At 38.2% G+C, this 115343-nt stretch carries 99 protein-coding genes and 1 tRNA gene (2 of these 100 only partly in view); 55 read left to right on the top strand and 45 right to left on the bottom strand.

The genetic code is table 11. From position 1 onward, the window contains the following. Positions 1–585, top strand: the end of a protein-coding gene (locus tag ORI89_RS05375; protein ID WP_268229414.1) for a RagB/SusD family nutrient uptake outer membrane protein. It extends 771 nt beyond the left edge of the window; only the last 585 of its 1356 coding nucleotides appear in the window; its start codon lies off the left edge, out of view; the stop codon is at positions 583–585. 7 nt (positions 586–592) lie between these two features. Beyond that, complete coding sequence (locus ORI89_RS05370; RefSeq protein WP_268229413.1) at positions 593–1837, top strand: TlpA family protein disulfide reductase; 1245 nt, start codon at positions 593–595, stop codon at positions 1835–1837. Between the two features lie 65 nt (positions 1838–1902). On the opposite strand, the gene ORI89_RS05365 is transcribed toward ORI89_RS05370, so the two are convergent. The 4 genes from ORI89_RS05365 to ORI89_RS05350 all read right to left on the bottom strand — a co-directional run bounded on the left by ORI89_RS05365 (position 1903) and on the right by ORI89_RS05350 (position 3387). Continuing rightward, on the bottom strand, positions 1903–2118 hold the full coding sequence (locus ORI89_RS05365) for a hypothetical protein (RefSeq protein WP_268229412.1): 216 nt from the start codon (positions 2116–2118) through the stop codon (positions 1903–1905). 145 nt (positions 2119–2263) lie between these two features. Continuing rightward, a complete protein-coding gene (locus tag ORI89_RS05360; protein WP_268229411.1) occupies positions 2264–2485 on the bottom strand; it encodes a hypothetical protein in 222 nt (73 codons plus the stop codon). Between the two features lie 14 nt (positions 2486–2499). After that, entirely contained in the window at positions 2500–2976 is a 477-nt protein-coding gene (locus ORI89_RS05355) for a hypothetical protein (protein WP_268229410.1), read from the bottom strand. A gap of 39 nt (positions 2977–3015) precedes the next feature. Continuing rightward, positions 3016–3387, bottom strand: coding sequence for a hypothetical protein (locus tag ORI89_RS05350; protein WP_268229409.1), 372 nt, complete (start codon positions 3385–3387; stop codon positions 3016–3018). A gap of 101 nt (positions 3388–3488) precedes the next feature. On the opposite strand from ORI89_RS05350, the gene ORI89_RS05345 reads away from it, so the two are divergent. Beyond that, the gene (locus ORI89_RS05345; protein ID WP_268229408.1) at positions 3489–4421 is read left to right on the top strand and encodes a LytTR family transcriptional regulator DNA-binding domain-containing protein; all 933 of its coding nucleotides are present in this window, start codon (positions 3489–3491) and stop codon (positions 4419–4421) included. Here the strand turns inward: ORI89_RS05345 and ORI89_RS05340 are convergent. Next, the gene (locus tag ORI89_RS05340; protein ID WP_268229407.1) at positions 4415–4612 is read right to left on the bottom strand and encodes a hypothetical protein; all 198 of its coding nucleotides are present in this window, start codon (positions 4610–4612) and stop codon (positions 4415–4417) included. The genes ORI89_RS05345 and ORI89_RS05340 overlap by 7 nt on opposite strands. A gap of 320 nt (positions 4613–4932) precedes the next feature. Between ORI89_RS05340 and ORI89_RS05335 the strand changes: the two genes are divergently transcribed. The 4 genes from ORI89_RS05335 (at position 4933) to ORI89_RS05320 (ending at position 7510) form a co-directional block, all read left to right on the top strand. Next, complete coding sequence (locus ORI89_RS05335; RefSeq protein ID WP_268229406.1) at positions 4933–5247, top strand: helix-turn-helix transcriptional regulator; 315 nt, start codon at positions 4933–4935, stop codon at positions 5245–5247. A gap of 449 nt (positions 5248–5696) precedes the next feature. Then, the gene (locus tag ORI89_RS05330) at positions 5697–6341 is read left to right on the top strand and encodes a DUF6266 family protein (protein WP_268229405.1); all 645 of its coding nucleotides are present in this window, start codon (positions 5697–5699) and stop codon (positions 6339–6341) included. 529 nt (positions 6342–6870) lie between these two features. Continuing rightward, positions 6871–7053, top strand: a complete 183-nt coding sequence (locus ORI89_RS05325; RefSeq protein ID WP_268229404.1) for a hypothetical protein — start codon at positions 6871–6873, stop codon at positions 7051–7053. Beyond that, complete coding sequence (locus ORI89_RS05320; RefSeq protein ID WP_268229403.1) at positions 7037–7510, top strand: DUF5675 family protein; 474 nt, start codon at positions 7037–7039, stop codon at positions 7508–7510. Before ORI89_RS05325 ends, ORI89_RS05320 begins: the two co-directional genes overlap by 17 nt. Before the next feature lie 252 nt (positions 7511–7762). Here the strand turns inward: ORI89_RS05320 and ORI89_RS05315 are convergent, their stop codons facing one another. Further along, positions 7763–8038, bottom strand: coding sequence for a Txe/YoeB family addiction module toxin (locus tag ORI89_RS05315; protein WP_268229402.1), 276 nt, complete (start codon positions 8036–8038; stop codon positions 7763–7765). Next, positions 8029–8235 (bottom strand): DUF2683 family protein, encoded by a 207-nt coding sequence (locus ORI89_RS05310; protein WP_268229401.1) that lies wholly within the window; start codon positions 8233–8235, stop codon positions 8029–8031. The genes ORI89_RS05315 and ORI89_RS05310 overlap by 10 nt, the downstream gene beginning before the upstream one ends. A gap of 326 nt (positions 8236–8561) precedes the next feature. Here ORI89_RS05310 and ORI89_RS05305 point away from each other — a divergent pair, with 326 nt between their 5' ends. Continuing rightward, the gene (locus ORI89_RS05305) at positions 8562–10430 is read left to right on the top strand and encodes a TonB-dependent receptor plug domain-containing protein (protein ID WP_268229400.1); all 1869 of its coding nucleotides are present in this window, start codon (positions 8562–8564) and stop codon (positions 10428–10430) included. A 90-nt stretch (positions 10431–10520) separates the two neighbouring features. Here the strand turns inward: ORI89_RS05305 and ORI89_RS05300 are convergent, their stop codons facing one another. Together ORI89_RS05300 and ORI89_RS05295 are read right to left on the bottom strand one after the other, a co-directional pair. Further along, positions 10521–12686, bottom strand: a complete 2166-nt coding sequence (locus ORI89_RS05300) for a S9 family peptidase (protein WP_268229399.1) — start codon at positions 12684–12686, stop codon at positions 10521–10523. Positions 12687–12699: 13 nt separating this feature from the next. Then, positions 12700–14091: an aminopeptidase P family protein gene (locus tag ORI89_RS05295; RefSeq protein WP_268229398.1), complete on the bottom strand. Its 1392-nt coding sequence runs from the start codon at positions 14089–14091 to the stop codon at positions 12700–12702. Positions 14092–14552: 461 nt separating this feature from the next. Here ORI89_RS05295 and dnaE point away from each other — a divergent pair, with 461 nt between their 5' ends. Further along, positions 14553–18974, top strand: coding sequence for a DNA polymerase III subunit alpha (dnaE, locus tag ORI89_RS05290; protein ID WP_268229397.1), 4422 nt, complete (start codon positions 14553–14555; stop codon positions 18972–18974). A 99-nt stretch (positions 18975–19073) separates the two neighbouring features. Next, positions 19074–19394, top strand: a complete 321-nt coding sequence (gene trxA, locus ORI89_RS05285) for a thioredoxin (RefSeq protein WP_268229396.1) — start codon at positions 19074–19076, stop codon at positions 19392–19394. A 69-nt stretch (positions 19395–19463) separates the two neighbouring features. Here the strand turns inward: trxA and ORI89_RS05280 are convergent, their stop codons facing one another. The 4 genes from ORI89_RS05280 to ORI89_RS05265 form a co-directional block, all read right to left on the bottom strand. Continuing rightward, on the bottom strand, positions 19464–20480 hold the full coding sequence (locus tag ORI89_RS05280; RefSeq protein ID WP_268229395.1) for a WD40/YVTN/BNR-like repeat-containing protein: 1017 nt from the start codon (positions 20478–20480) through the stop codon (positions 19464–19466). A 43-nt stretch (positions 20481–20523) separates the two neighbouring features. Next, the gene (locus tag ORI89_RS05275; protein ID WP_268229394.1) at positions 20524–21165 is read right to left on the bottom strand and encodes a hypothetical protein; all 642 of its coding nucleotides are present in this window, start codon (positions 21163–21165) and stop codon (positions 20524–20526) included. A 57-nt stretch (positions 21166–21222) separates the two neighbouring features. Further along, a complete protein-coding gene (gene lpxB, locus ORI89_RS05270; protein WP_268229393.1) occupies positions 21223–22344 on the bottom strand; it encodes a lipid-A-disaccharide synthase in 1122 nt (373 codons plus the stop codon). A 253-nt stretch (positions 22345–22597) separates the two neighbouring features. Beyond that, positions 22598–23962, bottom strand: a complete 1365-nt coding sequence (locus tag ORI89_RS05265) for a porin (RefSeq protein WP_268229392.1) — start codon at positions 23960–23962, stop codon at positions 22598–22600. A 141-nt stretch (positions 23963–24103) separates the two neighbouring features. Here ORI89_RS05265 and dinB point away from each other — a divergent pair, with 141 nt between their 5' ends. Further along, positions 24104–25198, top strand: coding sequence for a DNA polymerase IV (gene dinB / locus ORI89_RS05260; protein ID WP_268229391.1), 1095 nt, complete (start codon positions 24104–24106; stop codon positions 25196–25198). A gap of 63 nt (positions 25199–25261) precedes the next feature. Here the strand turns inward: dinB and ORI89_RS05255 are convergent, their stop codons facing one another. Then, the gene (locus ORI89_RS05255; protein ID WP_268229390.1) at positions 25262–25900 is read right to left on the bottom strand and encodes an HdeD family acid-resistance protein; all 639 of its coding nucleotides are present in this window, start codon (positions 25898–25900) and stop codon (positions 25262–25264) included. Positions 25901–26033: 133 nt separating this feature from the next. After that, positions 26034–27497 (bottom strand): RNA polymerase factor sigma-54, encoded by a 1464-nt coding sequence (gene rpoN, locus ORI89_RS05250; RefSeq protein ID WP_268229389.1) that lies wholly within the window; start codon positions 27495–27497, stop codon positions 26034–26036. A gap of 221 nt (positions 27498–27718) precedes the next feature. Here rpoN and ORI89_RS05245 point away from each other — a divergent pair, with 221 nt between their 5' ends. Beyond that, the gene (locus ORI89_RS05245; RefSeq protein ID WP_268229388.1) at positions 27719–30043 is read left to right on the top strand and encodes a penicillin-binding protein 1A; all 2325 of its coding nucleotides are present in this window, start codon (positions 27719–27721) and stop codon (positions 30041–30043) included. A 46-nt stretch (positions 30044–30089) separates the two neighbouring features. Beyond that, a complete protein-coding gene (locus ORI89_RS05240; protein ID WP_268229387.1) occupies positions 30090–33233 on the top strand; it encodes a peptidase MA family metallohydrolase in 3144 nt (1047 codons plus the stop codon). 26 nt (positions 33234–33259) lie between these two features. Here the strand turns inward: ORI89_RS05240 and ORI89_RS05235 are convergent, their stop codons facing one another. Next, positions 33260–33580 carry a GIY-YIG nuclease family protein gene (locus ORI89_RS05235; RefSeq protein WP_268229386.1) on the bottom strand — a complete coding sequence of 107 codons (321 nt, stop codon included), beginning with the start codon at positions 33578–33580 and terminating at the stop codon, positions 33260–33262. A gap of 112 nt (positions 33581–33692) precedes the next feature. Between ORI89_RS05235 and ORI89_RS05230 the strand changes: the two genes are divergently transcribed. The 17 genes from ORI89_RS05230 (at position 33693) to ORI89_RS05150 (ending at position 58309) form a co-directional block, all read left to right on the top strand. Then, positions 33693–34466: an XRE family transcriptional regulator gene (locus ORI89_RS05230; RefSeq protein ID WP_268229385.1), complete on the top strand. Its 774-nt coding sequence runs from the start codon at positions 33693–33695 to the stop codon at positions 34464–34466. A 102-nt stretch (positions 34467–34568) separates the two neighbouring features. Continuing rightward, on the top strand, positions 34569–35033 hold the full coding sequence (rimP, locus tag ORI89_RS05225) for a ribosome assembly cofactor RimP (protein WP_268229384.1): 465 nt from the start codon (positions 34569–34571) through the stop codon (positions 35031–35033). Positions 35034–35035: 2 nt separating this feature from the next. Continuing rightward, positions 35036–36274, top strand: coding sequence for a transcription termination factor NusA (gene nusA, locus ORI89_RS05220; RefSeq protein WP_268229383.1), 1239 nt, complete (start codon positions 35036–35038; stop codon positions 36272–36274). Positions 36275–36380: 106 nt separating this feature from the next. Further along, the gene (gene infB / locus ORI89_RS05215; protein WP_268229382.1) at positions 36381–39461 is read left to right on the top strand and encodes a translation initiation factor IF-2; all 3081 of its coding nucleotides are present in this window, start codon (positions 36381–36383) and stop codon (positions 39459–39461) included. 212 nt (positions 39462–39673) lie between these two features. Beyond that, a complete protein-coding gene (locus ORI89_RS05210; RefSeq protein WP_268229381.1) occupies positions 39674–40717 on the top strand; it encodes a ferredoxin--NADP reductase in 1044 nt (347 codons plus the stop codon). A gap of 7 nt (positions 40718–40724) precedes the next feature. Next, positions 40725–41369, top strand: coding sequence for an NAD(P)H-binding protein (locus ORI89_RS05205; protein WP_268229380.1), 645 nt, complete (start codon positions 40725–40727; stop codon positions 41367–41369). A gap of 193 nt (positions 41370–41562) precedes the next feature. Then, positions 41563–43776, top strand: coding sequence for an NADP-dependent isocitrate dehydrogenase (locus ORI89_RS05200; protein WP_268229379.1), 2214 nt, complete (start codon positions 41563–41565; stop codon positions 43774–43776). Positions 43777–43944: 168 nt separating this feature from the next. Next, entirely contained in the window at positions 43945–45138 is a 1194-nt protein-coding gene (gene nagA / locus ORI89_RS05195) for an N-acetylglucosamine-6-phosphate deacetylase (RefSeq protein WP_268229378.1), read from the top strand. Positions 45139–45142: 4 nt separating this feature from the next. After that, a complete protein-coding gene (locus ORI89_RS05190; protein WP_268229377.1) occupies positions 45143–45904 on the top strand; it encodes a glucosamine-6-phosphate deaminase in 762 nt (253 codons plus the stop codon). A 24-nt stretch (positions 45905–45928) separates the two neighbouring features. After that, entirely contained in the window at positions 45929–46984 is a 1056-nt protein-coding gene (locus ORI89_RS05185) for a substrate-binding domain-containing protein (protein WP_268229376.1), read from the top strand. 251 nt (positions 46985–47235) lie between these two features. Next, complete coding sequence (locus ORI89_RS05180; protein WP_268229375.1) at positions 47236–48231, top strand: Gfo/Idh/MocA family protein; 996 nt, start codon at positions 47236–47238, stop codon at positions 48229–48231. A gap of 10 nt (positions 48232–48241) precedes the next feature. After that, on the top strand, positions 48242–49600 hold the full coding sequence (locus ORI89_RS05175) for a Gfo/Idh/MocA family protein (protein WP_268229374.1): 1359 nt from the start codon (positions 48242–48244) through the stop codon (positions 49598–49600). Next, entirely contained in the window at positions 49572–50924 is a 1353-nt protein-coding gene (locus ORI89_RS05170; protein ID WP_268229830.1) for a sugar MFS transporter, read from the top strand. The genes ORI89_RS05175 and ORI89_RS05170 overlap by 29 nt, the downstream gene beginning before the upstream one ends. Continuing rightward, on the top strand, positions 50893–52302 hold the full coding sequence (locus ORI89_RS05165; protein ID WP_268229373.1) for a putative oxidoreductase C-terminal domain-containing protein: 1410 nt from the start codon (positions 50893–50895) through the stop codon (positions 52300–52302). The genes ORI89_RS05170 and ORI89_RS05165 overlap by 32 nt, the downstream gene beginning before the upstream one ends. Continuing rightward, positions 52289–53425: an alpha/beta hydrolase family protein gene (locus ORI89_RS05160; RefSeq protein ID WP_268229372.1), complete on the top strand. Its 1137-nt coding sequence runs from the start codon at positions 52289–52291 to the stop codon at positions 53423–53425. The genes ORI89_RS05165 and ORI89_RS05160 overlap by 14 nt, the downstream gene beginning before the upstream one ends. 240 nt (positions 53426–53665) lie before the next feature. After that, positions 53666–56776, top strand: coding sequence for a SusC/RagA family TonB-linked outer membrane protein (locus ORI89_RS05155; protein WP_268229371.1), 3111 nt, complete (start codon positions 53666–53668; stop codon positions 56774–56776). Between the two features lie 18 nt (positions 56777–56794). Beyond that, complete coding sequence (locus tag ORI89_RS05150) at positions 56795–58309, top strand: RagB/SusD family nutrient uptake outer membrane protein (RefSeq protein ID WP_268229370.1); 1515 nt, start codon at positions 56795–56797, stop codon at positions 58307–58309. 143 nt (positions 58310–58452) lie between these two features. On the opposite strand, the gene ORI89_RS05145 is transcribed toward ORI89_RS05150, so the two are convergent. Then, the gene (locus ORI89_RS05145) at positions 58453–60150 is read right to left on the bottom strand and encodes a GMC oxidoreductase (RefSeq protein WP_268229369.1); all 1698 of its coding nucleotides are present in this window, start codon (positions 60148–60150) and stop codon (positions 58453–58455) included. 377 nt (positions 60151–60527) lie between these two features. Here ORI89_RS05145 and ORI89_RS05140 point away from each other — a divergent pair, with 377 nt between their 5' ends. Next, positions 60528–61748: a tetratricopeptide repeat protein gene (locus ORI89_RS05140; RefSeq protein ID WP_268229368.1), complete on the top strand. Its 1221-nt coding sequence runs from the start codon at positions 60528–60530 to the stop codon at positions 61746–61748. A gap of 68 nt (positions 61749–61816) precedes the next feature. Here the strand turns inward: ORI89_RS05140 and ORI89_RS05135 are convergent, their stop codons facing one another. From ORI89_RS05135 to ORI89_RS05100, 8 genes are all read right to left on the bottom strand, one after another. Next, complete coding sequence (locus tag ORI89_RS05135; protein WP_268229367.1) at positions 61817–63061, bottom strand: PQQ-dependent sugar dehydrogenase; 1245 nt, start codon at positions 63059–63061, stop codon at positions 61817–61819. Positions 63062–63322: 261 nt separating this feature from the next. Next, the gene (locus ORI89_RS05130; protein WP_268229366.1) at positions 63323–63499 is read right to left on the bottom strand and encodes a histone H1; all 177 of its coding nucleotides are present in this window, start codon (positions 63497–63499) and stop codon (positions 63323–63325) included. A gap of 563 nt (positions 63500–64062) precedes the next feature. Further along, complete coding sequence (locus ORI89_RS05125) at positions 64063–64785, bottom strand: HAD family hydrolase (protein ID WP_268229365.1); 723 nt, start codon at positions 64783–64785, stop codon at positions 64063–64065. 15 nt (positions 64786–64800) lie between these two features. Continuing rightward, positions 64801–65838, bottom strand: a complete 1038-nt coding sequence (locus ORI89_RS05120; RefSeq protein WP_268229364.1) for a lysylphosphatidylglycerol synthase transmembrane domain-containing protein — start codon at positions 65836–65838, stop codon at positions 64801–64803. Next, positions 65828–66790 (bottom strand): CDP-alcohol phosphatidyltransferase family protein, encoded by a 963-nt coding sequence (locus tag ORI89_RS05115; RefSeq protein WP_268229363.1) that lies wholly within the window; start codon positions 66788–66790, stop codon positions 65828–65830. Before ORI89_RS05115 ends, ORI89_RS05120 begins: the two co-directional genes overlap by 11 nt. After that, positions 66765–67655: a hypothetical protein gene (locus ORI89_RS05110; RefSeq protein WP_268229362.1), complete on the bottom strand. Its 891-nt coding sequence runs from the start codon at positions 67653–67655 to the stop codon at positions 66765–66767. The genes ORI89_RS05115 and ORI89_RS05110 overlap by 26 nt, the downstream gene beginning before the upstream one ends. A gap of 7 nt (positions 67656–67662) precedes the next feature. Then, on the bottom strand, positions 67663–68379 hold the full coding sequence (locus ORI89_RS05105) for a nucleotidyltransferase family protein (RefSeq protein WP_268229361.1): 717 nt from the start codon (positions 68377–68379) through the stop codon (positions 67663–67665). 81 nt (positions 68380–68460) lie between these two features. Next, positions 68461–69789 carry an inositol-3-phosphate synthase gene (locus ORI89_RS05100; protein WP_268229360.1) on the bottom strand — a complete coding sequence of 443 codons (1329 nt, stop codon included), beginning with the start codon at positions 69787–69789 and terminating at the stop codon, positions 68461–68463. Positions 69790–70538: 749 nt separating this feature from the next. Here ORI89_RS05100 and ORI89_RS05095 point away from each other — a divergent pair. After that, complete coding sequence (locus ORI89_RS05095; protein ID WP_268229359.1) at positions 70539–70835, top strand: hypothetical protein; 297 nt, start codon at positions 70539–70541, stop codon at positions 70833–70835. Positions 70836–71036: 201 nt separating this feature from the next. Here ORI89_RS05095 and ORI89_RS05090 read toward each other — a convergent pair whose 3' ends face one another. The 3 genes from ORI89_RS05090 to clpB all read right to left on the bottom strand — a co-directional run bounded on the left by ORI89_RS05090 (position 71037) and on the right by clpB (position 75672). Next, the gene (locus ORI89_RS05090; RefSeq protein ID WP_268229358.1) at positions 71037–71801 is read right to left on the bottom strand and encodes a murein L,D-transpeptidase catalytic domain family protein; all 765 of its coding nucleotides are present in this window, start codon (positions 71799–71801) and stop codon (positions 71037–71039) included. Positions 71802–71873: 72 nt separating this feature from the next. Beyond that, positions 71874–72836, bottom strand: a complete 963-nt coding sequence (locus ORI89_RS05085) for a L,D-transpeptidase (RefSeq protein WP_268229357.1) — start codon at positions 72834–72836, stop codon at positions 71874–71876. 232 nt (positions 72837–73068) lie between these two features. After that, positions 73069–75672 carry an ATP-dependent chaperone ClpB gene (gene clpB, locus ORI89_RS05080; protein ID WP_268229356.1) on the bottom strand — a complete coding sequence of 868 codons (2604 nt, stop codon included), beginning with the start codon at positions 75670–75672 and terminating at the stop codon, positions 73069–73071. 254 nt (positions 75673–75926) lie between these two features. Here clpB and ORI89_RS05075 point away from each other — a divergent pair. Further along, a tRNA-Thr gene (locus ORI89_RS05075) sits at positions 75927–75999 on the top strand. A gap of 60 nt (positions 76000–76059) precedes the next feature. Here the strand turns inward: ORI89_RS05075 and ORI89_RS05070 are convergent. Both ORI89_RS05070 and ORI89_RS05065 read right to left on the bottom strand, forming a co-directional pair. Then, on the bottom strand, positions 76060–76293 hold the full coding sequence (locus ORI89_RS05070) for a hypothetical protein (RefSeq protein WP_268229355.1): 234 nt from the start codon (positions 76291–76293) through the stop codon (positions 76060–76062). A gap of 6 nt (positions 76294–76299) precedes the next feature. Next, positions 76300–77160, bottom strand: coding sequence for a universal stress protein (locus ORI89_RS05065; RefSeq protein ID WP_268229354.1), 861 nt, complete (start codon positions 77158–77160; stop codon positions 76300–76302). 299 nt (positions 77161–77459) lie between these two features. On the opposite strand from ORI89_RS05065, the gene ORI89_RS05060 reads away from it, so the two are divergent. Next, complete coding sequence (locus tag ORI89_RS05060) at positions 77460–78083, top strand: RNA polymerase sigma factor (RefSeq protein WP_268229353.1); 624 nt, start codon at positions 77460–77462, stop codon at positions 78081–78083. A 2-nt stretch (positions 78084–78085) separates the two neighbouring features. Further along, positions 78086–79456, top strand: coding sequence for an outer membrane beta-barrel protein (locus ORI89_RS05055; protein ID WP_268229352.1), 1371 nt, complete (start codon positions 78086–78088; stop codon positions 79454–79456). Here the strand turns inward: ORI89_RS05055 and ORI89_RS05050 are convergent. Both ORI89_RS05050 and ORI89_RS05045 read right to left on the bottom strand, forming a co-directional pair. Continuing rightward, positions 79453–80064, bottom strand: a complete 612-nt coding sequence (locus tag ORI89_RS05050) for an HAD family hydrolase (RefSeq protein ID WP_268229351.1) — start codon at positions 80062–80064, stop codon at positions 79453–79455. The two genes, ORI89_RS05055 and ORI89_RS05050, sit on opposite strands and share 4 nt — an antisense overlap. Before the next feature lie 53 nt (positions 80065–80117). Further along, a complete protein-coding gene (locus ORI89_RS05045; RefSeq protein WP_268229350.1) occupies positions 80118–81311 on the bottom strand; it encodes a proline dehydrogenase family protein in 1194 nt (397 codons plus the stop codon). Positions 81312–81400: 89 nt separating this feature from the next. Here ORI89_RS05045 and ORI89_RS05040 point away from each other — a divergent pair, with 89 nt between their 5' ends. From ORI89_RS05040 to ORI89_RS04985, 12 genes are all read left to right on the top strand, one after another. Continuing rightward, positions 81401–81607, top strand: coding sequence for an RNA-binding S4 domain-containing protein (locus ORI89_RS05040; protein WP_268229349.1), 207 nt, complete (start codon positions 81401–81403; stop codon positions 81605–81607). 14 nt (positions 81608–81621) lie between these two features. Next, a complete protein-coding gene (gene aroB / locus ORI89_RS05035) occupies positions 81622–82686 on the top strand; it encodes a 3-dehydroquinate synthase (RefSeq protein WP_326494303.1) in 1065 nt (354 codons plus the stop codon). A gap of 57 nt (positions 82687–82743) precedes the next feature. Next, entirely contained in the window at positions 82744–84045 is a 1302-nt protein-coding gene (locus ORI89_RS05030) for an MFS transporter (protein ID WP_268229348.1), read from the top strand. A gap of 20 nt (positions 84046–84065) precedes the next feature. Next, positions 84066–84794 carry a (Fe-S)-binding protein gene (locus tag ORI89_RS05025; RefSeq protein WP_268229347.1) on the top strand — a complete coding sequence of 243 codons (729 nt, stop codon included), beginning with the start codon at positions 84066–84068 and terminating at the stop codon, positions 84792–84794. Positions 84795–84810: 16 nt separating this feature from the next. Beyond that, entirely contained in the window at positions 84811–85698 is an 888-nt protein-coding gene (locus ORI89_RS05020; protein WP_268229346.1) for a sugar phosphate isomerase/epimerase family protein, read from the top strand. Between the two features lie 6 nt (positions 85699–85704). Next, entirely contained in the window at positions 85705–86625 is a 921-nt protein-coding gene (locus ORI89_RS05015) for a hypothetical protein (RefSeq protein ID WP_268229345.1), read from the top strand. 228 nt (positions 86626–86853) lie between these two features. Beyond that, positions 86854–88425, top strand: a complete 1572-nt coding sequence (locus tag ORI89_RS05010; RefSeq protein WP_326494302.1) for a peptide MFS transporter — start codon at positions 86854–86856, stop codon at positions 88423–88425. A 112-nt stretch (positions 88426–88537) separates the two neighbouring features. Beyond that, positions 88538–90307, top strand: a complete 1770-nt coding sequence (locus ORI89_RS05005; protein WP_268229343.1) for a peptide MFS transporter — start codon at positions 88538–88540, stop codon at positions 90305–90307. An 84-nt stretch (positions 90308–90391) separates the two neighbouring features. Next, positions 90392–91876 carry a peptide MFS transporter gene (locus ORI89_RS05000; protein ID WP_268229342.1) on the top strand — a complete coding sequence of 495 codons (1485 nt, stop codon included), beginning with the start codon at positions 90392–90394 and terminating at the stop codon, positions 91874–91876. Positions 91877–91944: 68 nt separating this feature from the next. Continuing rightward, positions 91945–92676 (top strand): polyprenol monophosphomannose synthase, encoded by a 732-nt coding sequence (locus ORI89_RS04995; RefSeq protein ID WP_268229341.1) that lies wholly within the window; start codon positions 91945–91947, stop codon positions 92674–92676. 83 nt (positions 92677–92759) lie between these two features. After that, entirely contained in the window at positions 92760–93782 is a 1023-nt protein-coding gene (gene ruvB, locus ORI89_RS04990) for a Holliday junction branch migration DNA helicase RuvB (RefSeq protein WP_268229340.1), read from the top strand. Between the two features lie 13 nt (positions 93783–93795). Next, positions 93796–94647, top strand: a complete 852-nt coding sequence (locus ORI89_RS04985) for a hypothetical protein (RefSeq protein WP_268229339.1) — start codon at positions 93796–93798, stop codon at positions 94645–94647. 61 nt (positions 94648–94708) lie between these two features. Here the strand turns inward: ORI89_RS04985 and ORI89_RS04980 are convergent, their stop codons facing one another. Further along, positions 94709–95119: a hypothetical protein gene (locus ORI89_RS04980; protein ID WP_268229338.1), complete on the bottom strand. Its 411-nt coding sequence runs from the start codon at positions 95117–95119 to the stop codon at positions 94709–94711. Positions 95120–95188: 69 nt separating this feature from the next. Beyond that, positions 95189–96613 carry an ATP-dependent DNA helicase gene (locus ORI89_RS04975; RefSeq protein WP_268229337.1) on the bottom strand — a complete coding sequence of 475 codons (1425 nt, stop codon included), beginning with the start codon at positions 96611–96613 and terminating at the stop codon, positions 95189–95191. 89 nt (positions 96614–96702) lie between these two features. Between ORI89_RS04975 and ORI89_RS04970 the strand changes: the two genes are divergently transcribed. Genes ORI89_RS04970 through coaD form a run of 3 tightly spaced genes read left to right on the top strand, consistent with a single transcriptional unit; the run spans position 96703 to position 98509 of the window. Next, complete coding sequence (locus ORI89_RS04970) at positions 96703–97497, top strand: DUF3822 family protein (RefSeq protein ID WP_268229336.1); 795 nt, start codon at positions 96703–96705, stop codon at positions 97495–97497. After that, positions 97488–98030, top strand: a complete 543-nt coding sequence (gene rsmD / locus ORI89_RS04965; RefSeq protein ID WP_268229335.1) for a 16S rRNA (guanine(966)-N(2))-methyltransferase RsmD — start codon at positions 97488–97490, stop codon at positions 98028–98030. The genes ORI89_RS04970 and rsmD overlap by 10 nt, the downstream gene beginning before the upstream one ends. Before the next feature lie 11 nt (positions 98031–98041). Continuing rightward, positions 98042–98509 (top strand): pantetheine-phosphate adenylyltransferase, encoded by a 468-nt coding sequence (coaD, locus tag ORI89_RS04960; RefSeq protein ID WP_268229334.1) that lies wholly within the window; start codon positions 98042–98044, stop codon positions 98507–98509. A 4-nt stretch (positions 98510–98513) separates the two neighbouring features. Here coaD and ORI89_RS04955 read toward each other — a convergent pair whose 3' ends face one another. From ORI89_RS04955 to ORI89_RS04945, 3 genes are all read right to left on the bottom strand, one after another. Continuing rightward, a complete protein-coding gene (locus tag ORI89_RS04955; RefSeq protein ID WP_268229333.1) occupies positions 98514–99818 on the bottom strand; it encodes a DEAD/DEAH box helicase in 1305 nt (434 codons plus the stop codon). A 90-nt stretch (positions 99819–99908) separates the two neighbouring features. After that, on the bottom strand, positions 99909–100631 hold the full coding sequence (gene tmk / locus ORI89_RS04950; protein WP_268229332.1) for a dTMP kinase: 723 nt from the start codon (positions 100629–100631) through the stop codon (positions 99909–99911). Between the two features lie 244 nt (positions 100632–100875). Next, a complete protein-coding gene (locus ORI89_RS04945; RefSeq protein ID WP_268229331.1) occupies positions 100876–101502 on the bottom strand; it encodes a response regulator in 627 nt (208 codons plus the stop codon). Between the two features lie 206 nt (positions 101503–101708). Here ORI89_RS04945 and ORI89_RS04940 point away from each other — a divergent pair, with 206 nt between their 5' ends. After that, the gene (locus tag ORI89_RS04940) at positions 101709–102746 is read left to right on the top strand and encodes a hypothetical protein (RefSeq protein WP_268229330.1); all 1038 of its coding nucleotides are present in this window, start codon (positions 101709–101711) and stop codon (positions 102744–102746) included. Positions 102747–104036: 1290 nt separating this feature from the next. Here ORI89_RS04940 and ORI89_RS04935 read toward each other — a convergent pair. The 7 genes from ORI89_RS04935 to ORI89_RS04905 form a co-directional block, all read right to left on the bottom strand. Then, positions 104037–104624: an outer membrane beta-barrel protein gene (locus ORI89_RS04935; RefSeq protein WP_268229329.1), complete on the bottom strand. Its 588-nt coding sequence runs from the start codon at positions 104622–104624 to the stop codon at positions 104037–104039. A gap of 347 nt (positions 104625–104971) precedes the next feature. Then, entirely contained in the window at positions 104972–105559 is a 588-nt protein-coding gene (locus tag ORI89_RS04930; RefSeq protein WP_268229328.1) for an outer membrane beta-barrel protein, read from the bottom strand. A 381-nt stretch (positions 105560–105940) separates the two neighbouring features. Next, the gene (gene dnaJ, locus ORI89_RS04925; protein WP_268229327.1) at positions 105941–107092 is read right to left on the bottom strand and encodes a molecular chaperone DnaJ; all 1152 of its coding nucleotides are present in this window, start codon (positions 107090–107092) and stop codon (positions 105941–105943) included. A 4-nt stretch (positions 107093–107096) separates the two neighbouring features. After that, entirely contained in the window at positions 107097–107642 is a 546-nt protein-coding gene (locus ORI89_RS04920) for a nucleotide exchange factor GrpE (RefSeq protein ID WP_442800869.1), read from the bottom strand. A 157-nt stretch (positions 107643–107799) separates the two neighbouring features. Beyond that, positions 107800–108480, bottom strand: coding sequence for a cell division ATP-binding protein FtsE (locus ORI89_RS04915; RefSeq protein WP_268229326.1), 681 nt, complete (start codon positions 108478–108480; stop codon positions 107800–107802). Positions 108481–108486: 6 nt separating this feature from the next. Then, positions 108487–108690, bottom strand: a complete 204-nt coding sequence (locus ORI89_RS04910; RefSeq protein WP_268229827.1) for a fructose-6-phosphate aldolase — start codon at positions 108688–108690, stop codon at positions 108487–108489. Between the two features lie 40 nt (positions 108691–108730). Continuing rightward, positions 108731–109744, bottom strand: coding sequence for an acyl-CoA reductase (locus ORI89_RS04905; protein WP_268229325.1), 1014 nt, complete (start codon positions 109742–109744; stop codon positions 108731–108733). 139 nt (positions 109745–109883) lie between these two features. Between ORI89_RS04905 and ORI89_RS04900 the strand changes: the two genes are divergently transcribed. Further along, positions 109884–110234: a 4Fe-4S dicluster domain-containing protein gene (locus ORI89_RS04900; protein ID WP_268229324.1), complete on the top strand. Its 351-nt coding sequence runs from the start codon at positions 109884–109886 to the stop codon at positions 110232–110234. A gap of 139 nt (positions 110235–110373) precedes the next feature. Next, positions 110374–111810: a dicarboxylate/amino acid:cation symporter gene (locus ORI89_RS04895; RefSeq protein ID WP_268229323.1), complete on the top strand. Its 1437-nt coding sequence runs from the start codon at positions 110374–110376 to the stop codon at positions 111808–111810. A 72-nt stretch (positions 111811–111882) separates the two neighbouring features. On the opposite strand, the gene ORI89_RS04890 is transcribed toward ORI89_RS04895, so the two are convergent. After that, the gene (locus ORI89_RS04890; RefSeq protein WP_268229322.1) at positions 111883–113274 is read right to left on the bottom strand and encodes an arginine decarboxylase; all 1392 of its coding nucleotides are present in this window, start codon (positions 113272–113274) and stop codon (positions 111883–111885) included. A gap of 109 nt (positions 113275–113383) precedes the next feature. On the opposite strand from ORI89_RS04890, the gene argS reads away from it, so the two are divergent. After that, on the top strand, positions 113384–115168 hold the full coding sequence (gene argS / locus ORI89_RS04885) for an arginine--tRNA ligase (RefSeq protein WP_268229321.1): 1785 nt from the start codon (positions 113384–113386) through the stop codon (positions 115166–115168). A 69-nt stretch (positions 115169–115237) separates the two neighbouring features. Beyond that, positions 115238–115343 carry the start of a Gfo/Idh/MocA family oxidoreductase gene (locus ORI89_RS04880; protein WP_268229320.1) on the top strand. 971 nt of this gene lie beyond the right edge of the window, so only the first 106 of its 1077 coding nucleotides appear in the window; its start codon is at positions 115238–115240; its stop codon lies off the right edge, out of view.

The raw sequence follows: 115343 nt of genomic DNA, 5'->3' as shown, positions 1-115343 counted from the left end.
GTCCGATTTAACAAGGAAGTTTTATTTCCAGCGGTCAGCATATTTAGTAGCCCATTAAATCAGTCGCTTGCACGGATTGATTCAGACCTCTACCAGAGCTATGATAACAGTGATTATAGAAAGGCCGCATACTTTAAACATAATGCTTCAGATGCAGGCACATATGGATTTAAAGGTTCTTACGATAACTCGGCTACAACTCCGTTTATAGGTCTTACGACCAGCGAGTTGTATCTGATCCGTGCGGAATGTGCGGTACGTAAAAATAAGGTCAATCAGGCGTTGAATGATCTTAATACGCTTCTTGAACACAGAATAGACCCTAGTTTTTTTGTGGCCATATCGGAGACTAATCCTGAGAAGCTTTTGGCAACGGTGTTGCGAGAGCGAAGAAAAGAATTGGTTTTCAGAGGGAGAAGATGGTCTGACCTTCGTAGGTTAAATCAGGATGAACGATTTAAGACCACCTTGACGCGAACAATAGATGGCGAGGTTTACACATTAGAGCCAAATGGTCTTAAGTATGCACACTTGATTCCTGAATTGGTGATAGCAGAGTCGGGAATCAATCAAAATAAACGTTAGTATGGTGATGAAGAAAATACTATTGATTCTTATCTCTCTCTATTTGAGTCCTATTTCGTGGGCTCAAAATAGAGAGGAGATAGATCGCTCTTTAGGGTTACATGTCGGACAGGAGTTCCCTGATATCCTTGAGTTAAGTGCTTTAAACGTTTTGGGAAATAAGATTGCCTTGGATAGATCGTCTGATAAGATTATAATTCTGGATTTTTTCGATACCTATTGTTCCAACTGTATTGCAGCGATGCCTAAGTTGCAGAGGCTACAGAAGCAATATAGCGATAAGATTCAGGTTGTTTTGGTTACATGGCAAGACAGGAAGACCGTCGAGAAGTTTTTTAGTACAAATAAATTCCTGAAAGAGAATCAGGTAAATCTTGTTACAATTTATGCAGATACCGTATTAAGGAAATATTTCCCACATAAAGGAGTACCTCATACGGCATGGCTGTACAAAGGACGAGTCCAGGCGGTCACATTTTCAGATTTTGTAAAGGCTGAAAATATAGATTTATTGTTGGCAAATGGCGCTATCAAACTGCCGATTAAGTCTGATTTTAGTGATGGCCTTAACACTAGCCTTTTGTCTGTGGATGAAAATGTAATCGGTTCAGTATCGCTATCCGGTTATCGGAATGCTATCGAATCCAATGGTGTTGTCATCCAGTATGATTCCATATTAAATAGACAAAAAAGCTCATTTTATAATATTGATGTTTTAGGAGCCTATACCAGCGCTTTTAGTAAAATAAAGAAGCCTGAATTTTTATTAAAGGATGAGCGTATCGTTTGGAATGTATGGGACTCGTCATTGTACAAATATCCCAAAGGGACTGAAACATTTGATGAATGGCTGTTGGAGAATGGGATTTGTTATGAGCGTTATGATCAAGTAGTAAGGCCTGATTCTGCGCAAGCTCAGGTAATCCTGAATGATTTGAATACTTTTCTGGGTTTGCATGTTTATTGGGCTAAACGAGAGATACCCTGTTTGGTTTTACAAAGGACTAACTCTGCACCTGACGATCTGAAAGTAACGAAAAGTGGTTTGGGAGGGACGTCGGTGTTGGCGTTTATGATAGACTATCAGGATAGATTTCCTCCTGTTTATGACGAAGTTAATGGTAAGCAAAAGCTTGATATCAAAGACTACAGTACAATTGAACAGATCAATCTGCAGTTAAACGGTTATGGTTTGGAGTTGAAGGCTGGGCGAAGGTTGATGGATGTTCTTGTATTTGAACAGCGGAAATAAAACAATAAGGGGTTAGCTCTTCGCTAACCCCTTTCTAAATAACCAATTTGTCTACCTAATCCCGATTAACTCTTTAACTGTACATTAGCTGACGCCGATCTGTTGTGTAGGGCTAAAATCATTTCATCTTTAAGTGCGTCTGTTATTTCCGGCTTATTATCGGAATCAGAATTTGCTTGCACTGCACAGATTTTATTTGTCCCTGTACAACCCGAAGGAGCTGCTTCAGTATAGTCAGAAGGAATCGTGGGATTAGGACCTGTTAATCTAAACCAAGTCATTTTACCTTCGATCTTATCACTATAATCAATTTAGTTTATCATTGGCAGCAAGTGCGTACATCTCTCTAGAATAGCTGTACGTCTTGGCCTGCTGTGCTCCACATATTCGAGGTATGGCTTTCTTTACAGCACACACAGCAGGTCTTTAAATCTTGTCCCCGTGTCCACGGGGGAATACCGCAAACTTATACCAGCGCCATAGTGCTGGATTCGTGCATAGAGTTTTCAAAACATACCCTGCAAGCATAGCCCTGCCAATGCCCCGTGTAGGGAAGCCGGCATGTAGCCTAAAGCAGGCGAGCCGATGTTTTCTTTCAGCGGGCAATATGTTGTTTTGCGGCGGATATGTTTTGTGACTATGCTTCATGTTATACCTTAGTTTTACGCACTCTTTTTTCGTACTTTGGTAATGTCTTTGAAATACTGGTAAAAAGCCTCTTTCCTGTCTATGGCAGGAAGCTCCAGCAGTTTGGCTCGGTAGATGCGCTGGTACGACCAAAAGCGCAGCATCGTGTAATAGAGTGGCTGCCAGTGTGGATATTTATCAATCAGCTTCAGTATACCCTCGTGGTGGATGTACTGAAGCCGGCTTGTTTCGATGCTCTGCAGGTAGTAAGGGCTATCCAGCGGTGGGTAGATAGCGATATCATTTTCTGCAATAAAATGTTGCGCCTTGCCTGTTTGCTCGTCTATTTTGACGAGTAGGCCTTGCGTGACGATAATAAGATCGTCTTCGCGCAGGCGCAACAGACCATCTTTGTGAATATTGCGCTTATGCAATACAGCACAAATGTCTATCTCTTGCTCAGGCGAAATAGGAACATAGTGTTTGTGCAGGCTTAAGTCGTAGGTTTCCATAGCGTAGCATCTTGTGTTTTCTGCAATGCAGGCTTGAAATTAGCTGATGAAAAAGTTGAGCTCGTTTTCCACACTGGGCGCTGTATCGGGCGCACTGGTTGTTTCTTCTTTCTTATCCTTACGGATAAATTTAATAGAGCGTAGCTTCGGGTCGCCTTTCTCCATCGTCACTTTGTGCCGCTGCCGAAAGGCATGGGCTAAGCTGTTGCCGGTATCCAGGCTAAAGGCTGGCCCTAAGCTGATGAGATAGGCTACCTGCTGGGCGTCGAGCGCAAAGTTGTCCAGCAGCCATTTGTTGAAGTCGGTTTCTACGGCTGTGGCTTCAGCCTCTACCACCTCAGTGGTCGCTACACGTATTTCGGCTAGGCGCATGTTGACTTCCAAGGGCGTAAAAGGAGTTTTAGTGTTCATAATAGTTTTGTTGTTAAGTACATAATTTAATTCTAACAAACGTCTACGACGAACCTAAAGGTAGGGGGTAAAAACTAAACTATTTGTTTATCAGTGCCTAAATGGCTAAATTCGTTCAAAAGGTACATAAATCGTTCATGCGGTTTGGCCAATTACAACTTACTGACCCTTATTATAATCTGGAATTTATGAATGCGCGTCGCCGAGATTGGAGAAAATTTCAAATTGTTTTTAGATGTATTCAGGCACTGATTATATTTTTTGCCGCTCATTTTGTGCTATCTGCGAAAGAGGAGGAAGGCTTCTTTGAGATATTTACAGTAGAGGGCTTTACCAGTCAATTTATGTTGCACATCGTTTTTTTGACTGTCTTGGCTTTTGCTTTAGCCTGGATAAACAAAAAAGAGATGGACCGTTTCTATACAACCGGTAAAAAACGTTTATTGCTTTACCTCTTAAAAGCTTTGCTGGCGCCTATCGTCGTTACGTTCTTGTTCGCGTTTTGTTACCTGCGTTATCACGATGTAAGCTTTGATATAAAGACCTATATCAACCAATTATGGCCGTTTTTTGTGGGCTTCTTTGCTTTTATCAATGTGTTGTTGCTGTTGAAGTTTTTACTGAAAAAATTGATGTTTAGCGATGTCTGGCTTTCGTCTACAGCTTTGCAGGAAGCTATAAAGGCCGATACGGTTTTGGAGGTTTCCATCGACCGCAAGAAAGAGCTGCTGCCCGTGGCCGATATAGGTTTATATGTGCGGGAAGGGCGGTCGGTAGCGGTGTATTTGACAAACGGGAAACGGGGGCTGGCATCGGCAAGTGTGGCAGAACTGAAGGAAAAGCTTGCGCATATACCTTGGTTTTTTGCGACAGGATCATGGATCGTGAATTTCTCGGTCATTGAGCAGGTGGTCGATGGGCAGAGTATACGGTCGAAAGAGTTGCTGCTCAAATTTCCGAATAAAAATAAATTGATTGTACCGAAAGAAAGAGTGCGCGAATTTACAGATTGGTACAATAAGCTTGCTTACTGACAAACCTTTTTTACTGCCGCAATGTCAATACCGGTGTACTCGGAAAACTCCTCTAGCGTAAGGTATTGATGGCTTTTCTTGCCATAGGCATCCCGAATGGTACCAGAAATACGGACAGCTTGTTTGTAGCTCTTGCCCAAAAGGATACTGATATCCTTGGGGTAAATGCATGTTCTTTGGTTTTTTGCCATAGCATATAGAATTAGTGTGTGATTTATCTTTTATACCTGTCAATTTCCCTTGTTTTTCTAACGATAATCTAACGCTTATTTTACTGCTTTTTTTTGAAGACGCTAATGACGTAAAAAGCGATGGCTTAAAGGTAGCCTATTTTGTAGGCTTATGCGATGGACATCTATACCCATCTATGGCCGTTTATGCCCATAATAGGACTTTTGTGCCCATATAAGGCCGTAACGGGACATTTGGGAGCTTTTGTACCTAAAACCAGACGCTTTAGCATGCTTGGGAATAATCATGTTTCATATTCGTCTATCTAAAACTTACTAGGATGATGAATAGACACGATGCTTTAAACGAAATCCTGGCCTATATGCGCCAGGTCAAAGATTGTATGGTGCAGATACGCGATTGTGTGCGCCATAAAAATACGCCTGTGATGGGTGTGGAAAAGCCCGCTATGTGTGATCAGCAATTGCTGGATATGGAAGAGGTGCTTAGTATTTTGAGGATCAGCCGATCGACCTACTACCGCTTTGTGAATACGGGGAAGCTGGTGCCCCGTAAGATCGGAGAACGGCACTGCTACTACCTCGAAGACTTGGAGGATATGATTGAGGAAAGTAAACGACGAGGCCGAATCTAATGAATTTTATAGAGTTTTTGTTCGACAGTTCTTCGACAGTTCTTCGACACGTGTTCGAGAGCTGTTCGACTGTTGTTCGAGACTTCTTCGAGACATGTTCGGGAGAGCTTCGAGTGCTGTTCGAGTGTTGTTCGACTCGCACTCGAAGGCCACTCGAACAGCACCCGAAGGATAGTCGAAGGCCACTCGAACAAAAGGATACGCTGGGCCGACCTTATCCCGAATGGATGTGCATGAACAGTGCAACCCTGCTCGAAGCGGGCTGCATAAATTTACTTACTGAGCAGCTTTTTCTTTTGTTTTTGGGACAGTCTGTCTCATATAGTCTCATTTTGTCCCATTTTGTTCCATTGCTTTAATTTTTAGGTGATAAGAGCCTAGGTTCGCTGTTGATATCACGAAATAGTTTACATGTAGACAATGGTTTAACAGTTTAAAAGAATCAAAAAATGGCAAGATTTTTAAAAGGAATTACAGGCGCTTATTCAGGGAAAGTAGGAAGCGTAATCGGCTCGAGCTGGCGTAATGTGGATTATGTACGTTCGCTCCCTAAACGCAGCAATAAGCCCGCTACAGAGGATCAACTGGCCCAACGGGCACGTTTCTCGCTGGGAGTGAGTTTCCTATCACCGATCAAGGACCTGCTCAAGCTGGGATTCTCGGACGCCATGCAGCCACGCGCTACAGGATACAACAAGGCGTTGCAGCATCTGTTGGCTTATGGTATCACGGGGGCTTACCCAAGTTTTGAGTTGGATTACGCCTCCATAGTGATTGCTAAAGGCGGACTGGCCAATCTGATGGGGGTGTTTTGGACGGAGTCTGCTCCGCAGGAGATCAGCGTGACCTGGACTACGGAGGTCAATAGTTTCAACGCCTTTGTCGATGACTCGGTAATCCTGTTGATGTACAACAAGGAGAAGCAGTTTTTTAGCATCCTGGAGTCGGGAACACGCAATGACGGGACACTGAGCTTTACCTTTCCTGCTGTGTATGCCGGAGACCATGTGGTCGGCTGGATATTCACGGGGCACCGGGATGGGGTGAAGACTTCGAACAGCTATTATCTGGGAGAGATTGAAGTGAGCTCATAGGCACAAGGGTTTCGTTCTTTTCTCTTGACAGAAAAGAACCCAAAGGTCAAGGCTTGGACAGTTAGGCTAAAAACATTTGCTAAGTCCTAAACAGCCCGGAGCCGTTTCACTTTTTCGGGCTATTTCTTACGGACTGATCAACCTGTTTTCTTAACGCCTAACCGTCCTAGGCCGATCAGTATGATTATTTAGGGACGTGAGGACGACAAAGTTATGTGGTTAATAAAGAAGGTTATTCATGATTTTGAAAGGGGCCGATCAGTATGACTATTTAGGGACGTGAGGACGACAAAGTTATGTGGTTAATAAAGAGGGTTATTTATGATTCCGAAAGGGGTTATGGCCAGAGGGCTACTTGTTTCCTGCGGAGATTGCGTTGCAATTTTCTCTTGACAGAAAAGAAGCAAACCGACCAAAGGGAGCTCATGGATACCAAAAACGACAAAAAATCCATAAAGGTCAAGGCCTATTTACGATCACTTAATGAAAGGAAAAAATGAAAAATATTCTAAAAAAAATAAGTGCAGCGGTGCAGCTCGTGTTGTTGGCGCCGGTGAAGTTGCCAGGAAAGGCGCTGAATGTGATTAAATATATTGCGCTCGGATTGGGGATATTGGAGAAAATGGCAGATGATGGTACAGCTGAAGAGCCAGGATCGGGTGTGGTGGAGGGTGACGAGCTTGAGGAGAGGGGCAATGAAGCTAAGCGTTAAACGTATCAGGCAGGGGAAGAATAGTACCCTGTCTGAAATTTATATTGACGAGGAGTTTTTTTGTTATGGCTTGGAAGATCTGGTGCGCGACAGGAAGATTAAAGGGTCTACGGCCATTCCAGCAGGGACCTACCACTTGAAGTTGAATACTTATGGGGGGATGAACGCCCGCTATAAGAGACGCTTCCCCGATATACACCGAGGTATGATCGAGCTGATGGACGTGCCCAACTATACGTATATATACATTCATATAGGCAATAACTTTGGGGACACAGCAGGCTGTTTATTGGTGGGCGATAACTACGTCAAGGATGATGATGGTGACTACCTGCTGCTTAAATCGGCCAAAGCGTATAAAAGGCTTTACAAGAAGATGGTAGCAGTGGTAGCCGAAGGAAAAGCTGTTTTAGTGCTGTCAAATATTATAGCGGAGAAAGTGAAAGAAGATGGATAAAGCAAGCTAAGGTATTCAGTATATATGAAACTAAATGAGAGCCGTGCAGGCACGCTAGGCGGCACACTGTGCAGCATCTGGGCTTCGATCACGCTGGGCGACTTATTGCAAACCGTGATTATGGCAGCGCTGGGAACTTTAGTGAGCTATGCGGTGTCGAGCTTGTTAAGGCGGAAAAGGTAGTATGTTTTGGAACAGCCCTCGAGATGATCGGGGGCTGTGTGTTATTTATTTTTGGTAATGTCCTTTTATTTATCTTTGGTAATGTCCTTTGAGTGATTGAATTTCGATAATTATATCATCTTCATTTTCGTAAACTTGGTAAACGAGACGATGTTCTTTATCAATTCTTCGGGACCAAGAGCCTGTAAGTTCATGCTTGAGTGCTTCTGGTTTTCCTATGCCTTCAAATGGCGTATCCATAATGGAAAGCAATAGCTTTTCTATTTTTTTCTGGATGATATGGTTTCCTGATTTTCTCCAGAATTTTAAGTCGTCAACTGCCTGAGGAGTATAGATTAGCTCCATAAATCTTCAATGGCAATTTTTGTCCCTTTACCGTTTTTAACAGCTTCACGGCCTGATTGTATTTTTTTAACAAACTCAGGGTCGTAAGGGCTTGTTTCTGTGCTAGCGGTCTCAAACTTCATTTTAAGAGCTTTAGCAAACGCCTTCAACGCTTCCAATTGCTCTTTGTTATTGGGATGAATTAATAATGATTCCATAATCTCAAATTTACGAATTATTCTATTAATAACTAGGATATTGACTGTTTGATTGTTTTAAAGGTTTAAAAACAATTAGATGTATGGTGTCGTAAATGGGAATTAGGTAGGGGATGAGTACTCCTCAGGCGTTTTGTATAGTGTAGAATGATGTATTTGAAAACCGGACTACCAACAAGATGAAAAGCGGACTACTGTAGTGTTCCGGAAATAGTTCATTTTTGCTGCTGATAAAAAAATACCCGTCGGGTCGCTCGCCCTTAGGAAGAGGGCTATGGGCAGTATAGGTGTTTTTTAGAGGTGATATGAAAAATAAAATTTTAAACATGAATAAGCTATTTTTAATTGGTTGTTTAATGGGCGTTTCGTTCGTAGGCCGAGCACAGACCGGCATTTCGGACACGACTGTCATAGGGGAGATAATGATTGCCGAAAACCGCATGCAGATTCCGTTTAGTAAGCGAAATAGAAATATCCAGATTATTGGGCGGGAAGAGATTGCGAAGATGCCTGTGCAATCTATTAATGAGGTGTTGAGTTATATACCGGGGGTTGATGTTCGGCAAAGGGGAGCTTTTGGTGCGCAGGCAGATATCAGTATTGACGGAGGGTCGTTCGAGCAGGCCTTAATCTTGATTAATGGCGTAAAGGTGTCCGATGTGCAGACGGCGCACCACTCGATGAATATACCCGTAAGCCTGGATGCTATAGAGCGGATAGAGATTTTGAAAGGACCTGCCGCTCGGGTGTATGGCATTAATGCACTGACAGGAGCTATTAATATTATAACGCAGGCAAAGAAAGGTAAGGATGTGTCGGTACGGGTGCAAGCGGGCTCGTCCCTACAGGGGAAGGATGCAGGCGATGGCAGCGGTGTGTATGGAGGTGGAAGCATACAGGCCGTAGCTAATATGGGGACGGAGCGCCTGCAAAATCTAGTAGCTATAGGGGCAAGCAAGTCCAACGGGCAACGCTACAATAGCGGAACGGAAGATATAAAAGGGTTTTATCAAGGTAAATATACGCTGAACGAAGAGAATAGTATCGACCTGATGGGCGGCTATATACATAATGCATTTGGAGCAAATGGTTTTTATGCTGCCCCGGGCGATAAAGAGTCGCATGAGGTTGTGCAGACAGGTATGTTGTCGTTGGGCATGACGAGCCGTTTGGCAAACAGGCTGATATTGAAGCCAAGATTAAGCTATAGGCATAATGAGGATGATTACCGGTATTTCCGCCACGACCTGTCGAAGGCACGCTCTGAGCATAAAACCAATGTGTATGCGGCGGAACTGAACGGCGTGTTGAATACCAAATTAGGGGATGTGGGCCTGGGCCTGGAGTCAAGGTATGAAGAGATAAAAAGCACGAATCTGGGCAATCACGACCGCTATAACCACGGCATGTATGCCGAGTTTAAAACAGAAGCTTTAAACCGCCTGCTCGTGAATGTCGGGACATACCTGAATTACAATACGCAGTATGGCTGGCAGGTGTTTCCGGGTATCGATCTGGGCTATGAACTGACCGAGCATGTGAAAGCCTCGTTGAGTGCGGGCTCGAGTCAACGTATACCGTCGTATACCGATTTATATTTACAGCAGGCCGGTAATATTGGAAACCCCAATCTAAAGTCGGAAAATGCTTGGCAATATGAAGTGGGCCTGCGCTATGAAAAGAAGAAGGTTTATGTGCAGGGGAATGTTTTTTATAGAAATATAACCGATTTTGTAGACTGGATACGCAATGATGAAAATGAGCCTTACCAACCCTTTAATTTTGGGGCAAACAAAATGTTGGGCGCAGGTATTCATCTTGGGCAGCAGTTTGGCATGTCGGATGGCAGCTCGTTTAAGTATGATGTGAGCTATAATTATTTAAAACCAAAGGAAATGAGCTATGCCGAGGATATAAGCTCAAAGTATATTGTGGAGAGCTTAAAGCATCAGTTTTTGTTGAAAGGGATTTATCAGTTGAAAGGCTTCGATTTTACCGCAGGCGGACGCTGGATAAAACGCGAGCTTAATGATCCTTATTTTGTTGCGGATGTGCGGGTGGGCTATCGTGTGTATGGCTGGGATTTTTATGTGGAGGGGACCAACCTGTTGAACGAAACATATAAAGAGGTGGCGGCTGTGTATTTACCAAAAAGGTGGTATATGGTAGGTATGCGCTATCAGTGGGGCAGGTAGAAAGAGACGGGAGCGCTAAGTAATTTCCTGCAGCGGAATACAAAGGGTTTGTTCTGCTGCAGGAAATATGTGTATAATAGCTTTCTGCGTTTACCTTGCGCCCGGAGGGCAATAGGTTTTTAGAAAGTTGGTAAATGTTTTTGCAAGATGGGCAGATGTGCCTTCCCCTTCATTTATGGAGTGGCTACGGTTGGGGTAGGCCATCATTTGGAACGGGATTTCGTGTTTAATGAGTTCGTTGATGTAAACTTCCGCATTTTGGTAGTGTACGTTGTCATCGCCGGTGCCATGAACAATTAAGAGGTTGCCCTTTACATTTCCTGCATAGGTAATGGCCGAACCCTTCAAGAAGTCTTCTTCGTTTTCTTGCGGTAGCCCCATGTAGCGTTCTTGATAAATGTTGTCGTAAAGCAACTGGTTGGTAACAGGAGCGATAGAGATACCGGTTTGGTAGATTTCAGGGTATTGGCCCAATAGGTTTAAGGTGGATGCACCACCGCCCGACCAGCCCCATACAGCGACTCTGCTGGTATCAATAAAACCCCATTTGAAAACTTCTATAGCACCCATAGCTTGGTCGCGAATATTGACCCTACCTATGTTGCGGTAGATGGAGTGGCGCCAGCCAGCTCCTTTAGGGGCCGGTGCTCCTCTGTTTTCTAAAGATACATAGACGTAGCCATCGGCAGGCATGTCGCCTGTATAAAGGAAGTTTTTCCCGGTATTGAAATTGTCGGTTACGGTTTGTGAAGCAGGTTCGCCGTATACGTAGAATACAACAGGGTATTTTTTGCTCGGGTCAAAGTCGATGGGTTTGACCACCCAGCCGTCTAACGTGATCCCGTCCACAGTCGTGACTTGAAAGAACTCGGCATGTGGTTTTGCAGGATCTGCTTCAAAGCTTGATTTGGCAGCCATAAGCTCTTGGTGCTTAGGGAGCGATACGATGGCTCCGCCCTTGTAGCTCTGGACACTGCTGTGGTTGAATATGGCGAGCTTTCCATTCGGTGATATGCGGTAGCTGTTGGTGCCGCTGTAGGCCTCAGGGGTGACACGTGCGGCTTTACCGCCCTTAAAGCTCACTTTATAGAGGTAGCGTTGCGTGGCGTTGTAGGGCGAAGCTGTAAAATAAATAGTTTCCGATGCATTGTCGATATGCGCAATGTTGATGACATCGAAATCATCTTGGCTGATCAGTTTTTCCTTGCCCTGAAGGTCAATGCTGTATATCTGGCGCCAGCCGCTTTTTTCGGATAGCCATATAAATTCTTTACCGTTGTTCATCCAGTCCCAACCGCTGGGGTCGCCGTCGTTCCAACGGGCTTTAATATCGATCCAGGCGTCGCTGTTTTCCTGGTGTATAGTTTTCGATAGGCCTGTGGCTACGTCGGACAGGATAATCTTGCTGCTGTTTTGCTTTCGGTTAAGTTGCTGCAATATGATGGATTTGCTGTCTTTAACCCATTCCATACGGGGTATGTAATGTTGGTCGGCTTCGCCGTCTATTTGTGCGGCTTGCTGTTTTTTAGACGCTAAATCGTAAGTCCAGAGGTAGGTGGCAGAGGGTTTAAGGCCTACTTTTGGGTATTCGACAGGGATCAGGAAGGAATACAGGCTGTCTGTATTGTTGATCATATAAAAATAGCGGGTGTCACGCGCGTCTTGTTTCCAGTAGGCTATTTTTTTACTGTCGGGCGACCAGCGGAAGCCGTCCTGTGTGCCAAATTCTTCTTCATAAACCCAATCGAATGTTCCGTTGATAATTTTGTCGGTTCCGTCGGTCGTGATCTGCGTGATGCTGTTGTCGCTGAGCTGCTCGATGTAGATGTTGTTTTTAGATACATAAGCGAGCCGTTTCCCGTCGGGCGAAAATTTAGCAAACATCAGGCTCGATTCGGGTAGCCCTTGGCCCACTTGTGTTAGTTTTTTAGTGGCCTGCTCATACAGCCAATAGTCGCCTTTTGTGTTTTCCCGCCATACACGTTTGGTGTTGGCAAAAAGGAGTAGGCGCTGCCCGTCGGGCGCTACTTGAAAGCTTTGCACTTCGAGGGCTTTGCTTTTCCCCTCGGGGACAAGGTCTGCTGCGGTAAGAAAGAATTCTTTTTTATCGGGCGACAGGAGGTCGATGACTTCAATTCCTTCTTTCGAAAAATGGTAGTAGGCGTTGCCATCTGCCGTCCATTGTGTTTGCGATTGGGCATGATAACTCGTTAGTATGTAAAATAAAACGAGTGCTAATTTAAATTTAATGTTCATGTTTCGTGTCGTTTTATTTGGAAGAACAATAAGTTTCGATTTCCGCTACTGTTTTGATAAGTTCTGGGCCTAAGAGGCGGTAGCCATTGGCCGTAATTAAGAAGTTGTCTTCGATGCGTATACCGCCAAAATCACGGTATTCTTCCAGCAATTTGTAATTGATGAATTGGGCTAGTTTGTTTTCTTTCTTCCAGATATCGATCAGTTCGGGGATGATATAGATACCCGGTTCGACCGTGACAACAAAGCCTTCTTGTAGTTCTTTGCCCAGACGTAGAGATTTTAATCCAAAGGTTTTGGTGTCTTTAGGTTCCAGTTCGGTGTAGCCTACATATTGCTCGCCGAGGTCTTCCATGTCGTGGACATCGAGCCCCATCATGTGGCCTAAACCACATTGGAAGAAAAGGGTGTGCGCATGCTGCTTAACAGCTTCATCAGCATCGCCTTTCATAAGGCCTACCTGCTGTAATCCTTCAACTAGGGTTTTGCAGGCTAAAAGGTGGATGTCTTTAAATTTTACGCCAGGGGCTAAAGCCTCACGAGCGGTAATAAATGCATTTAAAACGATGTTGTATAACGCTTTTTGCTTGTCGGTGAAACGGCCGGAAACAGGAAATGTACGTGTCAGATCGCCTGCGTAGCCCATAGGGGTTTCTGCGCCCGAATCATTCAACAGAAGGTCGCCGTTGGCAAGCTCGTGCCCTTGATAGGAGTTGTGTAGTATTTCGCCATGTATCGTGACAATGGGCGGATAGGCAAAGCCGCAAGCGTTGCTGCCCGCATGTTGCTGTATAGCGGAAGCTATTTGGTATTCCTTAACGCCGGCTTTTCCTGTGCGCATAGCGAGGAGATGCATTTCGGTAGATACACGCAGGGCTTCTTCAATTTGCTCGATTTCTTGTTCTTCCTTGATTTCGCGCTGAGCGACTACAGCTTTGATAAACTCGACAGAGGGTTGAAGCTGCGAGATGGGGCAAGCCAGAAGCTCGCTTAATAATATTTTATTGACCGACTGGTAGGGCGGAAGGAAATGTACTTTTTGATTTTTAGCCAGTGCCTTCGTGATGTAAGCGCTGAGTTCTTTTTTAGGTAGCACGTCGATGACATCTGCCTTGGAAGCCTTTTCTTTTAAACTTTCCTGTTGACCCATCCAGACGATATCATCGATGCTGAGTTCGTCGCCAAAAAGGATGGTTTTGTTTTCGTCTATATCAATTATGGCGGCCAGCTGTGCATGTTGTATACCAAAATAGTATAGAAAACTGCTGTCTTGACGAAAGGGGTAAACATTGTGTTCAAAATTAATTGGATTTTCAATATTACCTAAAAAAAGTAAAACACCGCTTGACATGCGGTCTTGCAATAAACTTCTTCGCGACTGGTAAGTATGGGCTGAAAACATCATAGTTTGTTATTTGTTTTAGTAATTGTAGGTCTATTATCCGTAAGGTATAGTATCCTAGGTAAAGATTGGTAAAATAAAGGAAAAAAGTTTCACCTATTTTGATTTCTTGCAGACGTATTTTGCTCTGCTGAAAAAAGTAGGGTGCGTAGAAATAGGTGTTTGTGCGCTGTTTTTCTTGAAGAATATTTGTATTTTCATGATCTGATTTAACCAGTTGGTAATTAGTGTGTTTTGTGGTTTTAGCTGTTGTGGAGGGTGATGTGCTTGGCGGGCTGTGTTGGTAGAAAATAAAAGCTAATCGATTTGTAGGTAAAGCTTTAATTTGAATATATGGAAAAGCGCCCGAAAAGCTAAGCATTGCAGGCTTATTTTTATAACTTTGTTTTGGCTATTAGGCGCCGAAATATCGGGCGTAAAATAGTTGGAAAATATTCATTAGGTAGAGAGAAAAGGAGATTAAGATGTATATAGTATTTGATACGGAAACGACAGGTTTACCAAAAAGATGGGATGCGCCGATTACAGATACAGATAATTGGCCGAGATGTATACAGATAGCATGGCAGCTGCATGATGAAATGGGACGGCTTATCGAGCATGAAGATTATTTGATAAAGCCCGATGGGTTTAATATACCTTACGATTCGGAAAAAATTCACGGTATCTCGACCGAACTTGCCGAGCAGGACGGGGTGCCCTTGGTCGATGTAATTCATAAATTTAATGAGGCTTTAGGGAAAGCAAAGTTTGTAGTTGGGCAAAATGTAGGCTTTGATGTCAATATAATGGGCTGTGAGTTTCACCGTTACGGGGTTGATTCGCCAATGGCCGACATGCCTGTATTGGACACCTGTACAGAGGTTACAGCCAATTTATTGCAGCTACCCGGAGGGCGGGGCGGGCGGTTTAAATTGCCAAATTTGACCGAGCTGCACGCTTATTTATTTGGGGTGCCTTTTGCAGAGGCGCATAACGCAACAGCCGACGTGGAGGCAACGACTCGTTGTTTCTTTGAGCTGGTGCGTAGGGAAGTGTTTACACCAGAGGAATTGCAGGTGGACACGGGGTATTTTGTTGACTTTAAGACCGCAAACCCGGGCTTAATAGAGTCTGTAGGTTTAAAGCATATTAACCTAAAGGCGGCATCTGACGCCATTCGGAAGAAAACAAAACCCGAGACCCCGAAAGTGGTTATAGATGCGGACGTGAAACAGGCTTTTGCGGAAGCTGACTTTGCACACTTGCATAACCACTCGCAGTTTTCGGTATTGCAATCGACCATTTCTATTAATGCTTTGGTGGATGCAGCGGCCAAGCAGAATATGGGTGCTGTAGCGCTGACCGACCATGGTAATATGATGGGAGCTTTTCACTTTGTGAGCAAAGCATTAAGCCATAATAAAGGGATAGAAGCGCAAAATGCGGCAGCTGTGGCAAACGGCGAAGAGCCGAAAGGTAGAATTATTAAACCGATTGTGGGGGGCGAGTTTTTCGTATGTGAAGACCGCAAGGACAAGACGAGGAAAGACAACGGTTACCAGGTTGTTTTTTTAGCGAAGAATAAACAGGGCTACCATAACTTGGCTAAAATGTCGTCTATAGCTTATACGGAGGGCTTTTATTATGTGCCACGGATTGATAAGGAAGTCGTAGAGAAGTATAAAGAGAACTTGATTGTGCTGTCGGGGAACTTGCAGGGTGAAGTGCCGAGTAAAGTATTGAATATCGGAGAAGCACAGGCTGAAGAAGCGCTTTTGTGGTGGAAAGAGCAGTTTGCAGATGATTTTTATATAGAGCTGATGCGCCATGGGCAGGAAGATGAAGATCGGGTAAACGTGACCTTGATTGAGCTGGCCCAGAAGCATGATGTGAAGCTGATTGCGACAAACAATACCTACTATGTAAACAAAGGTGATGCCCACGCACACGATATTTTGCTATGTGTGAAAGATGGCGAAAAACTTTCGACACCCAAAGGACGAGGCCGTGGGTTTAGGTTTGGGTTGCCCAATCAGGAGTATTATTTTAAATCTGCCGAGGAGATGAAGAAGCTCTTTGCAGATGTGCCGCAGGCGATTATTAATGTACAGGAGGTTTTAGATAAGATTGATATTTACTCGTTACACCGCGATGTATTGCTTCCAAAATTTGATATTCCGGAAGAGTTTGTTTCTCCGGAGGATGAGGTAGATGGGGGCAAACGTGGGGAGAATGCATTTTTAAGACATTTGACCTATCAAGGGGCGGAGAAAAGATATGAGGAGATAACAGACTCCATTCGTGAACGGCTGGACTTTGAGCTCGATACGATAGAAAGAACTGGCTACCCGGGTTATTTCTTGATTGTGCAGGATTTTATTGCCGCCGCCCGCGATATGAACGTTTCGGTGGGCCCGGGAAGGGGGTCAGCAGCGGGTTCTGCTGTTGCCTATTGTTTGGGGATTACGAATATAGACCCGATACAGTATGATTTGCTTTTTGAGCGTTTCTTGAACCCGGACCGGGTTTCGATGCCCGATATTGATGTGGATTTTGATGATGAAGGACGGGGCAGGGTGATGCAGTATGTGATTGATAAGTATGGTGCCTCGCAGGTGGCGCAGATTATTACATACGGCACGATGGCGGCTAAATCGTCGATAAAAGATACAGCAAGGGTGTTGGACCTACCTTTACAGGATGCGAATGAGATTGCGAAGCTGATACCGAATTTAAAGCTGAATAAGATCTTTGCATTGGATGATAAAGGCTTGAAAGATGTTTTACGATCGGAAGAGCTGGAAGCTGTAAATAGGCTTAAGTCGTTGGCAGATGGCGCAGGGCTAGAAGCCGAGACAATTAAGCAGGCACGTGTATTGGAGGGGTCGATGAGAAATACAGGCGTGCATGCCTGTGGGGTGATTATTACGCCGGATGATATTACCAATTTCGTGCCCGTGTCGTTGGCGAAAGATTCGGAGCTTTTCGTAACCCAGTTTGATAACTCGGTGGTGGAGAGCGCAGGCTTGCTTAAGATGGACTTTCTGGGGCTGAAGACCTTAACGTTAATTAAAGATACGGTTGTGAACGTCAAATTAAGGCATGGCATTGAGCTGGACCCTGACCTTTTTCCTATTGACGATAAATTGACGTACGAGCTGTTCCAGCGCGGAGAGACTATTGGGGTGTTCCAGTACGAGTCGCCGGGCATGCAGAAGCACATGAAGGACTTGAAGCCTACGGTTTTTGCCGATTTGATTGCCATGAACGCATTGTATAGGCCGGGGCCGATGGAGTATATCCCATCGTTTATTAAGCGTAAACACGGAACGGAACCTATTATATACGACTTGGAGGCCTGTGAGGAGTATTTGCAGGAGACGTATGGTATTACGGTCTATCAGGAGCAGGTGATGTTGCTGTCGCAGAAGCTAGCAGGCTTTTCGAAAGGTGATGCGGACGTGTTGCGTAAAGCAATGGGTAAAAAGCAGAAAGCCGTACTGGATGAGATGAAGCCGAAGTTTGTGCAGCAGGCAGCAGAAAAAGGGCATAACCCGAAGGTGCTGGAGAAAATATGGACAGACTGGGAGGCTTTTGCTTCCTATGCTTTTAACAAATCGCACTCGACTTGTTATGCATGGATTGCTTATCAGACAGCATATTTGAAAGCGCATTACCCCGCAGAATATATGGCGGCCGTACTTTCTAATAATATGAATGACATTAAGCAGGTGACGTTCTTTATGGAGGAGTGTAGGCGAATGGGGCTGGAGGTTTTAGGACCGGATGTGAATGAGTCGCATTATAAGTTTACCGTGAATGATACGGGGGCTGTGCGTTTTGGTATGGGTGCCGTGAAAGGCGTTGGCGCAGGGGCAGTGGATACGATCGTGCAGACACGGAAAGAGGGCGGGCCTTACCGTTCGGTCTTTGACATGGCCAAGCGTATTGACTTACGGTCGGCCAATAAAAAGGCGTTTGAGAGTTTGGCTTATGCCGGTGGCTTTGACAGCTTTAAAGATATGCACCGTGCGCAGTACTTTAATGTGGACGAGAATTCTACAGGCCTGGAAAAGGCTATACGTTTTGGCCAGCGATTTAAAGAGAACGAGAATTCGGCGCAGGCAAGTTTGTTTGGCGGGTCGGCAGCGACAGAATTGCCAGAGCCAGTATTGGCGCCTTGTGCACCTTGGGGGCTGATAGAGAAATTGAAGTATGAGCGAGATGTTATCGGTATTTACTTAACGAGCCATCCGCTGGATAATTATAAGTTTGAAATAAAGCATTTTTGCTTTAATAATGTCCGCGACCTGCAGCTGATTAATAAGGTGAAGGCGAACGAAGTGGAGGATGAAGTGCTGATTGATTTTAACCGCATAAAGAATAAGGAGGTGGTAATAGGCGGGATTATAGCAGCCGCAAACCACCGGATCGCTAAATCTGGCAAGCCTTTTGGCTCGTTTATTATTGAAGATTATAGCGACTCGTTTGAGATTATGGTGTTTGGGGAAGACTACGTGAAGTTTAAGGGGTATTTGCAGGAAGGTTTCTTTGTGCAAATTAGAGGATTGGTGCAGGAGCGCTTTAAGCAGGTTGGCAATTGGGGCTTTGAGATGAAGAACATACAGTTGCTTTCGGACTTGCGTGAAAAGATGGCCAAATCATTTACGATAAACTTGCCTTTGCATTTGTTAAATGATCAATTGGTGATGAAAGTACACGAGTTGGTAGAAGCAACGAAGATAGAGGGCGAACAATCAAACTGCCAGTTGAAGTTTAAAATTTTGGATGTGCAAGATGAGCTGGCGATAGAGATGCCTGCTAAGTCGTTGAGGATAAACTTGACAAATGACTTTTTGGATGGGCTGGAAAAACTGGAAGGCATAAATTATAGATTAAATTGATAGCATATAGAAATTTATGAATGGGATATGACTATTATCTATAATCAAATTTTTATCTTTGTATAATTTAGTAGTAGAAAAAATATAAATTTAGATATTATGGCATTAGAAATTACAGATAGCAATTTTGAAGAGCTTGTATTAAAATCGGATAAGCCAGTTTTAATTGATTTTTGGGCAGAGTGGTGTGGACCATGCCGTATGGTAGGGCCAGTGGTTGATGAAATTGCTAAGGAATATGAAAGTAAAGCAGTTGTAGGAAAAGTTAATGTGGATAATAATCCAGAGATTTCTGTAAAATACGGTATACGTAATATACCTGCTTTGTTGTTCTTTAAGAATGGCGAGATCGTAGATAAACAAATTGGTGCAGTGCCAAAGTCAGTATTGGTTGAGAAATTAGATAAACAACTTGCATAATTTTGTGTTTTTAAAAAGTAAAGGGCTTCATCTGATGAAGCCCTTTACTTTTTTACGACCAATTGTAAATTATTTTTTGAATATAATTTTTGCAATATCGCCGTTGCTGCCCGTAAGGAATGCGTGGCGCCCCGATTTGGATAGAGCAATGCTGTTATAGCTTGCGGTAGAAATAGTGTTCCAGTTTTTACCCCCATCGCTGGAGATATCGGTGCCGGATGTGCCTGTAGCGATAAGCAGATCGGCTGTGATATATTTGACAGCAGAGCGGAAGCCTCCCGTGGAAGTGGTAGGGGCAATCCAGTTTTCGCCGCCATCGTACGTTAGTAAAACTACGTTTGACTTGTTTTGATCGTCCATATAGTCGCCGCCTACAGCGATTCCGGTTTTATCATTGATAAAATCGATGGAGAAAATACCCTGGCTTGGTTGGCCTTGAAGGATGGGGCAATGAAATTTCTCCATATAGAGCGTTTTTTCATTCCTTCTGAAGATGCTGGCGGTGCTGCCACCTGTACCTAGCCAAACATTGTTGTTTAGGTATAACACAGAGCTTCCGCTGGCAGCAAAAGCAGCTTCACCTTCGTCGGCAAAGAAGAACATGAAATTGCTGACATCTTTCCAGGTTTTTCCTTTATCTCGGGTTTGTAGTTGCTGAAATAGGCCGTCGATAGGATCGCCTAGCACAAAGCCTTCTTTACCTTTGAAGTCCATGCCGTCAAAAAAAATAGCAGGGCTTTCGTCTCGGTATACCTCTGTCCAGCTTTGGCCGCCATTGGCTGTGCGCAGAATAATGGCTGGCGAGCCTGCACTGAGTAGCAGCGCTTCTTTGTCGTTAAAAACTTCAATGTCCCGGAAGTCAAACTCTTCATAGCCTACAGGAGAAACCCAAGACCATGTGGTGCCCCCATCTAACGATTTTCCGACGGTGCCTTTATTTCCGCTGACCCATACCGCATGATTTTTATAGGTAGCAATTCCTCTAAAACTTATACCTTCTTTCTCGGTCAGTTTAATGATTTCTTGGCTTTTACCTCCTAGGGGAATAAGTGTGATGAGAAATAACAAGAAATAAAGCTGCTTCATAGGGCTGTGTTAAAAATGTTAAGGGGTATATAAAATATGAATATTATTTACTTTTTATGGTTGATTTGCCTTCTTTGCCGTAAGAACCCGAGTAGATCTGTCCTTGTGGTAGGCCACGTAGACCGCCTGGTGATATCGCAATACGCGAGTAGATTTGGCTCAGATCGGAAGTAGGGTTTGTGGTGCGTCCGCCGGCAGAAACATCAATGTATAAGTAGTTTTTTCCTTTTCGGTTTTCAGACTGTGGCTGTATGCCTTGGCTGTCGTACGTGAGGTTGACGATGCCGCCATCACCGTTAGGGAAAGTTTTGGTTCCATTCATGGCATCGATGCCACGTGCTATGATGTAGAGCGAGCCCAGTTTGTTGAAATTGATGTCAATATCAAAGTTGGTGGCATTGTTTTGAGCAGCCACACCATTGATAAACGCTCTGTTGCCAATTTCTGCATAACCTACCGTTAGTTTTATATCTTTCTTGCCAAAGAACTGTAGCGAAGAACGATCGCGCATAATTAAGGTGTCTATATGAATAGTCATGGTCGAATCACCTTTATTGAAGGTCTTTTTTTCCTTTTTGTTGAGTACAAGTTTTTCAATTTTTAAATCTTGTGCTTTAATCATTGAAAAAGGCAATAGTGCGAAGACTAGTAGTACTAAATAGTTGTTGATGCGTGGATATTTCATAATGCTCAAATTTTAACTGTTTATAATTTAGAATACAATGTCTTGCAAAAGGTTTAATTAAAACGTATTATTTTTACTATAGCCAACAATGAGTTTGGCTGCTCTTTCAGATGCGCCGGGCTCGCCTAATTTTTCGGCAAGCAGTTCGTAGTTTTCTAAGACACTCGCACGGTGGTCTTTGTCGTTGAGGAGTAGCGCTAGCTCGTCGGCGATGCTGCGGGTGGTGCAGTCGTCTTGTATTAACTCGCGGACAGAGAGAAAATTATTGATAAGATTGACCAACGAGATGAACTGGACTTTAATGACAGCACGGGCAATGAGTATACTTATTTTATTGGCCCGATAAACGACTACCTGTGGTATTTTAAGGATACCGGCTTCTAAGGTGGCTGTACCACTGGTGACAACGGCAGCTTCGGATTGCTTTAGGAGGTCGTAGGTTTGATTAAAAACAACGGGAATAGGCAGGTCGCCCGTGTATTTTTTGTAATGATCTGCCGAGAAGTTGGGCGCACCGGCAATAACGAGCTGATGGGCCGGGAAAAGATAAAACAGATTGACCATCTCGGGCAGGATCTTTTCGATTTCCATTTGTCGGCTCCCCGGAAGGAGTGCAATGATGGGCCGGTCGGGAAGTTTATTGTCCTGCTTGAAATTGTCGTTAAACGAGTAGGCCGATATCGCATCGAGCAGCGGGTTGCCGATGTAGTCGACCTCGTAGTTGAAGCTTTTGTAAAAGTCGACTTCAAAGGGGAGTATGCAGAACATGTGGTCGACCAGTCTTTTTATTTTATGAACCCGCCCTTGATTCCATGCCCATATTTTTGGAGAGATGTAGTAATAGACTTTTAAACCTAGTTTTTTGGCGTAGGCAGCAACTTTTAAATTGAAGCCCGGGAAGTCTATTAATATAAGGGTGTCGGGGCTTTTTTGTGCTAAATCGGCCTTGACTGTTGCGAGGTTTTTTCGGATCGTGTTTAAGTTTTTTAATACTTCTATAAAGCCCATAAAAGCCATTTGAGAGGTGTGGATTAACGGCTTTGCTTCTGCCGCAGCAGACATGAGATCGCCGCCCACGATATCAAAAGTTGCTTCGGGGTCGTGTTTTTTAATCGATTTGATAAGGTTTGCGCCATGTAGGTCGCCTGAAGTTTCGCCAGCTATAAGGTAATATTTCATGCTAATTGTCTATCGATAAAAAATAAAACGAATAGGCAGGCTCTTGGGAAGCTTGCTTATTGTGGCTTTATTTACGTTTGTAAAGTTACTTATAAGTTATCATCTATTCAATGATGCAGAGAAGAGAGCGTTTGCATAAAGGGCGGGGCGCAAAAAAGAATGTCCACCGGGTTTTGACGCACGGTGGACATTGTATAATGACGAGGTCTGATCGTAGACGCTCGGCAACCTTGTGTAAAAGCTTGACTTAAACTTATATACCCAGCTCTATTTGAAAAGTGCCGCCCCAAGCGTTTCTGCTGTGGTTGTTGCTGAAATCGCCTTCTTTGACGGTGTAGTTGGCGTTTAACTGAAACTTTAAGCGATGGGCTTTCATGTATTTGGTTAAGCCGAGTTCTATAATATCAAGTTGCGCTTCGACAGCTTTTAGCTGCTCGTGGGGTTTTATGTAGGTGTATCGACCTGCAATTTCATAGCCTTTATTGAGTAGGTAGGATGATTGTTGGTTTAATCCCCAGCCTTTCATTGCGTGAATATCTTCGGGCTTATCTCCAATTGTTTTATTAAATGGGTCGTCTACATCACGACGCATGTATTCGGCCTGGTAGGCAAAACCACGGTATTTGAAAATAGCATCTAAAAAGGTGGTTTTTAAGGTAAAGGGATTGGCGACAAATTTTCCTGTCTGCCCGCCCTGACGGGTGGTACGGTCGTTGTAGCTGTAGCCACCACCGATAGATAGTTTTGGAGTTTCTTCAAATTCAAGGTCGCCCTCGGAGTAGTCTCCGTCGTTTTTGAAATCGCCTAAAGGTAAAAACTCTAAACGGCCCGTGTAGGCGAAGCCGTCGTCCGTGGTGACTGCCACGCGCCCTTCACCGGTAGAGATAGCAGCTTTAGCGTTAATTGGCATATTGCCCAGACGCTTGGTGTAGTGCAAAGTCAAACCAAAATCACGGTCTATATTGAAATTGGAGTTGACGATAGAGCGTTCTGCAAATTGTTGCGAACCGGATGAGGTAACACGCTGTCTGTTGCCCGGTAGTTTATTCTGGCCGAATGACACGTAGAAGTCATCGGTGAAGTTGTAGAAGATAACAGCATCACGCACGATGTTGGCAACACCGGTGTCGTCAAAATCTTGATCGCCACGGGTGAATGCAAGCTGTACGGAGTATGATATTTTTGGACTATAAATGTAGCCGTCCATCCGCAGGCGAAGTCGGCGTATTCTTGCTTCAACAGAGTTGTTGCTGGTGCCGTCTAAAACATTATTAAATTTAAGACGGTTTTGCATACGGAACCGAAAGTTGGTGTAGAATAGGGAGTCGGGGCTTGTGTATTGTATACCTTTAAAATTTAAGATAGTTGCCCTATCATCCCGTTCTTGCGCTTTCGTTTCTTGAAGAAAGCCGAATGTGATGCATAGTCCTAAAAATAAAAACGACGCTTTTAGTTTCATATAATATATTATTTGTTTCAAGAGCTCGCAAGCTCGGTTTGTTTTTTTACGATTTCGAAAGTTTACTAGTGTGTTTGTTTGCCCCCTTATGTAATGTGTTTTATAAAAGAGGCTGTCTATGTAATATGTTGATATATACTGCTTTTTGCATTTTACCATTTGCATAAGGCAGACCATACAATTGCGAGCTGTAGGTAGCCGCAAATATAATACTATTGCACTTACTTTAGTATAAGTAAACAGATATTTTGTTATAGCTTAAAAAACAATTAATTTTAATTTTTCATTGTTTTCATTTAGATGAGGAGTGTGGTGCAAGAAGCTACGAGAAAAATTATACATATTGATATGGATGCTTTTTATGCTTCTGTAGAACAGCGTGATTTTTTGATGTTTAGGGGGAAGCCATTGGCAGTGGGGGGAGCACCGGATGGCAGAGGCGTGGTGGCGACGGCAAGTTATGAAGCTAGGAAGTTTGGGGTAAAGTCGGCCATGTCTTCAAGAGAGGCCTTACAGCGTTGCCCGGATTTGATTTTTACAAAACCCAGATTTGAAGTCTATAAAGAAGTGTCGAGCCAAATACGGGCCATATTTGCTAGGTATACAGATTTGATAGAACCGCTGTCGCTGGATGAAGCATACCTCGATGTGACAAATGATAAAAAGGGAATAGGCTCGGCCTTAGATATAGCGCGCGAAATTAAGAAAGCTATACAGGATGAGCTGCAACTGACAGCTTCTGCAGGCGTGTCGGTGAATAAGTTTATTGCTAAGATCGCTTCAGATTATAATAAACCGGATGGATTGACTTTTATAGGACCTTCGAAAATTGTTTCTTTTTTGGAAAAACTACCGATCGAAAAATTTCACGGCGTAGGAAAGGTGACCGCTGAAAAGATGAAGGGCATGGGGATTCATTACGGCATTGATCTGAAAAAAGTGGAAGAGGCCGTTCTGATTCGTAAATTTGGTAAAACGGGTAAGTTTTTCTACCACATGGTGAGAGGAGAAGATAATAGGCCGGTAAAACCGAACAGGGTGAGTAAGAGCATAGGTATTGAAGATACGTTTTCGACCGATATTAAAGATATTAAAGAGATAAAGAGTGAGTTGTTGGCACTTTGTGTGGCATTGGAAAAAAGAGTGCTGAGCAAAGCAAAACAGGGAAGGACAGTAACGATAAAGATTAAGTTTTCAGACTTTACGCAAATAACACGTAGTAAAACGCTGGAACATTATATTAGTAAAGCGGAAGATATAGGCGCGGTGGTGGAAGAACTGCTAGAGAAGGTGAGTATAGAAGATACGAAAGTTAGGTTGCTGGGCGTTACACTGTCGAACTTTTATGAGGCAGATGTAGAGCGGTTTATAGGCATGCAGTTGAAGCTATTTTAAAACATAATGTCGACCAGTTGACCGACATTATGTTTAGCTATTATCGATTAAGATCGGGGGATCTTAATTGTCGATACTTTTGTAATATTCTTGTTTAAGGTCTTCAAATTTTTGTTTCCACTCTTTAGATAATTTTGAAGAGAAAGTTTTTATCTTTTTCAACTGGAAGGCAAAAACACACGAAGCAACGCCGATACTTATAATTGCCATACCCGTCCATATAACTAATGATAAACCTGCAAAAATAGGGTTCCAGATTAAGATAAAGCTAAAAATGATACCCAATATAGCAAAGGCTAAGACCCAGCCCCAGTTTTTTACTTTGTAGTCTTTTAGCTCGATAGAGAAAGCCGTAAGCTGGAAAGATTTGAATAAACTGTAAAAACCAACGACAAAGGGTAAAGTGGTAATAGAAATCGCTGGATTAGCAAACAGTATAAAACCTAACAAGGTGTATAAAATACCACCCGTTAAATGCCAGCCCCAACCATCCAGGTCTTTTTTATTGCTTAAAGCAAATACAATCTCCATAATACCTGAAATAAGAAAATACCAGGTAAACATGAAAGATAGCGCTAAATAGGAAGCAGCAGGAGAGCGCAGGGTATATATTCCCAATATAATAAGCAGGATGCCTATAATTAAAGGCATATACCAGTTTTTTACAGTAGACTTTATTGTCTTTAAATAATTTGTAGCCATATGTTATTATATTTATTATACGTTATTTTGATTAATTTATATACAAATATAATGGATATATGTTTTGTAGAAAATGAGTTAAGTCACTTAACGGACTGCGGTTTTCTGCAAACCGTTAAGGCTTTTATCTTTATTAAAGCTCTTTTCTAAGGCGGGCTACCGGAATATTCATGGCTTCTCTGTATTTTGAAACGGTGCGCCTTGCAATACTGTATCCTTTTTCTTTTAATATTTCTGCTAGCTTTTCGTCGGGTAGCGGTTTTTTCTTGTCCTCATTTGCTATGCACTCTTCCAAAATACTTTTGACTTCGATGTTGGAGACTTCTTCGCCAGAATCGGTGATGATGGCTTCTGAGAAAAAAGATTTTAATAAAAAAGTGCCAAACTCTGTTTGTACATATTTTGAGTTTGCTACCCGGGATACAGTAGAGATATCCATATCAATTTGGTCGGCTATGTCTTTTAAGATCATGGGCTTAAGAAGTCGCTCATCGCCTGTTAAAAAAAAGTCGTATTGATATTCCATGATGGCGTTCATGGTTTTGAGTAGCGTTTGTTGTCGCTGTTTAATAGCATCGATGAACCATTTAGCAGCATCGAGCTTCTGTTTGACAAACTGCACGGCTTCTTTCATTTTCTTATCGTTTTTTTCAGCCTTTTCATAATGCTGAAACATTTCTTGATAAGAACGGGAGACGCGCAATTCGGGAGCATTTCTTCCGTTTAAGGTAAGGTGTAGTGTGCCGTCGTTATTTGAGATGTGAAAATCTGGAATAACATGCAGTTGCTTGCCGGCTACCGCACCGGAGTTGCCCGGTTTGGGGTTTAATTTTAAAATTTCGTTATGAATGAGTTTCAACTCTTCCGAGTCGATATTCAATTGTTTCTCGATTTTACTGTAATGTTTTTTGGTGTATTCTTCCAGATAATCTTTGACAATTGTTTTGGCCGCTTTGATGGTAGGATTATTAGAATCCTTTCTATTTAGTTGGATTAAAAGGCATTCTTGAAGACTTCTAGCACCAATGCCGGCAGGCTCAAAATCTTGAATGACCGATAAGATAGCTTCAACTCGTTCTTCTTCGACTATAATGTTCTGAGAAAACGCAAGATCGTCTATCAGCGATATAATGGGGCGACGGAGGTAGCCATCGTCGTCTAGACTGCCAATGATTTGCATGCCTATGAGGTAGTCGATATCGCCCAAGGCTAATAGATCAAGCTGGTTTTGTAGCGACTCGAAAAAAGAATCTTCGATAGCAATGGGCATTTCTTTGCGATCTTCTTCGTCGTCACTAGAGTATTGCTGAGAATAGTCTTTGAAATCGTCCTCTTGAATGTATTCGTCGATGTTAAACTCGTCCTCATAATCGCTTTGCTCATCTTCGTAGGTCTCGTCGGGGTCGCGATCAGGATATTCTTCAACAGGATCAGCCATTGTAGTTAAACTTTCATCTTCCAGAGCCGGGTTTTCTTCGAGTTCTTCTTTAATACGGGCATCTAAAGATACCGTCGGAACCTGAAGCAGTTTAATAAACTGAATCTGTTGAGGGGATAACTTTTGTAATAACTTTTGTTGTAGCGTTTGTTTTAACATCTCTAATATTAGATAGTATGAGCGTAAAATTAATGAAATATCTTTGGAATATGAATATTGTTTTGAGAAATAATAATGTTTAGGTATAATTTTTGCTGTTGGGAGTTTTTTGTGAAATTAAAAATTGACAGGCAATGTTAATTTAAGTTAAAAAATCGGTTAAGATTGTTTTTTTGCCTCCAGATGCATTTTTTTTAGAAAACAATATTCATCTTTACATTATGTTTAAACGTATTAAAAGTAAGCTTCTAAGAAGGTTTTTACAATTTCTTATTGTAACTATATACTTGATACTTGTGTTGATTTGTGCTGTGCAAATAAACTTTCTAGGTTTGTTTGGCTATTCGCCTACAAAGAAAGATATCGTGATGCCAACTCTTCATATTTCGTCGGAATTGTACACAGCAGATTCGGTGCTTATTGGGCGTTATTTTCAAGAAGATAGAGATCCTGTGGTGTATGATAGCATTTCGAGCAATGTGATTCATGCGTTGATAGCAACAGAGGATGTACGTTTTTATAAGCATAAGGGGGTGGATATTATTGGTGTGTTTTCGGGCGCTTTGTCTACCTTGAAGGGTGATAAGAGAGGTGGGAGCACAATAACACAACAGCTCGCTAAAAATTTATACAGAACACGCTATGCAAAATCGCAGGGGTTGTTGGGGCGTGTGCCGGGTGTGAATATGCTGGTGACAAAGTTTAAGGAGTGGATGACGGCTTATAAACTGGAGAGTAGGTATAGTAAGAAAGATATTATTACGATGTATTTAAACACGGTTTCTTTTAGTAATAATGCTTATGGAATAAAATCAGCCGCTGTTAGGTATTTTAATAAAACGCCAGATGCGCTGACAGCCACGGAAGCGGCTGTTCTGGTAGGTATGCTGAAAGGAACGACACTGTATAACCCGATTCGTAACCCGGAGAATGCGCTTATTAGACGGAACGTTGTTTTGGCGCAAATGTTAAAAGAGAAGTATTTGACAGAAGGTGAATATACGGATATGGCTAAGGAGCCTCTTGTTTTGAATTTGAATAATACGGATAATGTTAGTAGTAATGACTCATATCTTCGCTCGGCCGTGGAAAAGTGGCTGGCAAGCTGGAGCGAAGAGCATGATATAGATATATATACAGCCGGACTAAAGATATATACGACGATAAATTCTAAAATGCAGCATTTGGCAGAAGAAGCTGTGGCTGGCCAAATGAAGGAGTTGCAAAGACGCTTGGAGAATACATGGGAAGGTAAAGAGCCGTGGCGAGATAAAAGCGGAAATGTGATCCCCGAGTTTTTAGAAGATAAGGCACGGAAATTACCGATTTATAAATCGTTGCTCGAAGAGCTGAAAGAGGAGGCTCTTGTTTTTGAGAGAATGCGGATGCCTAAAAAAATGAAAGTCTTTACCTGGAGCGGAGATAAGGAAGTGGAGATGTCAACGATGGATTCGTTGAAGCATTACCTGATGATGTTGAACACGGGGATGATGGCTATGGACCCGTATTCGGGAGAAATTAAAGTGTGGATCGGGGGTATTAACCACCAACATTATAAGTTTGATCATGTAAATCAAGCAAAGCGTCAAGCAGGATCTACATTTAAGCCTTTTGCATATTTGGCGGCATTGGAAAAAGGTATGAGCCCCTGTGATATTTATACAGATAAACCCGTGCGGATAGATTTTGTGAATAAGAAAGGTGAAAAGGAAGTCTGGGAACCGAAAAATGCAGATTGGACATTTTCTTATCGGGATATGTCTCTGCGTTGGGCGATGGCGCGTTCGTTGAATACGATTACCGCACAGATTACGCGTGATGTGGGTTGGGATAAGGTGGCGGAGACAGCAGGTCGTTGTGGTATTGAGAGTGCGCTGGAGGCAGTGCCGTCTGTCGGGTTGGGCTCTAATGATGTTTCTGTTTTTGAGATGGTGAAAGCTTACGCCACGTTTATGAATAGTGGAAAGCGTACCGAGCCAATTTTAGTGGCTAAGATATACGATAACCATGGCAACCTGTTGAAGAGTTTTGAAGCTAAACAGGAGCAGGTAGTAGACCCCGAAAATGCTTGGTTGATGACGCATATGCTTCGGGGGACAATAGAAGAGCCGGGAGGAACATCGCAAGCGTTGTGGGAGTGGGATGTTTTTAAGAATGGTAATCAAATTGGAGGGAAAACAGGGACGTCTTCTGATTATGTGGATGGTTGGTTTATGGGGGTGACAAAAGATTTAGTTACAGGTGTTTGGGTGGGTGTAGATGAACAAAGTATACACTTTAAAAACTCCCAGACGGGTGAAGGGTCGAAGACTGCGCTCCCAATCTATGGGCGCTTTATGGAGGAGGTTTATAAAGCGAAAGAGTTGGGTGTTTCGGAAGGGAAATTCCCAGAACCAACCGTGCCGATAATGAAGAAGTATAACTGCCCGAGTCCGCGAATTGTGGAGCTTGCACCCGCTGATAGCGTGGGGGTGTCGGACAGTACTATAAATATTCAAAAGATTAAATTGCCGCAAGCACCAGAAATTCTTGATGTAGAAATTTAATAATCAGTTTATAAATTGTTATTTTTAGCAACGCTAATCTTTAATTATGGATAAAGGGTTTATGTTATTTCCTGCAATCAGAAGTGTTATTGTAGTGTTTGTTTTGTTTTTTGTGGTTCCGAATATGGCGCTGGGCCAGTATTTTGGGCAAAACAAAATGAGGTATAAGAAGCTTAAATTTGAAGTTAATGCTACGCCGCACTTTGAACTGTACAGTTACTTGAAAAATGATAGTTTGGTTAATTGGCTGGCTAAAGAAGCTGAGGTGTGGTATGGCATGCACCAGCAGGTTTTTCAAGATACTTTTCTCAGAAAAAATCCTATAATTATTTATAATAACCACCCGGAGTTTCAGCAGACTTCTACAATTACAGGTGAAATATCGGTAGGTACGGGTGGGGTTACTGAAGCTTTTAAACAGCGGGTGGTGATGCCGGTGATGCAGATTAATCAGCAAACTCGGCATGTTCTGGGGCATGAGTTGGTGCACGCGTTTCAGTACCGCATGCTGATGGAGGGGAAGGATACGACGCGTTTGGAAAGTGTGGCTAATATTCCGCTATGGATGGTGGAGGGGATGGCAGAATATCTTTCTATAGGAAAAAAAGATGCATTTACAGCGATGTGGATGCGCGATGCTTATGCGCGGCAAGATTTGCCTTCCTTGAAGCAGCTTACAGAACAGTCTTATAATTATTTTCCTTATCGCTATGGTCAGGCTTTTTGGGCTTATGTGGGTGCTACGTATGGCGATACTGTTATTATGCCTTTATTTATGGAGACGGCAAAGTATGGCTACGAGATGGGGATGCGAAGGGTGTTTGGGTATGATGCGCAAACGATGTCTACGCTGTGGAGAAATAGCATGGAGAATAGTTTTAAGAACTTAAACAAGGATACGGTATCTCGACCTATAGGGGAAGCGCTGATAACGAGTAGAAATGGCGGACGTATGAATGTGGCGCCTGCTATTTCGCCGGACGGAAAGCTGCTTGCTTTTATGTCGGAGAAAGACTTGTTTGGGATTGATCTTTTTCTTGCCGATGCTAGGACGGGAGAAATAGTGAGGAAATTGGGCAGCCGTACAACAAATGCAGATATTGATGAGTTTAGTTACCTGGAGTCGGCCGGGGATTTTTCGGCTGATAGTAAATATTTTGCCTTTAGCGTTTTTAGTGAAGGTAAAAATAAGCTCATGATTATTGATGTAGCTACAGGACGGACCGTTGCCATTGAGGCTATGGGGGATATTGTGGAGTTTACGAATATAAACTTTGCCCCTGACGGCGAACATGTCGCTTTTTCGGGCTTGCGCGAAGGGCAGAGTGATATTTATCTGTTTAATTTTAAGAGTAAGAAACTGACACAGCTGACAAACGACAGGTATTCTGATTTTCAGCCTAGTTTTTCGCCGGATGGGAAGCATATTGTTTTTAGTACAGATAGGGTCGCTTATAAGGGAGAGAGTTTAGCTGTGGATATTCCGATGGGCCTAGCTACAATAGATGTGGAGACAAGGGAGGTGACTACCATTCCTGTTTTTCCGGGAGCGAATAATTTGAATCCGCATTATTCAGGAGATGGTAGTTATATTTATTTTCTGTCTAATGGAGATGGGTATAGAAATATGTTCCGCTATTCTGTAAAGACATCCGTCGTGGAGCGAATGACCGATTATTTTACAGGTATAAGTGGTATTACGGAGTATTCGCCAGCGATGAGCATATCGCAGAATGACGAGATTGTTTACTCTTATTTTAAAGGCAATCATTACAGTATTTATAAAGCGAAGGCGTCGGAGTTTGAGGCAGAGGTTTATGATGCAGGAACGGTAGATTTTACGGCTGCTATGTTGCCTCCGAATGAAAATAGAGGGGTGAATGTGGTGAACACCAACTTGCAGAACTTTAATGCCTATAGGCGGATAACCAATGAGCAGATCAATCCGATTCCGTACCGATCTAAGTTTAAGTTGGATTATATTGCTAATTCGGGCGTGGGGATGACGGTAGGATCACGGTACGGGGCTGGAATGTCAGGAGGAGTGTTTGGAATATTCTCAGACATTTTAGGCTACAATCAGATTTATACTACGCTGAATGTGAATGGTGAGATTTATGATTTTGGTGGACAGGTGGCCTATATTAATCAGAAAGGGCGCTGGAACTGGGGAGGGGCGCTGTCGCATATTCCTTATTTGTCGGCTTTTAGTATTTATGACTATAGGGATATAACGGGGCAAGGAAAGGAGTATGTGATGGATACTTATTTGATAAGGTCTTTCCAGCAGCAGGCTGAAGGTTTTTTGGCCTACCCTTTTAACAAACATCATCGTTATGAGGTAGGGGCGGCATTGGCTCGGTATAGTTATAGGGTAGACAGGTGGTCGCAGGGCTATTCGTCTTATTATTCAACAAAAGAGAAGATATCGAATACGGAAGCATCGCAGATGTTAGGGACGAATTTGAATTCGTTTTTTATTCAGCAGGTGAATACGGGCTTTGTGGGCGACAAATCTATTACAGGTATGACCGCACCATTAGAAGGATACCGCTACCGCTTAGGAGTGGAGCAGTATTTTGGCGATTATAGTTTGACGGCTTTTAATGTGGACTTACGAAAGTATTTTAGGTTTAAACCAGTAACGCTGGCTTTTAGGGCGTACTCTTATATGCGTACAGGTAAGGATGATGATAAACTTTATAGTTTGTATATCGGCTATCCTTATTTGATAAGAGGCTATGAAAGTTCTTCTAGTGAGAATATCGGCGGAGTGACGATTAGTGATTTGATGGGCTCTCGAATGGCGGTGGGAAATGTGGAATTGCGCTTGCCGTTTACAGGGCCAGAAAAGCTGGCGGCTTTAAAGTCTAATTTTTTGTTTACAGACTTGAATTTATTTTTTGATGCGGGCTTAGCATGGAGTAAAGGGAGCAAAATTGTGAGTAATGCTGATAAAAAACCGTTGGTTCAGCAGCTGGATCAGCAAGGTAACCCTATGATGGGACCGGATGGGCAACCTTTAATGGTGCCCGATCGTAATTATAAAGTGCCGGTTTTTAGTGCAGGCGTGTCATTACGGATCAATTTATTTGGCGCTATGATATTGGAGCCTTACTATGCAGTACCGTTTGTGAAGTCGCGCGATAAATTTGGGACATTTGGATTGAACTTTACACCAGGCTGGTAATAAGAAAACTGGTGAAATAATGTTGTTTAAGCATAGATAGCATGATTATGTGCGTTTGATTTTCTTGTTTCTGTGGGTTGAAGACTCAGCCAGTTGGGGTTTTTTAGGCGGATTAGCCGTTCTTTTTGCATACGGGTGAATTGTTCCAGTTGTTGTTTGCGTTTTAAAGCAAGCTCGTAGGAGTCGAATTCTTCTAAGTAAACAATGTTGGTAAGCCTAGCGTTGGAGAATAATAAACTGCTGCTATCTTTTAATTCTTGCATGCGGAGGCTGATGTCCTGGCATTGTTCGATCTCGAGATAAGCTCTGTTGCTGTTTGTGATGATGTAAATATAGTGTTTTTGCATAATGTTTTACTTAAGTTGTACTAACAAATTTGGAATTGCCAATTGTAAATACTAATTTTATTGGCACAATGATACTAACAATATTAGTAATAAAAAATTTTATTTTATTTTTATGTCAAATATCGCATCAAACCTCAAGTTCTTAAGGAAGAAAAAGAGAATAACGCAACAGCAGTTTGCAGATCTTATGGAGATCAAGAGAGCGTCTGTAGGGGCGTATGAAGAGAATAGGGCAGAGCCTAAATATGAGCTACTAAAAAAAATAGCTGAATTTTACGGCCTAAGTATGGACGAGCTAGCGCATGACGTTATTGATGAGAATTGGAGGCCTGTACAAAAAGGTGATGCGTCGAACTTGCGGGTGTTAAGCGTTACGGTTGATAAAGATGATAGAGAAAATATTGAGCTTGTGCCGGTTAAAGCTAGTGCTGGCTATTTGAATGGATATAGTGACCCTGAATATGTGGCTGAGCTACCTAAGTTTTCATTGCCTATGTTTACACAGGGGACATACCGAGCTTTTGAAATAAAAGGAGATTCTATGTTGCCCTTGCCTTCAGGTACGGTGATCATCGGAGAGTATGTCGAGGATTGGCAAGATATTAAAGCAGGACAGACTTATGTTGTTATATCGAAAAATGATGGCGTTGTCTATAAAAGAATAGGGCAGAAGTTTAAAGAAGATAAAGGCCTGAAACTAATCTCGGATAATAAAGTGTATGAACCCTATTGGTTAGAAACGGCTGATATAATTGAAGTGTGGCGAGCAAAAGCTTTCATTAGTACGGAGTTTCCAGAGCCCGTTGCAGAACCTACGATGGAAAGTTTAACCGCAATGATGGCGCAGATGCAGAAAACGATTAACTCGGTTGTTGATAATAAATAATTTAGTGTTTGGATGTCTTAGAAAAAACAACTACCTTTGCATTATCTGATAAGGAGGGGGCAGCGTATGCCCCCTTTTTTAATTCTTTATCGAAAAGTAAGTATGCAGTTAGAAGAGAGAGTTCAACAGTTGGTGCTGGAGAAGATCGAAGGAAAAGACGATTTGTTTATTGTGCAGATAAAAATGCATAAGAACGGAGTATTATCAATTTTAGTAGATGGTGATGAAGGAATAGCTATTGAAGAGTGTGTGCAGATAAGTCGGCACGTAGGTTTTCATTTAGAAGAAGAAAATGCTATCGAGACTGCCTATCGCTTGGAAGTATCGTCGCCGGGAATTGATACGCCATTGTTATTGCACAGACAGTATGTTAAGAACATTGGGAGAGAGGTTAGAGTGCTTACGGTTGAAGGCGAGAAAAAAGAGGGGAAGCTGTTAGAGGTGGATGAACAGTCGATAAAAATAGAAGAAAAAGTAAAAGAAAAAGGAAAGAAGATCGTTTTGCAAGAAACAAGCCTTCTTTTTGATAACATAAAAGAAACAAAGGTGTTAATTTCATTTAAATAAAAATGAGCAGCAATATCAATTTGATCGACTCTTTTCAAGAGTTTAAAGATTTTAAAAATATCGATCGTCCAACTGTTATTACAGTATTGGAAGAAGTGTTTCGTAGCATGATCCGAAAGCGTTTTGGTACGGATGAGAATGTAGATGTTATTGTCAACCCAGATAATGGTGACTTAGAGATTTGGAGAACCCGTGTCGTAATGGAAGATGGGTTTTCGGAAGATGATGACTTGGAAATCGAACTATCAGAAGTACAGCAATATGATGCTGACTTAGAAGTAGGAGATGAATACATCGAGCAAATTACACTGGAAAGCTTTGGAAGACGCGCGATTTTAGCTGCACGTCAAACCTTAGTTTCTAAAATTTTGGAATTGGAGAAGGATGAAGTCTTTAAAAAATATAAAGACAGAGAAGGGGAGTTGGTAATTGGTGAGGTATACCAAATATGGAAGAAAGAGATTCTGGTTTTAGATGAAGATGGTAATGAATTGATTTTACCGAAAACAGAACAGATCCCTGCCGATTACTTTAAAAAAGGTGATAGCATAAGAGCGGTTGTGTATAAGGTAGATATGATGAATAATAATCCTAAGATTATTATATCACGTACGGCTCCGGAATTTTTGCAGCGTCTTTTTGAATTGGAAGTGCCAGAGATATTTGATGGCTTAATTACCATAAAGAAAATTGTAAGAGAACCAGGAGAGCGTGCTAAAGTAGCAGTTGAATCTTACGATGATCGTATCGACCCAGTAGGTGCTTGTGTGGGTATGAAAGGGTCGAGGATACACGGTATTGTGCGTGAGCTACGTAATGAGAATATTGATGTTATTAACTTTACATTAAATAACTCGCTGTATATTACACGTGCCCTAAGCCCGGCTCGTATTTCATCCATTAAGATTAATGAGGAAAATAGCACTGCAGCAGTTTATTTGAAACCCGATCAGGTGTCATTGGCAATTGGACGTGGTGGACATAATATCAAACTTGCAGGAAAATTGACAGGCTATGAAATTGATGTCTATAGAGAAAATGATGAGGTGGAAGAGGATGTGGATATCGAGGAATTTGCAGATGAGATTGAAAGCTGGATCATAGATGAGCTTAAACGTGTAGGCTTAGACTCGGCAAAATCTGTTCTGGCACTGACTGAAGAAGAGTTGGTAAGAAGAACTGATTTAGAAGAAGATACTATACAAGAGCTGGTGCGTATATTACAAGCTGAGTTTGAATAGCGTTTTGGGCGGGATCAAGGGAGAAAAAACAATTGATGTTAAATTGTTTTTTCAATGTAAAAAAACATATTTTTGTAGGACTTAATATTAGAAGGTAAATAAATAGATGACAGAAGGAAAAAGCGTAAACTTGCTAAAGGCAGCAAAAGAACTTAATATTGGGATAGGTACAGCTGTTGATTTCTTGGAGAAAAAGGGGTTTGATGTAGATTCAAAGCCTAGCACCAAGTTATCGCCAGATATGTATGCCGTTCTTTTAAAAGAATTTCAAGGGGACAAGATCGTTAAAGATGAAGCGAAACAAATTGTAATCGGAAAAATTCGTCGAGAAGAGTCAGCTGCTGGAACAGGTGGAGCATATCCTACTGAATCTAAAGAAGACGCTCAACAAGATATTAAGGAGATAAGCGAAGAAGCTAAAGCGCCAGTAGAAGAGAAACCTGTTAAGGTGAAGGAAGAAGAGAGTGAAAAGGTGAAGGAGGAAACTAAGAAGGAAGATTTTGGTGCCCTAAAAGTTGTCGGAAAGATCGATTTAGACAATCTAGGAAAAAATAGAACTAAAAAAGAGGAGCCAAAGCCTGAAGAGAAAAAGGTAGAAGAGAAAAAGATTAAAGAGGAAAAAGCTCCAGAAAAACAAGCGGTTGTAGAAACCCCGAAGCCTACGGAAGAAAAAAAGATTGAGGAAGTTAAACCTCAAGAAGAAGTAAAACCTGTGGTGGTGGAACCTAAAAAAGAAGCTCCTAAGGTGGCCGTAGAGGTAAGAGAAGAAAAAGTAGATGTACAGCCAACGAAGCAAGAGAAGAAAGAAGAAGTTAAAATAGAGCCTAAGGCTGACATGAAAAAAGAATCAACAGAAGTTAAACAAGCTGTTAAAGAACAAAAGGAAACTCCAGTAGCTGAATCTCAACAAGATGAAGTGATAAGAGCGAGATCCGAAACTTTAGCAGGACCGAAAGTTGTAGGTAGAATCCAACTACCAGTAGAACGAACCAATAAACCAGTTGCTTCCTCTTCAAATGCTTCACAGCATGATAATAAGAGAAAGAGAAAACGGACAAACAAGCCAGCACCACATACTGGAACAGGAGCAACTCCTGCAGCAGGTGGGCAGCAGCGTGGTCCTGGAGGTGTTAATCGTGGACCTGCAGGCGATAATAGAGGTGGTGCTAACCGTGGACCAAATAGACCAGGAGGACCACAGGATCGTTTTGGAAAAGGAAGACCGGATAATAGAGGAAGAGGCCGCCAAGCGGATGCTCCGAAAGAAGAACCTACAGAAAAGGAAATCCAAGATCAAATCAAAGCAACACTTGCACGTTTAAGTGGAGCGGGTAGGTCTGGTAAGTTTGCGCAGCGTGCCAGGTTGCGTCGTCAGAAAAGAGATGACGTTGCTTTATCGGCAGAGGAAGCTGCAATGGAAGAAGCTGCACAATCTCGTATTTTGCGCGTTACAGAGTTTGTAACAGCAAACGAGTTGGCAAACTTGATGGATGTGCAAGTAACACAGGTTATTTCAACTTGTATGAGCCTTGGCATGTTTGTTTCCATTAACCAACGCTTAGATGCAGAAACACTTACGATTGTTGCTGACGAGTTTGGTTACCAGGTTGAGTTTATTAAGCCTGAAGACGAAGAAATAACAGAACTGGAAGAACCAGATAACGTTGATAATTTGATTAACCGTGCGCCTATAGTAACTGTAATGGGACACGTTGACCACGGTAAAACATCTTTACTAGATTACATCCGTAAAGCTAAGGTAACAAAAGGTGAAGCCGGAGGTATTACACAGCATATCGGGGCTTACGCCGTAGAATTGGAAGATAACAAGCGTATAACGTTTTTAGATACTCCAGGACACGAAGCCTTTACAGCGATGCGTGCACGTGGTGCAAAAGTGACCGATATTGTTATTATCGTAATTGCTGCAGATGATGCAGTGATGCCGCAAACAAAAGAGGCTATTAACCATGCGCAAGCTGCAGGTGTACCTATTATTTTTGCATTCACGAAAATGGATAAACCTAGTGCAAATGCAGACAGAGTTAGGGAGCAGTTATCGGCAATGAATATCTTAGTTGAAGATTGGGGCGGTAAATACCAAGCGCAAGAAATATCATCTAAAACAGGTGAGAACATTAACTTGCTTTTAGAAAAAGTACTTTTAGAAGCAGAATTATTAGAACTGAAGACAGATCCTAAGAAACGTGCAGTAGGTTCGGTAATTGAGGCTGCTTTAGATAAAGGACGTGGTATTGTAACAACGGTGCTTGTTCAAGGTGGTACATTACGTATTGGTGATGCAATATTAGCTGGATCACACTCGGGTAAAGTAAAAGCATTGACAAATGAACGAGGAGAACGAGTGAAAGAGGTTGGCCCTTCGACACCTGTTCAGATTTTAGGTATGTCAGGTGCGCCAACAGCTGGTGATAAGCTTTATGTAATGGAAAGCGAATCGGAAGCACGTAGCGTAGCTAATAAACGTTTACAATTGCAACGTGAGCAAGGTATGCGTGCAACTAAGCATATTACACTAGATGAAATCGGACGTCGTTTAGCAATAGGTAACTTTAAAGAACTTAATGTTATTGTTAAAGGGGATGTGGATGGTTCTATTGAAGCGTTGTCAGATTCATTGCTTAAGTTATCTACAGATGAGATACAGGTTAACGTTATTCATAAGTCAGTAGGTGCGATTTCTGAATCGGATGTTTTATTAGCGTCAGCATCAGATGCGATTATTATCGGTTTCCAGGTAAGACCTACATTAAATGCGCGTAAGCTTGCTGAGCAGGAAATGATTGATATACGTTTGTACTCGATTATTTATGACGCAATTGAAGAGTTGAAATCTGCAATGGAAGGTATGTTGGCTCCGAAATACGAAGAGAAGATCGTGGCGGAAGTTGAAATACGCGAGACCTTTAAAATCTCTAAAGTTGGTACAATTGCAGGATGTATGGTGTTGAGTGGTAAGATTAATCGTAATAATGATATCCGGATCATTCGTGAAGGAGTCGTTATTCACACAGGTAAGTTAGCTTCTCTAAAACGATTTAAAGATGATGTTAAGGAAGTAAGCAACGGCTATGAGTGTGGATTGAATATTGATCGCTTTAATGATATACAAGTGGGCGATATAGTGGAGGCATACGAGCAAGTTGAAATTAAGCGTAAACTCTAATAGAAAAAGTGGAGTTTGCACAAGATATAAATTGAATATGTAATCCTGGTAGCTTATAGTTACCGGGATTTTTTCTGACAACAGGTTTAGGTTTATTAGTAGAAAGATGTATTTTAGACTGTTTTTGGAGGTAGGTGTAAAGAGTAACCATAGTAAGAAGTGTTGTATTGATCTACTGAAAGGATCCTGTAACAGTAAATATTATTTAAAGAATGTATAAGTTCGAAATAGCAAATATCATTTATCAAGCGAATGAAAATATTACAATTGAGTTTAAAGATTTAAGTGGAAATTATCCGAAACCGAAACCAGGACAATTTTTGACATTGTGCTTTGATTTTAATGGTAGGGAGGTGAGAAGATCTTACTCATTTAGTAGTTCGCCAGATGCCGAAGAACCATTGGCAGTAACAGTAAAAAGAGTCGATAATGGAGAGATTTCCCGTTTATTACATCACCGGATAGCGGTGGGAGATGTAATAGATGTATTAGAACCACAAGGCTTGTTTTTTTACGAACCCGAAGAAGATATAGAAAGAACTGTGTTTTTATTTGGCGCAGGGGTTGGTATAACACCGTTGTTCGCTATTTTGAAGTCCGCGCTATTAGTAGAAAAGAAAACTAAGGTGGTTTTGTTGTATAGTAATGGCGGTGTAAAACGGACTGTTTTTTATGAAGAACTTAAAGAATGGGAGGAGAAATACCCAGATCGCTTGAAGATCGTGTGGATATTTTCTGACGCTAAAAATTTATTAAGAGCACGTCTTAATAGAGACTTTTTAATAGATGTTGTGAATGAAAACTTACCGAAAGAAGGTAAGGCTGAATTTTATATGTGTGGGCCTGTCTTCTACATGGATTTGGTGCGTTTCACCTTGTTAGGAATGGGATTCCCAGAGAAAGACGTTCATAAAGAAACATTTCATTTCCCTGAAGAAGAAGAGGATGATGACGAAAGGGAAGAGGAACCGGTGGATATGACTTCTTATGATATTAAACTGGTATTTCAAGGTGAGACGTATGAATTGACAATACCGTATAATAAAACAGTGCTAGATGTGGGCCTGGAACACAAAATAAAATTACCGTACTCCTGTAAGTCGGGAATGTGTAGTACATGTATGTCGCAATGTGTTTCAGGCGAGGTGAAAATGGATTATAACGAAGTGCTTACAGATAGGGAAGTGGATAATGGCCGATGTTTGATTTGCGTATCGCACCCTATAGTAGACAACACAATTATTGAAGTACTATAATTGATATATGAAAGCGATTGTATTAGGCGCAACTGGAGCTACAGGGAGAGAATTGGTTGACTTATTGTTGAGGGATGAGCGGTTTGAGAAAATCATTGTGCTAACCCGGCGAGAATATTTTGAACCCCATGAGAGGCTTCAGGAGGTAATCATTGACTTCGACAAGATGGAAGATTATGCGCCGTATATGCAAGGAGATATAGCTTTCTCTTGTTTGGGAACTACGCGGAAAATAGCGGGTAGTAAAGACGCGCAATGGAAGGTGGATCATGATTATCAATTATTATTTGCAAAACTATGCTATGCTAATCATGTGGAAAGATTTGTGCTACTATCGGCTGTAGGGGTTCAAGAAAAATCAGTTTTCTTTTACAACAAAATGAAGGGAACGCTGGAAAGCAATATTAAAAAGATAGATTTTCCTTATTTAACGATAGTACAGCCCAGTGTAATAAGAAGACCGGAAAGTGAACGATTTTTGGAACTTATGATGGAGCAAACGCTGTTGTTATTTAATAAATTTGGAGTTTTAAAAGGTTATAGACCCATTACTACGAGGGATTTAGCCAGTAGTATGATTTTTTTTGGCTTGACAGCTACCGAACACTTAAATATTGTTACTGTGAAGATGATTGTTGATCGCTTTGAGTAGAGTAATAAAAAATGCATTGTGCAAGATAAGTGTAAAGACACAAGCTATTATGGCATTTTACATTGAATTTTGCTATCTTTAGGCTAATTTTTGAAGAGTTTGTGTGTGGGATGATCAAGAGAAAAAATCTCATTAACCTAAGCACATCTAGTTAAATACACAAGTTCATAATTTTGACTTTTTAATTTATAACATGTCATCTAAAATCATTTACACTAAAACAGACGAAGCACCTCTGTTGGCAACGTATTCGTTCTTACCAATAGTACGTGCATTTGCAAAGACTGCAAACATTGAAGTTGAATTGAAAGATATTTCGTTAGCTGGCCGTATTCTAGCTAATTTTTCTAACTACTTAACAGCAGAACAGAAAACTGCTGATGCATTAACTGAGTTAGGTGAATTGGCAAAGAAACCAGAAGCTAATATTATTAAGTTACCAAATATTTCTGCATCTATTCCTCAATTGAAAGGTGCAATTGCAGAATTGCAAAAGGCAGGATATGCAATACCTAATTATCCTGATAATCCAGCAACAAAAGAAGAGGAAGATATACGTGCAAATTATGCGAAGGTATTAGGATCAGCAGTGAACCCTGTACTAAGAGAGGGAAATTCAGATCGTAGAGCGCCTAAAGCTGTTAAAAATTATGCTAAAACAAACCCACATAGCATGGGAGCGTGGGCATCTGATAGCCAAACGAAGGTTGTGTCTATGCAGGAAGGTGATTTTTATGCAACAGAGAAGTCGGTTACGGTAGAAGAGGAAGGACAGTTTAAGATAGAGTTTGTAGATGCTAGTGGCAATGTAAAAGAATTGAAAAGCTTTGCTCCTCTAAAAGCTGGGGAAGTAATCGATTCGTCGGTGATGAATATAGCTAAGTTAAAGGACTTTGTTCAGACGGCTATTTCTGAGGCGAAACAAGCTAATGTTTTATTATCGGCGCATTTAAAGGCAACGATGATGAAAGTTTCAGATCCGATTATTTTTGGAGCTATTGTTGAAGTTTATTTTAAAGACGTTTTTGCTAAATACGGATCCTTGTTTTTATCCCTTGGGATTAATAAGAACAACGGATTAGGAGAGATTGACTCAAAAATAAAAGGACATAGTCAAGAAGCTGAAATAAGAGCAGCTATTGATGAGGCGATAGCTAATGGCCCGGATTTGGCGATGGTGAACTCTGATAAAGGTATTACGAACTTGCACGTGCCTTCGGATGTAATCGTTGATGCTTCGATGCCTGCTATGATTCGTACGTCAGGACAGATGTGGAATAAAGAAGGTAAGCAGCAAGATACATTTGCTATAATTCCAGACCGCTCATATGCTGGTGTGTATGCAGCAGTTATTGACGATTGTAAGGCAAATGGTGCTTATGATCCTAAAACAATGGGCTCGGTGCCAAACGTTGGCTTAATGGCACAGAAAGCCGAAGAATATGGTTCGCACGATAAGACTTTCCAGGCAACAGCTAAAGGAGTGATAAGAGTGGTTGATGGTAAAGGTAATACCCTAATGGATCAGGAAGTGGAAGAAGGAGATATTTTCCGTATGTGCCAAACGAAGGATGCCCCTATACAAGATTGGGTTAAATTAGCCGTGAATAGAGCGCGTTTGTCGAATACACCTGCTGTTTTTTGGTTGGATGAGAATAGAGCGCATGATATAGAGGTGATTAAGAAAGTAAATAAATACTTGCCAAATTACGATACTGCAGGTTTAGATATTCGTATTCTATCACCTGTAGAAGCAACAAAGTTTTCGGTAGAACGTATACGTAAAGGTGAAGACACGATTTCTGTAACAGGTAATGTTTTAAGAGATTATTTGACAGATTTATTCCCAATCTTAGAGTTAGGTACTTCTGCAAAGATGTTATCGATTGTGCCGTTGATGAATGGTGGAGGATTGTTTGAAACAGGAGCAGGCGGATCAGCGCCAAAGCATGTTCAGCAGTTTGAAGAGGAAGGATATTTACGTTGGGACTCTCTAGGTGAGTTTTTAGCTTTAGGAGCTTCTTTCGAACATTTATCACAAACACAAGGGAATGCTAAGGCGCAAGTTCTTGCTAATGCTTTGGATATTGCAACTGAAAAATTCTTAGCAAATGATAAGTCTCCAGCAAGACGTGTAGGACAGATTGATAATAGAGGCTCACATTTTTATTTAGCTCAATATTGGGCAGAGGCTTTGGCCAATCAAGATGCTGACGCTGAATTAGCCAACCGCTTTAAAAGTGTAGCAACTTCTTTAGTTGAAAATGAAGCAACAATAAACAAAGAGTTAATTGATGCTCAAGGTAAAGCACAAGAGTTGGGAGGATATTATTTCCCTAATGATGCCTTGGCTGAAAAAGCAATGAGACCTTCGGGTACTTTGAATACAGTGATTGATTCTATTTAAGTTGTAGTTACTTAATAATCAGTCTTTAGAATGTGAAAAGCTGCGGAGGATTTGCCTTCGCAGCTTTTTTATTTTTCAATCCGTTTTTTATTTTATTGTTATTAATTAATAAAATCTTTTATATAATCTAAATTTTTGATAACTTCGTGTACGTACACAATTAGAACCATGAGCAAATATTTTATTAGTAACGTAAATATAATTTTAGCAGATAGTATACAGTTTGGCGCTGTTTCTGTGGATTCAGGTAAGATCGTCGGTGTTTATTTAACAAATGATGAACTGCCTGTTATAGAAGATGATACAAGGCATATAGACGGGATGGGAAAATATCTTTCTCCAGGCTTTATCGATATACATATACATGGTGGAGGAGGATCGGATTTTATGGATGGGACTGTAGAAGCTTTTTTAAATATCGCGGAGACTCACGCTAAATTTGGAACGACTGCTTTGCTGCCGACAACCTTAACCACTACCCAGGAGCAGTTGGAGTTGACATTAAGTTGTTATGAAAAGGCAAGTGCTAAAAACTTGAAGGGTGCTACATTTTTAGGTATGCACTTAGAAGGACCTTATTTTAGTGTTGCTCAGAAAGGAGCACAAGATGAACGTTATATACGTGATCCGAAACGAGAGGAGTATACTGACATTGTAAGACGTTTTCCTTTTGTAAAGAGATGGAGTATTGCCCCTGAGTTACCAGGAGCTTTAGAAATGGGGGAATTTCTGATTGAAAATAAGGTGTTACCTGCTATTGCTCATACAGACGCTGTATTTGAAGAGGTAGAACGCGCACATCAGGTCGGGTTTTCACTGATGACACACTTTTATTCGGCAATGTCATCAGTCAAACGTATTAACGGACATCGTGTAGCCGGAACTGTAGAGGCAGGTTATCTCATTGATGATTTTGATGTGGAAATAATAGCAGATGGCGTGCACCTGCCAAAGCCATTTCTAGAGTTTGTCTGTAAATTTAAAAAGCATGATAAAATTATCTTGATTACCGATGCGATGCGGGCAGCAGGTACATCAGTTAAAGAAAGTGTTTTAGGTCCAATTGATGAAGGAACGCGCGTATTAATTGAAGATGGGGTCGCAAAACTAGAGGACAGAAGCGCATTTGCTGGGAGTGTAGCAACAGCCGATCGATTGGTAAGGGTAATGATGAATAATGTGGATATTCCTCTGTATGATATTATTAATATGATAAGTTTTAACCCGGCACGTGTTTTAGGTAAAGAAAAAGTGAAAGGACGAATTGAAGTGGGGTATGATGCAGATTTAGTGATATTTGATGAAAATATTGAGGTGGCTTGTACGATAATAGAAGGAAGAATTGTATATGATAAATTATAAGGTAATGAATCTAAAAATTGATGAATTGGATGTTAAAGTTCTGGATAACAGAAAGCTGATGGGCGAGAAGGCTGGCAAAGATGTTATTGACAGAATACATGATTTATTAAATAAGCAAAATGAAGTATCTATTATTTTTGCAGCAGCTCCTTCACAGAAGGAACTGTATGAGGCTTTGATAAATTCGGATGTCGATTGGTCCAGAGTAAATGCTTTTCATATGGATGAGTATGTAGGGCTTAGTGTGGATAGCCCACAAAGTTTTAGACGTTATTTAAAAGATAATTTTTTTGATAAACTGTCTTTTAATTCTATTCATTTAATTGAGGGAGATAGTATAGAAGTAGAAAAAGAGTGTAGACGTTATGAAAACTTATTGAATAAGTTTAACCCTGATATCGTTTGTCTTGGGATTGGCGAAAACTGTCATATAGCTTTTAATGATCCTCCGGTGGCAGACTTTAATGATACTGTTTTAGTGAAACAGGTTCTTTTAGATGAAGCATGTAGAAATCAGCAGGTGAACGATGGCTGTTTCCCAACTTTTAATGAGGTGCCTAAAGAAGCTTTAACACTTACTATACCTGCAATTTTTAGAGCAAAGTACTTATATTGTGTCGTTCCTGGACCAACTAAATCGCAGGCTATATTCAATACTTTGAAAGCTGATATTTCAGAGAAGTTTCCGTCTACAATTTTGAGAAAGCATACGAATGCAGTACTGTATCTGGACCGGGATAGTGCGAGTTTAATTTCAAAGTCTTAAATTGGCTTTTTAATCTAAAGATGTATGATAAAAGAGGATTCTAATTTAATAGGTGTAAAAGAGATTGCAAGAAGAGCAAATGTTTCTATTGCTACCGTAGATAGAGTTTTGCATAAAAGAGGGGGGGTGGCAGCTAAAACGAAGCAAAGAATCGAAGAGATTATTAAAGAAATGGATTATAAGCCTAATATGTTGGCTAAAAGACTTGCTTCAAAAAAGATATATAGATTTGCTGTTTTAATACCTGAAGAATCAAAAGAAACAGAATACTGGAAACTACCTTTAGATGGTATAAAATTAGCATTAGAAGAAGAGGGGATATTTGGTGTTGAAGTGACTTATTATTTGTTTGATTTAGATGATAGAAATTCCTTTACTGAACAAGGAAAAAAAATTCTTGCTACGCCGATTGATGCTGTCATTATAGCACCCTCATTTATAACGGAGGCAATGGAGTTTTCAAAAACCTGTATGGAGAAAAAAATAAAATTTGTTTTTATTAACTCCGATATACCTTTAATTACTCCCTTAAGTTATATAGGACCTGACTTATACCAATCGGGTAGAATGGCGGGAAATATTGCACATTATCTGATTAAGGATAAAGGTGTTTTAGTTCTGAATATTTCCAAAGAACTGGATGCAACGTATCACTTAGTAAAGAAAACAGAAGGATTTGAAAGTTATTTGAGGGAAAAAGATTCCATTACTCAGATCCATAAACTGACACTGAACCAGACAGATTATGAATCAGTAAGTTTAGAATTGGAGAAGTTTTTACAGTATAATGAGGTGGACTTAATTTTTGTGACTAACTCTAGAGTATTTGTCGTTGCAGAATATATTAAAGAGAAAGGATTGCCAATAAAATTGATAGGTTATGACTATTTAGAAAGTAACTTGAAATTTTTAGAAGATGGAGAAATTGATTTTTTAATAAGTCAGCAGCCTGTGAAACAGGGATATATAGCAATGCAAACTTTGTATAATTATTTTATCACGTCGGAAGATGTAATGAAGATACAGCATATGCCTATTGATGTATTGACGAAAGAAAATTATAAATATTATAAATTATAAAAAGAAATTATTATATTCGTGTACGTACACAGTGTTGGTGTTTGAGAAGTCAATCTGGTGTATTCTTTTAAATAGTTAGGCATAATAGCTATATAGAGAGTTATGATTATAAACCAAAAGTAATAACGTTCTGTTTTTTATAGTGCTTATTGATAGTAGTGTATGTTTCGTATGAGTTTTAAATTGCATAGGAGTGTACGTACACTATTTATTAATAAGAATGAATAGTAAAAAGTTTAAATCATATAATTATGAAAAATATAAATCGAAAAGAGTTTTTAGGCTTAGGAGCCGTGAGTTTATTGTCGTTATGGCAATCGACTGATTTATTAGCAAAATCTATGAGAACGGGAGAGGGGAAGCGAATTGGTATAATTGGTTTAGACACATCACACTCTATAGCTTTTGCCAAATCTATTAATGGTGATAGTAGCTTATATAGAAATTATAAGATTGTTGCTGCCTATCCATATGGAACGAAAACTATTCCTTCAGCTACCGAACGTATTCCAAAATATATTGAAGAAATTAAACAATATGGTGTGAAAATAGTGGGTTCTATTGACGAGCTGTTAAGGGAAGTTGATGTCGTGTTGTTGGAAACAAATGATGGAAGGTTACATTTAGAACAAGCTGAGAAAGTTTTCAAAGCTGGAAAACCGTTGTTTATTGACAAGCCTTTAGCAGCTTCTTATAATGATGCTAAAAAGATATTTGATTTGTCTAAAAAACATAAAGTGCCTTTTTTCTCTTCCTCTTCTTTGAGGTATATTACGGGTTTGGAGGATATATTAGCAGGTAAATATGGAAAGGTTTTGGGCGCTGACGTTTATACGCCTGCAACAATTGATCCTTCGCATCCGGATTTCTTCTGGTATGGAATACATGGTGTAGAGATGCTTTTTGCAGCAATGGGGGGCGGCTGTAAATCGGTAGCGCGTACGTTCACAGTAGATGGTGATAGTATTGTGGGCTTGTGGGAAAATGGTCGCATAGGTACTGTTCGGGGAATAAGAAAAGGAAAAACCGAGTTTGGCGGTACAGTTTTTTGTGAAAAAGCAGTGGTGAAATTGGGAGAGTTTAAAGGCTATGACCCACTTCTACATAAAATTGTAGAGTTCTTTGATACTAAAGTTTTGCCATTTGACCCCATAGAGAGTTTGGAGATTTGTGCATTTATAGATGCTGCAGATATAAGTAAAGTCCAGAATGGGGAAATTGTTAAATTAGAATCAGTTATAAAATAAACTTATAAAGATGATGAATCAGGAAAATAATTCGAGAAGAAGTTTTTTAAAAAAGAGCGTTATTGCAACAGGAGCTTTTACTTTAGGAGGTATATTGCCTGGGTTTAGTGCAAAAAGCTATAATAATATTATTGGAGCAAATGAACGTCTGCAGGTTTCAGTAATGGGAGTTAATTCTAGGGGAGGTGCTTTGGCGCAGAATTTTGCAGGACAAAGTAATAGTGTAATTGCCCATATATGTGATGTTGATTCTAGAGCTATTGCTAAGTGTAAGGAAGGTATCTCAAAATTTCAAACACATATTCCGAAAGAGTTTAATGATTTTAGACGCTCTTTGGAAAGTAAAGATATAGACGTCTTGGTCGTTGCTGCGCCAGACCATTGGCATGCGCCGGCAGCTATATTAGCGTCTCAGGCTGGTAAACATGTGTATCTTGAAAAGCCATGTAGCCATAACCCCAGGGAAGGGGAGTTATTAATTGACGCAGTTAAAAAGTATGGAAATGTTATTCAAATGGGGAACCAAAGAAGATCATGGCCAAATGTTGTAAAAGGGATTTCAGAAGTACATAACGGAACTATTGGTGATGTTTATTACGCAAAGACTTGGTATACCAATAATAGACCTTCTATAGGTGTCGGTAAAAAGGTGGCCGTGCCGAATTGGCTTGACTTTGAATTATGGCAGGGACCGGCTCCGAGAATGGATTTTAAGGATAATTTAATCCATTATAACTGGCATTGGTTTTGGAATTGGGGAACGGGGGAAGCCTTGAATAATGGGACACATATGGTAGACTTGGCACGCTGGGGCTTACAAGTAGATTATCCAACACTTGTGAGTTCACAAGGAGGACGCTATGCATATAAAGATGATTGGGAAACCCCGGATACACAGGTTATTAATATGGAGTTTGGCCGGGACAAGTTAATTACGTGGGAGGGAAGAAGCTGTAATGCAATGACGACCGAAGGCTCAAATGTGGGGGTAATGTTCTATGGTAGTAATGGGGCTTTACAAATTGATGGTGCGAATTCTTATAAAGTATTTGATGTAAAAGGAAAGCTAGTAAGAGAAGAAAAAGATAGTGGAATTATAAACACGACCAGCCTTTCAAGTCCTTCACAACAACTGGATGCTATTCATATACAAAACATGTTTTCTGCGATTAAAAATGGGGCTAATTTAAACTCAGATATCCTAAGTGGACATCAGAGCACTTTACTCGTTCAATTAGGTAATATAGCTCTGCGTGCAGGTAAACAATTAGAAATTAACCCAGCTAACGGACATATTTTAAATGATAAGAAAACAATGGGAAATTTCTGGTCAAGAGAGTATGCAAAGGGTTGGGAACCTAAAGTTTAATGATGTGAGCGAAAAAAATCTTAGAACAGTAGATAGCCTGACGAAAAGAGAAACATATATTTCAATAGGTATTATTGGTGTATTGTTTTTTACGTTTGGTTTTGTTAGTTGGGTCAATGCTATATTGATTCCCTATTTTAAAATAGCATGTGAACTTACAAACTTCCAATCTTATTTAGTAGCCTTTGCTTTCTATATTTCATATTTGGTCATTTCGATGCCTTCTTCTTATTTACTTAAGAAGAGAGGTTTTAAAAATGGCATTATGATTGGTTTTTTTATTATGTCTTTTGGTGCATTTATGTTTGTACCAGCTGCATATACTAGAACCTATGAGCTATTTTTGTTCGGACTGTTTTCTTTAGGGGCGGGGCTGGCTATTTTGCAAACTGCAGCTAATCCGTATGTCACTATATTAGGACCTAAAGAAAGAGCCGCGCAGCGAATATCTATAATGGGTATTTGTAATAAGGCCGCAGGTATAATAGCGCCTCTTATTTTTGCGACAGTTGTATTAAGAGCCACAGACTCTGAACTGTTTAAAAGCTTAGAGACTATGAATCCGATTGAAAGAGCAACAGAGCTTGACTTATTTATTCGAAGAGTAATTGTTCCTTACTCTGTTGTAGGCATTGTTTTACTTGGATTGGGTTTGTTGGTAAGGTGGTCGCCTCTACCAGAAATTGACACAGAGCATGAAGATGATGAACTGGCAGCAGCTAATTCTGGTAAGGTTAGTTTATTTCAGTTTCCGCATTTGATATTAGGAGCTTTAGCTATCTTTTTGCATGTAGGAACACAAATTATATCAATAGATACGATAATTGGCTATGCTGGATCGATGGATATCGATTTGCTCGAAGCTAAAGTCTTTCCTTCGTATACATTGTTTTTGACAATAGTAGGATACCTTTGTGGTATAGTGCTAATTCCTAAAGTAATGAGTCAAGTAACTGCTTTGCGCATTTGCACGATTCTAGGGTTGTTACTTTCCTTAGGAATAGTTTATTTGAGCGGTAATGTTACTTTTTTGGGGCATACGGCAGATATTTCCATTTGGTTTATTGTTTTACTGGGTTTTGCAAATTCTCTTGTTTGGGCAGGTATCTGGCCTTTAGCTTTGAGCGATTTAGGACGGTTTACAAAGCAAGGAGGGGCGCTGTTAATCATGGGGTTGTGTGGTAATGCAATTATGCCTATGATATATGGTTATTATGCCGATTTATTTGATTTACGAGTAGCTTATTGGGTATTGGTTCCATGTTATGTGTATTTGATGTATTATGCTATGCATGGGCATAAAATTAGAAAATGGAGGTTTTAGAATGAAGAACTATCAATTCATTATTTTCACTATATTAATTCTTAATATGGCTTGCTCTTCTAAAAAACAAAAACAGATTAGTAATGATAAGGTAAGATTTATTGTAGTCGAACCACAGCATTTTCATGCTGCATTAGTTCAAAAGTATAAAAACAGTGAAGTGGACTCTCAAGTCTACGTATATGCAGATACTATTACTAAAGCAGCTTCATATGTAGACTTCATCGAGCAATACAATAATAGAGTAGAGAATCCTACAAATTGGGAGATATCAAGCTATTATGGTGCTGATTTTAAGGAAAAGGCATTTAAAGAAAATGATGGAAACGTTGTTGTTCTAGCAGGAGATAATAAAAATAAGATCGAATTTATAGTTGAAGCAATCGAACATAATAAAGATGTGTTTGCAGATAAACCTCTTGTTATCAGTACTGATGGATATGATAAATTAAGTCACTTGTTAGATAGGGTAGATCCTGATGATTCTTTTGTTTATGACATTATGACGGAAAGGTATGATGTTAAAAATCAAATATTGAAAGCACTGATAAATAATATTGCTTTCTCGGGAGGAATGAAGGTTACTAGTGATAAACCCGCTATAAGTATCAATAGTTTGCATCACTTTTTAAAAGAAGTTTCCGGTAGTCCGCTGATTCGTCCGGCTATGTTTTATAATACTTTACAACAAGGTGAAGGGTTGGTCGATGTTACAACACATTACATAGATTTAGTACAGTGGATCTTGTCATCAGAGCAAGTTATAGACATTGAAAAGGACGTGCGTTTGATTGAAGCTCAGCGTTGGAAAACAGATGTATCATTGACTGACTTTAAAAGGTCGACTAAATTAGATAATTATCCTGCATATCTTGAGAGTAGCGTTAATTTAAATCATACATTAAATGTATTTAGCAACGGTAGACTATTGTACAATTTTAAAGGGATACCCGTTTCTATTGCAGTTAATTGGGAGGTAGAATCAAAAGATGGGAAGGGTGATCAGTTCAATGCTTTGTTTGAAACTAATAATTTTAAAATAAGTATTAAAGCTGATCGAGAAGGAAAGTCTGCATTGTTTTTACAACCAAATCTGGAAGTTGTTGATTTTGATGATAACCTGGCGAAGGCATTAGCTGAAATTGGTGACTTACCAAATTTAAGGTTTACAAAGCAGGGAGAGGAATACAGAATTATTATTCCTGAGGAGTTATATCTAAGTCATGAAGAGCATTTCGGTAAAGTGTTGCAGCAGTTTTTGGAGTATAGAAAAAATCGTGCTCTCCCAGATTGGGAAAAGTCATTTATGTTGGCAAAATATTATCTTTCAACACGAGCTTTAAAAGAAGCTAAAACAATAGTATATGAAGGCAAATAGACTTATATTATGTATTCTGATACTTCTGGGCTCTAAGAGTTTTTCTCAAGACAAAGAAATACCAGCTGGTATAGCAAAATATTTTGTAGCACCTGATTCTTTAAAAGAGAATTATGGAGACTACCGATCGCCACTAATATTTAATAATGGTGAACACGTGCAAACCATTAAGCAATGGGAGTTACGAAAAGCTGAAATTAGAAGAAATTGGGAGCATTATTTAGGTAAGTGGCCGGCATTAGATGAAGAACAGAAATTTGAGTATTTAGATTCGATAGACAAAGGAAATTACATGCAATATACTGTTCGTTTTAAGTGGACACCACAAGAATGGACAAAAGGCTATTTGCTCATTCCAAAGGAACTTGAAGGTGAAAAGCCTGCCGTTGTATCGGTGTTTTACGATGCTGAAACATCGATTGGTATAGGCAGTGAAAGTAGGCCATTTAGACCTTGGAGAGATTTTGCAACTCAATTAGTAAATAGAGGCTTCGTGACACTTTCGATTGGTACGAAAGAGGCATCTGAAAGAAATGAGTTTTCGTTATATTATCCTTCTATAGATAATGTGTCGGTTCAACCTTTATCTATGTTGGGATATGCGGCGAATAGTGCATATCATGTCTTAGCAAATCATAAAGAAGTTAATAAAGATAAAATAGGAATCGTTGGTCATTCTTTTGGTGGAAAGTGGGCTATGTTTGCCTCTTGTCTGACGGATAATTTTGCAGCAGCGGCATGGTCTGACCCAGGCGTGGCATTTCAAGAAGATAGGGAATCTATAAACTATTGGGAGCCTTGGTATTTAGGTTATCATCCAAAACCTTGGCGGAAGAGGGGGCTGATAACAGAAGATAATCCGGCTTTTGGAGTCTATGAAGCGTTGAGAAATAGTGGCCATAATCTGCAAGAGCTGCATGCCCTTATGGCACCTCGTCCATTTTTAGTGTCGGGTGGAGCCGAAGATCCTGTTTCGCGTTGGCGTGTGCTGAACCATGCTGTACAGGTGAATAAGTTATTAGGGTTTGAAAATAGGGTAGCGATGACAAACAGACCTATGCACGCACTAACACAAGAAGCAAGTGAGGCCATATATTCTTTCTTTACACATTTTTTAAAATAGAGACAGAGTAAGTAGATAAACAATAAAACAGCCAAGATATACGCCCTATAGCTCCGAATAAAATTAGGATGTATTAAAATAAACTATAACAGTTACAAGTAATATTCGGTCGTGAAACACACTGAAATGAGTGTTTACTAGCGCTAGCTATGCAATAATTTGCTGGGAATTACTACGACGACAAATCCGGGTATTGAAAGACATTACTACTGGGAATTATAAACACATAAATTTTAAGCTATGAACAAAAGATTTATTAAGTCTAGTTTTTTTTTACTCTCACTTTTGGCTACACCTGCCTTTGCATCTCCAGAACTTGCTCTACTTACAACATCGAAAGAAGATTTCCAACAGACACTGAAAGGGAAGGTTTTGGATCAAAATGGCTTTCCTATCTCTGGAGTATCCATAAAAGTAAAGAATCAGGAGAAAGGTACTTCAACTGATGTGAACGGAGATTTTGAATTGCCAAATGTAAGTATGGGTATAAGTTTGGTGATTTCTTACGTTGGTTATGAAACACAGGAGATTATTGTTGAGAATTATCAAGCTAAATCAATTGTATTACAAATGAGCTCTGATGCGTTAGAGGAGGTCGTTGTTGTTGGATATGGTACACAAAAGCGAAAAGAGCTTACTGGATCCATCTCTTCTATTAAAGCATCAGACTTAGAGAAGGTTTCTGCAACATCTTTCACAAGTGCAATTCAAGGTAAAGTGCCTGGTGTGACGATAACACAGACAACTGGTGCACCAGGAGGTGCTGCTTCTGTTCGTATCAGGGGGGTGGGAACGACTGGCGGTAATCAACCTCTATATGTTATTGATGGCTTTCCTGTTGGGGGAGGTGGAATGTCTATAAACGGTAGCTCGGATAATGTGGATGGTATGGCTATAGTTAATCCGAATGACATCGAATCAGTAGAAATCCTTAAAGATGCGGCGGCGGCTTCGATATACGGTGCTAGGGCAGCCAATGGCGTAATATTGATTACAACAAAAAGAGGTAAGGAAGGCGTTTCAACTGCGGAGATCAATGCTTATACGGGTATCGCTTCTCTTTGGAAGAAACCAAAGTTTTTAAATGCTGAGCAATTCGCTACCCTAGCTAATGAGCTATATACAAACTCTGGAATGGCGACAAATCCTGAATGGGCGAATCCAAGGGAGCTTGGTGTCGGGACGAATTGGATAGATGAAATTTTCCGTTCAGCACCTCTTTTTAATGTTGATCTATCCGTAACAGGAGGCAATCAAAAGGTAAGAAATGCACTTTCTCTTGGTTATAGCGACCAGCAGGGAACCATTATTGAAACGCGTAACAGACGCTATACGGGCAGAGCAAATGTCGATGTAGCTGTTACAGAAAAGTTAAAGATTGGCGGAAGTTTGGCTTTTTCATATGTACATGGAAAAGGACAACGAAATGAAGATTTTAGGTTAGGGATATTTAATCTTGCACAACAGTTCTATCCTACATTGGGTAGGGAGGAGGTTATTACTGGTTCTTCAGAGTTTTATTCTACGCAAGGAGATAATCCCTATTTAAGAGCGAAGTCAATGGATAACTTTGTTAAAAATATGCGATTATATGGAAATGCTTTTGGCGAATATGAAATTACGACAGGATTGAAATTCAAATCGAGCTTAGGGTTAGATTTCGCTTCTGTCCGCAATCATTCTTGGGAACCAAAAGTACAGCGTGGATTTTATAACAACCCACAAGCTACATTAACTGAAAACCAATCTCAAGGTCTAAATTGGCTATTAGAGAACGTATTGAATTTTGATAAGAGTTTTGGCAATCATCGTATATCTGCAGTTATAGGACAGTCAGCACAGAAAAACACAAATGACTGGCTCACAATTGTAGCAAGAGATTATCAAAACGAAGCATTGCAAGTGATTAATGGTAGTTCTGATGCAAACAGAAAAGGAACAGGAACAGGTTCTCACTATACATTAGCGTCATACTTAGGTCGAATAAATTATAATTATCAAGATCGCTACTTGTTATCAGCAAGTATACGAAGAGATGGATCCTCTAATTTTGGACCTGCCCATAAGTGGGGGAATTTCCCGTCTGTATCAGCAGGCTGGAATGTGTCTGAAGAATCATTTTTTCATAATGAGGGTTTTATTAATAGTTTGAAATTACGTACGAGTTGGGGACAACTTGGAAATGATGCAATAGGTGCTTATGGCTACTCGAGTACATTAGGCATAGGAAGAGTTTCTGATAATTATATCTTGGGAACAGGACAAAGTTTGAAAATTGGCGCAGGAATGGTTAGACCTGGCAACGAGAATTTGAAATGGGAAACTAGTGAGCAATTGAACTTTGGTGCAGATATCGGTTTTTTGGATGGTAAAGGATATGCAACAGTAGAATACTATATAAAGGATACCAAAGACATGTTAGTCAGTCTACCAGTTTCTTTAGAAGCTGGATTCGAAAGTGCGCCATCCGTCAATGGTGGAAAGATTAGAAACTCGGGATTTGAACTTTTGTTAGGGTATTCTGGTGGGAATGAATTTAAATATGATGTCAGTGTAAATATGTCAACACTAAGTAATAAAGTGATATCTCTTGGAGCAGGAAATCCAATTAGTGGTCCACTGGTTGGATTCACAGCAATGAACAGCTCTTATACAGAAATTGGACAACCTATAGGCTATTTTAGAGGATATATTGTAGAAGGGATTTACCAAACTGATGCGGAAGTAGATAAATCTTTTCAGCCCAATGCGTCTGCTGGTGATTTTAAATTTAAAGATGTAAATGGTGATAACATATTATCTGATGCAGACCGTGTGAAGTTAGGTAGCCCATGGGCCGATGTAACATATGGTTTAAATATGGACTTTTCATATAAAGGTTTTGATTTAAACATGCTTATTCAAGGAGTCACGGGCAACGATATATTTCATGCTGCAAAGTTCTCTACGTACCCCATGAAGTATTTTGGAGGTAGCGGTGTTATCAATGCATCAGCCGATATCTTGAATAGATGGACAGCTCAAAGCGGAGGCAACTCTACACCAATTTTAAAATATACCGATCTTAATGGTAATTATGCTAATTTATCATCCTTCTATATCGAAGATGGGTCTTACCTTCGCCTAAGAAATTTAACATTAGGCTATACATTGCCAAACCAATTTATAGAGAAAACGAAGGTTTTTAAAAGATTACGTTTATATATGTCTGCACAAAATCTTTTTACAATTACCAATTATTCAGGATTTGACCCAGAGGTTGGTTCCACTAATCCACTTGCTAGTGGGGTTGACAAGGGTGTGTACCCTGTGCCTCGAACATATATGTTTGGTGTTAAAATGGGATTCTAAAACTTAACAATATTTAAAATGAAGATATTTAATTTTTTATTACTCTCGGTTGCATTGACGACTGTGAGTTGCTCGGATGACTTCTTATCTCTTAAACCGACTGATATAATTATTGAAGAAGAATTTTTTAAAAATACCTCTGACGCAGAAGCGGCATTAATGGGGGTGTATAGTACTCTTCAAAAAGAAGAAGCTTTTTCTAATGTGCGAGATGCAGCAGATATTGAGTGGTCGATGTCAGGTGATATGTATGAAATGGATGGTAGTGCTAATAGGATTGAGTTACATTCACTTACTTTACCCTCCACTAATACCATATTGAGAGATGTATATACAGCCGCTTATTATGGTATATCACGTGCGAATCTAGTTATTCATAAAGTACAAGAGATGCCTGATGGTGATGAAAGGGATAAAAATGTAATAGTAAGTCAGGCTAAATTTTTAAGAGCCTTATATTATTATCGTTTAGTAACATATTTTGGAGGTGTGCCGCTTATCCTAGAACCTTTGAACGCTAGTTCTGATTTGCAAATTCCAAGGTCTAATGCTGAAACTATATGGAAGAGTATTGAAGATGATTTAATAAGTGCCAAAACTGTTTTACCAAAGACATGGGATGTTAATAATGTAGGTAAAGTGACTTCGGGTGCTTGTAAGGCTTTACTAAATAAGGCATACTTATGGCAAGCTAGATACGCTGATGTAATTTCTGTGTCTAAAGAGCTATTTGATGAAGGTATTTATGATTTATTAAAGGACTACCGAACTGTATTTTTAGAAAGTAACGAGAATAATAAAGAAATCCTTTTTTCTACACAATTTAGAGAGGGGACGGATGCAGAGGGGAACAATCTAGTAAAGAGGACAGCTCCGCGTGGTGCTCCTGCAGAGTTTACTGGAGGGGCAGCATGGAGTAACTTCGTGCCACAAAAGCATTGGGTTGATAGTCATGAAAAAGACGCCAGTGGTAAAATTAAAGATAAGCGTTATTGGGCAAGTATTATTGGACCAGAAGAGGCTCATCAAGATATGCCAGCTTTTGTAATGCCTAATGATGTGCCTGCAGGTTGGTCTATTTCTGGATATATTATGACTAAGTATTGGCAAAAACCGACTTTGAATAATTCTGGTGTAAATGCACCTATAATTCGTTTTGCAGAGATATTATTGAATTATGCGGAAGCTCTAAATGAGGAAGGAAAATCAGCTGATGCAATAGATGAATTAAATAAAGTGCGTGAGCGTGCTGGTTTAGACTTACTCACTAACAATTTGAATAAAGACCAAGTACTAAATGCTATTTTTAAGGAACGTAGAATGGAGTTTATTTGGGAGCCATCAGGTGGATTCTCTGATTTAAACAGAAGAGGTAGGTTTTTAGATTTTATCAAAGCAGAACGTCCAAATTATAAAGAGTTAAATGTTTCTCAAAAGCCTTGGTTAAATACCACGCCGATACTATTTCCAATTCCTAAAGATGCATGGGATCGAAATAAAGCATTAGAACAAAATCCACACTATACTTTCTAATAGTTGGAAAACAGGAGTGTCAACAAGACGTTAAAGATTTATATGTTTTCAGGTGTGGTAAATTTCTAAATATAAGTTAATACTTAAAGCTAATATATTAACAACATGTAAGGTCTCTTTCATAGTGATGAAAGAGACCTTTTTCATAAATTACCATTTTTGAACTGCTGAATCGCATAATTAGCAGCTCTTGCGGTGAGTGCCATAAATGTTAGCGATGGGTTTTGATTTCCGGCACTAATCATGCAGGCTCCATCTGTAACAAAAACATTTTTACAAGAATGTATCTGATTATAGGCGTTTAATATAGACTCTGTAGGATTGATTCCCATTCTGACACCACCCATTTCGTGAACTTCTAAACCCGGTTGTCTATTAAAAGCTTCATGTTGATCTAAGCTGATTATGTTTGTACAGTTTGCCTTCTGTAGCATTTCATGTCCTTCATCAATAAAATCTTGCATCATAACCACATCGTTATTTGTATAACCTATGGAGGTTATAAGTTTAGGTAATCCGTATTTATCTTTTTGATTACTTAAACGTACATGGTTTTCTTTTACAGGTATTACCTCGCCTTGCATCATCATGGATACTTTCCACTTACCGGGTTCTAGGAGGCTGTCTTTGTATTTACCGCCTAGAGTCGTGTTCGTTTGTGAATTGGGGAATGATTCTCTATAGGCACTAAAAGCGATTAGATAAGATCCTAAGAAGGATTCTGTAACGTGATGGATGTTTTTAAAAGCAGGAATAAAAATCTGTGTGGGCCTTTTTCCAAAATAGTAACTATCTTCATAGCCATCAAAATCAGCAGTTAGACGGCCCCGATAATTATGAAAGACAATGTTTTTGCCGAGTTGATCATTTTTATTGCCTAAGCCATTAGGGAAGTGCTCGCATTTAGAATTCATAAGAATTAAATTAGAGTTAAGAGTAGACGCATTTAAAAATATGATACTTCCTGTTATTTCTGTTTTCTCTTTTGTATTTGCATTTATAATGCGTACTCCACTAGCTTTTTTACGATCATGATCGTAAACTATTGACTCGACAATACTATCTGTTAATATGGTTAGGTTTCCTGTTTTTAACGCATAAGGAATAGTGGAAGAGTTTGCGCTGAAATAACCACCGAAAGGACATCCGCGAGAACAAAGAGATCTTGCCATGCATTTTGATCGGCCTTGTTGCGTTTGAGTAGGTGTTACCTCAGCTAAATTAGCATGTCTTCCAATTATTGGTTTTCTATCTGTATAATTTGCGCTAATACTACGACTTATTTTACTTTCGACTAGGTTCATTTCGAAGGACCCAACGACTTCACTATCTGGCATATTATCTATACCATCTTTATTTCCTGAAACACCGATGAATTTTTCAACATGAGAATACCAAGGAGCTATATCTTTATAACGGATAGGCCAATCTATTCCGTAGTTAAACCTTTTTGGAGCATTAAACTCGTAATCACTCCAGCGTTGTGTTTGTCTAGCCCATAATAAAGATTTACCACCTAATTGGTAGCCTCTTATCCAATCAAATGGTTTTTCTTGAATATACTCTTGATCATGATCTTGAATATAGAAGTGTTTAGTACTTTGATCAAATTGATAGTGTTTAGATATGAGTGGGTTGTTTTGAGTATCCTTAGTTGTTTTTTGATTAGCATAGGGGATGTCCCAAGGATCTAAAAAGGCAGTTGGATAGTCTTTAATATGTTCTACCATCCTTCCTCGTTCGATTAAGAGAGTCTTTAGACCTTTTTCTGCAAATTCTTTTGCAGCCCAACTTCCAGAAATTCCTGAACCTATGACTATTGCATCAAAATTTTTTGGCATATTGTTGTATATAAATTGGTGTTTAGCAATTGAAAAAAGATAATACAATATACGTGTTTCTTTTTATTTATCCTATTGGAATGCGTTATTCTGAGTTGATTTTTTTTTTAAAAAAAACTAAAAATAGGTGATTTAATAGGTCAGTTTATGAGGAACAGAATGTGGCGTGTTTAGGTTTTATTAGGTGGTTCTATTTATTAGTACAGTCTAGTTAATTTTTAGTTATTTCTAGCTATTTTAAAAGAAAGAGCTGATTCTAGTCGTAAAATGTATTTCTTTTGTTGCAACCAATACTCTTTAATTATAGAATATTATTTATTTTTGTAGCGTATCTACGACATGTGAAGGATAATTATTAACAATTTATTAGAATTAAAATGTTGAGAGGCTTGCTGCTACTTTATTTGTGCTTTTTTATATTTTCTGTCTTTGCGAATGTTTACGATCCGACGATTCTAGGAAAGGAGATTTCGGCTTTAAATGATGAGCACAGATATGCTGAAGCAATAAAGAAAATTGACGAAATTCTAAGCGATCAACGAGTGGGAGGTGATGAGCGTTTTAATGCTTATGTGCAAAAATCACTAATCTATAAGAGGTTGTATAATTACGATAATGCACTATATAATTTAGGACTGGCAGAGAAAGAAAATGTTAGTAATAGTTTTAAAGACTATGCGGATACTAAAGTTTTAGTAGAATACATTTTTATTTATTTTGATTTAAATGATAAGGAAACATTTGAAAAGCTTTTTAATCAAATTGATCATAATAAGTTAGAGGTGTTAGAGCCTGAAACACAAGGTTTTTTTTATACTCTTTTAGGTGTAACAGAACAGCAGAGAGATAATTTGAAACAAGCTGATATCTATTATAATACTGCTATAAAAATAGGTAAACAAAAGGCTCCTAAACATTTGCCAAATGTTTATAGAGCTAAAATGGGATTTTATGAAAAGGAAGGTAAATATGATAAAGTAATAGAATCTTATGAGTTAGGAAAAAAGTATGCTGAAGAATATAACATGGATTATTATAAAATAATCATGGAAGAGGCATTAACACTATATTATGCAAATGTTCAAGACTATGAAAAAGCCTTTTTTGCCCAAAAAAAGGTTTCTGAATTGCGTAGTAAATATAATGCAAATAATCAATCAGGCAAACTAGCTACAATAGAGAAGGAGTTGCTAAATCAAAGAAAAGCAATAGAAGCTTCCAATCAGAAAATAGTGAGAAATTATTTAATCATTACAGCTATTGTATTAGTTGCTTTGGTAATTGCCTTATTCAGACTATATCATTTGAACCAACAAAAACGTAGGCTAGTAGAAGTTGAAAATAGAAGAATGCGAGAAAAGCTTTTACTTATTGCCGAAGCTGATGCGAATGTAAAAGCAGGTGGTAAATTAAAGCTTAGTGATTTCAATTTGTCAGCAAGGCATATGGAAATTATAGAATTAGTGAGGTTGGGGAGGACTAATAAAGAGATCGGGGCAGAGTTATATATATCTGAAAACACAGTTAAGTATCATCTGAAATTAATTTACGAATCTTTAGGAATCGTAAATCGAGGAGAGTTAAGGTCTAATTTTTAAAGGATATTTAAGTAGATAAAAAGGGGCGTTTTTAAAAAACACCCCTTTTTATTACTAAGCAGTAGCTACTACTTTTTGTTTATTTTGTATAATCTACCAGCGTCGGAAATGGCAAATATTTCACCATTTTTTCCTTGGATAACATCTCTGAATCGTTGGCCTTCTTTGTCTAAGATTCGTTCTTCACCTACTACCTTGTTGTCTTTAATGACAATTCTAGCTATGTGTGTACTACTTAGACCACCAATAAATAGGCTGTTCTTCCATTCGGGCATTTCGTCGCTTGTATAAAACATTAAGCCACTTGGCGAAAGTACAGGATCCCAGTAATATACAGGTTGCTCCATGCCTTCCTGTACTTGAATAGGAGGTGTGCCAATTTCCTTTCCACTGTATTCTAGTCCATAAGTTATAACGGGCCAGCCATAATTTTTGCCAGCTTCTATACGGTTTAATTCGTCGCCACCTCTAGGACCAAACTCAGTTTCCCATATGTCACCGGTTATGGGATGAATAGCAATGCCCTGTATATTTCGATGACCATATGTGTAAATTTCAGGTTTCGCACCAGCTGTGTTTACAAACGGATTACCTTCCGCAGGTTTGCCTTCTGTTGTGATACGTATTATTTTACCTAATGCCGAATTTAGATCTTGTGCTTGTGGTCTTGTCTCTATATCTGAACGTTCCCCTGTCGTAACTAAAAGATTACCTTTTTTGTCAAATATGATACGCCCTCCATAATGTAATTTGCCTTTATAAGTCGGAGTAGCTCTATAAATTACTTCGGCATTTTCAATAAGAGTTTCATCTTCTGATAATTTCCCTTTTGCAACAGCTGTATGGTTACCTTCTGGGGTTGGTTCTACAAAGACCCAATATATCATACGGTTTGAAGCGAAGTTAGGGTCTATAGTGATACCCAACAAACCGCCCTGACCTTCTGGGTCTACTTTAGGCAGGTTGTTTATTTTATTGCTTAATGTACCTTCGTTAGACAAAATACGTATAGTACCTGCTTTTTCTGTTATCAATAAACGACCATCTGGTAGAAGTGCCATGCCCCACGGAGATTCTAATTGTTCTGTAACAATAGAAAAAGTAAAATCACTAATAGTCTTTATACCCGGAGCTCGAGTTTGACCTTCCTGAAAAGGTTTATACGATGTGTTTGCCGGGTTGGTTTCAACAGGAGGATATATACTATCTGTTTTTACCTCATTTTCATTAGCGTTACTTGAAGTGCTGCTATTACAGGATAGCATAACAAATGATAAAGTTGAAATCAAAAAAGCAGGAATATTTTTATTCATAATTGACTAATTACGTTATTTAATAAAAAAGTTGACTTATTATTACGAAGTTAATAATAGATTTTGGTATTCTATTACTAAAGGTTTTAATTCAATAATACTACATGAAGTAATAGGATCGAAGTAGAAATTACGGTTGATGTGCATGTAGTTCTGTTTTTTTGTTTTAGGCCTGTAAAGAACTACATCGAGTAAAAAGAAACTACTGAATTTAAAACAAAGTTCCTCTACCATACTAAACGATGATAGAGGAATTTTATTTTACTTCTTTGATTCTTCCAAAGATACTTTACGAAATTCTTTTAAAAGTTTTTCTAAGTCTAAGGATGCTTTACGAGCTCTGGTACCAGCAGCTTTATTTCCTTTTTCATTTTGTAGGTCTGCATCATTTTTGAATGCTTCAAAGCCTGCGTTGATTTTTTCAATTAGTTCTTTCATGATATGATTTTATGTTATTATTAAGATACAAATTTATAAAATACGTTAATGTATTACTATGTTATTATTTGTTTTTTTCACGTTCTAAGAAACTCGCTTCTTAAAAATGTTTTAATTTAGTTAGCATCTTTTACCCTGTTATAGGTACTATTTAATACAATAATAAGATTAAAGACACGAAAAATAAAATCTTATTTAAACAATACTGAAATTTATTCAAATAAAGATGCTAATGATTGAAGGTTAAAAATTCTTCTTACTTAATACTAGCAAATATAAGACCACTTTTTTATTAATATCTTGAAAGTAAAGCTAACTTAAATTTTATAGAATGTCAATAGATTGCGTATGAAAAACTTATGGATTTAAAAGATAGCGTATTCTAATGGTTATTAATTTGTTAAGTAGCTTATTAGTCTTACAAATAGTGTGAGTGGGCTATAGATGATTTACTGTTTATAAATAATAAAATGCGATTAATTATCTATTGGTGTTTCTTTTTTAATAGTCTTAATCTTAAAACGATTAAGACTATTAAATGAAAAATGAGGTAATATGTGATTTTATTTATTTGCTAGCCAATTACCTATAATTGCTTCAAGGTCATTAATGTCATAGAATATACGGTCAGCATGTTCATTGTTAATATTTTCTTCGTCATTCCAACCTTCACCTTTTAGCCATAAAGTCTGACAGCCACATTGTTTTGCTGGTATCATATCCTTTGCGTAGGAATCGCCAATTACTAAACAGTTTTCGGGTTTAAGGTTTATTTTCTTTACTCCTAGAGCGTATATAGCGGGGGCAGGTTTGCGTATACCTACTACTGCTGACTCGACAATATCACTAAAGTGATGATCTATCTCAAAGTCTCTTAGTACGGCAGTTAAGTTTCCGTAAAAGTTTGATACCATTACTATGGGATACTTGGTGTTTAAATTTTCTAATATCGGTTTGCTTATACGGGTATTTCTTTTAGCAACAGTATATCCATCTTCGGCTATGAGATTTATCCAATTTTGATTTAAATCTATATTTTGTGTTTTTAGATATTCAAATTGAGCCGTTACTTTAGCCTTTAATACTTGCAAAAAGCTGTAATTAGGCAGAATGATAGGTTGTAATGCCATCTTTCTTTCAGCATAAACGTAGGCTTCGTTAAACTGTTCCCGACTAATTTCGATATTCGTTTTTTTATAAGAATTCCATATTACAGCAGCCCAGTGTTGACCATTAGAATCTAAAGTCCCACCATAATCAAAAATTAAACCTTTTATTTCTTGCATTTTATTTATTAAGAGTTAGAGAAGACTAGTCTCCTGATTACTGTTTTGTTTTTCTCTGTTTTTTTTATTCCTTTTTGAGAATACCATTAGTAATAAGCCAATGGCAATCCAAACAAGCTCGCGGATTCGCGTAGCTATTCCTATGAAAACACCAATTGAAGCCTCATAACCTATACTTGCAACAGCCATTGCCATTCCTCCTTCACGTGTGCCTAATTGCATAGGAAAGAAAAATATTAAATTAGCAAAAAGGGATGAGCCTGAACTCACAATTAGACTTTCTAGATAAGTCATGGGTAAATCTAAGGCACGAGCAATAAAAAAAATCTCGGCACAACCGACCACGCGAGCCAAAAACTCCCACAGTAATGAACTGTAAAATTTTGATCTTCGGTTTTCATATAGAGAGCGTACCTGATGATCTATATCGTGAAGTGACTTACTGTGTTTATTCGCAAAATTGGCTATTTTTTTTCCAAACAAAGGAAGTTTAGATAGTGTATGAAGTGTGGTTGTTGTTATTCCTTTTTTATAGACTTTAGAAAACCACCAAACTAATATTGAAGCCATTGCAATAATGAGTACACATGCGGTTATTACGATATGGCTAGTAGGAACAAACCAAAGTATAAGCCCTACCGATGCTACCCAAAAGATAAGGTGAGATAAGATATGCATCATGGTGTATAGCAGAACAGATGAACCTGCTTTGGAGCTACCCATGTATGATTTTAACTCTAATATACGGTAGGGTTCGCCACCTAGAGCTACAAAAGGAGTGATATAATTTATAGCATAACCGGTGACCGTTAGTTGGAATACTTTTCCAAAGGGTAGTTTTGTCTCGGGTTTGTCTTTCTCGTAAATTATATCCCGAAAAGCAAAAGCATTCATGAGGTATATGACTAACCAGCTTATTAAGACTGGGCCAAACCACCACCCTGTTTTTTGAATATTAGTCCATATTTCATTTATACCGAGGGCATAAACCATATAAGCTAATGTCCCTATTCCTAGGATGAAAAAAATGATTTTATACAGCTTACTCGCCATATGAATTATTGTTTTTAATTTGGTCGACAAAATGTGCGCTTACTTTTTCTTGTCTTTTTATCATATATATTAAGATAGGGTTTAATACAAACATATCGAAAGCAAAGTAAATCCATACTTGATCTATAAAAATCCAAAGAAATAAAAAAAGTACACGTGTATTAAACTGTACTATATTTGTGTATTTCATTAGTGGTCGATTCATAGCTCTAAAGTCGACTATGAGCGATTTAGGTAGATTATGAGCGTAGTTTTCTTTTACTAATTTTAATAATTGTTGGAGTTTCGGAGAGAGCTTTTCTTGATTGCGTGTGTAACCTAAATAACCATTGAGTACAAATTTTTTAAATGGCTCTTTTTTCCACGACATATTATCAACATCGGCTTTAAGGTCTGTTGTGTTATCGAGCTCGCTTCCTGTTTTTCCTTTAATAAAATAAAGGTGAACATTACGATAATAATCGGCCATTGCAGATTGAAGCATGTGAGATACACCCGCTAAAATAGCAGGTACCCATATCCAAGCTGACCATCCTTGATCCATTAATCGCAGTGAAAGAGCAATATGTATAGAAGCAAACCAAAAATCACCAGCAAAACCGTCAAGAATACGACCGAAACGACTTTTGTTATCTGTCATTCGAGCAAGTTGGCCATCTGCAGAGTCAAGAGAGTTCGCAAATACAAGAAGTAACATGCCAATTATATTCAATTGTATATCTTGGTAATAAAATAGTATACCAGCAGCTACTCCAAAAAATATACTAATAATTGTAACTGCATTTGGAGTTATACCGATTTTGGCGCATAACTTTGCGATTTGAAAACCTATTGGTCTATAAAACCATATATCAATTCTTTCTTCTGTATCATTTGATTTTAAAGATTGTTCAAATGCAGTTTCTTCAGGAGTATTATTTAAATTGTTATAGGAGGGATTTTGTTGTTGCATTTCGACTTGTTGTAAATGTATTTACGATTAATTTCACAATAGCTTGGGAAGCTTCGGCTCGGCAGGGTGCAAAACTAGGCCAATCATTTAAATCTATAATATGAAAGCTACCATCAGCATTAATGATGACATCGCCGCCATAAATGTGCACACCTAAAGTTTTTGCTGCATTTTCAGCAGCTTGAATAAGATCCTTTTTGTTAAAAGGGTAATGTAGAGTAGTATCGTTTATCTGTTCATAGATGGCATATTTGTGGTGATTGTGCTCATAAGGGTAGAAATAATAAAAGAAAGGAGTGCCACGAACTGCATAGAATTTAAGCAGATCGCCGGCTAAGTGTTCTGAAATAACAGCTTCTGTGATACCTCTAAGAGCATATTCGTTTAAAATATATTGAGCTTCCTCAGCAGTGGTGGCAAAGGTAACATCTTCTTTATGTATGGCGTGAAAATCACCTCTTTTGATCCAAACCCCAGTTCCTTGCAATTCATTGAAAATATTTAGTACGGAGCAAGATGTGGATACAATATGACTTTTAGGATAGGGGACATGGGCATTTAGCAGCTCTCTTGTCATATTGCTGCGAAAACAGTTTTCAATACCATATCCGGAATTTATAACTGTCTTACCTTCATTTTCTAACTTTTGAAGTTTTTGTACAAGTTCTTTGGTTCGGCCCATAGTTATGATGTACTTTTGTGAGATATGTTCTCGCTGCATAAAATCTTCTTCATTGCAGATTTCGATATCATATCCTTGTATTACTAAGTTTTCACATACTTCATTAAAAATAGAAGCATCGTTCCCTATGTGGTTTGGCGAAAAATGACTTTTTCGAGTGATTCCTAATACTTTACTTTTCAAAACTATTTTATTTATGATTTTGCTCCTTTAAAAAAGCTTCAGCTGTTTCGCGGTCTTGAACATGATCCACGTCTACAATTTTGTCGAAAACATAGCCCTTTACCGAAAGATTGTTTTCTAATAAAGAACGTTGATAGTTTCTCATTCTACTATTACCCTGTTCTATGGATGTACTTACTAAGTTCAAGGCTTTTTGTCTTAAGCCATAAATTCCCCCAGAAACATAGGTGCTGCTAGTGGTTTTAATATCTGTAAAACTTTCTATTTCAAGACTACTGTTCGTGCTGATGTAAAGCGGACTTTCATCATCAATAAAAGGTGTAAGCCCCATAAAAGCGTCAGCATTAGGTTCGTTTTTGAAATTTTGTATGTAGCCTGTAAAATCTTCTTCTCTAAATATAGTGTCTGTTGTGGTTAAACAACAATTATTCCAATGTGGATTGGTTTTGACCAACTCATGAAAAGTGTGAAGGGAACTTGGCGTGTCTTTTATTAAAATATCAATGGGTAAACCAAAGTTCTTAGAATCAAGATAATCTTTTAATGGAAGAGATTGAGTGTTAATGACAATGTGGACACGCTTCGCTCCGTGATTTTTGAAAATATTAATCAAACGGGCAATCATTGGTGTGCCATTTATTTCTAAAAGTGGTTTTGGAACATCAATGCCTTCACTTTTAAGACGTGAACCTTCACCTGCAGCTAGTATAGCAAAGTTTATCATGAAAATGTATAAATGTACTTAATCAAATAAAGGGAGGGTGTAAGACACCTCCCTTATTAGCCTAATAAACGAGCTATATGCTTATTGTATACTATCTACTAATTCTTGATAATAGTCTAGTCCCAAATGTGTAATCAAATCTTCTCCCATAATGTGACGTAAAGTGTTTTGTAGTTTCATCAATTGTTTGAAGATATCGTGTTCAGCCGGTAGTCCAGGAGCAGTTTGGGGAGCTTTTAGATAAAAAGAAAGCCACTCTTGTACACCATGCATATTTGCTCGTTGCGCTAAGTCGATGAATAGCGCTAAATCCAAAACAATAGGAGCTGCTAAAATAGAATCTCTACACAAAAAGTTGATTTTGATTTGCATTTTATAACCTAACCAGCCGAATATATCAATATTATCCCAAGACTCCTTATTGTCTTTATGAGGAGGGTAATAGTTGATGCGTACTTTGTGATAGAGATCGCCGTACAACTCAGGATTCTTATCTGCATCTAAAATGTCTTCAAGAACGGAGAGTTTAGAAACTTCTTTTGTTTTAAAGTTGTCAGGATCGTCAAGTACTAGTCCGTCTCTGTTTCCTAAAATATTTGTAGAGAACCAGCCTTCAACACCTAGAGCTCTAGCCTGTAACCCAGGAGCTACAATAGTTTTCATCAATGTTTGTCCTGTTTTAAAGTCTTTTCCTGCGATTGCTACTTCATTTTTTTGTGCCAACTCAACTATTGCAGGAACATCACAGGTTAGGTTTGGAGCTCCATTTACATAAGGTACACCTTCCATTAAGGCAGCGTAGCAATAAATCATACTAGGGGGTATGCGGGTGTCGTCATTGTCAAAAGCTTCTTCAAGTTTAGCTAAAGTAGAAAAAGCTTCGTTAGTTTCGACATATTTTTCGGTTGAACCACACCATACCATTACGATACGATCTAATCCGTTTTTTTCTTTAAAGGCTCTAATGTCTTCACGAACAGCATCAGCTAATTGACGCCTTGTAAGCCCGGTTTTAATATGCGTTCCATCTAAATTCTTTATAAAATTAGTGTCGAAAACAGCTTTCATCGGTTGTATAGACTCAAGTGTTTCTCTAACCTGATCTAATTGATGCTGCTCTAGAACTTCTGCTTTTGAGGCTGCTTCATAAACGTTGTCAGAGTAAACATCCCATCCGCCAAAAACAATATCTTGTAAATTAGCTAAAGGAACAAAATCTTTTATAATAGGATTTCTGTTATCAGTTCGTTTGCCTAATCGAATACGACTAAGTTGCGACACAGAGCCTATAGGCTTTGAAAGTCCCTTATTAATAGATGCTACACCAGCAATCACTGTTGTAGCAACTGCACCTAGCCCTGGAATCAAAATACCTAACTTACCATTAGCTGGTTTTACCTGATTTTCCATATTGATGTTATCTTTTATGTTTATTGAATTTTTAATATTAATAATTAAAGTGATGTAAGTTAATTATTTTACGTAACATTTTAATCAACTCAGCTGTAATTTTGATTATTTTACTTTTTTATTTCTTTAGTCAGTTTTTAGGTTTGTTTTATTTATAAGAAAACTATTTCAAAAACTGCTGAATTTCAACGTGTATGCTTCTTGAAGAACATAGAGATAACTATAATATCCTTTATTTCTATTTTATTAAAAAATAAGGAAATTGACTTCATTTTTACAATTGTAATGGACGCTCGTCACTAAAGTGGTAACCTTTTTATTGTTTTGCCGGCTTATGTATTAGTAAAATGATTTTATATAAATTTAGTTAAATTCATCAATATACTGTGTAAATATATTAGAAAAAGTTCATTTTCAACCATATTTTATCTCTATATTAAAGTTATTAGTTTGGTTAACTTTGTTAAAAGTCTTTAAATCTTTTGTTTAAGTAGTTTTTATTTGCTATATTACAATTGTCTCTTAATTTAAATGGGTGGCTTGTTTAGTTATATATTGTTAATTATATACGTGTTTCATTCTTTTACCCAATCTCTGCATCTTTTGTCAGTAAGTATTATAGCAAAAGATATAAACAAGCCTTGATGAGTTTCTAATAATTTTGGTTCATTTATCAGAATAGGAAAATTCGAGTTTTAGTAAGAGATATGACATAGCAGAGTATGGAAACTTAAAAAAACAAACATAATATGGAGAAAAAATCAATTTTAGTTAACTACCCAAAGTCAAGTTCAACCCCGGTTAAGGTTGTGTATAGAGTTAGTCAGGAAGATTCCTTTCAAACTATTGAATGTGCGGTAGCTACAGGGCAATCTTTTCCTGAATGGTTGCAACTTAAAAAGTTTGATTTCGTATCTATGAAGTCAAAAGGGGTGTACGATTTGCTTTTTGAAGAGACCAAGTATAATAAAAATCTTGATACGGTTCTTTTTCTTGATCAGGTGTATGCTGAGATTATGAAAACAAATAAATATCCAGTGAATTAAATTAGATATTTTAAATTCTGTTTAAACTTCTAATATTTTAATTGATAGCCTATATGGTTAGTCAATTGTAAGTATTGGTAGAGATAAAAGTGTATGGCGTGAACTCTCTATTTTTTTGTTCATGCCGTACGTTTATATGTATATCAATGCCTCATGTTATAAGCCGAAACAGTTATTTTTACGTGCCCATGTTCGAGAAAATTAGTTGAGTTGTGCCTCTGATTTGTCTGCATTTTCTTTACTTGCTAGCAGGCTATTAGGTTTACGTTCAACAAGTTTTGTATACTTCATATATTCATTATTTTGAGCATAGATGTATATTAAACTACCATTCTTTATAGTATCAATAATGGCTTTATTCAAGTGGCGAGGAAGTGCGGGACAACCATAGCTTCTGCCTAACCTACCTGTCGATTTTATAATAGATTCGTTTGCATAGTCAGCGCCATGAATAACTATGGCGCGAGCTTTTGCTTGATCATTGATTCCTTTTTCTAGTCCATTTAAGACGAGTGAATATCCATTTGAACCATAATAGGTGTTTTCTGTAATGAAGAAGCCCAAGGAGCTTTGGTGTGATTCGTGTTTATTTGAAAACGATGTAGCAAACTTTTCGCCTGATGCTCTGCCGTGGGAAACAATAGTGTGCTGAAGCACTTTCTTGTTTTGCATATCTAAGACTACCATGCGTTTTTCCGTCGATGGGAGAGAGTAGTCTATGATGGTCAAAATGTTCTGTTTCGTTGGGTTTAGTTTCTTATAACCTTGTAAGGCTTCTTCAAAAGCCTCGTACTTGAGGTATTTGACTAGTTCCATTTGGTTATACAATGTGCGGGTTATTGCAGTGGTACTTGGGTGATCGTTTGCTTTAGAGCTTATTGTTTTTACCTCTTTTTCTTTATGGTAGGAGCTCGGAGAGTGACTTACTAATACAATGATAAGTAGAATAAAAAATGTAACGCGCATAAATAAAAAAGCTTTGTCGGATACAAAGCTACAAAAACAAATCTCACTTACTATGTTAAATAAACTTAAATATCAGTCGATTACAACAACAAGTGCTTGGTTGGTTGTTGTCCAATCATAGATGAATTTTGCATGAGATGAAGCATTCCTTACACACATGTGTGACCGAGGGACGGTGCCTAAAGACCAACTATTTTCTATTATAGCTCCTTTAGGGTCATTTGTTGGCACTCCATGAATATAAGCTCCATTGGTAAACCTGCTGGCATATGGAGCGTAGCCGGCTATTTTAGTGGTTCCATCGGCATAATAATACATTTTTGTTTTTTTTTGCTGAATTACAAAAAGTCCAACAGGTGTTTCTTGTGCATATGGGGGTTTATGTTGTCCGGATGTGGCTGGGTTCATGCTACGTATTGTCCAGTTGCCAGAGCTGGATCTTTCCGTTGTTAGTATGTTTTGATTTTTAACATCCACGAATGCGACCTTATGGAAAGTAACTGTATCCCCCAAACTTTCTACGTAACGTTTAGGAATTTGCCAAGTGCCTTCAAAAGAGACGCCTTTTACCTTTATATAATCTGAAGTGTCAGAAGGAATGAGGACCTTAACCAATGCTCCATCACGACCATAAAGAACAGGGGTCTCGGTTTTGTCAATAGCATATAAAGGGACGGATTGATAGCGTTCTACACCTAGTGAGTCCGATATGCGCGTATATGCATTACGATGGAATTGCTCTACTAAGGGGGCTTCTCCGTTTTTATTTCTGTGATTTTGTAAAACAGCGAAAGTTGAGGCTTCTTCTTGGAAACTCTCAATAAAAGCTAACTGTTCTTTTATTTTATCAAATTGAAATGATCTTACTGTATCCTGGTAAGGATACTCGTCATCTAAGGTGTGTTTATCGTAAAGTAAATCTTTTGTTAAAGTAATGTCACTAGCGGTCCAGTCCTTTTTTGTCTTTTGGTCAAGTGCTGTATCTATAAAAGATTCTTTTATTGCACTATCTGTTTGTGGAATCTGTTGATCCAAATTTACTTTCTGTGTGCATGAAGTTATGATTCCAAAGATTATGGAAGGGAAAAAAAAGTTCTTTATTCGCATTGCTTATTTTACAATTTCATGCTTCAAATATAACTAATTGTTTTGTAGTAGATATCTACTGTTTTGTAGTAATACAACTATAAATACTCTATAAGTAAGTTTGAGTATATATAGTTTTAACAAGGGCGTGAGCCCTTGTTAAAACTATAAGTGAGGTAAATTATGACGCAGATTTTTCATTTAAGAAAACAAACTTGCCATCAAATACATCCAGGCGGATATTGGCATCGCTTGATACGCGGCCCGAAAGTATTTCTTTAGAGAGTTCATTAAGGACTCTTTTTTGAATGACACGTTTTAGTGGCCTTGCGCCATATATAGGGTCATAACCCAGTTGGGCTAGCCATTCTAAAGCTTCATCGCTAGCTGAAATACTGATGTTTTGTTCTGCTAACTGTTTTTGGAGCAAATCAAATTGCATCTTCACTATATCTCCAATTTCTTCTCGGCTTAAAGGCGTAAACATAATGACCTCATCAATACGATTTAAAAACTCGGGACGTATAGTTTTTTGCAGAATACTGAAAACATCATCCTTGGTCTGCGCAATAATCTCCTCCCTATTGCTTTCATTTAATTTTGAGAAGTTTTCTTGTATAACAGATGATCCGGTATTTGAAGTCATGATAATAATGGTGTTTTTAAAGTTGACCACACGACCTTTGTTGTCAGTCAAATGACCATCATCAAGTACTTGCAGTAGAATGTTGAATACATCTGGATGTGCTTTTTCTATTTCATCTAATAATACAACAGAGTAAGGTCTTCGACGTACTGCCTCCGTTAGCTGACCGCCTTCATCATACCCAACATAGCCTGGAGGCGCTCCTATAAGTCTAGATACGGCGTGTCTCTCTTGGTATTCTGACATGTCGATGCGAACCATTGCATGGTCGTCATCAAATAAAAATTCCGCAAGTGCTTTTGCTAACTCTGTTTTTCCGACACCAGTTGTTCCCAAGAAGATAAATGATCCTATAGGTCGCTTCGCGTCACTTAAGCCGGCTCTTGAGCGTCTAATAGCGTCAGAAATGGCTTCGATTGCTTCATGTTGTCCTGCAACTCGTTTATGGAGTTCGGATTCTAAAGTTAGTAGTTTCTCGCGTTCAGATTGTATCATTTTATTAACAGGAATACCTGTCCATCTAGAAACAACATCGGCAATATCTTCTGATGTAACCTCTTCTTTTAGCATCCTGCTATTCTCTTGTTTCTCTGCCAGTTCTAGTTTTAGTTTTTCAACCTGAGCTTGAGCCTCTTTTATTTTTCCATAACGTAATTCTGCTACTTTTCCATAATCACCTGCACGTTCTGCTTGATCTGCTTCAAGTTTATAATCTTCAATATTTTGAATTTCTTGGTTGACACGATCAACTAATGTTTTTTCCGATTGCCATGCAGCTTTTAAAGAGTCCCTTTCGTTGCTTAAATTTGCGATAGTCTCCGTTAATTCTGATACTTTTTTAGCATCATTTTCACGTTTAATTGCTTCCCGTTCAATTTCTAGCTGCATAATTCGACGATCTAATTCATCTACAGCTTCAGGAACTGAGTCCATTTCAAGACGTAATTTGGAAGCTGCTTCGTCAATTAAATCAATCGCCTTATCGGGAAGAAATCTATCTGTAATGTAGCGCTGTGATAATTCTACGGCTGCAATGATAGATTCATCAAGAATACGGACTTTGTGATGTGTTTCGTATTTCTCTTTAAGTCCACGCAGTATAGATATTGCATCTTGTGTGTCAGGTTCGTCAACCAAAACCTTTTGAAAACGACGTTCTAATGCTTTGTCTTTTTCAAAATATTTTTGATATTCATTTAATGTTGTTGCTCCTATGGCTCTCAGCTCTCCCCTGGCTAGGGCAGGTTTTAAAATATTAGCAGCATCCATAGCTCCTTCGCCACCGCCTGCCCCGACAAGTGTATGAATCTCATCTATAAATAGAATAATTTCACCATCACTATCGGTTACTTCTTTTACGACAGCTTTTAAGCGCTCTTCAAATTCACCTTTATATTTAGCGCCAGCAATTAAAGCTCCCATATCTAGCGAGAAAACAGTTTTTGTTTTTAAGTTTTCGGGAGCGTCACCTTTAATGATTCGATGTGCAATGCCTTCTGCTATGGCTGTTTTACCTACTCCAGGTTCACCTACCAAAATGGGGTTGTTTTTTGTGCGCCTTGATAAGATCTGCATGACACGGCGAATTTCTTCATCTCGACCAATAACAGGGTCTAATTTTCCAGATTCGGCATAATCATTTAAATTTCGCGCATATTTTCCTAAAGCATTATACGTAGCTTCCGCATTTTGGTCTGTTACTCTATTATTTCCTCTCAGATCTTTAATCGCTTTTTTAAGATCTTTTTCATTGACTCCTTGATCTTTTAATAAAGATGCTACTTTATCATTGCTGGATAATAAGCCGAGTAAAATGTGTTCAATCGAAACAAACTCGTCATTAAACTCTTTAAGATAGCTTTGAGATTTTTGCAATAAGCTATTTGTGCTATTACTTAAGTATACATTGCTACCACTTACTTTAGGGAGGGATTGTATTTGTTTATCTACCTCGTCTGTTAAGTAGTCTATGTTTACATTTAATTTTTTTAATAAATGGGTTATCACATTCTCGCCCACTAGCAATAAAGCTTTTAGTATATGGGAGGGTTCAATAGATTGTTGTTGATTACCTATTGTGATTTCAGAAGCTTTTTGTATAACCTCCTGTGCTTTTATTGTATAATTGTTGAAATTCATAAAGTTATATCTAAAGTTTTGTTTTTAATTAATTAGTGATTAACAATTTAAGTGCCTCTTTTATTGTTAATGGTTGGTAGTGAATAAATGTCATACAAAACCCGTTGTAACTGACTAAATGGCTGTTTTTGTATTTTTTTTAACCTGATAATCAGACTATTTGTTTATTAGGCTGTAACAGTATCTTAAATGTGTTTGGAAAATAGGTTTTTAGTTATCATCTTTGCAGCAGAGAGCGATAGTCCTCTCTAATTGCCTCCTTAGCTCAGCTGGTAGAGCAACTGACTTGTAATCAGTAGGTCATTGGTTCGACTCCGATAGGAGGCTCATTAAAAAAGGTGAAAATAATATTATTTTCACCTTTTTTTTGATGTTAATAAGCTTTTGTTATTTTAACAACATTGCTTCTTTATTTTTTAGGAGCTGCTGATAGGTTGGCCTTTCATCTTTCCATACCATATGATGAGGAGTAGGCAGCATGATTTTGTATTGCCTGCCATTGATTTTAAAAAAGAACAACATACCATGTTCTTGCCCTTTGTCATCAACAATCAGTGTATATTCTTTTAGTTTTTCGCTTAGTAATCCTGCAGATTTAATTAATATTTCGATATTATTCATCTTTAACTAAAAATTTCCTGGATGATCGCCTTCATGTAAAATTAATGATGCTGTATTCGTATGCATGCGTAGCTTGTTGCTCATACTTGATGTAAATAGGCGTTCAAGTAAATTTCTATTTCTTTTCACAAGGCATAACAGGTCTACGCGGTTACTATCTATATATTTGTTAATTGAATTTTCGATAGACTCTTCGTATTCTAAAAATATAAACTCTAGATTCTCTTGATTAAACATTTTTTCCCAACGAGTGGCTAGTGCTATAATGTCTAGGTTTTTATCTTTATGTACATGTAGGCATTTGACCTTAATGCCAAAACGAGAAGCGATTTTAAGAATTTCTGATAATGGTTTTTCATCTTTTTCACGAAACATCGTTGTGAACACAATTTCTTTAATCCCTCTATAGTTTGCTTCTAAGGGGACAGATAATACAGGGATTTTTACTCCCCTAAGGACACTGAGTGTGTTTGACCCGAATATTTTATCAATTATACCATCAGCTCTGTTGGTTCCCATTACAATTAGTTGTATTTTTTCCTTTGCAACCACATGATCGACATTAGATATGACTGTTCCTTCATGAAATAGGAATGTTAGGTTTATATCTGTTAAAGAGTGCTCTGATGCTAATTCACGAAGCCTATTACTATGTGTTTTGAAGCTTTCAAATTGCTGCAACTCATAGTTTTCGTAGATCTCAGGCACTAATTCAGGTTGTCCTGCATGCGTGGCAGATAGTACAGGTTGAATATATGTGTGCAGTACAAAAATTTCTGCCTCAAGTTCTTTAGCTAAGTTTAAAGCATAAATAAAAGCATTATTTGCTGCTTTAGAAAAATCAGTAGGAAATAAAATTTTTCTCATGGTGTCCATTTTATTAGTATCCATAAGCAATTTACGATTTTATAAAGTAGTAATCAAAGTAAATCCGATAAATTTACGAGTACAGAACTTGCTTATAAGCAGATCATTCAGATTAAATAGCATGGAGGGAGGAGGCTGTTGGAAAATATATTGTAAATAATTGATAGAGCTGTAGCAATTGCTTGTCTTTATACGTATTCGTAAAAATCTTAATAAAGAAATTTATGAAATATAATCAGTCGGACTTCTGACAATCAAAATTAAATTTTAACTTGGGGTATCAGAACGGTTGATTTTAAGTGAAGATTATTAAACAATATTGGGGAAGAAAGGATTCATTGTCTTTGAGAAAAGCATTGGAGTCTTGCCCTATTGAAGGTGACGAAAGGGGGCAATCATTTGTTTATAAGCGATATTACGGATATTTGATGGCTATTGCGTTAAGATATACAAACGAGCAAATGGAGGCGGAGGAGGTTGTTAATGAGAGTTTTATAAAATGTTTTAGACGGTTGAGTACGTTCGTAATGAATGCCGATGATGAAATACTGGATAAGACATTTAAAGCTTGGCTGGCTCGTATAACAGTTAATACTGCTATAGATGCTCTAAGAGCAAAAAAGTCAGTTGATTTTTTTGATGATATTTCGGCAGAGGAATTGAAGACACATTCCGTAATGATTTCTGACAGTCTGGAAGTGGAGGATATTTTAAAATTGTTGAATAGAATACCGGAAATTCAGCGATCAATTTTTAATATGTTTGAAATAGAAGGGTACTCACATGAAGAGATAGCTGAAAAATTGAATATTCCTGAAAGTACATCGAGAACTTATCTAACACGGGCTAAGCAACGGTTGCGCAAATTATATCAGGAAGAAATTGATGTGCTACAGAATAGCAAAATTTTAAAAGGTGGATAGGAATGGTAGATAAAAATAAAAAAGAATTAATCGATCTTATCAAAGAGCGATTAAAAGAAATGCCAGATGTCGCCTACAGAGAGGGAGCATGGGAGGCTTTTCGGGATAAAAATAAACCTGTTAGTATGCATCGTCCTTTGCGGAAGCTGTGGATTGCTGCTGCTGTATTAGCTGTGTTTGGTAGTGCTGCTTTAATTTTAGTTAATGTTAAAAATAAAATCGATGATAATCAGTTTCTGACAGAAGCTGTAGCTCCACAAACATTGAATGGGGATAAAGAAGATGTAAACGAAAGATATTTAGATAAAAGTTATAAAGAGGATAGATTCGTAACACTTAGCCAAGGTAATAGCAATGATCAATTAGGGAAAGACTTAAAAACAACGGGTAAAAAAGAGAGTTTTAATCGCCAGGGAGGTGAAGACTTATTTAGTTTATCATTAAGTAGCCTATCTACTTCTGTCAGAGCTTTAAATGTAAAAGCGTCTGTAGTTGATTTAACTATAGAGCCCCAACATCAGCTTAAGCTATTCGATGATGACGAAGTGTATGGGTATCAAGGAGAAGCTTCTACTGGTATGGTAATGGCACAAAACGCTATTCAAAATTATGAAAACAAGTCGCAAAATATAGAGCAACTAACTCCAAAGAGAATGGCTCTATCTAATAAATTTGAATTAGGTCTTTTCTTGAGTCCAGCTCGAACTATGGAAACGTTCGATGTAGGAGGAGGGATGCTACTTTCTTATAATTTAAGTAAGAATGTTTCTGTTAGAACAGGAGCCGCTTTTAATCAATATGAAGTTGGTATTTTAGCCGAAAATATAGGTAAGAAGGGGGGACGTGGTGTTTCTCAAGAGGTGGCGCAGGATTTTGTTGTAGTTGGCCGTCATGAAACCCAGATGCTTAGTGGTGATATTCCTTATCGGGCTAATGCTGTTATGAAGCCTAATTTGAAATCTGTGACAGGAAAGGTGCAAACCTTGGATATTCCTGTAGAGGTCAAATATAATATGAATAAGAACTTTTATATTGTAGGGGGAGTATCCTCTGCCATTGTCCTCTCTCAAGAACGTTTTAATCATGTTACTGAATTTGCTAACCCTGTTAAATTAGCTAGTGATAAGGAATCTGATAGACCTTTAAATGAAAAAGAACTGATTGTAAGGGAAACAAAATCAGTTAGTAAAGAGTCTAATATAAATACAAATGGTTTTGGTGGTTTTATTAATCTTTCTATAGGAAAAAAGACCGACGTTAGTCGATCTTTAAAAATATCGGTAGAGCCTTTCATCAAGTTTCCTGTTGGTCAGTTCAAGCGAGCTGATATGAACTATACGAATGGAGGAATTAAAGTGATTACGAGCTTTTAGATCTGATCAATTCTTACCCATGCCATGCCTGCTGAGATAGCTGCTTGGACACCAGGATCACCATCTTCAAAAACTAAGCATTCTGAGGGAGCAACACCTAACTGTTCAGCGGCCAATAAGAAAGGTTGAGGAGAGGGTTTGCCTTCCGGTGTATCCCCTGCACAAACTAAAGTTTCAAACTTGCCTACTATATCAATCACATCGAGCGTGATATTTAAAGTAGATCTTGAGCCGCCCGATACAAGTCCTATTCTTTTTTTTCCAACATTAGCTAATAGATGTTCTACAACATAATCTATACGTTGTGTTTTTTGAATATGGTCTTCTATAAAAATAGCTGATTTGCGAGCTGAGAAGGTGGTAACATCTATTTCCACGTTATAGCGTTTAGAAATCTCGAGTGCAACATCGACTGTGGGCCACCCAGCTAATTCATCAATTATATCAGGGTCAAGTTCAATTCCATGTTCTGCAGCCACTGCAACATAAGATGCTTTATGTGCTTTCATATTGTCAGCTAAAGTTCCGTCTACATCATATAAAAGTGCTTTAAATGATGTAGATTTTTCTTGCAAAAAAGCCAATTTATTCTTAGATTCTGTAGTCATAGGGGCAAAAATAAACAATCCCGATTATATTAGATCGGGATTGTTGTGCAATTTTATTTCTTATTTTTTCTACGTTGTTTTTCTCGCATTATTAATGCCAGTTCTCGTCCTGTTTGCCCGCCCACTGATGTATTCTCTTGTGCACGTCTAAATAAATAAGGCATAACTGATTTTACAGGGCCATAAGGCATATATTTAGCAACATTAAAACCTGCTGCCGCAAGGTTAAAAGATAAATTGTCGGACATTCCCAGTAATTGAGCAAAATATATATGTTCATTCTTTGGTGATATCCCTCTTTCTACAAGCTCTTCAGCTAATATTCGGGAGCTTTCTTCATTATGCGTGCCTGCCATTAGACCGATCCTGTTGATATGATCTAGGCAAAAGTATAATGCTTCATTATAATCTTTATCAGCAGCTTTCTTATTTGGTTGAATAGGAGAAGGGTAGCCCATTTCTTGTGCTCTTTGACGCTCTATTTCCATATAAGCACCACGTACCAATTTAGCCCCGAGGTAAAAGTTCTGAGTTTGGGCATAAGCAAAGTCTGCTTTTAGCGATGCTAATTTATCCGCACGGTATATCTGATAGGTGTTATAAACGATTACCTGCTCTTTGTTGTATTTCTCCATCATCTCCCTTGCCAAATCATCAATTGTATCTTGAATCCATGAATGTTCAGCATCTACTAAAACTTTGATACCCGCTTGATGGCAAGCACTACAAATACTATCTATTCGCTTGTAAAGTTTGTCAAACTCTATTTTTTCAGCGTCTGTTAATTCTTGTTTAGCATCAACTTTAGCTAAAAGGTCAAACCTTCCTAAGCCAGTGGGTTTGAAAACACAAAAAGAAATGTGAGAGTTCTTTTTAGCATACTCGACAGTACGCAGTATTTCAGCATGCGTCTCATCAAAACTTTTTTCACTTTCTTCTCCTTCTACCGAGTAATCTAAGATAGTTGTTACATTACCTTTACCAAGATCAGTAATGGATTGGGCACAACCTTCTATTGATTCGCCTCCACAAAATTGTTTGTAAATTGTGTTACGAATTATCCCTTGGATGGGTAAGCCTATGTTTAAAGCTAAATTAGTAATTGGTGTTCCTATTTTTATGAGCGCATTACTTGCTACCATTTTAAATAACCAGTAGGCTTTTTCTAAATCTTTATCACTTTTATTGCGGAAAGCAATTTCAGTATTATTGAAATCAAGTTTAACGCGATTATTTTCTGAAATCATATAATAAATAATTTAGGGGCAAAATTAAAGATTTATTTTGAATAGCCTTATATTTACGCTTTAATTAAGCAGTTTTTTATTTATAGAATATGCAAACGTTTTCTTTGAAGGGAGATTATATACAATTAATCCAATTGCTAAAAGCAATGAATTGGGTAGAGCATGGCGCAATGGCCCAGTATGTTGTTGACGAAGGTATGGTTTTGTACAATGGAGTGGTAGATTACAGAAAAAGATTAAAAGTTAGGGTGGGTGACGTGGTAGAGTTTGATGGACAGAAGGTTGAAATTATTTAAGCAAAGTATTAATAATGTATATAAATAGTATTGGTTATAAAGTTTTTTTTGAAGACGCGTTGCAGTCTCTTCAGCAATTTATTACAGAAGGCAATTATTCACAAGTTTTGATATTAGTTGATCGGAATACGAATGATCATTGTTTACCTGTTTTACAGTCGGCTCTACCTGATATTCTTGATTATGATATTATTGAAGTAGATCCAGGGGAAGAAAATAAAAATATTGACTTTTGTATAGGAGTTTGGAATACAATGCTTGATTTTGGTGCTGATAGGAAATCGCTAATGATTAATTTAGGCGGGGGGGTGGTTACTGATATGGGTGGGTTTGCTGCGTCTACTTTTAAGAGAGGGATAGACTTCATTCAGATACCAACAACTTTATTGGCACAGGTCGATGCTTCAGTTGGAGGAAAAACTGGAATAGATTTAGGCAATGTGAAAAATATAATAGGGACTTTTAATCAGCCCAAAGCTGTTTTTATAAGCTCAGCATTTTTAGAAACTTTAGATGACAGACAAACAAAATCAGGCTATGCGGAGATTATAAAGCATGGGCTTATATATGATAAGGATTTGTTTTTTAAAGTTAAAAACATCAACGAATCTCTATCAGGATCTTTAGACGCTCTTGTTTTTCGATCCGTAGAGATTAAAAACGAGGTTATTACAAAAGATCCGCATGAGCAAAATTTACGAAAAATATTGAATTTCGGACATACCATTGGTCATGCAATAGAAGGGTATTCTATGCTGCATGATGCCGAACCTTTATTACATGGTGAAGCTATCGGTATAGGTATGATTTGTGAAGGTTATTTAAGCTATAAATTAAATAACCTTACTAAAGACGAACTTCAGCACATTGTTGACGTGTTTAAAGAGTTGTACCCTCGTTATATATTCGATAAAAAAATATATGCCGACCTCATCGATCTAATGCGTAACGACAAGAAAAACGAATCTAATAAATTAGGTTTTGTTTTGTTAAGTAAGATCGGATCCTGTGATTATAACAAATTTATTAGCGAAGAGGATGTTTATGCTAGTTTAGACTTTTATTTGAGTTTAAACTAAAATCTGCACTATAAGAGATATAAAAAAGTTGTTCAGAATTGTATTCTATTAAATAATATGCAGGTTTTACAAAAAAATGATAAGAAATTAATCCGGTCGTGGTCCATGTATGATTGGGCCAATTCGGCCTATAATTTAGTTATTACCTCGACAATATTCCCTGCATATTATACCGCTATTACACATACACAAGAGCATGGCGACCACGTTTTATTTTTTGGAATAAAAGTCATCAATACAGCTTTGTCGAATTTTGCTTTGGCTATTGCTTATTTATTAATGGCGATTAGTCTACCTTTTATCTCTTCGTATGCGGATATTCAAGGTAAGAAAAAGCCTTTAATGATATTTTTCACCTATTTAGGAGCCTTATCGTGTATGGGGTTGTTTTTCTTTAGGTTAGAAACGCTGGAAGTAAGCGTTATTTTATTCGGTATTGCTGCTATGGGATATATAGGAGGTGTTTTATTTAACAATTCTTATTTGCCTGAGATAGCAAGTGTAGATCAGCAGGATAGGGTTAGTGCGAAAGGCTTTGCATATGGGTATGTTGGCTGCGTTACTCTGCAGTTAATTTGCTTAGTTTTCATATTAAAACCTGAATGGTTTGGGATTAGCGACCCGTCTTTTGGTCCCCGCCTTTCTTTTTTACTTGTAGGTGTTTGGTGGGCTGCTTTTGCCACTATCCCCTTTAAAGCCTTGCCGAATAATAAAAAACAAGATGTACGAGCTTCAAGAAACTTGTTTAAAACTGTTGTTTTAGAATTTAGAATTGTACAGCGAAAAATAAAAAACATAAGTGCAATCAGGAGGTTTCTTCCGGCTTATTTTTTTTATTCTGCAGGTGTACAGACCGTGATGATCGTCGCTGCTGCTTTTGGTGCGAAAGAACTTAATTTAGATAGCTCTAAACTGATTGTTACCATATTATTAATACAACTATTGGCTATTGCTGGTGCCTTGATAATGTCGTGGTTATCTAAGCTTTTTGGAAATATTACTACCTTGTTGTTTGTGGTATGTGTGTGGATAGGCATTTGTATAGCAGCTTTTTATATTCAAACTGAAGTGCATTTTTATGTTATTGCCTGTTTAGTTGGCTTAGTTATGGGTGGTATACAATCATTATCGAGGTCAACATACTCGAAGTTTTTACCCGCTAATATAAAAGATACGGCCTCTTTTTTTAGTTTTTATGATGTTACTGAGAAGTTAGCTATCGTTTTGGGATTAGTTTCTTTTGGCGTCATCGAACAGATTACGGGAAATATCCGCTTATCAGCGGTATCATTATCTATTTTCTTTATTTTAGGATTTATACTCTTATTAAAAGTTTTGAAATTTAATAAGGTTGCCTAAAGATATATTAATAATATTCTATGAATGTAGAGCTATTTATACCATGTTTTATTGATCAAATTTACCCAGAGACAGCTTTCAATACAGTGAAGCTTTTGGAGAAAGCAGGTTGTATAGTCGATTATAATCCTGAACAAACTTGTTGTGGACAACCTGCGTATAATGCAGGCTTTTGGGATGAAGCAAAAAAGACTGGATCACAATTTTTAAATGTATTTTCAGAAGATAAGTATATTGTAGCCCCATCAGCATCTTGTGTAAGTATGGTAAAGGGGGGATATGATGATTTGTTCACCAATTCTATTGAGCATAACCGTTGTCGTAATATTCAACAAAACATGTATGAATTAAGTGATTTTTTAGTAAACATAGCTAAAAAAGAGTATTTTGGTGCTGAATTGATTGGTACTGCTGTTTATCACGACTCATGTTCTGCTTTACGGGAGTGTCATCTTAGGGAAGAACCCCGTCGTTTATTAAATCAAGTAGGAGGTTTATCACTAGTAGAGATGGAAGATGGTGAGACCTGTTGTGGTTTTGGTGGAACATTTGCAGTGAAGTTTGAAGGGATATCAGTAGCAATGGCAGAACAGAAGGTTAAACGAGCGATGGACCTTCAGGCAGATTATATCATTTCAACGGATAGCTCTTGTTTACTACAAATGCAAGCTTATATCGATAAGCATCAATTACCGATAAAAACAAAACATCTAGCCGATGTGTTGACTTCCGGCTGGGCAAATATTTAACTAAATCTAAAGAATAATGAATTCAAGAAGAACATTTTTAAAACACTTAGGGTTAGCTACTGCAGGTCTGGCTGTAGCACCATCAATTGATGTATTTGCTGGAGCAAAGAAGCAATGGTTTGAAATATCTTTAGCCGAATGGTCGTTACACAAAACTTTATTTAAGGGCGATCTTAAAAACATTGATTTTCCAGAATTGGCAGCCAAGAAGTTCGGTATTTATGGTGTCGAGTATGTAAACGCTTTTTTTAAGGATAAGGCAAAGGATATGACTTACCTAAAAGATCTTAATGGAAGAGCTAAAGATAACGGTGTTAAAAATGTTTTGATCATGGTTGATGGCGAAGGAAACTTGGGAGACGAAGATAATGCAAAACGTGTTGCAGCTGTAGAAAATCATTATAAATGGGTTGATGCCGCAGCTTTTTTAGGTTGTAAATCAATTCGTGTCAATGCAGCTGGACAGGGAACACCCGAAGAAGTGAAAAATCGTGTTGTAGAAAGCTTAAGTACTTTAGCGGATTATGGTAAAAAAGCAAAAATAAATGTTATTGTTGAAAACCATGGAGGTATATCTTCGCACGGCGACTGGTTAGCAAGTGTGTTAAAAGCAGTTGGTAAGAAGAATTGTGGAAGCTTACCTGATTTAGGCAACTTTTATGAGTATGACAGATATCAAGGGGTAGAAGATCTAATGCCATATGCAAAGGGAGTTAGTGCAAAAACGAATGTATTTAACGAGAATGGTGATGAAGCTAATATTGATTATGGCCGTATGATGCAGATTATCAAAAAAGCTAAATTTAAAGGTTATATAGGAATCGAGTATGAAGGTAGTGAACTTTCAGAAGTAGATGGTATTATAGCGTCTAAAAAACTATTAGAGCGTTACATTAATTTGTAGTATTGAATGAGTTGGAAACGAGCTGTTAACAAAAACTATATAAAGCTTTATGTTAGCTTATTTTCTCTTTTCATAATTGTCTTCCTACCTATTTCAATGAATGCGCAAGTTGATAATAAGCGCATGGAGATTTTGGAAGATAGCCTTCGACTTGTAGGTGAAGCGATGTACAACTTGAAAGGTGAAGCAGAGCGAATAGATAAGAATTTTATTTTTGTCAAAACACTAGTTTCTTCTTTAAAAGAAAAAAACTCATATGATTATGGGTTTAAACAATTGAACATGATTTCTATCATCAATTCTCCTGATGATAGATTTCGTGTTTTTTCATGGAATATCCCCTTAAATGACGGCTCTTACCTTTATTATGGTGCTATTCAAGTGAAAACAAACGATGGAAGCTTAAAGCTAATACCGTTGCTTGATAAAACTTTCGAAATTAGTGAGCCAGAGAAAGAGTTATTAAAAAATGATAAATGGTATGGTGCACAATATGTCGAAGTATTGGGGTTGTCATCAAATAGTTATGTTTTGTTGGGATGGAAAGGACACCATAGTACCTATTCGCAGAAGGTTATAGAAGTGTTAACGTATGATAAGGGAAATTTTATTTTTGGAGCAAAGGTTTTTGAAAATGAAAGGGAACGTACAAGGAAAATCTTTAATTATGGGCGGGGCTTAACTATGTATCTAAAATATCACAAAGAGCTAAACAGTATCGTTTTTGACCATATAGTACCTGTAGAACCTGAGTTTAAAGATCAGTATCAATATTATGGCCCCGACTTAAGCTTTGATGCTTACGAATTGACAGACGGACTTTTACGTTTAAAATCTAATATTGTTTTTAATAGTCAGGAACCTATATCTGATATGGATGAGACGAAGCCTGGGCGTGCTATACCGAATAAGAAAAGTGGATTATAGCGGAATTAGTATTGGAAAATATATTATTTTTACTTTCTTTGTAAGGCAAAGAAGATCTAATGTAGATTATTATTCGTTAAATCTTTAGCTTATTTGAAAAAGCAAAATTTATTTAGTGTTTTGTGTGTTGACGATATAATAGATTACGTAGTTCATAGAACCATTGATTAATAAACCGAGCGTGGTTTAGCTCAAATTATAATTATTTACAATTTATAAATGACTCAAATGAAAGATGATGCCTTAGTAGGTCACTTGTCCAAAAAAGGTATAGATGACACGATGTTAATGGGGCACCCGGCGAGTTTATTCGTCCTGTTCTTTACAGAAATGTGGGAACGCTTTAGCTACTATGGTATGCGAGCTCTTCTAACTGTTTTCCTCGTCACAGAAGTAGCTAAAGGAGGTTGGGGATGGACCAACGCAGATGCTATGCAACTTTACGCATGGTATACAGGTTTAGTTTATCTAACACCGTTAATTGGGGGAATGATAGCTGATAAGTTAACTGGTTATCGTCAAGCTATTGTTTTAGGCGCATTAATTATGACACTCGGTCATTTATCTATGGCGTTTGAAATGTTTGATAATAATTTCTTTTTTGTCGGTCTTGTACTGATGATACTAGGAAATGGTTTGTTCAAACCAAATATTTCATCTATGGTCGGGGAGTTGTACCCAGATACAAGCTCAAAGAAGGATGCGGGCTACACTATTTTCTATATGGGTATTAATGCGGGGGCATTTTTGGGAATGTTGCTGTGTGGCTATATCGGGGAAAAAGTAGGTTGGCATTGGGGTTTTGGTTTAGCAGGTGTATTTATGTTTTTTGGCATGATGCAATTTTATTTTGGTCAGAAAATCTTTGGAGTTATTGGTCAAAAGCCTGTTAGTAAGCATGAGCAACAGTTAAAAGAAAACGATATTGAGGAAGAAGTTGTGCCTAAGAATGTTGTGCGCGATCGTTTAATTGTTGTAGGTGTTTTGATGTTTGCGAGTTTGTTTTTCTTTTTTGCTTTTGAGCAGGCTGGCGGTTCCATGACAATTTTTGCTAAAGATTATACACAACGGGTGTTGGATGGTCATACAGGACAAATATTTAAATGGGTAGATGCTGCATTAACCGTGTTTCCGATATTGATAGTTACTTGGGTGCTTTATCAGTTATCTACTAAAATTGTGGATAAATATCCGCGAACAATTTTATTTACTGGTATTTCCTTCGCAATTATTTGGGGACTTGGTATTTGGAAAGTATATAATGAATTTACGTTAGAGCATACAGAGGTTACCGTTTCTTGGTTCCAAATCTTAAATTCTTTTTTCATTATTACATTAGCGTCATCATTTAGTAAGATATGGGAGAAGGTATGGAACCCATCAGGCCCTGTTAAATTCGCCATGGGGTTAACTTTAGTAGGTATAGGATTTGTAGTGTTAGCCTTTGGTGCGAGTAGTATTCCGCAAGGTGCTAAAACTGCGTCAGTAAGTATGATATGGCTTATCTTGGCATACTTTTTCCACACTTCTGGCGAGCTTTGCTTATCGCCAGTAGGTTTATCTTATGTTTCTAAACTATCACCAAAAAAATTAGCTGGTCTTTTGTTTGGTTTATGGTTCACAGCTTCTGCGATAGCTAATTTTATAGCAGGTCAAACAGGAGCGTATATTGATAAGATATCCGAGACGTATTCTATGTCTATATTTTTCTATATCATAGCTAGTATTCCTATTGCAGCGGCTTTGTTATTATTAGTTTTTAATCCATTATTAAAGAAGATGATGCATGGCATCAACTAACTTTTAAGTGTAGTTTATATTGAAAATGCCCGTAGTATTGTTACGGGCATTTTTTCTTCGTGGGCAGGTATAATATAATCAATTTGCTTATTTTTGAACCGAAATTTGAGATATGATGAAAGAAAATCAAGATATCAGTATACAAGCTGATGTTTCTTCTAAGCCACTATTAGGGCATCCACCAGGTTTATTTGTATTGTTTTTTACAGAAATGTGGGAGCGTTTCTCTTTTTACGGAATGCGTGTTTTGTTGATACAATTTTTAACAGCTTCCGTATTAGGTGCTAATCCTGGATGGGGATGGTCTGCTGAGCAAGCAGGTGCTTTATATGGTACCTATGCTATGTTGTTATATATCACTCCGATTTTTGGCGGTATTATCGCAGATAAATATATAGGTTCTCGTGCATCTGTTATTATAGGAGCTGCTATCATGACTCTTGGCCATGCCTCGATGGCATTTAATTCGCCTGTCATGTTTTTTGCAGGTCTTGCTTTGTTAGTTATAGGAACAGGATTTTTCAAGCCTAATATGCCCGCTATTTTGGGAGAGATGTATAAAGAGCTCCCAAATAAAAAAGACAGTGCATATACTATATTCTATATGGGGGTAAATGCCGGTGCGTTTTTTGGTATGATGCTATGTGGGTATCTAGCTGAAACTATTGGTTGGCATTGGGGGTTTGGTTTAGCCGGAATATTCATGTTACTTGGTACTGTGCAATTTTGGCTGGCGGGGCCACTATTTGGTCGTTTGGGCATTTTGGAGAAGAAGACAGAGGAAGAAAAAGAAACAGTTACAGGTTTGGAGGAAGGAGAAACGAAGCATAACAATTTCACTAAACTTGATATGTTCTTGATCTTCATTGTAGGTTTAGTAGGTTTAACTTATGCTTTTAATGATCCTCTTTCCAAGAGTGATGTTTTAGATGTTTTTTCTAGCCTAGATAATCAATATATGAGAGGGCAGGATAGCATGGTTATTGGGGCTTTAATTTTATTCTTAATTCTAATCGTTTCTCGTATACAGCGCTATGCAAAGGTTGTTAGAGATCGTATGTATGCTGTTATACTTTTAGCTTTCTTTCTAACCTTTTTCTTCATGAGTTTTGAGCAAGGCGCTACATCTTTAGTCTTGGTTGCACGAGATTATGTGGATAGGGAGTTGACGGGAAATAGTCTTTTAGTATTCAATATCGTGAATACACTTTTAACTATTGTTCCTCTCATTATTATCAGTTGGGTACTGATTAGGCTTGCTAAAATAACGTGGACTAAAATAGCCCTATCTAATATTATTCTTTTTCTTTGTTTTGCACTTATATGGGGGGCTGGTATATGGATGTTATATAATGAATTCACAGCGGAGATATCGGAGATTAAAGTTTCCTGGTTTTCCATTCTAAACTCCTTTTTTATTATAGCCTTAGCATCCTCCGTATCTAAAATCTGGGATTCCAAATATAACCCGTCAGCTGCCTTCAAATATGGTATAGGTTTGTTCCTCGTTGCAATTGGCTTTTTAATATTAGGCTTTGGTTCATTACAAGTTAGTGACGGAGTGAAAATTTCTATGGTATTTTTGGTACTGACGTATTTATTCCATACGCTAGGTGAGCTATTTATTTCCCCAGTAGGGCTATCTTATGTGTCCAAATTAGTACCGGCCCGGATGCTTGCTTTTATGTTTGGTATGTGGTATGTCGCTTTAGCTATTGCTCAAAAGATTGCAGGCATATTAGGAGGACAGATAGAAATTATTCAGAAGAGCTATTCGCTAAGTCATTTCTTTTTCTTATTTACCATTATTCCTGCAGCTGCTGGACTTTTGGTCATTTTATTGAACCCCATTATTAAACGCCTAATGCATGGCGTAAAATAAAACATTTGGAATCCATCGTACAAGAATCTTGAGTGTCTTGTACGATGGAATCCCTTATTATCGTAAACTATATTTCATAGTGCAATGGAAAAAAAGTTGACATTAGAAGAAATTCAAAATTTCGAAGGTAAATACCCTAAACAATTATGGTATTTATTTTTAGTAGAGATGTGGGAACGTTTTTGCTTTTATGGAATGCGAGGTGTTCTCGCTATTTTTATGGTTGATCAGTTGTTTTTAAGTGATCAGGAAGCCAATTTAAAGTACGGTGCAATTCAGGCTTTTGTCTATGCTTTTACTTTTGTGGGGGGAATTTTTGCGGATAAAGTCCTTGGCTTTAAGCAGTCGCTTACTTTTGGCGCTATTTTGATGATCGCCGGAAATGGATTGATTGCTATTGACCCTCATCAGTATTTTTATTTCGGTATTGCATTAACCATAATTGGTACAGGTTTTTTTAAGCCCAATATTTCATCCATGGTAGGCGATCTTTATAAAGAAGGTGATTCTAGGCGTGATGCTGGTTTTGGTATTTTCTATTCAGGTATAAATATTGGAGCTCTATTAGGAGGTGCTCTTTGCGTTTGGTTGGGAAAGCAATACTCCTGGAATTTAGCTTTTTTGGCCGCATCCCTAGTTATGGTGATCGGTATCATCATTTTTTTACTGACAAAGAAACACTTAGGGCCAATTGGAAACAGTCCTTTACTGCACTTGCCCAAGTCAAAAAAAGTAACACGTGAAGTTTTAGTTTATGTAGTTGCCTTATTATCTATTCCATTAATATTTTTAATGGTAAATAATACAAACTATACCGATATCTTTATGTATCTGGTGGGACCTGCCGCTTTGTTATATTTTTTGTATCAGTTTTTGCGAGAAAAAGATAAAAAAGTTCGCCAGCAACTTACTGCCGCATTGATTCTAATCTTATTTTCTATTTTATTTTTCGCCATATTTGAGCAAGCAGGTGGCTCTTTAGCTCTTTTTGCCAATAACAATTTACATCATAATTTAGCTTTTATTACTATAGATCCAAATGTGGTCAATAATGGTGCAAATTCTATGTTTGTTATCATTTTTAGCCCATTATTAGGTTTGTTATGGTTAGCCTTAGCAAAACGGAAAATAGAACCGAATACTGTTGTTAAGTTCGGGCTTGGTTTTGTTCTGTTGGCAGTTGCCTATTACATCTTTTATAGCACCCGATTTTTTGCAAATGAAGAGGGGGAAACATCTTTAGAGGTGTTTACAGTAGCGTATTTGGCAGTAACTTTAGGAGAGCTATGTTTGTCGCCAATTGGTCTTTCCATGATTACGAAGTTATCACCTCGTCACCTGGGAGGCATGATGATGGGACTTTGGTTTTTGGCTAGTGCTTATGGGCAATATGTAGCAGGTTTGCTAGGTGCGGGTATGTCATCACCTGATGAGAACGCTTCTTTACTTGATAAATTACTAGCCTATACAGACGGTTATCATCAATTAGCTATTTATGCTCTTGTAGCAGGCGTTGCTATTATCATTTTATCTCCATTAGTTAAAAAGCTAATGCATGGTGTTAACTAAAAACATCTGAAAGCTGTTCTTAGTAAGAGAAAGTAAAGTTTTGTAACTTTGATTGTTTTAATTGATAGATGAGCGATAGTTTAGTAATTATTCCTACATACAACGAAAAAGAAAATATCGAACGTATTCTACGTACGGTTTTCAATCTTTCGGTTTCTTTTCATGTTTTGGTTGTAGACGACGGGTCCCCGGACGGTACAGCAGAAATTGTCAAAAGAGTTCAGGCAGAGTTTCCCGATCGTTTGTATATAGAAGAACGTGTAGGTAAATTAGGACTCGGTACAGCTTATATACATGGTTTCAAATGGGCTTTGAGTCGTAGTTACAACTTTGTTTTCGAAATGGATGCTGATTTTAGTCATAATCCCAATGATCTGGTTCGTTTACGGCAAGCTTGCATTGAAGGGGCCGACATGGCTATAGGCTCACGCTATGTAAATGGTGTAAATGTAGTCAATTGGCCAATGAGTAGAGTCTTGATGTCCTATTTTGCATCGGTATATGTGCGTATGGTCACCCGAATTAAAATACAGGATTCTACGGCGGGTTTCGTTTGTTTTAAACGTGAAGTATTGGAAACAATACAATTAGATGAAATTCGTTTTGTGGGCTATGCTTTTCAAATAGAGATGAAATTTAAGGCAATTGAATTGGGTTTTAATGTAGTGGAAGTTCCTATTATCTTTACAGATCGAACCGAGGGAGTTTCTAAGATGAATACAAAGATTTTCAGGGAAGCCTTTTTTGGTGTTATTCAATTAAAACTCGAAAGTTTATTTACTCGACGCAAGAGTAAATAGTGCATTGTTTGTCGCTTAAGTACTACATTATTTTGTTTTGTACGAAGAAGGCAAATTAATTCTTATTAATTTTAAAGATCATCATGAACGAACATCTTGACCCGAATCCTGATAAGCTTAATGCTGTAGACAAAGACATCGAAAGAGTCTTACGTCCACAAGCTTTTGAAGATTTTACAGGACAGGATAAAATTCTTGAAAACCTCTCTATTTTTGTTGAGGCGGCAAAACTAAGAGGAGAAGCTCTTGATCATGTTTTACTACATGGACCTCCGGGATTAGGTAAAACAACATTATCTAATATTATTGCCAATGAAATGGGCGTAAGTATCAAAATTACATCTGGCCCTGTTTTGGATAAACCTGGTGATTTAGCGGGCTTATTGACCAACCTGGAAGAAGGAGATGTTCTATTTATTGATGAAATACACCGCCTGAGCCCTTTAGTAGAGGAATATTTATACTCTGCAATGGAGGATTTCAAAATTGACATCATGCTAGAGACAGGCCCTAATGCCCGGTCTGTGCAGATATCATTAAACCCCTTTACATTAATAGGAGCTACTACACGATCGGGTTTATTAACATCTCCGCTTCGTGCTCGTTTTGGCATTAATTCGAGATTGCAGTACTATGATGTTAAATTACTCACAACGATTGTGCTACGTTCAGCGGGAATATTAAATACACCCATTAGTGATGAGGGGGCGTATGAAATAGCGAGAAGGAGCCGGGGTACGCCACGTATTGCCAATGCACTATTGCGGCGTACACGGGATTTTGCACAAATCAAAGGAGATGGAACCATAGATCGAGCAATTGCTCAATATGCTCTAAATGCCCTAAATGTTGACGAAAATGGGCTGGATGAAATGGATAATCGTATTTTATTAACCATTATCGATAAGTTTAAAGGAGGACCTGTAGGTTTAAAAACCATTGCTACAGCTGTAGGCGAGGATGAGGGCACCATAGAGGAGGTTTATGAACCGTTTTTAATACAAGAAGGTTATTTAATGCGAACTGCACGAGGAAGAGAGTGTACAGAATTGACTTATAAACATCTAGGTCGAATTAATTTAAACAAAGGAAATACATTATTTTAGTTTATAAGTAAAAATGAAGCTTAATATAGTAAGAGGCATCTCGTTGTTGTTTTTGTTGTCCGGTTTTAGTGCGCAGGCTCAATTGCGCTGCCCGCCCATTACACAATCGGGACAAGCGTCACAACGTTTTGATGTAAGTGCAGGTGTAGGTGTAACGTTACTGTACGGTGATATTAATGCGAATAAGAACCAAGGGTTGGCAGGTTTTATAAAGGGCGATTATAACATCTATAAAGGCTTTTATGGCGGAGTAGAAGGGCAATTTGGGAAACTCAAGGCAAAAGGTTTTCCAAACTATAACGTTCCAAGCAAATGGGATCCGAGAGAAGTTGATAACAGTTATTTTACTTTAGGACTAAATGTAACAGCCTATCCTTATCGTTTCTTTGTTAATGAGCGTGATCTTGCGCGCAAAGGCTTCTTCGAAAGAAATATATTAAATGGCTTTAATATAGGCCTGGGAATGGGTGTTTTGTTCAATAACTATAAATACGTAAATCGAGAACCGACCTATTATGATGATGATGGAATGCCATTCAGTGTAGGTGAGAATATTATGAACGGTCCGCATCAAGTTATAGAATTAGACGATGGGTTTGGCAATATAACACAAGAAAAGATATTTTCTAAAAAAGAAAAGAGTACGATATTACCTAAATTAAATATAGGTTTCTCTATTCCTTTGAATAAGTATACTACCTATCAAAACTACTACTACAGTTTAGTGATCAACTCGCAGTTCAACTTTTCTAACAATGATCTGCTGGATGGTTATGATCCTTTAAATTCTCAAGGACAGCGTCCTGATGGGGCTAAAAACGATATGTATAACTTCACCAATATTGGTGTTAAAGTTACTTTTTAGATTAGAGCATTTCTCACTCCGTGGCTAGCACAAAGGCACGGAGTAAGAAATGCTATTTATACTAATACTCAAAAAACTTGTTAGGCTTTCTCTTAAGCTCGATATTTTTATCACCTATTTTAATTTTCAGTAAATCATTTTCTAAAACTTGTATGGCTACAGCAGATTCCTGTTCTTTGTCTTCTGTAAATAAGTTTTTTGTATAGACATTAAGGTATAATATTTTTAGTCCTTTGTCGTAGCCGGTAACCTCGTATTTTTTATTGATTGCTGTCGTATTATTATTGCCTTGTTCAAATGTAAACCTTGCTATATCTTCTCCTATAAATGTTACCGAATGTAGCTCTGTCTCTTTGTTGTTTTCATTAATCCAGTGTCCGTTTAGAAAGGAATGGCTCTCTATCGGCGAGTGCAAAAAAAGAGGAATAAATAATACAGCGAAATAATTAAAGATCTGTGTTATCATCATCATAAACGTTAAAATAAAACCCTATGTTTTAGTTAAACACACATTGTGGTAGACTTAAAGTTATAAAAAAACTCAATCATTATAAAATTTAGGATTAAAATTCACTAAAAACAGTTGCTTTGTGGCTCGGGTTAAAGCTGTATACAGCCAACGTAAAAAATCGCTATTCAGCATTTCATCATTTAAGTATCCTTGGTCTACAAAGACACTTAACCATTGTCCACCTTGCGCCTTGTGGCATGTAATTGCATAAGCAAATTTTATCTGAAGTGCATTGTAATAGGGGTCTTTTTTTATAGCTTCGAGGCGATCTTTTTTAGTCGGGATATCGGCATAATCTGCTGCTATAGAATTATACAGTTTTTTTTGATTTTCATAGCTCAAGTTTGGTCCATCTTCATAAATACTATCCAACAATACCCGACAATTGATAGGATCAAGCTCATCATCATCCACAAATTCCAGCGCAATGTCTGCAAATCGAAAACCATGTTCTTCATGCTGGTTGCTCACCTTTCTTACTTTAGCCAAATCCCCATTAGCTATAAACCCCGTATTTTTTTCATCATGTTGCTGCAGCCAATAATAATTGTTTTTTACCACCATAATCATGTCTCCTCCGGTAATCTCTTCATCACGAAAAAGTATCTGGTTGCGAATGTGTTTATTGTATAAATTAGCAGAACGATTTGAACGACATATTACAATGGAGTTTTCTAAACCAAATTTATCATAACTGTAATGTAAGCCTTCGATAAGCCTATCTCCGGTCATTCTAAAAATATCCTTATAGCCTTTTACTTTAAACTGTGGAAAAGGTAGTGCGCTATCATCTTGCAACTGTGGAATGTCATCTCTGATTTTAGTGGCATTCACCAAAATACCTGATGCGTTTTTTTGCCTAACAACAGTCCTTAGTTCATAGTAAAATACTGTCAAATAATATTTTGATGCTAAGTAAGCGGCGTCTAGTGCAGGGCTCTCCAGCATTCCGACTGGGGGTAATTGGGCAGTATCGCCGACAAACATCAAGCAACAATTCTTACCACTTCGTACATAGCGTATTAAATCGTCTAAAACGGAATTTGAAAACACATGCGCACTTTCATCGGAAATCATCGAAGCCTCATCAATAATAAAAAGGGTGTTTTCGTGGAGGTTTTCGGCTAGCGTAAAATCTAACTCAAGACTGGATGCAGACTTCTTCCTGTATATTTTTTTATGTACTGTATAGGCCTTACGTCCGGAGTAATGGCTCATCACTTTTGCAGCCCGGCCCGTAGGAGCTAGTAAAACAGTTCGTTTGTTTAGTTGGGGCAATATAGAAACAACTGCGCCTATAATAGTTGTTTTTCCGGTCCCAGCATAACCCCGCAATACAAAACAGTTTGCCTCATTAAACGTGCTTAAAAACTTATCCAATTCATTAAAAGCAGCCAATTGATCCGAAGTCGGATGTTGAGAAAAATGTTGGGTAAGTAGCTTTTTAATGTACATACTCAAAGTTATTTAAAAGGTTGGTCAAATCAATTGTAAAAGCTAAATTTGTTTAGAAGTAAGCAGGGCTTACCGGTACTTTAAATTACATGAAATATACATCAGAAAATTTCCAACTACATCATATATCATCCTATAAGTTATTTGTTAAAACAGATTTTTTAAGGGATACACTTTTGGTTGTAGACGATAAGAATGTCATTCAAGCTTTATATATCTATAATTCAGCATCTCCTGATAATGAAGCTATAAAATTATTGGCTTTACCTTTTTCCGAAGTTTATATTAATATTCCTGTACAAAGTCTGGTTTTATTACCAGAAGAAGTTTTTGATGCAGCAGATGAAGATCTTTATCAAGATTTTTTACAGGATGGGCATAAAGAAAGAACACTGAACTATCCACTGCCACAACAGGGAATTGTGGCTTGCTACCAGTATGACTTAATATTATATAATAAGTGGAAAGCGATTTTTCCGGAAGCTAAATGTATAGCGGACTTCCCGGTCTTACTGCATGAAGCATATGGAAGTGCACATATAGATGAGGAATTGATCGGTTTGAATGTGCGGGATATGCACATCGATTTTTACGTTTATAGACAAGGACAATTACAGCTCTTTACCACTTTTGAGATTGAAACTAAAGATGATTTAGTTTATTTTATGCTCAATACTATACAAACATTAGGGCTATCTAGCCATGTCTCTAAAATTTTAGTTTCTGGCGCTACAGATGCGCATGAGTATGCTAGTGTGTTGCAGCGATTCACTAATAATGTTACTTATATAACATCAAAAACAGTGTTAACTTCTGAGAGAGGAGATGTAGAAAAAGAAGCTGCTTTATTGCATACTTTATTAGATTCGGTGTTATGCGTATAATCGGTGGTCAGTATAGTGGTATTCGTATTAATGCGCCAGCAAATCTCCCGGTTCGACCAACGACGGATATAGCTAAAGAAGCTTTGTTTAATATTTTGAACAATAAAATTGAATTGGACGGGGCAGTATGCTTGGATCTTTTTGCGGGAACGGGCAATATCAGTTTGGAATTGGCTTCGCGTGGTGCTGAAAGGGTAGACGCTGTTGACATACATTTTAAATGCATACAGTTTATTAAAGAAATTAGCAAAAAACTAGAAATCAATACTATCAAAGGAGTAAAGGCAGATGTGCTTAAGTTTATTAAAACAAATAAGCAACAGTATGATTTTATCTTCGTTGATCCACCATTTGATATGCCTATTTTACCACAAATAGCTGATCTTATTTTAGAAGCTGGTTTGTTGAAAGAAGATGGCTTACTTGTAGTGGAGCATCCCAGTGCTCGGAAGATGAATAGCTCTCCTTTTTTGAAAGATACTAGAAAATATGGCTACTCTTCTTTCAGTTTTTTTGATTTCACAACAATATAATATTTTAGACGATGAAAATAGCTGTTTTTCCGGGTTCCTTTGATCCATTTACCAATGCACATCAAGACTTAGTTGAAAGAGCGCTTCCTTTGTTTGATAAGATTATTATAGCTATTGGTGTAAATAGTGTAAAGAAAGGTTTAATGCCTTTTGATGTACGAGTACGTTCAATAGAGGATGTGTTTTCGAACAATCCTAAAATTGTGGTGCAGCAATTTAAGGGCCTCACTGTTGATTATTGCAAAAGTGTAGATGCTACTTTTATACTGCGTGGATTGCGTAGTTCAAAAGATTTCGAATTCGAAAACGCTATAGCACAAAATAATTTACTGCTAGCGCCAAAAATAGAAAGCTACTTTCTTATTGCTAGGTCAGGTCTAGCACATATCTCTTCCACTATTGTAAGAGATATATATGCTAATGGAGGAGACATAAGTCATTTGGTTCCTAGAGAAGTTAAAGAATATTTAATTACTTAGGTTGTTATGTTCGGCCGATACGAACTTTTCTGCCTTTTACCTTTCCGTTGTTTGCTCCCTTAATAATTGCTATGGCCATAGATCGGTCCACAGCTACATAAGACTCCTGATCTTTTATTTCAATCAATCCGATATGTGCTTTTTCTATGGATTCAAAACTAAGTAAAAAACCAAGTATATCCGTTTTGCTTATCTTGTCCTTTTTTCCTCCTGTTACATACAAAGTCACATAGGGCGATTTTGGCGGTAGGGGATATTCTCCATCGAGTTTAATTTCCTCTACATGCTCTGGCAAGTAAGGGTAATTTTCTTCTGGGTTCAGTAATACATATACTTCACCCTGTGCTTGCATTCTGGCTGTACGTCCGTTTCTGTGGATAAAGGAATCTTCCTGGTAGGGTAACTGATAATGAATAATACTATCTATTTCAGGAATGTCCAGCCCACGTGCTGCTAAATCAGTTGCTATCAGTATTCTGTTTGAATTATTTTTAAATTTCAAAATCGCTAATTCTCGATCTGTTTGCTCCAAACCTCCATGAAATAAATCATGAGTGATGTCCCTGTCTTCCAATAGTTCACTGATATGATCAACCGCATCACGATGATTACAAAATATCAGAGTCTTTTTCGAACCATTGCTGCACAGTAAATCAAACAATGTTCTCAGCTTATATTTAGCTGGTGAAATAATCTTTTTTATTTTTAAATTAGGTGAAATCTGTTTATCGGAAGAAAAGTCACATAACACATAATCATTCAGTCCTGAAAATGAGGGGATCTCCTCCATTTTTGTTGCTGAAGTTAGAATTCTCGTTGTTAGGTTAGGAAGATATTTTATAATACTCTCCATTTGCGGCTGAAAACCAAATTCCAACGATTTGTCAAACTCATCGAGTACTACTGTTGTTAGATTGTCGCTATTAATATGATTGCGATCGAAATGGTATAACAGCCTCCCGGGTGTACCTACAATTATAGCCGGAGCATCTCTGAGTTTATTGCGTTCTGTTTTAGTACTGTTCCCTCCGTAGCAGCAGGTTACTTTAAAGTTTTGATTTACCTTTTTTGTCACGTTTTCAATCTGAAGCGCAAGCTCACGGCTTGGAACAATAATTAAAACTTGGGTGTTATTTATCTTCTGTTGTAAATATTTAGTAAGGATTAAGCAAAAAGCTAAAGTTTTTCCGCTGCCTGTTGGCGCATACAAAACAAAGTCTTTTTTTGGTATATGCTGTTGCACGACAGACTTTTGCATTTCATTGAGCTCGTCAATCTGCATGCTCTTTAGTATTCTTTCTATTTGCATTTCACAAAAGTACGTATTATTATGAGCTTGTATTCAATCCTGTTTAAAGAGAGCATTGAGCCTTCTGCTTATTCTAGAACTATCTTTATTTTACTTGCTGTCCAATATTCTATTGTTCAGGATCGTACTGTCCACTAGTTGTATTTTTTCAAAAATTGCGTCGTGAATCTGCTCTTTTGACAACCACTTTTCGTCATTGCCAAAGCAGTCAATTTTATGAAAATCGGCCTGTTCCTTCAGCATGGCTAAATACTCGCTATATACATTCCTTTGTAGTTCCAGAGAGTCCTCATGTATGTCTTTTTTTCCATTCAGATATGCTCTGTCAGCTCCTGTTCTTGCCGAATTTAATGAGTTTTCTATATGGCTGAAAGGTACATTTAAAAAGAATGACAGATCTGGTTCCGGTAGTTTATTATGGCCAAACTCAAAATCAAGAATCCATTTCTTTAGATCTGTTTTGTCAGTGTGTTCTTTAGTTTTTGCACATTGAAAAGCGATATTAGAATTGACATATCTGTCCATAATGACGAGATAACCTTCGCTCAACCATTCTTCAAGCAAAGGTTTGTGTTCATTTCTGTCTTCCGCAAATAGGAGGGCAACTAGTTTAGGATGTACATGTTCTAATGAGCCTAATTCGCCTCGAAGATACTTAGCAATAAGATTGCCGTATTCTCCTTGATTTAGCATTGGAAAATGTATAAATTTATGTTTAACACCTAATTTATTCAACTTAGCAGTCAGTAACTCAATTTGAGTTGATTTGCCTGAACCATCTAATCCTTCAATAGTAATTATTTTACCTTCCATCTTCGTTTAAATCAAAATAGTATTATGGATCTAATGCAGCGCTATCTGAATGACGCTTTACCGTAAGCTGACCAGGTTATGTGTCTCTTCATCCTTCGGTTTTAGACCAGAGTGCTAGCAAAACTACCAATAATTTTGAGCTTTTGGCTGGTAAAATTGTTTTTAACCTTTATCTATGGACATAGGTATTTAAGGCATTGTTGTCTAGTTTTAAAGGATTACTAGACTTTAAATATAAAACCTTTTATATCAGTTTATTTTCGGTCGCTATTTTAACGAGTTCGATCATATTTTTAGCTTTGAACTTTTTAAGTAGGTTTCTCCTGTGTGTTTCTACGGTAATTACCGAAATGAATAGTTCTTCTGCTATTTTGGAAGAAATGGCACCATTAGCAATCGCTTTTAGAATCTGTTGTTCACGTTTCGTTAATCGGGGGAGTTCATAGTTATTAGTAATTGGTCTGGTCATAATTTGCTTCACTTCTTTGGTCAATGCAAGATCGCCTTTCAGTGAATTTTCAATACACTGTACTATTTCCTTAGCATCAGCATTTTTTAGAATATATCCATTACCGCCGTTCTCTAAAAATCTAAAGATAATGCTTCGCTCAGCTTGGTTGCTTATTCCTATTACAATTGTTTTAGGTGATTTCTCCTTGATTTTTTTACAAAACTCAAGGCCATTTCCGTCGCTTAACATAATATCGAGCAAGACAATGTCTGTTCTGTTTTCGCAAATGAAGTCTAAAGCGGGGATACCTTTTGTAAAAGCAGATATCCTAAATTTTTTCTTTTGTTTTAGTAATGATTGTAATCCTTCTACAATCATTGGATGATCATCTACTATTACTAAATTTAAAGAGTTATTCATTGATATATCTACATTTATAGTCCTGCTTTTTTTGCATGCGGTAATATATCAACAATTATGTTGAGTATGGCAGTAGGGTACTTATTTTTTTTCTATCCTCTAAAAAATCATGGTAAACCATTAGAAATTTAATCGAGGTTTTTGGTGATTTGATTGATCTTTCATTTTACATAAATTTGGACCTTATATCAAAGATAAAATACAAGATGATAAAAATAAATGCCAACATCACTTTCTTAGGATTAACAAAATATTGTCTTTTCAAAAGAAAATTACCATACTTTTTCAATTTATTATCAATGAAAGGAATTATTACGCATAGTATGTTCTCTTTATTTCTTTTATTTAGTTGTAGTGACTCTGAAGTGGAGAAGCCAATAGGAGATGATGACAATGGTCAGATAATTAATAAGCCGTTTACCGAAGGATCTGTTGAAATGGGAATTTTTAGTAATGATATTGATTTGGGCGGGATTATTAACAAAATAGATTTTTCAGAAAATGATGTAAAACGACAATATGAAAATTTAATAGAAAAAGACGAAGAAGTAAAAAATATAGTTGATGTAATAAGAAGGGCTGGAAACCAAAATCCATTAGTAGCTTTAGCTATGACTATGAATATTTCGGAATGCACTTATTATTTGAAAAACAATGAAGTGCTAGCAGATGTTCGTGGCTTTGGTTGGAACATGCATAACTATCATAACACATCCCTAGATAAAGGTAGCATCTATTTAGAAACACTCACTAAATTTGATGAAATTGCCAAAGAAGACAGAGTTGTATATACCTCCTATAGGCCCTCTCAAAATACGGGTATAACTGCTATAAATACTATTGATTTTAGTGGTTTTGAACGTGAGGTTCAAAGTGAAAAACGAAATATTCTAGGGTATGAATGTAGCGCTATAGAGTATGTGCCTAAATTCGTCGACGAAAACACCCCTTTGCAATTACAAAAAATAATTGTTTATACTTCACCGTTATTCAGCAACACTATAAATTTTACACACCCATTCTATTTAGCAGAAAATGATGGTATCTTGCGTTTAGATATTTATTATCTAAAAAATGAAAGCCCGACGTTAATTATGAAGCCAAAAAATATTAAAGAGCATGCGATTAGTCCAAAAAACTTAACGAGTAAAATTGGTGCCCCAGTTTATTCTATTGATGACATGAATTGGGGGTTTAAATCATTAGCGATTATGATGAGCGGCTGGGGGATGTTGGAAAAATAAATAAAATTAGTTTAAGAAATCGAGAAGTTCTAACAAGAGTGTATAAGTAAAAGATATACATAGCCGTTCAGTTTATCGAATGGCTTTTTTATAGTTTTATTTTTCGTACGGTGTTTTTTTAGAAGTCGTTGTAACTATGGATTGAGTGGACCGGTTTAATAGATGGAGAAAGAGCGACTAGATTCTTGTGCACACAGTGATATAATCCATAAAGTATTTGACGGCTAATGCTTCTTACATAGTCATGATGTCCTATGTTTTTAGTGCAATAGCACACTCATTCGTTTTAGCCGTTGTACACTTCTCGCTTAAAGCTTACTTCCTTAGGTGTAAGTTCGCATCTTTGAAAGGTTTGTCTAGTAAATAAATAGCAACTGCAATAGACTTTGTTCTTAGTCCCAAAAACCTGCTCATATATACTGCTTACAGCTATGTTGTTATTGTATAAATAGCCGCAAATGCTGAGAATATGGTCATTAGCGCTACATACATAGTCATTAGCGCTACATACATAGCGCCTTTTGGAATTACATGGCTTTATTGTAATGTGTAAATCAGACTATGTATGTTGTTTTAGCCGTCAATGTTTTTTACATAGCGCTTGTTGTCTTTTACATAGGGCTTATTGTCTTGATATTTACGGACTGGTGTAATTACAAAAACAGCAAAACATTGCAAAATGGGGCAAAGAATTATTCATTGAGGGTTAAGTATGTTTACTTAGCAGATAAAGTAGCATACCTAGCCGGCTAAGTCATCATACTTGGCCGTTCATGTAAAGGACTTACTCTTCATGTATGTCTTCAAAATGGATCATTTAGTAAAGATAGTCTCTTTTTAAAGCTGCTTTATGATGCTGTTAACACTCTTTTAAGTAGCAGGCGGACAATAACTAAAGAGTTCTTATCAGGGATAATTATCATCTTGCCTTTTCGTTATATATTCTTTTTTGTCGTAATAAGATCCAAAGATTGGTCTTTGTTACCCTCGTTTTGCAAGCGTAGATCCAATGGAGATGAAGCGGCAATCAAGCGATGAATGTAATACTATTTATGCAACGGTTAGGTAAGGGGAGAAGAGACAAAGAGTATACCTCTGTCTGCGGAAAAAGGCTATGAACTTAAAAATTTACGCAACTCCTATTTTTTACTATAAAGCGTGAATGAAATCTGTGTATATTGTTAAGTAGGTATTCTTAATAAGAAAAGGTGCCGGAATACCGACACCTCTCTGCGTTTACTTGTTTTTCCTGAAAGCTTGCGCATTTATTATGAACTATTGTTTCAATTCTTAAAAATGAAATTGCACACCTAATGTTGGACTTAGTGAATTTGCATCTAGACCAAATTTAGTAGTCGTAACATCTGCTGTTTTATCTTTGTTGGACTCAAAGTAAAGACCACGTACTTTCAATTCGATTCCCACTCTGCTAGTAGGGAAGAAAGCAAAACCAGGAGCTAGCTCAACACCGATATTCTGGAATTTAGACTCAGTTTCTGCACCTGCTTTATCAGCCGTAGTTTTACCAAACTGCATAGGCACTGATAATTGACTGAAGAAACGGAACTGTCCATTACCTACATAGTTTCTAGCAAATGGAGCTACATTGAATGCATCTGTTTTTACATTGTTGTTTTTGTCAGCTTCATTCTTGCTCCAGTTGTAACCAACTGCTGTACCTACGGCCCAGTTGTCACTAACGAAGTAACTAACTGTAGGGTTGATAGAGAAAGAGTTCGCTTTAACGTCCGTATCTTTTACTTTTGAAGTTTCGAAACCAACCTGACCACCTACTAAGAATTTACCTTTTTCAGTTTGAGCTTGTGAAGCAAATGTTAAAGCTGTAACAGCTGTTAATGTAAGTAATATTTTTTTCATGATTTTAAAATTTAATTGTTCTTAATAATTGACTTTGTATCAATTTAAGTCAAATAGTTCAATCCCTGTGCCAATGTTGATTTGTATTGTCATTGTAATGTTTGTTTGCACAACTAATGTGATTTATCTCTATTTAAAGCTATATTTAGTGGAAAAATGTAGAAGAAAGCTTACAATAGTTAGACTGACAAGAACACTGTCGTTATAGCATATGTTGGCAGATAATTGGAAGATAAATTGTCAGGTAGAGGGCAGAGAAGAGTGTGCTGGATACTAGCCAACTATTACTTTATAAAAAAAGGTGTTAGCTTTTCAACTAACACCTCTTTTTTATTTTTGTTTACTTCTTAGAAGTGAAACTGAACACCTAAAGTTGGTTTCAATGAGTTAGCATCTAAACCAAATGTGTTTGTTGTAACATCAGCAGTTTTATCTTTGCTTGACTCGAAGTAAAGACCACGTACTTTCAATTCGATACCAATTTTGCTAGTAGGGAAGAAAGCGAAACCTGGAGCTAATTCTACACCAATGTTTTGGAATTTAGACTCGCCTTCAACACCAGCTACTTCTGTAGTAGTTTTACCAAACTGCATAGGAACTGATAACTGGCTGAAGAAACGGAACTGACCGTTACCTACATAATTTCTAGCAAAAGGAGCTACGTTAAAAGCGTCTGTTTTTACGCTTGCGTCTTTAGCAGTCTCGCCTTTAGCCCAGTCATAACCAACAGCAGTACCGATAGCCCAGTTATCGCTAACGAAATAACCTACTGTAGGGTTGATAGAGAATGAATTTGCCTTCGTGTCAGTATCTTTTATTTTCGAAGTTTCGAAACCAACTTGACCACCTACTAAGAATTTACCTTTTTCAGTTTGAGCTTGTGAAGCCAATGTTAAAGCTGCAACAGCAGTTAATGTAAGTAAAATTTTTTTCATATTAATTTGTATTAATGTTGTTTTAAATTGACCTTGAGTCAATTTAAGTCAGGTTGTTCAATCGCTGTGCCACTGATAAAGATAATTGTCATTTAAATGTTTGTTTCTGCAACTATAATTAGATCTTCTTAATATTTAGGTAATTATATTTTAACATTTAATTTATAAATCCTGCTTTAGAGAGGTTTGTAGCGCTATTTCTACAGCAAAATGTCAGCTTGAATTACTGTAAAAAAGGCAGTAGACCTCTTTTGTATGTCAGTTTTACATTTTTAGTAGACAGGGGTCGTATGTAAATCAACTAGGGAAGGGAAGGGGATAAAAAAAGTTCCTTCTATAGAATTAGAAGGAACTTTCGATAAATATATTTTTTAGAATACTTTATTCAAAGTACTCTTTAATCCGTTCAAAAAATGATTTCTCACTTTTTCCTGGTTGCGGTTTAAAATTAGCAGAGCTTTTTAGTTTTTCCAGTAAAGAACGCTCTTCAGCTGAAACAGCTTTAGGTGTCCAAACATTGACATAGACCAACTGATCACCGGTGTGATAAGAGTTAACTTCTGGTATGCCTTTGCCTTTCAGTCTTAAAATTTTCCCTCCCTGTGTACCAGGCTCAATTTTAATCTTGGCTTTACCATCTATAGTCGGTATTTCTACGCTGGTGCCTAAGGCTGCATCTGCAAAATTGATATAAAGGTCATAGATGACATTTATACCGTCACGTTTCAATGTTTCATGCGGTATTTCCTCGATAGCGATAATTAAGTCGCCAGGGACACCGCCTCTAGGAGCAGCATTTCCTTTTCCGCTCATAGACAATTGCATGCCTTCGCTCACGCCTGCAGGAATATTGATATTAATGGTTTCTTCTCCGCGCTGTAAGCCGTCTCCGTGGCAACTTGTACATTTTGCTGTTACCTCAATACCCTCTCCGTTACAAGTAGGACAAGTACTTGTTGTTTGCATTTGCCCTAAGATAGTGTTTGTGACACGGCGTACAGAACCTGAGCCGCCACAAGTTTTACACGTATGGTAAGAAGCCTTATCTTTAGCACCGGTGCCGTCGCAGGTTTTACAGTTAACCTGTTTGTTCACCTTAACTTTCTTCTCTACACCGTTTGCTATTTCACTAAGAGTAAGCTTGACTTTAATGCGTAAGTTGGAGCCTCGCTGTACACGGCGACCTCCGCCGGAACGACCTCCGCCACCAAAGAAACTATCGAAGGGGCTTCCGCCACCACCAAAAATATCGCCAAACTGGCTGAATATGTCGTCCATATTCATGCCGCCACCACCAAAACCAGACGCAGAGTTACCCGCATGCCCGAACTGGTCGTAACGCTGACGCTTTTCAGGGTTGCTCAATATTTCGTAAGCTTCTGCAGCTTCCTTAAACATTTCCTCGGCTTCTTTATTATCCGGGTTTTTGTCCGGGTGATATTTTATTGCTAGCTTACGATAAGCAGACTTAATTTCAGAAGCATCCGCCGTTTTAGCAACGCCTAATATGTCGTAATAATCCCTTTTTGCCATTTTCTTATTGCCCTATCACTACTTTCGCAAAGCGAATAACTTTTTCATTTAAAAAGTATCCCTTCTCTACTACATCAATTACTTTATTTTTTAAATCTTCACTTGGAGCAGGTATAGCTGTGATAGCTTCTTGATATTCTGCATCAAACGGTTGACCAATTAGGTCTTCCATTTCCTTTAAGCCTTCTTGCATTAAAGTTTTGCGGAATTTTTGGTTCACTAAATCGACACCTTCTTTAATAGGAGCAATGTCATTAGCTGTTTCCATCGCAGCAAGTGCACGATCAAAATCATCCAATATAGGTAGTAATTTATTTAAGACATCTTTTCCTGCAGATTGGATAAGGTCTACTCGTTCGCGTGAAGTGCGTTTTTTATAGTTATCAAACTCAGCAAATAAACGGGTGTATTTGTCATTTGCTTTTGCTAACTCTTCTTGCAATTTTTCTTCTACACTTAGTTCCTGTGTATTTGCAACATCTTCAGAGTTTGTTCCTTCGATATTAGCTAAGTTTTCTTCTTGAATATCTTTATCTTGTTCGTTCATCATATCTAATTAATTTCACCTAATTAATAGCTGCACATTACTACACTCTGCTTTTGTCAATAATATTGCCAAGTAACAAAAAGTCGACATGCTGTCAGTCTATACTAAAATAAACTGACAGCATGTCGACTTTAATTATCGTGTAATAGTGAAAAATGTGTTATACAGTCACGTTGTCATACAAGGCAGTGTCTGCGGTTTTGATAACACGCGCAGGCATATTCTTAATAATTTCATAATCATGGGTTGCCATAAGTACAGCTGTACCTGAAGTTGCAATATCACGCAGTAGCAATACAATCTCTTCCGAGGTGGCAGGGTCAAGGTTGCCTGTAGGCTCATCGGCTAAGATGATTTCAGGGTTATTAAGCAAAGCGCGTGCGATAACAACACGTTGTTGCTCGCCGCCAGACAATTCGTGTGGCATTTTACGAAGCTTGGAACGTAGTCCCACCTTTTCTAGAACGTCAAGCATACGCCCATCGATTAATGCTTTATCTTTCCAGCCGGTAGCACGTAGAGCAAACTCTAAATTTTTTTCAACTGTACGATCGTTCAACAAGTGAAAGTCCTGAAAGACAATCCCTAGTTTTCGGCGTAGAAAAGGGACGTCATTCTCATGAAGCTTCTTTAAATCGAAGCCTGCCACTATGCCTTCGCCACTACGGATATATAAATCGCCGTAAATGATTTTTAATAAACTACTCTTTCCTGTACCTGATTGCCCGATTAGATAAAGGAACTCACCTTGTTTAATATCTAAATTGACATGCGAAAGTACCAAGTGGTTTTGTTGGTAAATGTCTACGTTCTTAAGTTTTATAACTGTGTTTTCTACCATACTGTTTTATAGTTCGATTTCTACTACCTTCCCAAAAGGTTGGTCCTGTATTATTTCCATAATATAGTCTGACTTATCACCTAAACCGATTTTCTCAAGCGCTTTTTCAGGCCTATCGATGCGAAAATAGGCCAACAAAGTAAACTTGTCATCCCTTAACTGTACATAAGAAGGTATTTTTGCAATACCTTTAACCTTTATAACATACATCATCATGTCTAACAAAGTTAGAGTTTTTTCCGTAATAGTATTATAAATTGGAGAAAAGAAAATCCAATGTATTTACGTTATCAGCATAATCGCTTAGTGCAGGAGTTTGGCTGAAACCAAATCTAAAACTGGGAATATGATTCGCCTCCGTTTGGTTGGTAACGATACATTGTATTTTGTCTGTTTGAGATTGCAATGAAGTATATAGGTCTACCAAACTTTCATATTCTTCATAAAACACGACAGCTAGAGGAGAAGCAAGGCGTTGATCTTCTTTAAGCAATAGAAAGCCATTATCATAATGTTTGTCGGCATTGATGAGATAGATCGATTTATTGTAATCGTAGTTGTTAGCATATTTGAAGTGATCCATTACTCCTTTAAAATCAGCTATCCCTTCGTAAAAAGTAGCTATGTCGTAGCCTTTTGGAATATAGATTTTAGAAACAGATCGGCATCCCAGGCCAAAGAAATCAAATATATCGCTCCCCAATTCATGGAGTTGTTCTTTGCTTTCTTTACCGGTAAGAATTGCTAAAGAGTTTCTGTTTTTCCGGATAATATGTGGTTTTTTGCCAAAGTAATATTCAAAATAACGCGAACTGTTATCGTTTCCTGTTGCTATGACGAGGTCGAAATTTTGCAAACGTTCTGGCAGACTTATTTTCTGTTCAAAGAGAGGCTCGATTTCTATGAGTTTTTTTAATGCAAAGCTCGTAAGGCCAGCATCATCAGATGAAGCTTTTATTTGTGTTTTAAAACCAGCTAGTAGTACTGCCATGATATCATGAAAACCTACTAAGGGTATGTTTCCGGCCAAAATAAGTGCAACAGTTTTGTCGGAATGGGTAGATGGGTAAGGGCTAAGCCATGACGTTAGTTTGTCTGTTGTTAGGTTGTGTGCCAAAGCTGCCAGTTGCTTTTTAATATTGGCTGTTGTGTACCAGGGGTTCAATACGGACGCTTTATGGATGACATCGGCTAGCTCCTGTGACTCTGAGGAAAGAAATCTACCAAGTGTCACAAATGCCTCAATTCGTTGTTTCTGTGTCAAAATCAATACAATTTAGAATTAATCTGATATTTTTTTCTACTATATTTGTAAGCAATAAGAAATAACTACTAACTTTGTATAGTATTATTCTTGTTGTTGAGACAAAATTAGTTTATTTATTATAATTGTAAAGTTATAAATGGCAATTAAAATTACTGACGAGTGTATAAATTGTGGAGCATGCGAACCTGAATGCCCTAATAACGCGATATATGATGCAGGTGTTTCATGGAAATTTTCTGATGGAACAGCTTTAGAAGGACTTATAGATTTTGGTGATGGTGTAACCTTAGATTCAAATGCCACACAGGACGCTATTTCAGATGAAGTATATTATATCGTGCCAGATAAGTGTACGGAGTGTAAAGGGTTTCATGATGAGCCACAATGTGCAGCAGTCTGCCCAGTAGATTGTTGTGTGGATGATGAAGAAGTAAGAGAGACAGAAGATGAGCTTTTAGCTAAGAAGGCTTGGTTGCACGCCGAGTAATAACTTCATTGTTTTCATATGAAAAGGCACTATTTTAAGGATAGTGCCTTTTTTATTGTTTCCTTGTTTGCCGTATTAAATTTGGTTTCAGCCCATATTTTTATATTTTTGTTCATCCAAAAAATATAAACAAAACTAAATGCTGAAAAAACAAACCGCTGTTATTACCCTCTTTACCGTATCGATTGCCGTTGTATTAACATTGATTTATGAGTTTGAATGGCTTGCTATTCATCCTGATGTGATGATGGTGGTACGTTGGGTAGTTGCAGCTGTATTAACACTGAACGCTGTTGTGCGTAGAGATTTAACAACCTGGATATTAACCTGCTTGGTACTTGGAGTTTTTGTAGGGCTTGATTTCCCTGACTTGGCAAGATCTTTACAGCCCTTGTCCCAAGGTTTTATAAAATTAGTAAAAACAATTGTCGGGCCAATTCTCTTCGCTACTTTGGTTTATGGGATAGCAGGACATTCTGACCTGAAATCTGTAGGGCGTATGGCGTGGAAGTCTATGTTATACTTCTTTTTAGCCACTTCTTGTGCGATTTTTATAGGTCTTATCGTGATTAACCTGACACAGGCAGGGGTTGGTGTGGATGTCGCTAACATGCCCCATGAAGAGTTACCGACCAGTACAGGTATCACAGAAGCTGATATGAAGGCTATGGAGCATATAGATCCCTCTGTGCATGGGGTTTTCAAGTTCAATGCCTTTATTCGAGACACTTTTCCAGAGAATATTGTAAAATCTGTTTATGAGAATAAAGTTTTGCAGATTGTTGTTTTTGGCGTAATATTCGGTATTGCGCTTGCCTTGGTGGAGGAAAAGAAGAGAAAACCTTTGGTTGACTTTACTGAAAGTTTGTCGGAAGCGATGTTTAAGTATACAAATTTGGTGATGTTATTTGCACCTATAGGTGTAGGGGCAGCTATGGCCTATACTGTAGGGCATCTTGGCGTGGATATACTCAAAAATTTATTCATGCTTTTGGGGAGTTTGTATTTAGCTTTGACACTATTTTTGCTTTGCGTACTGCTACCCGTAATGATCTTTTTAAAGATCCCGATCAAGCAGTTTATTAAAGCTATTAAGGAACCGGTGTCTATTGCGTTTGCGACGACCAGTTCGGATGCGGCGTTACCAAAAGCGATGAGCGCTATGGAAAAATTTGGTGTTCCGCGTAAGATTGTTTCTTTTGTTATTCCGACAGGTTATAGCTTTAATTTAGACGGAACATCGCTTTACTTATCATTGGCTTCTATTTTTGTTGCGCAGGCAGCAGGTATAGATCTCAGTATCGGTCAACAACTCTTGATCGCATTTACGTTAATGATTACTTCTAAAGGTGTGGCAGCTGTGCCCAGAGCTTCTCTAATTGTGCTTATTGCTACGGCAGATCAGTTTGGATTGCCAACGTTTGTTATAGCAGCTATTTTGGGGATAGACGAGCTAATGGATATGGCGCGTACGTCGGTGAATGTGATCGGCAATTGTTTAGCGACGGTAGTCGTAGCGAAATGGGAAGGCGAGTTTGATGAAGAAGCCCCATTTTGGGAAGAAGTTAAAAGTTAAGGTTATTGAATAAATGAGAAGGGCTGTCTAAAATTTGGACAGCCCTTTTTCGTTGTTTTACTATTCTAAAAACTATTGGTAGCCTAATAGTTTCATCACTTGTTTGGAGTTCTGTTCTTCACCGAAGACTTCAAAGTTGAATGTTTCATCTCTATTACGACGTATAAGCACGTGTTTAGGTGATGGTAATAAGCAATGGTGTATACCGCCGTAGCCGCTTAGTACATCTTGATAAGCACCTGTGTGGAAGAAGCCCAGATACTGTACTTTACGGGTCTTAGGCATGAAAATAGAGTCCATGTGTGCTTCCTGATTGTAGTAATCTTGTCCATCACAGGTGATTCCTCCTAGGTTGACACGTTCATACTCGTTGTCCCAATTATTTATGGGTAATAGTATGTATTTTTGGTTAAGAGCCCATACATCGGGTAAGTTCGTAATGAAAGACCCATCGATCATAAACCATTTTTCACGATCGTTTTGTTGTTTACGTCCCAATACTTTATACAGTATGCCTGAAGCTTCTGCTACCGTATATTTACCAAACTCGGTAATGATATCTGGTTCCATTACTTCGTGATGAGCACAGATCTGTTTGATACGGTTGATGAGTTCATTGACCATGTATTCATAGTCAAAATCGTGTACCAATGAATCTTTAAAAGGCATACCTCCGCCTATATCTAAAGTAGTAAGTTCGGGGTTGACTTTTTTAAACTTACAATATAGTGTAACGTACTTTTCTAACTCGTTCCAATAGTAAGGCGTATCCGATATACCAGAGTTGATAAAAAAGTGTAGAAGAGTGACTTTAAAGTTCGGATTGTTTGCAACTTTGTTATTGTAAAAGTCGATGACATCTTCCATTCTGATACCTAATCTTGAGGTATAGAATTGTGAGTCTGGTTGCTCTTCTGAAGCAATCCGTATGCCTAAAGCACAAGGCTTATCCAATTCGATTTCATCATCATAAAGATTGAACTCTTCTTTATTGTCGAGAACAGGGATGATGTTTGTATAGCCATCGTGTATCATATCAATGATATACTGTTTATACTGATAGGTTTTAAAACCATTACAAATAACTGTAATGTCTTTAGTTACCGTTCCGGCCCGTTCTAATGAATCGATCATCGGCATGTCAAAGGCAGAAGAAGTCTCCAAATGTATGTCATTTTTTAACGCTTCTTCTACAATGTGTTTGAAGTGGGATGACTTAGTACAATAACAGTACTTGTATGATCCTCGGTAATCATGTTTCAGGATCGCTGTCTGAAACAGAATCTTCGCTTGCTGAATTTTTTTACTAACAATGGGTAAATAGGTAAAACGCAAGGGGGTACCATACGTCTCTATCATTTCCATCAAATTCAAATCGTGGAAGTACAATTCGTCGTCGATAATTTCGAATCCGTCTTGCGGAAAACCAACACTTAAGTCAAGAAATTCCTGATAGCTCTGCATTTTTTATTATTTTTGGCAAAGATAGACTTTCGTGATGAATACACTGCTATTAAAGCATATAATTTTACCATTCATTATCAGATAGTTATAATTATTACTAAAATATTACATGGCTAATCCTATTCAAGAGACATTAATTGAACAAACTGTTCAGGCTGTAAAGCAACTTTATGGTGCAGAGATCCCTGCTTCACAGATAACATTACAGGAAACCCGTAAGGAGTTTGAGGGACAAATAACGGTCGTTGTTTTTCCTATTACACGTTATTCTAAAAAATCGCCTGAGCAAACAGGACAGGATATTGGCGCCTATTTACGAGAGAAAGTGACTGACGTAGCAGGTTTTAATGTGGTGAAAGGATTTTTAAACCTGAGTATTGCGGATAGTTATTGGATAAATTTGGTGCAGCATGTATTATTGAAGGATAATTACGGTGTTTTCCCGGCAAATGGCAAAAAGATAATGGTAGAGTACAGCTCTCCAAATACAAACAAGCCTTTGCATTTGGGGCATATACGAAATAATCTGTTAGGATATTCTGTTGCTGAAATACTAAAAGCTTATGGTTATGATATTGTAAAAGCCAATTTGGTAAATGACCGGGGGATACATATTTGTAAGTCCATGTTGGCTTGGCAGAAGTATGGGAATGGAGAAACTCCCGAAACGGCAGGCCTGAAAGGCGACCATTTGGTGGGTAAGTATTATGTTGTCTTTGATAAGGAGTATAAAAAAGAAATTGAGGAGCTAGTAAACCAAGGGCAAAAAGAAGAAGAGGCTAAGAAGAATGCCCCCCTAATATTGGCTGCACAGGAAATGTTGCAGAAATGGGAGGCTAATGATGAAGAAACGATCAGTCTGTGGAAGACAATGAACGGCTGGGTTTATAAAGGTTTTGATAGTACTTACGAAAAACTCGGGGTTGATTTCGATAAGTTTTATTACGAGTCGGACACGTACCTTTTAGGTAAAGATATAGTTGAAGAGGGATTGTCTAAGGGGGTGTTTTTCAGAAAAGAAGATGGGTCAGTGTGGGTAGATCTGACAGAGCAAGGGCTGGATGAAAAGTTAGTGCTGCGAGGGGATGGTACTTCTGTTTACATTACGCAGGACTTAGGGACGGCGCAACTTAAGTATGACGAGTTTAAGATGGATGAGTCTATTTATGTAGTGGGTAATGAGCAGGATTATCACTTTAAAGTTTTATTTGAAATATTAAAAAAACTGGATAAAAGTTGGGCGAATGGTTTATTCCATTTATCGTATGGTATGGTGGACTTACCCTCGGGTAAAATGAAGTCTCGCGAAGGAACTGTTGTTGATGCGGATGACCTGATGGCTGAAATGTTTGAGACAGCTAAGGTAAGAACAGAAGAGTTAGGAAAGACAGAAGGATTTAGTGAAGAGGAGAAGAATGCACTGTATGAGACAGTCGGAATGGGCGCCCTAAAGTACTTTTTACTAAAGGTTGACCCTAAAAAAAGACTGCTTTTTGATCCGAATGAGTCCGTTGATTTTCAGGGACACACAGGGCCATTTATACAGTATACGCATGCGCGAATTAAATCGGTTTTGAGAAGGGTAGATTATACAACAGCAGAGGGAACGGTAGCAATATCCAGTTTATCAGTTTATGAGCGTGACTTGATTCAGGCTTTAGCCAATTATCCAACAGTGATAGAAACCGCAGCCAAAGAATTTTCTCCAGCTCAAGTGGCTAACTATGTATATGAACTGGCGAAGTTGTATAATAAGTTTTACCATGAAGAGAGTATTTTAAAAGCTGAAGAGGAAGTTGTGAAAGAGTTCCGTCTTCATTTATCAGCGGTAGCTGCAAAGATAATTTCGGAGGGAATGCGCCTATTGGGGATTCGTGTGCCAGAACGCATGTAATAATAGTGGGGTTTATATAGGTCAGAGACTATTTGTCTACTAAAGTTTGATTAGGAGAGGTAATATAATATGAAGGTTTATAAAGTAGGATTAATTGGGTTTTCAGTATGTGGACAAGCTTTTCATGCGCCGTTTATAGAAGGGAATGCAGCGCTAGAGTTGTATAAAGTAACAG

The sequence above is a fragment of the Sphingobacterium sp. UT-1RO-CII-1 genome, from assembly GCF_026711005.1.
GTDB lineage: Bacteria > Bacteroidota > Bacteroidia > Sphingobacteriales > Sphingobacteriaceae > Sphingobacterium.
This window is presented reverse-complemented; position numbering and strand designations above follow the sequence as displayed.

Coding starts and splice junctions, on each gene's coding strand:
- ORI89_RS05105 (WP_268229361.1), bottom strand. CDS start 68,379: ATGATAAACTTTGCTATACTAGCTGCAGGTGAAGGTTCACGTCTTAAA.
- ORI89_RS04940 (WP_268229330.1), top strand. CDS start 101,709: ATGATAAAAATAAATGCCAACATCACTTTCTTAGGATTAACAAAATAT.
- dnaJ (WP_268229327.1), bottom strand. CDS start 107,092: ATGGCAAAAAGGGATTATTACGACATATTAGGCGTTGCTAAAACGGCG.
- ORI89_RS05275 (WP_268229394.1), bottom strand. CDS start 21,165: ATGAAATATCCACGCATCAACAACTATTTAGTACTACTAGTCTTCGCA.
- ORI89_RS04895 (WP_268229323.1), top strand. CDS start 110,374: ATGCTGAAAAAACAAACCGCTGTTATTACCCTCTTTACCGTATCGATT.
- ORI89_RS05280 (WP_268229395.1), bottom strand. CDS start 20,480: ATGAAGCAGCTTTATTTCTTGTTATTTCTCATCACACTTATTCCCCTA.
- ORI89_RS05135 (WP_268229367.1), bottom strand. CDS start 63,061: ATGAATAAAAATATTCCTGCTTTTTTGATTTCAACTTTATCATTTGTT.
- aroB (WP_326494303.1), top strand. CDS start 81,622: ATGTATATAAATAGTATTGGTTATAAAGTTTTTTTTGAAGACGCGTTG.
- rsmD (WP_268229335.1), top strand. CDS start 97,488: ATGCGTATAATCGGTGGTCAGTATAGTGGTATTCGTATTAATGCGCCA.
- ORI89_RS05235 (WP_268229386.1), bottom strand. CDS start 33,580: ATGCAAAAACACTATATTTACATCATCACAAACAGCAACAGAGCTTAT.
- ORI89_RS05355 (WP_268229410.1), bottom strand. CDS start 2,976: ATGGAAACCTACGACTTAAGCCTGCACAAACACTATGTTCCTATTTCG.
- tmk (WP_268229332.1), bottom strand. CDS start 100,631: ATGGAAGGTAAAATAATTACTATTGAAGGATTAGATGGTTCAGGCAAA.
- dinB (WP_268229391.1), top strand. CDS start 24,104: ATGAGGAGTGTGGTGCAAGAAGCTACGAGAAAAATTATACATATTGAT.
- ORI89_RS05180 (WP_268229375.1), top strand. CDS start 47,236: ATGAAAAATATAAATCGAAAAGAGTTTTTAGGCTTAGGAGCCGTGAGT.
- ORI89_RS05010 (WP_326494302.1), top strand. CDS start 86,854: ATGAAAGATGATGCCTTAGTAGGTCACTTGTCCAAAAAAGGTATAGAT.
- ORI89_RS05350 (WP_268229409.1), bottom strand. CDS start 3,387: ATGAACACTAAAACTCCTTTTACGCCCTTGGAAGTCAACATGCGCCTA.
- ORI89_RS05335 (WP_268229406.1), top strand. CDS start 4,933: ATGATGAATAGACACGATGCTTTAAACGAAATCCTGGCCTATATGCGC.
- infB (WP_268229382.1), top strand. CDS start 36,381: ATGACAGAAGGAAAAAGCGTAAACTTGCTAAAGGCAGCAAAAGAACTT.
- ORI89_RS05370 (WP_268229413.1), top strand. CDS start 593: ATGAAGAAAATACTATTGATTCTTATCTCTCTCTATTTGAGTCCTATT.
- ORI89_RS05005 (WP_268229343.1), top strand. CDS start 88,538: ATGATGAAAGAAAATCAAGATATCAGTATACAAGCTGATGTTTCTTCT.
- nusA (WP_268229383.1), top strand. CDS start 35,036: ATGAGCAGCAATATCAATTTGATCGACTCTTTTCAAGAGTTTAAAGAT.
- ORI89_RS05230 (WP_268229385.1), top strand. CDS start 33,693: ATGTCAAATATCGCATCAAACCTCAAGTTCTTAAGGAAGAAAAAGAGA.
- trxA (WP_268229396.1), top strand. CDS start 19,074: ATGGCATTAGAAATTACAGATAGCAATTTTGAAGAGCTTGTATTAAAA.
- ORI89_RS05115 (WP_268229363.1), bottom strand. CDS start 66,790: ATGCAACAACAAAATCCCTCCTATAACAATTTAAATAATACTCCTGAA.
- ORI89_RS05030 (WP_268229348.1), top strand. CDS start 82,744: ATGCAGGTTTTACAAAAAAATGATAAGAAATTAATCCGGTCGTGGTCC.
- ORI89_RS05175 (WP_268229374.1), top strand. CDS start 48,242: ATGATGAATCAGGAAAATAATTCGAGAAGAAGTTTTTTAAAAAAGAGC.
- ORI89_RS05120 (WP_268229364.1), bottom strand. CDS start 65,838: ATGGCGAGTAAGCTGTATAAAATCATTTTTTTCATCCTAGGAATAGGG.
- ORI89_RS04920 (WP_442800869.1), bottom strand. CDS start 107,642: ATGATGAACGAACAAGATAAAGATATTCAAGAAGAAAACTTAGCTAAT.
- ORI89_RS05140 (WP_268229368.1), top strand. CDS start 60,528: ATGTTGAGAGGCTTGCTGCTACTTTATTTGTGCTTTTTTATATTTTCT.
- ORI89_RS05210 (WP_268229381.1), top strand. CDS start 39,674: ATGTATAAGTTCGAAATAGCAAATATCATTTATCAAGCGAATGAAAAT.
- ORI89_RS05190 (WP_268229377.1), top strand. CDS start 45,143: ATGAATCTAAAAATTGATGAATTGGATGTTAAAGTTCTGGATAACAGA.
- ORI89_RS05145 (WP_268229369.1), bottom strand. CDS start 60,150: ATGCCAAAAAATTTTGATGCAATAGTCATAGGTTCAGGAATTTCTGGA.
- lpxB (WP_268229393.1), bottom strand. CDS start 22,344: ATGAAATATTACCTTATAGCTGGCGAAACTTCAGGCGACCTACATGGC.
- ORI89_RS05090 (WP_268229358.1), bottom strand. CDS start 71,801: ATGCGCGTTACATTTTTTATTCTACTTATCATTGTATTAGTAAGTCAC.
- ORI89_RS05170 (WP_268229830.1), top strand. CDS start 49,572: ATGCAAAGGGTTGGGAACCTAAAGTTTAATGATGTGAGCGAAAAAAAT.
- ORI89_RS05345 (WP_268229408.1), top strand. CDS start 3,489: ATGGCTAAATTCGTTCAAAAGGTACATAAATCGTTCATGCGGTTTGGC.
- ORI89_RS04970 (WP_268229336.1), top strand. CDS start 96,703: ATGAAATATACATCAGAAAATTTCCAACTACATCATATATCATCCTAT.
- ORI89_RS05365 (WP_268229412.1), bottom strand. CDS start 2,118: ATGACTTGGTTTAGATTAACAGGTCCTAATCCCACGATTCCTTCTGAC.
- ORI89_RS05160 (WP_268229372.1), top strand. CDS start 52,289: ATGAAGGCAAATAGACTTATATTATGTATTCTGATACTTCTGGGCTCT.
- ORI89_RS05320 (WP_268229403.1), top strand. CDS start 7,037: ATGAAGCTAAGCGTTAAACGTATCAGGCAGGGGAAGAATAGTACCCTG.
- ORI89_RS05245 (WP_268229388.1), top strand. CDS start 27,719: ATGTTTAAACGTATTAAAAGTAAGCTTCTAAGAAGGTTTTTACAATTT.
- ORI89_RS05310 (WP_268229401.1), bottom strand. CDS start 8,235: ATGGAATCATTATTAATTCATCCCAATAACAAAGAGCAATTGGAAGCG.
- rpoN (WP_268229389.1), bottom strand. CDS start 27,497: ATGTTAAAACAAACGCTACAACAAAAGTTATTACAAAAGTTATCCCCT.
- ORI89_RS05300 (WP_268229399.1), bottom strand. CDS start 12,686: ATGAACATTAAATTTAAATTAGCACTCGTTTTATTTTACATACTAACG.
- ORI89_RS05255 (WP_268229390.1), bottom strand. CDS start 25,900: ATGGCTACAAATTATTTAAAGACAATAAAGTCTACTGTAAAAAACTGG.
- nagA (WP_268229378.1), top strand. CDS start 43,945: ATGAGCAAATATTTTATTAGTAACGTAAATATAATTTTAGCAGATAGT.
- ORI89_RS05020 (WP_268229346.1), top strand. CDS start 84,811: ATGAATTCAAGAAGAACATTTTTAAAACACTTAGGGTTAGCTACTGCA.
- ORI89_RS05045 (WP_268229350.1), bottom strand. CDS start 81,311: ATGATTTCAGAAAATAATCGCGTTAAACTTGATTTCAATAATACTGAA.
- ORI89_RS05100 (WP_268229360.1), bottom strand. CDS start 69,789: ATGGAAAATCAGGTAAAACCAGCTAATGGTAAGTTAGGTATTTTGATT.
- rimP (WP_268229384.1), top strand. CDS start 34,569: ATGCAGTTAGAAGAGAGAGTTCAACAGTTGGTGCTGGAGAAGATCGAA.
- ORI89_RS04935 (WP_268229329.1), bottom strand. CDS start 104,624: ATGAAAAAAATATTACTTACATTAACAGCTGTTACAGCTTTAACATTT.
- ORI89_RS05185 (WP_268229376.1), top strand. CDS start 45,929: ATGATAAAAGAGGATTCTAATTTAATAGGTGTAAAAGAGATTGCAAGA.
- ORI89_RS05265 (WP_268229392.1), bottom strand. CDS start 23,962: ATGGTAAAATGCAAAAAGCAGTATATATCAACATATTACATAGACAGC.
- ORI89_RS04980 (WP_268229338.1), bottom strand. CDS start 95,119: ATGATGATGATAACACAGATCTTTAATTATTTCGCTGTATTATTTATT.
- clpB (WP_268229356.1), bottom strand. CDS start 75,672: ATGAATTTCAACAATTATACAATAAAAGCACAGGAGGTTATACAAAAA.
- ORI89_RS05065 (WP_268229354.1), bottom strand. CDS start 77,160: ATGAGAAAAATTTTATTTCCTACTGATTTTTCTAAAGCAGCAAATAAT.
- ORI89_RS04945 (WP_268229331.1), bottom strand. CDS start 101,502: ATGAATAACTCTTTAAATTTAGTAATAGTAGATGATCATCCAATGATT.
- ORI89_RS05360 (WP_268229411.1), bottom strand. CDS start 2,485: ATGAAGCATAGTCACAAAACATATCCGCCGCAAAACAACATATTGCCC.
- ORI89_RS05070 (WP_268229355.1), bottom strand. CDS start 76,293: ATGAATAATATCGAAATATTAATTAAATCTGCAGGATTACTAAGCGAA.
- ORI89_RS05340 (WP_268229407.1), bottom strand. CDS start 4,612: ATGGCAAAAAACCAAAGAACATGCATTTACCCCAAGGATATCAGTATC.
- ORI89_RS05165 (WP_268229373.1), top strand. CDS start 50,893: ATGGGCATAAAATTAGAAAATGGAGGTTTTAGAATGAAGAACTATCAA.
- ORI89_RS05050 (WP_268229351.1), bottom strand. CDS start 80,064: ATGACTACAGAATCTAAGAATAAATTGGCTTTTTTGCAAGAAAAATCT.
- ORI89_RS04955 (WP_268229333.1), bottom strand. CDS start 99,818: ATGCAAATAGAAAGAATACTAAAGAGCATGCAGATTGACGAGCTCAAT.
- ORI89_RS05055 (WP_268229352.1), top strand. CDS start 78,086: ATGGTAGATAAAAATAAAAAAGAATTAATCGATCTTATCAAAGAGCGA.
- ORI89_RS04890 (WP_268229322.1), bottom strand. CDS start 113,274: ATGCAGAGCTATCAGGAATTTCTTGACTTAAGTGTTGGTTTTCCGCAA.
- ORI89_RS05015 (WP_268229345.1), top strand. CDS start 85,705: ATGAGTTGGAAACGAGCTGTTAACAAAAACTATATAAAGCTTTATGTT.
- coaD (WP_268229334.1), top strand. CDS start 98,042: ATGAAAATAGCTGTTTTTCCGGGTTCCTTTGATCCATTTACCAATGCA.
- ORI89_RS05150 (WP_268229370.1), top strand. CDS start 56,795: ATGAAGATATTTAATTTTTTATTACTCTCGGTTGCATTGACGACTGTG.
- ORI89_RS05330 (WP_268229405.1), top strand. CDS start 5,697: ATGGCAAGATTTTTAAAAGGAATTACAGGCGCTTATTCAGGGAAAGTA.
- ORI89_RS04975 (WP_268229337.1), bottom strand. CDS start 96,613: ATGTACATTAAAAAGCTACTTACCCAACATTTTTCTCAACATCCGACT.
- ORI89_RS05205 (WP_268229380.1), top strand. CDS start 40,725: ATGAAAGCGATTGTATTAGGCGCAACTGGAGCTACAGGGAGAGAATTG.
- ORI89_RS05040 (WP_268229349.1), top strand. CDS start 81,401: ATGCAAACGTTTTCTTTGAAGGGAGATTATATACAATTAATCCAATTG.
- ORI89_RS05125 (WP_268229365.1), bottom strand. CDS start 64,785: ATGCAAGAAATAAAAGGTTTAATTTTTGATTATGGTGGGACTTTAGAT.
- ORI89_RS05315 (WP_268229402.1), bottom strand. CDS start 8,038: ATGGAGCTAATCTATACTCCTCAGGCAGTTGACGACTTAAAATTCTGG.
- ORI89_RS05295 (WP_268229398.1), bottom strand. CDS start 14,091: ATGATGTTTTCAGCCCATACTTACCAGTCGCGAAGAAGTTTATTGCAA.
- ORI89_RS05000 (WP_268229342.1), top strand. CDS start 90,392: ATGGAAAAAAAGTTGACATTAGAAGAAATTCAAAATTTCGAAGGTAAA.
- ruvB (WP_268229340.1), top strand. CDS start 92,760: ATGAACGAACATCTTGACCCGAATCCTGATAAGCTTAATGCTGTAGAC.
- ORI89_RS05095 (WP_268229359.1), top strand. CDS start 70,539: ATGGAGAAAAAATCAATTTTAGTTAACTACCCAAAGTCAAGTTCAACC.
- ORI89_RS05025 (WP_268229347.1), top strand. CDS start 84,066: ATGAATGTAGAGCTATTTATACCATGTTTTATTGATCAAATTTACCCA.
- ORI89_RS04900 (WP_268229324.1), top strand. CDS start 109,884: ATGGCAATTAAAATTACTGACGAGTGTATAAATTGTGGAGCATGCGAA.
- ORI89_RS04995 (WP_268229341.1), top strand. CDS start 91,945: ATGAGCGATAGTTTAGTAATTATTCCTACATACAACGAAAAAGAAAAT.
- ORI89_RS05155 (WP_268229371.1), top strand. CDS start 53,666: ATGAACAAAAGATTTATTAAGTCTAGTTTTTTTTTACTCTCACTTTTG.
- ORI89_RS04930 (WP_268229328.1), bottom strand. CDS start 105,559: ATGAAAAAAATTTTACTTACATTAACTGCTGTTGCAGCTTTAACATTG.
- ORI89_RS05130 (WP_268229366.1), bottom strand. CDS start 63,499: ATGAAAGAACTAATTGAAAAAATCAACGCAGGCTTTGAAGCATTCAAA.
- ORI89_RS04910 (WP_268229827.1), bottom strand. CDS start 108,690: ATGTATGTTATAAAGGTTAAAGGTATTGCAAAAATACCTTCTTATGTA.
- argS (WP_268229321.1), top strand. CDS start 113,384: ATGGCTAATCCTATTCAAGAGACATTAATTGAACAAACTGTTCAGGCT.
- ORI89_RS04985 (WP_268229339.1), top strand. CDS start 93,796: ATGAAGCTTAATATAGTAAGAGGCATCTCGTTGTTGTTTTTGTTGTCC.
- ORI89_RS05305 (WP_268229400.1), top strand. CDS start 8,562: ATGAATAAGCTATTTTTAATTGGTTGTTTAATGGGCGTTTCGTTCGTA.
- ORI89_RS04915 (WP_268229326.1), bottom strand. CDS start 108,480: ATGGTAGAAAACACAGTTATAAAACTTAAGAACGTAGACATTTACCAA.
- dnaE (WP_268229397.1), top strand. CDS start 14,553: ATGTATATAGTATTTGATACGGAAACGACAGGTTTACCAAAAAGATGG.
- ORI89_RS05240 (WP_268229387.1), top strand. CDS start 30,090: ATGGATAAAGGGTTTATGTTATTTCCTGCAATCAGAAGTGTTATTGTA.
- ORI89_RS05200 (WP_268229379.1), top strand. CDS start 41,563: ATGTCATCTAAAATCATTTACACTAAAACAGACGAAGCACCTCTGTTG.